Annotated in this window: 94 protein-coding genes and 7 pseudogenes (1 of these 101 only partly in view); 18 read left to right on the top strand and 83 right to left on the bottom strand. The window is 43.0% G+C overall.

Going from position 1 to position 115,343, the window contains the following annotated elements; translation table 11 throughout:
• Both DMB88_RS16655 and DMB88_RS16660 read right to left on the bottom strand, forming a co-directional pair.
• Positions 1-738, bottom strand: partial view of a carbohydrate ABC transporter permease gene (locus DMB88_RS16655; protein ID WP_128102264.1) — the 5' portion only. It extends 159 nt beyond the left edge of the window; 738 of the gene's 897 nt are visible here — the first part of the coding sequence; the start codon lies at positions 736-738; the stop codon falls past the left edge of the window.
• A gap of 84 nt (positions 739-822) precedes the next feature.
• A complete protein-coding gene (locus DMB88_RS16660; RefSeq protein WP_128102265.1) occupies positions 823-2,160 on the bottom strand; it encodes an ABC transporter substrate-binding protein in 1,338 nt (445 codons plus the stop codon).
• Positions 2,161-2,410: 250 nt separating this feature from the next.
• Between DMB88_RS16660 and DMB88_RS16665 the strand changes: the two genes are divergently transcribed.
• Positions 2,411-3,484 carry a GntR family transcriptional regulator gene (locus tag DMB88_RS16665; protein WP_251382133.1) on the top strand — a complete coding sequence of 358 codons (1,074 nt, stop codon included), beginning with the start codon at positions 2,411-2,413 and terminating at the stop codon, positions 3,482-3,484.
• Positions 3,485-3,632: 148 nt separating this feature from the next.
• Here DMB88_RS16665 and DMB88_RS16670 read toward each other — a convergent pair whose 3' ends face one another.
• The 30 genes and pseudogenes from DMB88_RS16670 to DMB88_RS16790 all read right to left on the bottom strand — a co-directional run bounded on the left by DMB88_RS16670 (position 3,633) and on the right by DMB88_RS16790 (position 40,096).
• Positions 3,633-4,109 carry a GNAT family N-acetyltransferase gene (locus DMB88_RS16670; protein WP_128102267.1) on the bottom strand — a complete coding sequence of 159 codons (477 nt, stop codon included), beginning with the start codon at positions 4,107-4,109 and terminating at the stop codon, positions 3,633-3,635.
• 259 nt (positions 4,110-4,368) lie between these two features.
• Positions 4,369-5,937 carry a sensor domain-containing diguanylate cyclase gene (locus DMB88_RS16675; protein ID WP_128102268.1) on the bottom strand — a complete coding sequence of 523 codons (1,569 nt, stop codon included), beginning with the start codon at positions 5,935-5,937 and terminating at the stop codon, positions 4,369-4,371.
• 635 nt (positions 5,938-6,572) lie between these two features.
• On the bottom strand, positions 6,573-7,451 hold the full coding sequence (locus tag DMB88_RS16680) for a PhzF family phenazine biosynthesis protein (RefSeq protein WP_128102269.1): 879 nt from the start codon (positions 7,449-7,451) through the stop codon (positions 6,573-6,575).
• Between the two features lie 245 nt (positions 7,452-7,696).
• Positions 7,697-7,822 carry a sporulation protein YjcZ gene (locus DMB88_RS16685; protein ID WP_128102270.1) on the bottom strand — a complete coding sequence of 42 codons (126 nt, stop codon included), beginning with the start codon at positions 7,820-7,822 and terminating at the stop codon, positions 7,697-7,699.
• Between the two features lie 253 nt (positions 7,823-8,075).
• Complete coding sequence (locus DMB88_RS16690) at positions 8,076-8,804, bottom strand: stalk domain-containing protein (protein ID WP_128102271.1); 729 nt, start codon at positions 8,802-8,804, stop codon at positions 8,076-8,078.
• A 172-nt stretch (positions 8,805-8,976) separates the two neighbouring features.
• Complete coding sequence (locus DMB88_RS16695) at positions 8,977-9,789, bottom strand: Cof-type HAD-IIB family hydrolase (RefSeq protein WP_128102272.1); 813 nt, start codon at positions 9,787-9,789, stop codon at positions 8,977-8,979.
• A gap of 378 nt (positions 9,790-10,167) precedes the next feature.
• Positions 10,168-11,325, bottom strand: coding sequence for a glycoside hydrolase family 88 protein (locus DMB88_RS16700; RefSeq protein ID WP_128102273.1), 1,158 nt, complete (start codon positions 11,323-11,325; stop codon positions 10,168-10,170).
• Positions 11,326-11,363: 38 nt separating this feature from the next.
• Positions 11,364-12,944, bottom strand: coding sequence for a glycoside hydrolase family 43 protein (locus tag DMB88_RS16705; RefSeq protein WP_128102274.1), 1,581 nt, complete (start codon positions 12,942-12,944; stop codon positions 11,364-11,366).
• Positions 12,913-13,752, bottom strand: a complete 840-nt coding sequence (locus DMB88_RS16710; RefSeq protein ID WP_128102275.1) for an alpha/beta fold hydrolase — start codon at positions 13,750-13,752, stop codon at positions 12,913-12,915. Before DMB88_RS16710 ends, DMB88_RS16705 begins: the two co-directional genes overlap by 32 nt.
• Positions 13,753-13,815: 63 nt before the next feature.
• A complete protein-coding gene (locus DMB88_RS16715) occupies positions 13,816-16,419 on the bottom strand; it encodes a hypothetical protein (RefSeq protein WP_164848709.1) in 2,604 nt (867 codons plus the stop codon).
• 921 nt (positions 16,420-17,340) lie between these two features.
• Complete coding sequence (locus tag DMB88_RS31300; protein ID WP_254438210.1) at positions 17,341-18,165, bottom strand: glycosyl hydrolase family 28 protein; 825 nt, start codon at positions 18,163-18,165, stop codon at positions 17,341-17,343.
• Positions 18,096-18,806: a hypothetical protein gene (locus tag DMB88_RS31305; protein ID WP_254438211.1), complete on the bottom strand. Its 711-nt coding sequence runs from the start codon at positions 18,804-18,806 to the stop codon at positions 18,096-18,098. Before DMB88_RS31305 ends, DMB88_RS31300 begins: the two co-directional genes overlap by 70 nt.
• A gap of 592 nt (positions 18,807-19,398) precedes the next feature.
• The gene (locus DMB88_RS16730) at positions 19,399-20,295 is read right to left on the bottom strand and encodes a discoidin domain-containing protein (protein WP_128102278.1); all 897 of its coding nucleotides are present in this window, start codon (positions 20,293-20,295) and stop codon (positions 19,399-19,401) included.
• Positions 20,292-22,856 carry a putative Ig domain-containing protein gene (locus DMB88_RS16735; RefSeq protein ID WP_254438212.1) on the bottom strand — a complete coding sequence of 855 codons (2,565 nt, stop codon included), beginning with the start codon at positions 22,854-22,856 and terminating at the stop codon, positions 20,292-20,294. Before DMB88_RS16735 ends, DMB88_RS16730 begins: the two co-directional genes overlap by 4 nt.
• Complete coding sequence (locus DMB88_RS31310; RefSeq protein ID WP_254438213.1) at positions 22,853-23,746, bottom strand: alginate lyase family protein; 894 nt, start codon at positions 23,744-23,746, stop codon at positions 22,853-22,855. The genes DMB88_RS16735 and DMB88_RS31310 overlap by 4 nt, the downstream gene beginning before the upstream one ends.
• 270 nt (positions 23,747-24,016) lie before the next feature.
• Complete coding sequence (locus DMB88_RS16740) at positions 24,017-25,294, bottom strand: ABC transporter substrate-binding protein (protein WP_164848710.1); 1,278 nt, start codon at positions 25,292-25,294, stop codon at positions 24,017-24,019.
• A 52-nt stretch (positions 25,295-25,346) separates the two neighbouring features.
• Positions 25,347-26,963 carry a response regulator gene (locus DMB88_RS16745; RefSeq protein WP_128102280.1) on the bottom strand — a complete coding sequence of 539 codons (1,617 nt, stop codon included), beginning with the start codon at positions 26,961-26,963 and terminating at the stop codon, positions 25,347-25,349.
• Positions 26,935-28,722: a cache domain-containing sensor histidine kinase gene (locus DMB88_RS16750; protein WP_128102281.1), complete on the bottom strand. Its 1,788-nt coding sequence runs from the start codon at positions 28,720-28,722 to the stop codon at positions 26,935-26,937. The genes DMB88_RS16745 and DMB88_RS16750 overlap by 29 nt, the downstream gene beginning before the upstream one ends.
• Before the next feature lie 224 nt (positions 28,723-28,946).
• Positions 28,947-30,545, bottom strand: a complete 1,599-nt coding sequence (locus DMB88_RS16755; protein ID WP_128102282.1) for an ABC transporter substrate-binding protein — start codon at positions 30,543-30,545, stop codon at positions 28,947-28,949.
• Positions 30,546-30,612: 67 nt separating this feature from the next.
• The gene (locus tag DMB88_RS31315; protein ID WP_254438214.1) at positions 30,613-31,086 is read right to left on the bottom strand and encodes a carbohydrate ABC transporter permease; all 474 of its coding nucleotides are present in this window, start codon (positions 31,084-31,086) and stop codon (positions 30,613-30,615) included.
• Positions 31,083-31,496 carry an ABC transporter permease family protein gene (locus tag DMB88_RS31320; RefSeq protein WP_254438215.1) on the bottom strand — a complete coding sequence of 138 codons (414 nt, stop codon included), beginning with the start codon at positions 31,494-31,496 and terminating at the stop codon, positions 31,083-31,085. Before DMB88_RS31320 ends, DMB88_RS31315 begins: the two co-directional genes overlap by 4 nt.
• A 32-nt stretch (positions 31,497-31,528) precedes the next feature.
• Positions 31,529-32,104: an ABC transporter permease subunit gene (locus tag DMB88_RS31325; RefSeq protein ID WP_254438216.1), complete on the bottom strand. Its 576-nt coding sequence runs from the start codon at positions 32,102-32,104 to the stop codon at positions 31,529-31,531.
• Positions 32,101-32,490 (bottom strand): hypothetical protein, encoded by a 390-nt coding sequence (locus DMB88_RS31330; RefSeq protein ID WP_254438217.1) that lies wholly within the window; start codon positions 32,488-32,490, stop codon positions 32,101-32,103. Before DMB88_RS31330 ends, DMB88_RS31325 begins: the two co-directional genes overlap by 4 nt.
• Before the next feature lie 363 nt (positions 32,491-32,853).
• Entirely contained in the window at positions 32,854-33,066 is a 213-nt protein-coding gene (locus DMB88_RS31335; protein WP_254438218.1) for an NAD(P)H-dependent oxidoreductase, read from the bottom strand.
• Between the two features lie 26 nt (positions 33,067-33,092).
• Entirely contained in the window at positions 33,093-33,260 is a 168-nt protein-coding gene (locus DMB88_RS31340) for an NAD(P)H-dependent oxidoreductase (RefSeq protein WP_254438653.1), read from the bottom strand.
• A gap of 5 nt (positions 33,261-33,265) precedes the next feature.
• Positions 33,266-33,502, bottom strand: coding sequence for an NAD(P)H-dependent oxidoreductase (locus tag DMB88_RS31345; protein WP_254438219.1), 237 nt, complete (start codon positions 33,500-33,502; stop codon positions 33,266-33,268).
• Between the two features lie 409 nt (positions 33,503-33,911).
• The gene (locus DMB88_RS16775; protein ID WP_128102283.1) at positions 33,912-36,731 is read right to left on the bottom strand and encodes a glycoside hydrolase family 2 TIM barrel-domain containing protein; all 2,820 of its coding nucleotides are present in this window, start codon (positions 36,729-36,731) and stop codon (positions 33,912-33,914) included.
• A gap of 388 nt (positions 36,732-37,119) precedes the next feature.
• Positions 37,120-37,839 (bottom strand): hypothetical protein, encoded by a 720-nt coding sequence (locus tag DMB88_RS16780; RefSeq protein WP_254438220.1) that lies wholly within the window; start codon positions 37,837-37,839, stop codon positions 37,120-37,122.
• A gap of 114 nt (positions 37,840-37,953) precedes the next feature.
• Complete coding sequence (locus tag DMB88_RS16785) at positions 37,954-39,306, bottom strand: sensor histidine kinase (protein ID WP_254438221.1); 1,353 nt, start codon at positions 39,304-39,306, stop codon at positions 37,954-37,956.
• A 71-nt stretch (positions 39,307-39,377) separates the two neighbouring features.
• Positions 39,378-40,096: pseudogene (locus tag DMB88_RS16790) on the bottom strand (response regulator transcription factor).
• A gap of 145 nt (positions 40,097-40,241) precedes the next feature.
• Between DMB88_RS16790 and DMB88_RS16795 the strand changes: the two are divergent.
• Both DMB88_RS16795 and DMB88_RS16800 read left to right on the top strand, forming a co-directional pair.
• Entirely contained in the window at positions 40,242-40,499 is a 258-nt protein-coding gene (locus DMB88_RS16795) for a GlsB/YeaQ/YmgE family stress response membrane protein (protein WP_128102285.1), read from the top strand.
• Positions 40,500-40,757: 258 nt separating this feature from the next.
• Positions 40,758-41,261 (top strand): hypothetical protein, encoded by a 504-nt coding sequence (locus DMB88_RS16800; protein WP_128102286.1) that lies wholly within the window; start codon positions 40,758-40,760, stop codon positions 41,259-41,261.
• 162 nt (positions 41,262-41,423) lie between these two features.
• Here the strand turns inward: DMB88_RS16800 and DMB88_RS16805 are convergent.
• A pseudogene (locus tag DMB88_RS16805) lies at positions 41,424-43,385 on the bottom strand (GTP-binding protein).
• A gap of 309 nt (positions 43,386-43,694) precedes the next feature.
• Here DMB88_RS16805 and DMB88_RS16810 point away from each other — a divergent pair.
• Positions 43,695-45,238, top strand: a pseudogene (locus tag DMB88_RS16810) (BCCT family transporter).
• Positions 45,239-45,400: 162 nt separating this feature from the next.
• Here DMB88_RS16810 and DMB88_RS31355 read toward each other — a convergent pair.
• The 9 genes from DMB88_RS31355 to DMB88_RS16835 form a co-directional block, all read right to left on the bottom strand.
• A complete protein-coding gene (locus DMB88_RS31355) occupies positions 45,401-45,553 on the bottom strand; it encodes a hypothetical protein (RefSeq protein ID WP_254438224.1) in 153 nt (50 codons plus the stop codon).
• Between the two features lie 8 nt (positions 45,554-45,561).
• Positions 45,562-46,134: a pentapeptide repeat-containing protein gene (locus DMB88_RS16815; RefSeq protein WP_254438225.1), complete on the bottom strand. Its 573-nt coding sequence runs from the start codon at positions 46,132-46,134 to the stop codon at positions 45,562-45,564.
• A gap of 126 nt (positions 46,135-46,260) precedes the next feature.
• Positions 46,261-46,797, bottom strand: coding sequence for a BglG family transcription antiterminator (locus DMB88_RS30575; protein ID WP_217363746.1), 537 nt, complete (start codon positions 46,795-46,797; stop codon positions 46,261-46,263).
• Positions 46,722-47,111 carry a CAT RNA binding domain-containing protein gene (locus tag DMB88_RS30580; protein WP_217363747.1) on the bottom strand — a complete coding sequence of 130 codons (390 nt, stop codon included), beginning with the start codon at positions 47,109-47,111 and terminating at the stop codon, positions 46,722-46,724. The genes DMB88_RS30575 and DMB88_RS30580 overlap by 76 nt, the downstream gene beginning before the upstream one ends.
• Before the next feature lie 16 nt (positions 47,112-47,127).
• Positions 47,128-48,570, bottom strand: coding sequence for a glycoside hydrolase family 1 protein (locus DMB88_RS16825; protein WP_128102287.1), 1,443 nt, complete (start codon positions 48,568-48,570; stop codon positions 47,128-47,130).
• A 51-nt stretch (positions 48,571-48,621) separates the two neighbouring features.
• Complete coding sequence (locus DMB88_RS30585) at positions 48,622-48,762, bottom strand: hypothetical protein (RefSeq protein ID WP_217363748.1); 141 nt, start codon at positions 48,760-48,762, stop codon at positions 48,622-48,624.
• A 49-nt stretch (positions 48,763-48,811) separates the two neighbouring features.
• A complete protein-coding gene (locus DMB88_RS30590; protein WP_217363749.1) occupies positions 48,812-49,111 on the bottom strand; it encodes a PTS sugar transporter subunit IIA in 300 nt (99 codons plus the stop codon).
• On the bottom strand, positions 49,089-50,588 hold the full coding sequence (locus DMB88_RS16830; RefSeq protein WP_174715297.1) for a PTS transporter subunit EIIC: 1,500 nt from the start codon (positions 50,586-50,588) through the stop codon (positions 49,089-49,091). Before DMB88_RS16830 ends, DMB88_RS30590 begins: the two co-directional genes overlap by 23 nt.
• A gap of 314 nt (positions 50,589-50,902) precedes the next feature.
• The gene (locus DMB88_RS16835; protein ID WP_128104474.1) at positions 50,903-51,790 is read right to left on the bottom strand and encodes an RCC1 domain-containing protein; all 888 of its coding nucleotides are present in this window, start codon (positions 51,788-51,790) and stop codon (positions 50,903-50,905) included.
• A gap of 338 nt (positions 51,791-52,128) precedes the next feature.
• Here DMB88_RS16835 and DMB88_RS16840 point away from each other — a divergent pair, with 338 nt between their 5' ends.
• Positions 52,129-53,337, top strand: a complete 1,209-nt coding sequence (locus tag DMB88_RS16840) for a sugar efflux transporter (protein WP_128102288.1) — start codon at positions 52,129-52,131, stop codon at positions 53,335-53,337.
• Positions 53,338-53,457: 120 nt separating this feature from the next.
• Here DMB88_RS16840 and DMB88_RS16845 read toward each other — a convergent pair whose 3' ends face one another.
• Complete coding sequence (locus DMB88_RS16845; protein WP_128102289.1) at positions 53,458-54,027, bottom strand: dihydrofolate reductase family protein; 570 nt, start codon at positions 54,025-54,027, stop codon at positions 53,458-53,460.
• 295 nt (positions 54,028-54,322) lie between these two features.
• Here DMB88_RS16845 and DMB88_RS16850 point away from each other — a divergent pair.
• A pseudogene (locus DMB88_RS16850) lies at positions 54,323-54,873 on the top strand (glutathione peroxidase).
• A gap of 103 nt (positions 54,874-54,976) precedes the next feature.
• Here the strand turns inward: DMB88_RS16850 and DMB88_RS16855 are convergent.
• Positions 54,977-62,311 carry a DUF5695 domain-containing protein gene (locus DMB88_RS16855; protein ID WP_164848711.1) on the bottom strand — a complete coding sequence of 2,445 codons (7,335 nt, stop codon included), beginning with the start codon at positions 62,309-62,311 and terminating at the stop codon, positions 54,977-54,979.
• 318 nt (positions 62,312-62,629) lie between these two features.
• Between DMB88_RS16855 and DMB88_RS16860 the strand changes: the two genes are divergently transcribed.
• Positions 62,630-63,553 (top strand): helix-turn-helix transcriptional regulator, encoded by a 924-nt coding sequence (locus tag DMB88_RS16860; RefSeq protein ID WP_128102291.1) that lies wholly within the window; start codon positions 62,630-62,632, stop codon positions 63,551-63,553.
• Positions 63,554-63,651: 98 nt separating this feature from the next.
• On the opposite strand, the gene DMB88_RS16865 is transcribed toward DMB88_RS16860, so the two are convergent.
• The 11 genes and pseudogenes from DMB88_RS16865 to DMB88_RS16915 all read right to left on the bottom strand — a co-directional run bounded on the left by DMB88_RS16865 (position 63,652) and on the right by DMB88_RS16915 (position 76,222).
• Positions 63,652-65,637, bottom strand: coding sequence for a glycoside hydrolase family 127 protein (locus DMB88_RS16865; protein WP_128102292.1), 1,986 nt, complete (start codon positions 65,635-65,637; stop codon positions 63,652-63,654).
• 258 nt (positions 65,638-65,895) lie between these two features.
• Entirely contained in the window at positions 65,896-66,732 is an 837-nt protein-coding gene (locus DMB88_RS16870) for an AraC family transcriptional regulator (protein ID WP_128102293.1), read from the bottom strand.
• Between the two features lie 216 nt (positions 66,733-66,948).
• On the bottom strand, positions 66,949-68,943 hold the full coding sequence (locus DMB88_RS16875) for a beta-galactosidase (protein ID WP_368028372.1): 1,995 nt from the start codon (positions 68,941-68,943) through the stop codon (positions 66,949-66,951).
• Positions 68,944-69,400: 457 nt separating this feature from the next.
• Positions 69,401-70,952, bottom strand: a pseudogene (locus DMB88_RS16880) (right-handed parallel beta-helix repeat-containing protein).
• 263 nt (positions 70,953-71,215) lie between these two features.
• Positions 71,216-71,524, bottom strand: a complete 309-nt coding sequence (locus DMB88_RS16885; RefSeq protein ID WP_128102295.1) for a Dabb family protein — start codon at positions 71,522-71,524, stop codon at positions 71,216-71,218.
• Between the two features lie 202 nt (positions 71,525-71,726).
• Positions 71,727-72,002: a hypothetical protein gene (locus tag DMB88_RS16890; protein WP_128102296.1), complete on the bottom strand. Its 276-nt coding sequence runs from the start codon at positions 72,000-72,002 to the stop codon at positions 71,727-71,729.
• A gap of 376 nt (positions 72,003-72,378) precedes the next feature.
• Entirely contained in the window at positions 72,379-72,741 is a 363-nt protein-coding gene (locus DMB88_RS16895; RefSeq protein WP_128102297.1) for a hypothetical protein, read from the bottom strand.
• A 350-nt stretch (positions 72,742-73,091) separates the two neighbouring features.
• A complete protein-coding gene (locus DMB88_RS16900; protein WP_164848713.1) occupies positions 73,092-74,282 on the bottom strand; it encodes a PQQ-like beta-propeller repeat protein in 1,191 nt (396 codons plus the stop codon).
• 159 nt (positions 74,283-74,441) lie between these two features.
• Positions 74,442-74,900 carry a GNAT family N-acetyltransferase gene (locus DMB88_RS16905; protein ID WP_128102299.1) on the bottom strand — a complete coding sequence of 153 codons (459 nt, stop codon included), beginning with the start codon at positions 74,898-74,900 and terminating at the stop codon, positions 74,442-74,444.
• A 321-nt stretch (positions 74,901-75,221) separates the two neighbouring features.
• On the bottom strand, positions 75,222-75,383 hold the full coding sequence (locus tag DMB88_RS30260) for a hypothetical protein (protein ID WP_164848714.1): 162 nt from the start codon (positions 75,381-75,383) through the stop codon (positions 75,222-75,224).
• Between the two features lie 188 nt (positions 75,384-75,571).
• Positions 75,572-76,222: a GntR family transcriptional regulator gene (locus tag DMB88_RS16915; protein ID WP_128104475.1), complete on the bottom strand. Its 651-nt coding sequence runs from the start codon at positions 76,220-76,222 to the stop codon at positions 75,572-75,574.
• A 278-nt stretch (positions 76,223-76,500) separates the two neighbouring features.
• Between DMB88_RS16915 and garR the strand changes: the two are divergent.
• The 3 genes and pseudogenes from garR to DMB88_RS16930 form a co-directional block, all read left to right on the top strand.
• Positions 76,501-77,415: pseudogene (gene garR / locus DMB88_RS16920) on the top strand (2-hydroxy-3-oxopropionate reductase); the annotation flags it as partial.
• Complete coding sequence (locus tag DMB88_RS16925; RefSeq protein ID WP_128102301.1) at positions 77,402-78,838, top strand: four-carbon acid sugar kinase family protein; 1,437 nt, start codon at positions 77,402-77,404, stop codon at positions 78,836-78,838. The pseudogene garR and the gene DMB88_RS16925, both read left to right, overlap by 14 nt.
• A gap of 125 nt (positions 78,839-78,963) precedes the next feature.
• Positions 78,964-80,283 carry a gluconate:H+ symporter gene (locus tag DMB88_RS16930; RefSeq protein ID WP_128102302.1) on the top strand — a complete coding sequence of 440 codons (1,320 nt, stop codon included), beginning with the start codon at positions 78,964-78,966 and terminating at the stop codon, positions 80,281-80,283.
• Between the two features lie 221 nt (positions 80,284-80,504).
• On the opposite strand, the gene DMB88_RS16935 is transcribed toward DMB88_RS16930, so the two are convergent.
• Complete coding sequence (locus DMB88_RS16935; RefSeq protein ID WP_254438655.1) at positions 80,505-81,392, bottom strand: LysR family transcriptional regulator; 888 nt, start codon at positions 81,390-81,392, stop codon at positions 80,505-80,507.
• A gap of 252 nt (positions 81,393-81,644) precedes the next feature.
• Here DMB88_RS16935 and DMB88_RS16940 point away from each other — a divergent pair.
• Positions 81,645-82,384 (top strand): annotated as a pseudogene (locus DMB88_RS16940) (alpha/beta fold hydrolase).
• 93 nt (positions 82,385-82,477) lie between these two features.
• Here DMB88_RS16940 and DMB88_RS16945 read toward each other — a convergent pair.
• The 6 genes from DMB88_RS16945 to DMB88_RS16965 form a co-directional block, all read right to left on the bottom strand.
• Positions 82,478-83,236, bottom strand: a complete 759-nt coding sequence (locus DMB88_RS16945; RefSeq protein ID WP_164848715.1) for an SDR family oxidoreductase — start codon at positions 83,234-83,236, stop codon at positions 82,478-82,480.
• A gap of 366 nt (positions 83,237-83,602) precedes the next feature.
• Positions 83,603-84,247 (bottom strand): methyl-accepting chemotaxis protein, encoded by a 645-nt coding sequence (locus DMB88_RS31360; RefSeq protein WP_254438227.1) that lies wholly within the window; start codon positions 84,245-84,247, stop codon positions 83,603-83,605.
• 5 nt (positions 84,248-84,252) lie between these two features.
• Positions 84,253-85,647, bottom strand: coding sequence for a methyl-accepting chemotaxis protein (locus tag DMB88_RS31365; RefSeq protein ID WP_254438228.1), 1,395 nt, complete (start codon positions 85,645-85,647; stop codon positions 84,253-84,255).
• A gap of 277 nt (positions 85,648-85,924) precedes the next feature.
• Positions 85,925-87,136 carry an MFS transporter gene (locus DMB88_RS16955; RefSeq protein WP_128102304.1) on the bottom strand — a complete coding sequence of 404 codons (1,212 nt, stop codon included), beginning with the start codon at positions 87,134-87,136 and terminating at the stop codon, positions 85,925-85,927.
• Positions 87,137-87,435: 299 nt separating this feature from the next.
• Complete coding sequence (locus DMB88_RS16960) at positions 87,436-88,908, bottom strand: DUF5605 domain-containing protein (protein WP_128102305.1); 1,473 nt, start codon at positions 88,906-88,908, stop codon at positions 87,436-87,438.
• 598 nt (positions 88,909-89,506) lie between these two features.
• On the bottom strand, positions 89,507-89,977 hold the full coding sequence (locus DMB88_RS16965) for a hypothetical protein (RefSeq protein ID WP_128102306.1): 471 nt from the start codon (positions 89,975-89,977) through the stop codon (positions 89,507-89,509).
• A 90-nt stretch (positions 89,978-90,067) separates the two neighbouring features.
• Between DMB88_RS16965 and DMB88_RS16970 the strand changes: the two genes are divergently transcribed.
• Positions 90,068-90,427 carry a GNAT family N-acetyltransferase gene (locus DMB88_RS16970; RefSeq protein WP_368028373.1) on the top strand — a complete coding sequence of 120 codons (360 nt, stop codon included), beginning with the start codon at positions 90,068-90,070 and terminating at the stop codon, positions 90,425-90,427.
• A 222-nt stretch (positions 90,428-90,649) separates the two neighbouring features.
• Here DMB88_RS16970 and DMB88_RS16975 read toward each other — a convergent pair whose 3' ends face one another.
• Entirely contained in the window at positions 90,650-91,066 is a 417-nt protein-coding gene (locus DMB88_RS16975) for a hypothetical protein (protein WP_128102308.1), read from the bottom strand.
• A gap of 125 nt (positions 91,067-91,191) precedes the next feature.
• On the opposite strand from DMB88_RS16975, the gene DMB88_RS16980 reads away from it, so the two are divergent.
• Positions 91,192-91,611 (top strand): hypothetical protein, encoded by a 420-nt coding sequence (locus DMB88_RS16980; RefSeq protein ID WP_128102309.1) that lies wholly within the window; start codon positions 91,192-91,194, stop codon positions 91,609-91,611.
• A 237-nt stretch (positions 91,612-91,848) separates the two neighbouring features.
• On the opposite strand, the gene DMB88_RS16990 is transcribed toward DMB88_RS16980, so the two are convergent.
• The 4 genes from DMB88_RS16990 to DMB88_RS17005 form a co-directional block, all read right to left on the bottom strand.
• On the bottom strand, positions 91,849-95,517 hold the full coding sequence (locus DMB88_RS16990) for a multicopper oxidase domain-containing protein (RefSeq protein WP_128102310.1): 3,669 nt from the start codon (positions 95,515-95,517) through the stop codon (positions 91,849-91,851).
• A gap of 10 nt (positions 95,518-95,527) precedes the next feature.
• Positions 95,528-95,812, bottom strand: coding sequence for a hypothetical protein (locus DMB88_RS16995; RefSeq protein WP_128102311.1), 285 nt, complete (start codon positions 95,810-95,812; stop codon positions 95,528-95,530).
• Between the two features lie 14 nt (positions 95,813-95,826).
• On the bottom strand, positions 95,827-96,147 hold the full coding sequence (locus DMB88_RS17000; RefSeq protein WP_353056273.1) for a hypothetical protein: 321 nt from the start codon (positions 96,145-96,147) through the stop codon (positions 95,827-95,829).
• Positions 96,148-96,236: 89 nt separating this feature from the next.
• Positions 96,237-96,899 (bottom strand): hypothetical protein, encoded by a 663-nt coding sequence (locus DMB88_RS17005; protein ID WP_128102312.1) that lies wholly within the window; start codon positions 96,897-96,899, stop codon positions 96,237-96,239.
• Positions 96,900-97,072: 173 nt separating this feature from the next.
• On the opposite strand from DMB88_RS17005, the gene DMB88_RS17010 reads away from it, so the two are divergent.
• From DMB88_RS17010 to DMB88_RS17020, 3 genes are all read left to right on the top strand, one after another.
• Positions 97,073-97,588, top strand: coding sequence for a hypothetical protein (locus DMB88_RS17010; protein WP_128102313.1), 516 nt, complete (start codon positions 97,073-97,075; stop codon positions 97,586-97,588).
• A gap of 406 nt (positions 97,589-97,994) precedes the next feature.
• On the top strand, positions 97,995-99,140 hold the full coding sequence (locus tag DMB88_RS17015) for a glycosyltransferase family 2 protein (protein WP_128102314.1): 1,146 nt from the start codon (positions 97,995-97,997) through the stop codon (positions 99,138-99,140).
• Positions 99,141-99,509: 369 nt separating this feature from the next.
• Positions 99,510-100,469 (top strand): oxidoreductase, encoded by a 960-nt coding sequence (locus DMB88_RS17020; protein ID WP_128102315.1) that lies wholly within the window; start codon positions 99,510-99,512, stop codon positions 100,467-100,469.
• Positions 100,470-100,694: 225 nt separating this feature from the next.
• Here DMB88_RS17020 and DMB88_RS17025 read toward each other — a convergent pair whose 3' ends face one another.
• From DMB88_RS17025 to DMB88_RS31375, 4 genes are read right to left on the bottom strand one after another with little or no spacing between them, the layout of a single operon-like run.
• A complete protein-coding gene (locus DMB88_RS17025) occupies positions 100,695-100,904 on the bottom strand; it encodes a helix-turn-helix transcriptional regulator (protein WP_128102316.1) in 210 nt (69 codons plus the stop codon).
• Positions 100,905-100,908: 4 nt separating this feature from the next.
• Positions 100,909-101,397, bottom strand: a complete 489-nt coding sequence (locus tag DMB88_RS32090; RefSeq protein WP_368028199.1) for a DUF6442 family protein — start codon at positions 101,395-101,397, stop codon at positions 100,909-100,911.
• On the bottom strand, positions 101,339-101,641 hold the full coding sequence (locus tag DMB88_RS31370) for a CPBP family intramembrane glutamic endopeptidase (protein WP_368028374.1): 303 nt from the start codon (positions 101,639-101,641) through the stop codon (positions 101,339-101,341). The genes DMB88_RS32090 and DMB88_RS31370 overlap by 59 nt, the downstream gene beginning before the upstream one ends.
• Entirely contained in the window at positions 101,536-102,066 is a 531-nt protein-coding gene (locus DMB88_RS31375; protein WP_254438229.1) for a hypothetical protein, read from the bottom strand. The genes DMB88_RS31370 and DMB88_RS31375 overlap by 106 nt, the downstream gene beginning before the upstream one ends.
• A 314-nt stretch (positions 102,067-102,380) precedes the next feature.
• Here DMB88_RS31375 and DMB88_RS17035 point away from each other — a divergent pair, with 314 nt between their 5' ends.
• Positions 102,381-102,854 (top strand): DinB family protein, encoded by a 474-nt coding sequence (locus DMB88_RS17035; RefSeq protein ID WP_128102318.1) that lies wholly within the window; start codon positions 102,381-102,383, stop codon positions 102,852-102,854.
• Positions 102,855-103,043: 189 nt separating this feature from the next.
• Here the strand turns inward: DMB88_RS17035 and DMB88_RS17040 are convergent, their stop codons facing one another.
• The 11 genes from DMB88_RS17040 to DMB88_RS17095 all read right to left on the bottom strand — a co-directional run bounded on the left by DMB88_RS17040 (position 103,044) and on the right by DMB88_RS17095 (position 114,022).
• A complete protein-coding gene (locus DMB88_RS17040) occupies positions 103,044-103,895 on the bottom strand; it encodes an aldo/keto reductase (RefSeq protein WP_128102319.1) in 852 nt (283 codons plus the stop codon).
• A 279-nt stretch (positions 103,896-104,174) separates the two neighbouring features.
• On the bottom strand, positions 104,175-104,909 hold the full coding sequence (locus DMB88_RS17045; protein WP_128102320.1) for a hypothetical protein: 735 nt from the start codon (positions 104,907-104,909) through the stop codon (positions 104,175-104,177).
• 15 nt (positions 104,910-104,924) lie between these two features.
• Positions 104,925-105,272 (bottom strand): DUF3221 domain-containing protein, encoded by a 348-nt coding sequence (locus DMB88_RS17050; protein ID WP_128102321.1) that lies wholly within the window; start codon positions 105,270-105,272, stop codon positions 104,925-104,927.
• Positions 105,273-105,841: 569 nt separating this feature from the next.
• Entirely contained in the window at positions 105,842-106,999 is a 1,158-nt protein-coding gene (locus DMB88_RS17060; protein ID WP_164848717.1) for an alpha/beta hydrolase, read from the bottom strand.
• A gap of 296 nt (positions 107,000-107,295) precedes the next feature.
• The gene (locus DMB88_RS17065; protein WP_128102324.1) at positions 107,296-107,946 is read right to left on the bottom strand and encodes a response regulator; all 651 of its coding nucleotides are present in this window, start codon (positions 107,944-107,946) and stop codon (positions 107,296-107,298) included.
• A complete protein-coding gene (locus DMB88_RS17070; protein ID WP_128102325.1) occupies positions 107,943-109,166 on the bottom strand; it encodes a sensor histidine kinase in 1,224 nt (407 codons plus the stop codon). Before DMB88_RS17070 ends, DMB88_RS17065 begins: the two co-directional genes overlap by 4 nt.
• A gap of 268 nt (positions 109,167-109,434) precedes the next feature.
• Positions 109,435-110,433 (bottom strand): threonine ammonia-lyase, encoded by a 999-nt coding sequence (locus tag DMB88_RS17075; protein WP_254438230.1) that lies wholly within the window; start codon positions 110,431-110,433, stop codon positions 109,435-109,437.
• The gene (locus DMB88_RS17080; protein WP_128102326.1) at positions 110,411-111,415 is read right to left on the bottom strand and encodes an ornithine cyclodeaminase family protein; all 1,005 of its coding nucleotides are present in this window, start codon (positions 111,413-111,415) and stop codon (positions 110,411-110,413) included. Before DMB88_RS17080 ends, DMB88_RS17075 begins: the two co-directional genes overlap by 23 nt.
• 257 nt (positions 111,416-111,672) lie before the next feature.
• Positions 111,673-112,302, bottom strand: coding sequence for a copper amine oxidase N-terminal domain-containing protein (locus DMB88_RS17085; RefSeq protein WP_128102327.1), 630 nt, complete (start codon positions 112,300-112,302; stop codon positions 111,673-111,675).
• 192 nt (positions 112,303-112,494) lie between these two features.
• Positions 112,495-113,184 carry a TetR/AcrR family transcriptional regulator gene (locus DMB88_RS17090; protein WP_128102328.1) on the bottom strand — a complete coding sequence of 230 codons (690 nt, stop codon included), beginning with the start codon at positions 113,182-113,184 and terminating at the stop codon, positions 112,495-112,497.
• Between the two features lie 145 nt (positions 113,185-113,329).
• On the bottom strand, positions 113,330-114,022 hold the full coding sequence (locus DMB88_RS17095; RefSeq protein WP_128102329.1) for a PTS sugar transporter subunit IIA: 693 nt from the start codon (positions 114,020-114,022) through the stop codon (positions 113,330-113,332).
• 59 nt (positions 114,023-114,081) lie between these two features.
• On the opposite strand from DMB88_RS17095, the gene DMB88_RS32095 reads away from it, so the two are divergent.
• The gene (locus DMB88_RS32095; RefSeq protein WP_368028375.1) at positions 114,082-114,213 is read left to right on the top strand and encodes a hypothetical protein; all 132 of its coding nucleotides are present in this window, start codon (positions 114,082-114,084) and stop codon (positions 114,211-114,213) included.
• Between the two features lie 122 nt (positions 114,214-114,335).
• Here DMB88_RS32095 and DMB88_RS17100 read toward each other — a convergent pair whose 3' ends face one another.
• The gene (locus DMB88_RS17100; protein ID WP_128102330.1) at positions 114,336-115,316 is read right to left on the bottom strand and encodes a glycoside hydrolase family 5 protein; all 981 of its coding nucleotides are present in this window, start codon (positions 115,314-115,316) and stop codon (positions 114,336-114,338) included.
• Positions 115,317-115,343 lie beyond the last annotated feature (27 nt).

The raw sequence follows: 115,343 nt of genomic DNA on the forward strand, positions 1-115,343 counted from the left end.
ATTTTTGGGTGAATTGTTACCGTTGAACATCATCAGACTCTCGGTAAACATGGCTAAACCTGCATAAACACTAATTGTCGTAACATATACCGTGGTCGGCTTCAATAATGGCATTGTGATCGTTCTAAACTTCTGCCAAGCAGACGCCCCGTCAATTGAAGCAGCCTCATAATATTCATTGTCGATGCTCTTCAAACCGGATAGATAGTAAAGCATATTCACGCCTGTCCATCTCCAACATGCGAGGATTAACAGTGCTGCCATACTCCAATTTCCGTCTTTCAAAAATTTAATAGGGTCTATACCAAATAAACCAAGGAAGCTGTTCATTAATGAACCTTCCATTTCACCGAATGTAAGGCGGAAAATCGTACCCGCAACTGCAACAGATGTCAATGCAGGGAGAAAGAACGAAGATTTAAAAAACTCTCTACCCATCATTAACTTACTGTTGATCATCACGGCAAATAACATTGGAAGAGGAATTAACAGCACTAAGGTTCCTAACATGTACACAACGCTATTTTTAATAGCCGTCAAAAACACTTTATCCGTAAGTAATTTCGAATAATTGGCTTCACCAATCCACTTAGGATCCTGACCCAACATCCGATCTTGAAAGCTCATTACGAATGAATTTACAAGCGGAAAAAACCAGAATATCAAAAATATAAGTATAAATGGCAATACGAAAACATAAGGTGCCACTTTTTGAGAGTATACAAATTTCTTTATCATATTCTCAATCTCCCTTGACTATGGTTAAACCTGCCGACTACGATAACTGCCGACAGGTTTAATCAAATCATTTACTTATTATATTTATTTCAATTCTTGTTCAATTGCTGCTTGTGCTTCATCCAACGCTTCCTTCACATCTTGGCCATCTTCAAAGATAGCATTCAAAGTAACCGTATTGAGGATATTGCCGATGGTTGGTGAAGCTTTAACGGACTTAATCGCTCTAATTTCGTCTTTGATTTCATTCAAAGTATCAAATGCATTTGTTTTAAAGTATTGGACGTATTCATTATCAGGGTTTTTCGTGACTGCATCATCTTTCCATACTTCCATGTTGATTGGGTCGAATCCAAGTGTATTCCAGATTTCAGTAGTAGCTTCTTTCGAAAGCTTAGCAAAGGCTACAAATTCTTTTGCCAACTGAACGTCTTTACCACTCTTAGTTACAACTGTACCCGTACCGCCTAAACCAACGGAACGGGGATTCCCTTCTTCAAATACAGGCAATGGAGCTATTGCATACTTACCATTAAGGTCCTTCATTTCGTTTACAAAGCGGGACATGTACCACTCAGGCATCAATGCGCTTGCGTAGTTGCCTTTGTTGTATTCGCCTTTTGCTTCCTCTGTGTCGGGCTGTCCGCCAGGGATCGTATGAATAACATTGTTTTTCTGCAGATCGACTAACATTTCATATGCTTTAATCATTTCAGGCGAGTTCACTTTTGGATTACCATTTTCATCTGTAAAATCAGCATTTTGCTGAGCTAGCAGCAGCGATGCTTGCCACGTAGCTGATGTATCAGCAGTACCTAAGTACTTTCCAGTCTTTTCATAAACCTTGATACCTGCCTGCTTGTAATCTTCCCACGTTTTGATTGTCTTGTAGTCAACACCTGCTTGCTCGAGAATTTCAGTATTGTAGAAAGCAAGCGTCGCACCTACGTGATAATCGAATCCATAAACCTGATCGGCTTTGGAATAAATCTCGACACGTGAAGGAACAACAACGTCTTTGTATGGTGCAAATACATCATTCAAAGATTCCAGGGGAACGTTGTCACCTTCCAAGAATTTAGGGAATTGACCAAGTTCAATATCCGCGATATCAGGAGCACCTTTTCCGCTTGTAACTGCCAATAGGAGCTTGTTGTGCATATCATCGTAAGGCATAACCGTTACATTCAACTTAATCTGTTTGTCTGGGTTCTGTTCGTTCCATAACCCCAGCATTTTATCCAAATGCTTGCCGTGCAAATCTACGAATGTCCAAAATGATAACTCTGTTGCATTCTCACCGGCATTAGCGCCTAATTGCTGTGTTTCCGTTTTTGAATCGGAAGCATTACCACATGCAGTAAAAAAAAGTGACATAATAAGGAGTGTAACGATGGAGATTAAAGCACTTCGTTTTTTCATTTGTTCGTCATCCTCTCTTTTGGTTATGCATTTGAAAAGTCGGCTGACTAGTTAGTTCTGTTAATTTAAGCGGTTTCAATTCATCTGGTACCACCATCCTTAACAATATTTCTAACCGTTCAAAGAAAAGACCCCTTCGCAACAATTTCTCAGACTCCATATTGTAAGCGCTTTACATGCCGTATTATAATATATATGAAATAAGCTTTATATAACCAATTGATTATAAAATCATAAAGTTTATGGGGAGATGCTACTCTTGAAAAAGCTGGCGCTCTACAAACAAATTCGAGAAAATATTATACAGAAAATTAAATCAGGGCAGCTTCGGCCAACGGACCGTATTCCTTCTGAGCAGGAACTAATGGACGAATTCAGAGTAAGTAAAATAACCGTCAAGAACGCCCTAACCCTACTAGCTGACGAAGGATTCATTATACGCATACAAGGCAAAGGCTCATTCGTCTCTTCTAGTCTTGTGGTTTCTAGCATCAATTTCTCGCCATCCCCAAGCAGCCCGTCCTCCATGCCGCTCATCGGCTTCATTATTCCGACGATGAGAACCCGTGTCATTCAGAAGCTCGTTGACTACACGGAACACTTCATACAAGAAGCGGGTCTCAGCATGGTACTAAGCATCACGCGCGAGTCTTCCTCGATCGAATCAAACGTCATTCGTACACTAACGGAGCTCGGTGTGAAGGGGCTGATCGTCTTTCCGACAGAAGATGAGAAGTACAACGAATCATTACTGCGTCTGTCGCTCGATAAATTCCCGTGTGTGTTCATCGACCGCTATCTGCGCAACATTGAGACGTACACCATTACATCCGACAATTACGGCGGTGCGTATAAAGCTGTATCCCATTTGCTATCCAAGAGTCATCAGCAGATTGCGCTCATCTCACCTGAAAATGCCAATACAGCCGTCGAGGATCGTACGCTCGGCTTCGAGCAGGCGTATACAGATCAAGGGATCTCCATTGACAAAAGCTTGTGGTGTCACATTCCTCTCGACATTCTACGCAGCGAGCAAGCATTAGACTATGTAAGTGACTTCTTGCAAAACCACAGTGGAATTTCGGCAGCCTTCTCCTTGACTGAAGAAACAGCACGCCTTACATTGGCCGCGATCAGTCGTCTGAACGTTCACTCCAATATCGATTTGTTATCTTTTGATAATCCACATCTTTCAGGCGTACCTTATGTACAGCAGGATGAACAGGAAATGGCACGAACAGCCGTAAAGCTGTTACGTGAACAGATGGAAGATATTTATTCTCCTAAGAACGCCATTATTCCCGTGCAACTCATCTTCCCTTGACACGATAAACGTTGCAGCCAGGCGATTAATGAACTTGGCATATTCAAATTGGTTTTTCTTATGTAAATTAAAAGCTTGACTAAAAAGATTGAGCGCCTTTGATTGGAGTATGTCTCCCCATAATCAAAAGCGCTCATATTTCAAAAATTCAATCCAATTCCTTTATATACCACGCATCCATCGCAGAATGTTCAGAACCTGATAATGGTTTATCCAAAAGATTGAATCCAAATTTTTCGTACAAAACACATGCTGTTTTTAATTCTTGTTTTGTTTCTAAGTAACACTTAGCATAGTGCTTGGAAGCGAACGACAAAGCAGTTTCCATTAATTTCTTCCCCATCCCATACCCTTGCGTTTTCTCACTTAAGTATAGTTTTTGTAATTCGCAGACATTATCTTGTTCGTTAAATGGGGCTATACCGACACCACCAACAACTTCTCCCTCTATTTCTACCACCCAGTATTGGGCATGTTTTAAATGATTGTAATAGTCGTGAAGGTCATTGAGTTGAGGGTCAAAATAGGCTGTGCCAGGAATTGCTAACCCAAGTGTTTTTAGTGAATCTTGTATTATTTCCTTTATTTTTGTGTTGTCCTCTTGTTTAATTTCTCGAATAATCATACACGAACTCCTTCTACTTTAGTTTGCAGCCATGTCATAATGAAAATATCCATTATAACAATACTCCATCTTTAATCTGTTTCCTATTGATCTAACTGTACCACTCTCCATCTATCGCAGGCCATTTTCTCATAAACCTATTCTCCTTTTATGCTAATTTTGTCCTGGTTCCTCGACATTAAGCAAAACTAAAAAACCAGTCGACGATTCAATTCCATCAACTGGTTGATTCACTTATTGTAGTTTTAATCTCAATAACTCACTCATTATTCAAAGCCTTAACAATGGTGCGATTACGCCCCTCTTGCTTGGCTTGATACAAAGCAGCATCAGCCAATTGAAACAAATCTGCTGCACATGACGAGTCAACTGGATACTCTGCAATACCTGCCGAAATTGTCACACGATGATCAATAGTAAACGTACTATTTTGTACTGTTAAGCGGATGCTTTCGGCAGTTTCATAAGCCTGATCAGATCTACAATTCTGCAGAAGCACCACGAATTCCTCTCCGCCATATCGGAAGCAGAAATCTTCGGAACTTACTGACATTTGTATTTGTTGAGCTATCCGTTTCAATACTTCATCTCCAGCGTGATGACCGAATGTATCATTTATCGTTTTAAAGCGATCGATGTCTAATACGATGATGGAAAATGGAGCTTCTCTCTGAGTCCATTGCTGTATGATTTCCTCAAATGTTCTACGGTTGTTCAACCCTGTTAGTACATCTGTACCGGCCTGATAAACCAGTTGATCCGTTTTTTGTTTGAGGGTTCGCATAGCCCCAATAACCGTACGCGTGAGCAAATCAGCTTCACGGTTCCAATGTGGCTTGACCACGGACTGGTTCACTTCCCCGTTCTCCATTTGGGTGATCATATCAGCAAGTAGAACAAATGGGCTTGCAAGTTTACGTGCCACTCTCAAAACAACCAAAGTTAAGATCAGAAATGGGATTGAGGTGTATAACAATAACATCCAAATATGATGGTTTAACTGATCATACACCGTTTGCGTGGGTGTTACAAAGACTACTCCCCAATTTGTTGTAGGGACTTTGTAATATGCTGCAAGTGAGTCTACGTCAGATATATTTTTGTATCGCTCCTTACCCTCTTGATTGTTCAATAGCTTTCTAACCACGTCATTCCTGCTTACATTTTCTCCAATACGGTTGGCATCTGGATGAAATAATAACGTTCCTTTTTGATCAACGATGAAAAAATAAGAACCATTTTCGGCTTGGAGTTGGTTACCAAAAGATAGATTTAGAATATTATACTCCTGCAAATGGATATTGCCACCAATCATACCTATAAAATTGCCTGAAGCATCATTGAGAGGTTCACCAATAAACATAATGGTGTGATTCGTTCGCGGCGTTGGATAGGCCTCTGATATATAAGATGCCTTTGATTGGATTGCCAGTTTCGCCGCTTTAGAGTTTACATGTTTACCGATAACCGATTCGTAATAGGGCGAAATAGAACGTACAATGCCCGTCTGATCTGCAAGGGCAACAGAGTTAAAAAAGTTACTACTGTTTTGAATAAGATCCATCGTTGCATTTAGTTTGTTGGTATCCGTGAAGTCATCTTCATGTATGTACTTCGCTGCATACTTCAGACTACTCTGCATGGAAAGAAACAAAGAATCTAATGTTTGACTCATTTGTACGGCGTTTACGTAATTATTTGAAAGTGTATTGTCTATGAGTGCACGCTTTTGAGTGGTATATGATGATATAATCATGATGGTCAAGGTCATTAAGACTGAAACGGATACTAAGCCGCTTAGCAGAACATTGAGGCTAATTTTTCTCATACTATTACTTTTCTTCGCAATTCGTATAACTGTTTGTTTAAAATCATTTCTATTCTCCTTAAAAATACATTTTCCCCTACTATTTTATCCGAAAGCTGTTAAGAAAGAATAAATAAACCTTAACATTTTCATTACAATTACAATTCTAATTGAGATTCCATCTCATGCGTAACCATTTCTAAACAAATTGAGCAACTCTGTATAACCAGAGCGGACGGGTAGTAATTATGTACTAATGTTCTATTTAATAACCGATATGACTTTGTTTCACCTTTCACCGGTGCAGTTAGAATCATCTATTACACGATGATTTCTATTAGACGTATTTGTTGCGGAGTCATTTGACGGTGGACAGACATTTACCCAGCGAAGGCTTACAATACCTTTTTTTAATCCAAATGGAAACTCCACATAAGAATACGCCTATTGTATTTGATTAAAATACAATAGGCGTATTCTGCATTTTATTAATTAACTATCTGATTCCCGTGTCAATAATGAGATCAAACGATTCTTCAGCATCTGCTTTTTGAAGTAGCTTCTTAATTGTATGGTCTTCATCCTAAGAAGCTGACATTTATTTAATTAATTTCGGGGATTCTGTAAGGTGGCCGCAAGCAGTTTTTTGATTCTGCCTATATCATGATATGTCTTCGTTCAATCCCAGCCACTGCACCGCCAACCCGAACCTGTCTGATGTCACCGCTCCCGCTCAGGCGCAACCCTACCTTGATTTCAGAAGGACAATTCATCGAATACCCTTGCCTGAACATGACATGTTCCACTTCTTTCATAGGTAGCTCGCCATGTTGGTACAAATAGCAGAGTAGTGCACCGTTGGATGTTCCTGTCGCACTCTCCTCTGGAATATCGTACAGCGGCGCAAAGTTTCGACATTCCGCAGTAGCATTGTCTGGAGTATCCAAGGTGAACAGATGATATCCTACGACATCATATTTTTCGCAAATAGCGGTTATGGCGTCAAATTTTGGCTGAATCTCATTCAAGAGATTCCTACTGCGGATCGGGATAAAAATATCACGCAGACCCGTCGAAACAATCTCGATAGGCAACTCGGTTTCTAGGGCTTCAGGAGCTATTCCCAAGGATGGGGCGATTTCCTCACAGGATATCTTTTCAGAAAATTGTGGTAAAGCCTGCGATAAATAAACAAAACCCTCCGAGCTAATATCGACATCCAAAATTCCTGCCTTGGTTTCTATCGTATAAGAGCTTGCTGCTTCAGCCAAACCTAGCGAATGCATTAGTCCAAAAGCAGCAATCGTGGCGTGCCCGCACAGATCAACTTCGTTCGAGGGAGTGAAATAGCGGATTTTGTAATTGGCTAATGTGGATTTCTCTATAAAGGCCGTCTCCGAATAGCCTACCTTCTTCGCTATGAGTTGCATGTCAGACGCTTCCAGTGAAAGGTCATTCTCCAAGACAACTCCTGCGGGATTACCACCATGATCCCCTTTTGCAAATGCGTTCAGCGTATACACTTCCACTTTCATGTTGCTCATCCCTTTCTTATCTTCAATTCCATATGTAGTTCTGCAGGTATCACCCTTGCTGATAGGACACAGTCGTCATTGTGTAAGCTTATAGTTTAACAAGAATGTACGCCTTTTGGAATCTCTAAATCAAATGAATATCATCTTCTTCAATTTAAGACGTAGTGAGTTGTCCACATAGGAAATGCCCCGCTGATGACTCAGCAGAGCTTGAATAACCCATTTATTTTCATACAAGATACGAACTAATACCAGAACGATTTTGTGATGATAACGAGCAGAATAAAGAGTACAAGAATTGCCGCAGTTGAAGTACATATACCGTTACCAATTCCACCTACATTGTTACAATCGTATCCAACTTTACTCATTTGATTGGCCTCCTTTGAATCTCAAGGTACGTCATAACATATGCCAAATTAGCACAAATGAGCGGGCATATCCCCATGCTGTCACGCCCAAACCATACTGTATATTCCAGACAAAATAATTATGTTCATGTCAGCTGCTTTCAGTTCTGCCACTCGCTTATCAAAATACGCGAAAAAATCAAAAGAGCCGTAGGGATGCTTTCCCATACAGCTCTCTGTAAGCGCCCTTCACGATTTAACCATTGCTTATTAATTAAGGATAATAGATCCGTGTATCATCGAAATAATTAAATGAAGTAATAGTCCAACCATTAACCTTCTTAGTCATCTCAGCTTCAATACCGTAGCTATAGTTATAGTCGCCAACGATCCCATCTGAATGAAAGACCGCCTTATATTTAGTAAGGCTTTTATTCCATTGAATATACTCTGACTGAGGAAGACCTAGTTCAACGTTATTTTTATTAAATTGAATCCAGTATTTCTTTTTGGCCATCGCATTTGTTGCAAGAGTCAATGCTTGATTATCTGCCAATGGACGAGCATATACCTTAAGGTGCTCAGAATTTCCTGTTAACGAAGATTTATCCCATTTGATAGTATCCTTCGGATAGAAGAAGTTACTTAAAGCTTTAAATTGTACATACACCGAGCCGTTTCTCAACAATACTCCATTACCAACAGTAGCATTAAAAGTCTTCCCGTCTTTAGTTAGTGAAGCCGTTTTGGTCTTCTGATCCCAAGATATGTTTACATCAAAATATTTATCAAGTTTTTCATCGTATATGAATAGATAATTCGTCGATATACTGCGGAGAGGCGCATATAATCTGCCCTCATAAAGCAAACCGTTTACTCCGTCATATTCATCATATTGATCATCTGCGGCATAAGAACTCATTGGACTAAACATTAAAGCGCCACTTAATAATGATAAAAAAGTGACCCACAACATTGGCTTTTTCAAAATAATGAATTTCATATTTTCTCCTCACTCTTTTTTATTTTAATATTAATAAATTTTACATGAATTAGCAATTAATAATACAGGAAAATTTATCCATACTCTAGTTCCTCACAAACCACTGGGTTCTGCCAATTCAGATCTGCCTGCGTTTTATCCTACAAACATAAAAATATGCATTAAAAAGGTATTAATAAAATGGCGATTTTCTAGCGAGAATCAAATCTATCGCGTCCAATACACCTTCGTTATTATTGGAACTCGTGATATACATGGCAGCATCTTTTATAGCAGGAATGGCATTGGACATAGCAACACCATATTTAACATGAGAGATCATCTCCAGATCGTTTCCACTATCTCCAAAAGCAGCCGTTTCTTCATCTGCAATTCCCCAACGTTCTTGGAGCAGTTTAATTCCTCTTGCTTTATGAATTCCAGGGATGATTAAATCAATGTCACCATGACCACTAGAAACAGGAGTGACATACTTACCTACATGTTTATGAAATTCATCCAGAACAGAAGCAGCCATATCCTCTGGAAAACTAGTCGCAAATTTAAATATGGTATCATCTATTTTTTCAAAATCAGAAATTCTAGAAAGTTGGTGATAGTATCGTAAAGTTTGCTGATAAAACTCTTCTGTAACTGAAGCGTGAACATAGGCTCCATTCTTACCACAAACCACTAATTCAGGATAGTCATACTGCTTGAGCATGTTTAGAACTTTATTAATCGTCTCCTTAGACATCTCACCGTTATAAATGTCCTTTCCCTCATCAACGATATAAGCTCCATTTTCAGCAATAAAAGCGATCTGCTCTTCAATCTCTGTAAAAAAAGATTTCAATTGATAATATTGGTTCCCGCTCGCAACGATAAACTTGATCCCTTGTTTTTTCATTTCTGAATATTGTTCGCTAAAGCGTTTTCGATTGTAACTTTGATTATGATCCAAAAACGTACCATCCATATCGACTGCAATTAACTTGATCGCCATCTGATTCGTCTCCTTTAATCAACTAGTGGATTATTCACAAACATCAACTTGTATATACAAGTTTAACTTGGCTGTATTCTATCACGGATTCCCCAGTATTACAAAATAAAAAACATTCTCAAATGTTGATCTAATCGGAAATGGGAGCAAAAATGAAAGACCCTTCCACCAATGGAAGGGTCTCTTTAGCACGTATTCACGACAATTACATTGTAAGAATATAAACTTACATTCCGCACCTGGAACTCCATCAATAGTAACAAAATGTTCGAAGACCGGATGGTTCTGTTGAATCAACAAACCCATTGTGCCCACGGGAAGCAGATTCGCAATCTCATCCTGGACTCTGGAGATAACAAAAGTAAGCATACATTTGTCTTACCAAAAATATAGATCGTTACCCTTAATCTTGAAGATCGCTTCAATGAAATAATAATCACCATAAATGATAGACTGATGGTGGTTAACGCTACGGTAAGCAGCAGAGCCGTTTTGCACGATGCAATCGCAGTCTGTGCCCCAGTTTGTGCGCTGTTCATCCAGCGTGATCAACAATTTCAGAGCTGCATCCAAATACAGTTTTTTTTCATATTCGCCCACCGCCTTGACAATCTCGATCAGTCCGCAGGCTGCTATAGCGGCTGCCGTAGAGTCCTCATATATTGGTTCCTTCGGCTGCCTGAAATCGACCGGAATGATGCCGCTCTCCGGAATATTGGCAATGAAATAGTGCGCAATCCGCTTCGCCGTATGCAAATACTCTTCCTTTCCCGTGTGCTGATAACTCATCATGAAGCCATACAATCCCCACGCCTGACCTCGTGTCCAAGAAGAGCCATTCTCATATCCTTGTCCCCCGTGAGTCTGAACTACACCTCCTAGGAAGGGATCAAATTCAACAATGTGATGGACCGAGCCATCCGGTCTCACGAATGTTTTCATGACAGTATCCGCATGCCGTTCTGCAATTTGCTTGAAGCGGGGATCACCAGTCTCCTTGGAAGCCCAATACAGCAATGGGATGTTAAACATGCAGTCAATGATCGCCCAGCCGCGCGTGTCCCCTTCTGGGATATCATTCCAGGCACGAATGAACTCGCCGGCGGGATTAAAGCGACCGGCGAGCAGATTGGCGGCATGCAGCGCCCTTTTGCGAGAGGCGGGATTTTGCGTTAACTGGTAATTCGCCACGCTCGTTGGCAGCCACATGAATCCTACATCATGATGTAGCCCGTAGAATTTTTCAAAGCTCGTGTCCAGCTTATCCTCGACCAGATTGGCATAGTTCTTATATTTCTCCTGTCCCGTAACATGGTACATCTGCCAGAGCATTCCGCCCCAAAAGCCATTAGTCCACCAGTTGATACCATCCGCATCATCGCCACTTGGGTTCTGGGTGGCTCGGTCATCGTGAATACCGTCCAATGTTGTATAAGGGATTTTGTACTGCGATTTATCGCTGACCCAATCCATCTTGTCTGTTATTTTCTGAACGACCCGATCTACCCATGCATTAGTTTTATCCACTACTAACATCGCTTTGATCCCACCTTCTCCTGATATTAATCAATATGCTAAGCATTCCAATCGTATTTATAATCAAAATAGTCGAAATCCGCATGTCGTTTCGTTCCTTTTAAGTCCTGTACACATATCCCTGCAAATGCTCCCGTGAAAGACAATTTGTCCATATACTCATCTGCCAGTACACCACTGTACAATTCAGGGCTAATCAGCTTCCACTGCTCACTATCCGACGAGTAATAAAATTGTATCTTTTCCTGGTGGATGACTGTTTTAAGGTAGCATCTCTTCCAACCTTCAATGCTGACAATGTCTTCAGACTCGTCATATACGCCTTGTTGGCTGAATATGACAGCCAGATGTTTACCAAGATACTCATCATGTGATATCCGCAAATAAAAATGATCCGACTCATCGTAAAATAACACCAGACCTGCCATCTGGGTAAAAGTTTCAGGCTCGAATTCAACGCAAGTCGATATCTCGCAATCCAGACTTTGCAGCCGTCTGGCTATAAGGCTCTGTCGATTCCAAGAGTATAGCGATTCCTGCCCATACAGTCGGAGATGTCCCGGCCGTTCTGAGAGTGACATCCATGTCTCATCCATGGGGATTCGCAGGGAATTCCAGTGGATGCTAAGCCTCTTTTCATCAAAATGCTCTCTCTCAGGTTCCACTGGAAATGGATGTGGTGGTAGATCTGGACTCTCCACCTCCAGCTTCGGGCTTCTTCCTCCACCCGCTAAGCGAAGCCAACCATCGTCTGTCCACACCACTCTTTGCAACGAGGTTTCACGTCCCAATGGACTGAGACGGCTCCCATCTGGAAGCGGACGGCTACAAATATGAGACATATACCATTCGCCATTCTGCGTTTCAACTAGGCTGCCATGTCCAGCCTTTTGAAGCGGTAGATCGGGCGTTCCAACCGAAGTCAATAAGGGATATTCTGGATCTATTTCATAAGGTCCGTCGATCGTTCGGGAACGCAGCAAGGTTGCTGAATGATTGATCCCTGTTCCTCCCTCTGCTACGAGGAGGTAATAATACCCGTTTCGTTGATATATCATCGGACCTTCCGTTACGCCAAGAGATGTGCCCTGCGTTACAAGTTTGACTGGACCGATCAGCTTGCCTTTCTCCGGGTTGAATTCCTGCATGATGATCCCGGCAAACCGATTGTGGTTTTTGCGGAAATCCCATTGCATGTTGAACAGCCATTTTCGACCATCAGTATCATGGAAGAGAAAATGATCAAAGCCACTTGAATTCAAATACACCGGTTCAGACCAAGGGCCTTCAATGGCTGGCGCGGTGATGACATAGTTGTGCAGATCCTTGTACACGCCTCGTCTCCCAACCACATTGGTGTAGCATAGGTAATACAAGCCCTCGCTATAACTTAAGGAAGGAGCCCATATCCCTCCCGAGCTCGGAATACCCTTAAGATCAAGCAAACTTAGACGGTCAAGTGGTCTGGCTGCTGGGCGCCAATGCACAAGGTCGCGTGAATGATGAATCAGGACGCCGGGAAACCATTCGAAAGTGGAGGTTGCAATATAATAGTCATCACCTGTGCGAATGATCGATGCATCCGGGTTAAAGCCTCGTAGAATCGGATTTTGAATCATTGTGGTATTCTCCTTTGTCTAAAAATGCTTGCAAAGCAGCATTGAACTCATCGGTTGCCTCCATGTTGGAAAAATGGCCAGCTTCCGGCAAATTGATACTAATCGCATGAGGCATGCATTCCAGCAGCCGATCAGCGGAGTGATGTGCCCCTGGGAAATCCTTTGCTCCATTCACAACGCATACTGGACCTGGATCTTGCATGGCAGTCAGCTTAGGTAGAAGTGCTTTACCCAAAATACAATCCGGCTCGCGATGTGTGCTTTGCCAAACTTTCCAATCGCCAATCATAGTCAACAGCCTATGCTGATAACCGTTTCGGTCTTCTCCACATCCCTCTAGTAGGCGTTCAAACCATGCCTGCTTGAAGCGCGGCACATCGGTCACTAGGGGCGTTAGAACGTCCGGCTTAGGATCAGGAATTGCCCCACTGGCAACAGTCACCGACTGTACATATTCTGGGTAAAGCACCCAGAAATCGAGTGCTACAAATGATCCCAACGACAGTCCGATCAAGTGAGCGGTTTCGATATTCAGATGTTCCAGAAGTGCTCGTAAGTCCTCAGCATGCAAGAAGGGCTGTCCCTCCAGGGGCATAGAAGATTTACCATACCCTCTAAGGTCATAGCACAAAATTGAATAACGTGAAGCAAAATGCTCGACCTGCGGCTCCCACATGCGTCGATCCACCGAATGGGCGTGAATGAACACCAGTGTCTCTTGGGAAGCTCTTTGAACATAATATTGGTAATTGAGGAAAACATCCTGCTGTAGCTCCATATGGCCCGAGATCATTTGCTCCTTCTTCATACTGCAACTCCTCTTCTATCCACGGTAACTTTTGACGTGTGAGTTGATTTTCAATTAGTGCGTCTAATTTATCACTGTGTTTTCTTTTCGAAGCAACTTGCCTTCTGCATCCGTTTCAACGACCTCCACCTCCAGATCTGGTGCTTCTCCACGTTTCTCCAAGGCTCCTACCCGAATCATTTGGATTCTTCCATCTGCCAGCTCCACCCTGATTTCGTCCTCCGATTGAGCTGCTGCCGAAATAATCATAGCCTTGTTCTCATACGGCTCAATAACGGATATAAATCGTGCAGAAGTGCCTCTGAAGCGGGAGCTCAGCAGTTTGCGCCGCGAGGATTCATCCCCCAGCGGATAATCTCCACCGATGGAGGCAACCATCCGAACGGCTTCTAGGCTCGTTAAATCCACCTGGATGACACCTTCCTGTTCCTGAGAGTATGGCTCTGCCGGAACCGCATACGGGAAGGCTTTCGCAGCGATTTTGACTGGGCCGCCATAATAGTCCACGCCGATGCCATTTCCGCTGTCCGTATTCTCCAGCACAAATGGCAAGTCTGCCAGGTAAATTTTTACGCCAGCCGCATTTTCAAAATACGGATCTCCCCAGAATATCGTTTTTTTGAAGGGCTTGCTTACGCCATGTTCCCCAATGCCTTTTTCCACGCTTACAGCAAGCTCCAACGATTGAATCCCTTCGACTGTTATATCCAAATCGTCACGTCCTAGCACCCAAGCCCCGAATTGCCCTTTAGCTAGCACACGTCCATCTCCGCGAACCTCGTAGAACAGCTTTTTGTCCACTTCCAAAAATTCCGGATCGTTGCCGACAATAACATTTAACTGTGGTGGCCAGAGTGTGTAATGATCTATATTCAGCGGGCCATCCTCATTGTGATATGTCCGGTTGCCCCTATGATCATACTTCGGTCCAAAACCGGTTTTAAAATGCGCCTTAATGGGGGTACTCGCCTCATACCAATTACAATCGGTAATGAACTGCGCGCTGCCCAGCGGGTCAGGGTCAAGCTGCTCTGTATGGGCAATGAGTTCCATTTGCTCTGCTTCAAGCGAGACGAGCCCCTTACAGTGGAACAGACTTTCATAATCGTGCTCCATCTCGCCAGAAACGTAATCGAACAGCACGAGGTAATCATCGGTGACTACGGTTAATCGGCGCTGAAGCACAGCCTCTGTAAAACCGGTACGCCGGGAATACTCCGGTGCACCCTCTGGCATCGGCACATATCTCCCCTCGTTCCACGCTCGCTCCCTGAACGTATTGTCTCCGTCTACTCGCCAGCCACCATAGGGCGGATAAGACCACTTCGCTTCACTTTCCACAGTACAAGCCTGAAAGAGCTTTCCGCCATGAAACTGCAGTAGTCTGCCTTCACTTGGATCCTGTTGCTTCCGATCTACCACTACCATGTTGTGTGTAATGGAGGTTTGCACATAGAATTTGTACATGAACGTGTGGTAGTTATACCAGATATTTTCCGGGTTATAAAAGCTGCGACCATGTCTCATCATGGATAGCAGGCTAACCCTGTCATAATGCCCATGAGCACCTCCGTGTGAGCCATACTTCACTACAGCCTGAATCTGTTCGTTCGCATTCCTTCCCTCTGTCTGTGAACGAAGAATAGCCACACCAGAATTGTCCGCATGTGCAGAACGAAGATAAGGCTTGGAAGTGCTTGGCTGAATTCCCGGAATGGCATACAGCAAATCACGATCCGCCAGGTCGCAATTCAGAAGAATATCCGCATACTCCGGCTTGCGAAATAAATAATACGCCAGATCATATCGCGCATCCATGAAGCCCCTCGGTGAGATACCGCTCAGTTTCGTCTCCGCAGAATCGTTGATGCCAAACAGGACACCTCGGTAATCAGCAAAGGGTAACAGGCTGTCCCAAAGCTGTGTAATCGAGCGATAATTAAAGCGTGACGGTCCCCAGATATCCAGACTAAGTCCATCGATATTCGGTTTGTCTCCTGGTGTGACCTGGTCATGGTACTGGGCAGGAACCCATACCTTTGCAAGATTGATGCCCCAAGGCCGGCAGCTTTGGGTGATTTCCGAAAAGAGTCCCGCAGCCATCAGGTTATAACCTACTGAGCATTCGTACCACCAACCGTCATCCAGCGTGCCCTTGGATAAATGATCAGTAAACCCGCCAACACCGTACAGGAAACGGTTCATGCGTTCCATATCCTGCAAGGCCTGACTGCAATAAAGCGCTCCGATCATCTCGGCCAGTGTCCAGTTGGAGATACCTCCCTCGCTCAGCGCCCAGTCGATCAGATCCATGAATAGACGAAAGGTGCGTTCTACATTGCGGTGATCTTCTTCATTCAGCAAGCCAGAATCAAACATGAGATCATAGATAACAGCTACATGCTTGAAAAATTCGCCCTCATGCACCAGTTCCTGATGGCAAGCCTTTCGTGTTTTGGGATAACCATTCTCCGGGTCAACAACGCTGCGAAGAAATGTGACGAGCTTTTCTGCCAGATCTTTTTGACTGGTGAGTTTCCAGGCGATAACCGCATTTTCCGCTTCATGAGCATGATGACTCTCATACAGATGCGTCCCTGTCCTAACAGGCGGGAGCTCCCATTGCTGTGCACGCAGCACATACATACCAGCAGCTCGCTCGCCCATGCATGCTCCTGTATCTTGACCTGAACTTCTTCCCATTCCGGCTCGACCAACTTGATATACGGGTGTGGCAACGCCCGCAACGTAATCAACTCCACACGTTCCGCCAGATCTCCGCGGCCTCCTGGAATAATCGCCAGCTTCTGTACTTCATGTCCCCCTGGCGCAACACGTCCGGATACCTCGACCTGAACAGATACCTCACAGGAAGCCCCAGGTTCCAATAGGCAGACCTCCGGATTAATCGACACCTTCATCGTTTCCCAGCCATAACGCTCCTGAGTCAACGTTAGAGTCTGTACATCTCCTGTACAATTGGTAAGCTCCAGCTTATATTCTGCTACTTGTCTGGCATCCGCCGACCGCGACAGCACAGGAGCATGAACATGGATTCCACGGCTTCGGCTCAGCTTTAACTGGCGAATGGAAATGCCCGACCCCGTTGCTGGTCTGATTGACTCTTCTTTCCATGTCGCAAGCAGGTGCACGGAACGGACATATTTCCATTTGCCAGCCAAGGCCTTCATGTCATCAAATTGGTCAAATGGCACAACGACCTTATTGATGCCCGATTCCGGCCGTACCAGCAGACAATCATAGTGAACATACTCCAGTTCTTCTGGCAAGGATCCTTTATCACGCAGCAATCCGATTTCCACTGTTAGCTCCAGCGGCTCGGCAAGCGGAAGCTCAGCCTCCAGTTCAAGACCGTACCAATTCCGTAAATCCACGCTATATTCATTGTTGCTTACAAAGCCTGTACGGACCCAATGATTATCCAGATGTACCCCCGGCAAACGAAAAACCGTTGCCTGACCCGGCTCCAGCAGCAGCCCCTCTCCTGAAGCCGAAGCCAGCTCAGCCTCATCCGAACGTCCCCGATCCCAAGCTAATATATCTATGGTCGTCTGTTTGCAGTACATTTCATTTCCCCTCATTCCTTAGCTTGGTTTCTACCGTAAAAGTAATTTCCTGCGTAAAGGCATTGATATCGAAATTCCCCTGCTCCGGCTCAAGCACAAGCTCGTCGCGAATACGCAAATTTTCGAATACAACGCCTTTAACCTGGCGCTCTGCATCAAAGCCGTAAATTCGGTTGGGATTGACATTGCGACCAAAGTAGGTAATATTTCGGAACGAAATGTCTTCAATGGAATGTCCAGGCTCAGGATTGTAATCTTTGTTCCAGATAACTCGAATATCGATTAGCTGGCCTAGCTCAAATTCCTCTACCCGGATGTTGTCATAAACCACCCGTCGAATCTTATTTTTATCATCCGCGTTGATGGCCATTGCTCCCCAATAGTTCTCCTGCAGCTCATGATGCTCCAGAATATCAATGTTCTCAAAACGGATATCCTCGATTACATCTCCGCTGAGGCGATGATCTCCATGCGTGCCCATCATTAGTGGATGCGCAACGTCTGCCCATAAAACCGAGTTGCGAACCGTTATACGGCGTGTATCTCCATGGTAATCCCACCTTGATCCGTATACCGCGATGCAATCGTCCGAGGTACGAAGAAACACATCGTCAATTTCGATATCAGAACTTGCCATCATATCAATGCCTTCGCACCAGCCCTTGCTACTGAACGATTTGAAATTGGATATGTGAACATGAGTCGACTTGCCAATGTATATGCTGTAATGCGGTGGATTAAGCAGTACAAGGCCTTCTACCCTGATGTTTTTGGAGTACTTGATGCGTATTCCTCGAAAAGCCGAATACCTATGGAATGCAGACAAATCGATAATCCCCGCCCGCGAATGACGACGTTTTCAACCTGATCGCAGACGAACGAACCCACAACCACAGCACCTCCCGCAACATACACCGTGGTATTAGAGGGAATGTGTATAATTGTTTCCTCCACATAATGAATACCTGGTGCAAAATATAGGATGTGCGGACATTCCCCGCTGAGCGTATCCGGCAAGCTAGTGAGCCGTTTAATATCTTCCATCCGGTGAATGCCCGGCTTGATCAAAAGTACTCCGGGATCATCCGGCAATGGCGGTAATGTCTCCAATGGATTGGCAAACAGATGCAGATTGCCAAAGCGATCACCGTTAACCTCAATGGACAGCTTGCATGGCTTACACAGCGTGAAGGATATCGTATTACCTTCGCATACCAAAACAATCGCTGTAGACAACGGCCGAATAACAACCCGCTCCGGTCTGGTGTTCAGACATTCCACGCGAACCTCAACCTGTCCCAACATATCAAAATATGCCATTGAGGCTTGCCGAATTTGGTGCATGTCTACCTGGGTCTCGTATACAAACAGCTCTCGCCAATCTTCCTCCGGTTGACGCACCTGTACCTTGAAGTCACGGCGTTCTCTGTCAACCTCTGACTGCGGATAAACAATCAATTGATTCATGTTGCGCCCTCCTGCTCCCCCAAGTCTTCTTTCATTGTATCCCTGCATTTTACTTGGAGAAATGCTGCTTTTTTGGCGTCATATGTATGGTTTTTTAGCAATTGCATGCAGCCTGTGCCTAAAGGGCAAGGATCTGTTCTAAATTCCGTTTCGTATTTATGTTTTATATTCACTATGTTGTTCAAGAAAAAGAACCTCAGCTCCCCTTTACCACGGATGCTGAGGCTTGTTCTTTTGTTTCAATCCATTGTTTCCCCTTACGAATGTAAGCCCAGCATACGAGAGATCATAACCTTCTACAGCAGCAGAACCCTCAGGCGGATTCAGCCCAGCTTGATTGAGCTGGACATAATCTCCAGCGCTCGTAAATGCGAAGGTGGATTTAATAACCCCCTCCTTCCAGCACAGTAATATTAGCCATAGCTGAAAGCAGGGGCAATACACTGCTCTTGTCTCAAAGAAACTGCTAGGAGTTTCGGATTAAACGGGGGCCATGTGCTGCTAGGACACCTCGACATTCTCGGTGAATTCGTCGCTGCAAGCAGACATCCCCCGTATCTGGAAGAAGCGCCGTTGTTGGCACGACAGCAGACTACAGAGAGACGATACTTTTGTTTGAGACCAGATGCTCCATCGCCATCCGTAGTATGTGTGCAATCCGATCGATCTGCTCCTGGGTAGCGTTTTCTTCATGTTGAACATTCATAGCATCCGACACGGCCTGCTGAACTGCTTCATAGCTCTCCACCGAATACTGGTCTTCGTCTAGATCACTCACCTCATTCACAAGCACCCCCAGCAGCGTATGATCAACTGTTTTGCGATACAGTTCCAGCTCGGCAACATTGGCGTTTCCAGTAGGTGCGTAATACCGATAGTAAGAATATTCCGTCTCATCCGTGATTTGAGCCTGGAACCAATCTGCCTTATTCACGCCGCTAATCGTATATAGCGTATTATAATTAACGCCATCCATTGAGCCTTGCAGCATCGCGCCATTCATTCTCCGACTAAGGTCATCTTTACCGCCGCGAGGATACCATCTCAGGCTTCCCAGCGAAGCTGATTGTCCATCTCCTAGATCGATATCAATCCAGGATGGATTCGCAATAGTATCGGTATAAGTGCTTGTATCGCCATCAAACGCATACCAGCCATTCGTTTCCTTGGAAGCGCCTGTTCCCCATACAGATGTTGAAGCAGCCACCATAGATGGAGCAATTTCAATTCTGGCTCCAATTAAGGTTTCCAGGGATACGAGCTCCTGCTCTGCAGCCAAGAGCTGCTGAAGCAATCCTTTTTTATCCGCCCCTGGCTGCTGGAATGCCTTCTTGATCCGATCCACCTCCTTCTGATATAGGTAGTAGCTACCTTGAGTATACCCGTCAGCAGCAACCACTTTGGAATCTAACGAATCGTATTGATAGTCTCCATACAATTCAACTTCGGACACGTTGCCAAACCAGTTTGTCGAATTAAACAGTCTCAAATAACGATAATCCCCTCATTCAGTAGCTCACGACTGCTAATATAAGTCCACTTCCCTTCTTTCGTTCCTGAAGCAGGTCGGGTCAAGTTTGTCCAGCTCGTTTTGTCATTGGAGCCCTGGATAACCAAGCCGTTCATGCGTCCAGGGAAATTTGGACGAGGCATTAGCATAATGTCGCTTAGCTTGACTTTGGCATTCTCGCCAAAATCGACCATATAGTAGGAGCCTGCTCCAGTAGCCAGATCACCAAAGTTAGTGAGGTTTCCGTCGAACAGCGCATAACCGACCTTTTCCTTCGGCACAGCACCCCCAATCTGATTATCCGATGCGATAACCGTAGCTAGCTTGCCAACCTCAATCCGATTCGATGAATTAACCAGATATAATATGGAATCATCTGTTGTAAAAATAGTTGGCTCAGCAGCAACGTCATCCGTTGTTTTGTAACGAATATTGAAGGATATATTCCCGGTAACCGCAGTATCATCCATGGTTGCCATAGCCGTCCAATGGAGCTGATCGGTCGACTGAACCTGCGCCTCCTGTCCTTGAATCGTTACCTGCACATCGAGGATGGGTTCCGTGGATTGAAAGGTTACTTTTGCCTGGTCACCAATACCAATGCGGTGCTGGACAGCCTGCTCTGAACCAATTGAAACCACCTTCAATTTATTCAGAGTTTCATGCCGCTCTCCATAAATTCTGAACTCGCCCAGTTCAAGCATATTACCTACGGTTCCCCATAGTACATCCGGCTGCGGATGCAGCATCTGAATTTTAATAAAGCGATACTGCTCCTGCCGAAGGGACGGATCAACCTCCAGTATAGCCATCTCGTCGGTAAACGACGTTTCGTCTGGCGTAAGTCTCGTCCAGTTTATCCGGTCGTTTGAACCGAAAATAGCCGAACCTGCCATGCGATCCACAAAATTCATGCGGCTCTGCAAGCCAAATCGCTCTGCGGAAACTTTATAATTAGGCCCGAAATCCAGAATATGGTACAGATCTGGATTAGGCGCAAGCGAGTATACGGGATAAGTATTGTTATTGCCGTCCACCAGCATGGAAATGGAGCTGCCAAAGGTAGAGGTCACGATTTCTGTGTAATCCATACCGCCGTCCAATAACGGCGGTGTAAGAAGCTCAAGGTCTGCTGTTGTTTGCTTTAGCACAAACAAATGCTCGCTAAATTGTTCATCGGTTGCCGTTTGAAGCTGTGCCAGCACTTGATTGTAAGCCTCCTGAAAGTGTCTCAGCGTTGAAGACGTGTATTTAGTTTGCTCATCGTACCTGGAGATTGCTGCTTGAATAGCCGCATTGCGATCAATCGACACAACCACATTCACGTTCTTCGTTGCTACAGTTTCGCCATCGGAGGCGACAACAACAAAGGAATATGATCCGGGCTCAGAGGTGTGCCAAGTGAAATTTCCGGTAGTGTGTTGCAGAGCTGCTTCTGAAGGCGGATCTGTGATCTCATAGAAAAGGGAACCCTCTGAGCTATCCGTAGCCGAGAAATCGATCGTCAATGGTGTACCAGCTACAGTGACGATATCCATAGTATCACGACCAAGTACAAAGGACGGTGGTGTAAGTTGTTGTCCGGCCAATACATTCAAATGATCCAGATCAACTGTGGTGCCACTGCCCGTCACCTTCAAATAGAGCAGGTTGTAGTCATTATCAAGCTGACCGTAGGTGACGTGATTGATGCCCATATCAAAGGTGATATATCTCCATTCTCCATCGGTATCCGGCAAAGTTAACATGTGGTAAGGTGTAGAATTCTGTTCTTTGCTGAGCGTCACCGTTGCTTTGCCGTCAGTTCGAAACTTCAGGCCGATGAGGCGGGAACCTGAACGATCGGCGTAAGACAGATTTTGAAAGACCAGTCTGCTGCCCTTCTCCGTAGCCTTTACTTGAACATATGAGGTATCTCCCTCTTGCTTCTTCTCTGAATTTGGATCAAAGACGGTATAACGATCCTCCAGTTCGACTAGAGCCGGATTTGGTTGTTCCTTGGGCAGCATCGATGCCCCTTCAGCTGCTGCCTCAGCTGGTAGATACAGCCAGAAGTCTCCACCACCGTCAACATTTTCCCAGTTCTGTTTAAACGAACCCTGGTGATAATAATTGGAAGGAATTCGATTCGTAAACGCTTCATAATAAAACGGTGCGTTCTCCGCCAAATCAACTCCTTTTTCGTAGGTATAATAATAATAAAGATCCCAAAAGTTGGCGGTTGTCATTCTGCCTCGATAAGAGTCCGATAATGTACGATAAATACCCTTGGCGTTACCATCCTCTCCATAACTGGAGACAACGGGAATCCACGGAGTATCGTATCCGAGCATATATTGCCAAAAGAAGTTAGCTGCATCAAGAATACGATCATTTAAGAACTCATAGGGACCGACCGCATCAGCTGCTGTAGAAACAGTCCCGTGCACGGGATCGACTTCGGTACCCTGTGCCAGCAGCATACGTGAAATAATGACCGCATTGGTTAGATCACCACCGCCATGCGCCTGATCTCGCCCCATTTCCACATGTTGGATCACAGGGGATTAACTGGTTCCCCGGTCACTACGTTTGAATCGATTAGACGAAACAATTGCTTGACTGAGCCATTGAATCCCTGATTTTTGGCGGTTGTATTAACCGTGAACCATTCAACTGCTTCTTCATAACGCTCCGTATTATTCGTAAAAATATAACCCGCCATCGCTCCGAGCAGCGGATAGTTATGCTGGTTCATGAAGCGATTGTTGTCATGCAGAAAATTCTCAATAACAGGTGTAACTAGATTACTCGTAAAATCGGCCGTGTCCTTCTCCGTCCAAGCCAGTTCAGGGTTTGGGCTGCTGGTATATCGCAGTATTTCCGCTGCCGCAACCATACGGTTAAGCGGGATACCAGTATGAATATGGGAATCGTTAAAATATACATATTTATTCGGATCCATCTGGGACCAAATTCGAATAATATGCATGGCATTAGCCCGGTAAGTCACATCACCGGTAATGTAGTACATGAGTGTCTGAGTATACGCTTTCAAGCCATCCGCTATGAATCTGGAGTTAAATCCCTGACTGTTGAAGGCATCGCTTGCGGGCTTTGTCGGATTGGCAGAGCTTTGATTGCTGGAGATTACCGTTTTGGATGCCGAGGAAGAAACGGTCATTGCTTTATAATACGAGTACCAAGGCTCCTTTTTGGCAGATACCATCGATCTTATCGTTTCAAGTTTTGATTTGGTCAGCCCCACCCCTGGATGAGTAAATCCGTCCGTTACTGTCTCATTGATCTGAACAATATAATTCGTAGCAATCTCTCCTTCATCTGATGCTGTTATTTTTCCCGTTGGCACAATTAAACTTTGGAGCATGCCTGAAATGGCCAGTATCGTTGTAATGCGTTTCCATAAACTGAACTTTCCTGGTTTGATCATCGTTCCCCTCCTCTTCGGATCTACATATTGGTAACGCTTACATAACTCTTCATTATTGTATTTTAGCTGCCCGTTGTTGTACATGTGCCTTTTTCTAGTTGCATATGCAGATTTTTTTGGAGCTCTTCTATCATCTAGCCATTTTTTGACCATAAAAATCCCCTCCAAGTAAGCGAGTGTGCTGTACACCCTTTTTTCACTTGGAGGGGAATATAATTCATGCAGAGCAGCCTCTTTAAACTGGATAACGCTTCAAATGATTTCACAAAGCTAACGACGGACTTTTCGCTCGTCCCAAATGCGGTCTGCTTCGATTAATGCTTCATCGATCGACATAGTTCCGGAGAGCATGTCTTGCACAAGATCATAGAATGCATTGCGGAAGCCGGGCGGGATCTCGTCCGCTCCCCAATAATGCTCCATCCCGCGAAGTTTCAACATATCCGGATTATCAAGCCACTGCTCTACCTCTTGCATAAGCTCGGAAGACTGAATAAACAAATGCTCACTGGTAACCGGAGTACCACCCACAGCCTGCAAATAATTCGCATACTCTTCATTACTGTAGAAAAAATGTAAAAATTGCTCGATAACCTTAGCTTTATTCGGATCGGCAGCAGCCAGAGATGACATGGCCCAGCCTGAAGGCTGCGGCAATCCAAATATATGAATGCGTCCCTGACGGTCAGGAACCGGAAAGAACCCAATCTCAAAATCAGGATCGGCTTGCTTCAACTGACTGAACATCCAGGGCCCAGACATCATCATCACCGCTTTGCCGCTAACCAAATAGTCAATGGTCTGATAATCCGCAATGTTCATGAAGCCAGGAACGATGTAATCCTCGTCCCACAATACTTTCAGATCTCGAAAGGCCTCTTCAGGATCAGCATCCGTCCAGCTAACCTGACCTGCGGTTCGTTTGCGGTTCCACTCCTGATCTTTGGAATACACATGATCCAGCATAAAATGATTTGTCCAGAAGCCCATATGCCATAAGTCCTTGCCACCGACAACAAGCGGATATATGCCCTTGGCTTGAATAATCTGGCACAGTTCAAGAAATTGTTGATACGTGGCAGGCTCATTTAGGCCCCATTCCCGAAACAATTTCTTGTTATACACAATACCTTGAGGTACCTCCGCTTTAAGAGGAGCAGTATATATTGTACCATTCACCTTGGGAATGTCATCAAACAGCCCGACTATACTCTTCGGCAACTCAGCTAACAAACCTGCATCGGCAAACATCTGGGTATCCCGCATTTCCACTAGATCGGGGAATTGACCCATTGCATCAAGCAATGAAAGTTCATCTGCATACCCCTTGGCTTGCTGTGTATGTTCAACTACCGAAATTTGCACGTTGAGATGTGATTTTTTAAAGTCATTAATGATTGTTTGAATGCCCTTGTGGTGTGCTCCGTCTCCCATGGCATAGGTAATCGTCAATTGAACCGGCTCCGCTTCAGAGGTAGGCGATGAGACAGAATCTTCCCTCGTTACAAGGCCGCAGCCTGCAATCACCATAAGTAGCAACGCAATCATGATCTTCTTCCACCAGACAAGCTTGTATTCACAAAGGTATGACCGACGATGTTTAGTTGTGTAATCCATGTACCGTCGTTCCCTTCGATTGCCTGAATTCTTGTGGAATCTGACCATAGTGCTTGCGAAACATATCGCTGAACAAGCGGGCACTGTTATATCCCACCTTTTCCGCGATTTCATAGACCATCAAATTGGAGTGCAATAGCATTTGGCGAGCATGCTTCATTCGTATCTCGGTCAAATATTGTTTATAATTTTGCCCCGTATGTTTTTTGAAAAAGGTGCTAAAGTAGGAAGGATTCATGTATATAAGCCCCGCTATCGAATCCAGCGTAATGTTCTCCGAATAATTAGCCTCAATGTATTCCTTGACTTGCTTGATCTGCCCATGTTCTTTGTTGCCCAGGCGGCTTTTCACCAACGGGTGAATGTCCGCGATAAAATCGCCTACATAAGCCTCCACTTCCTGCAGGGTATCGAAATCGCTGATTCGCTTAAGCAAAATACGAAAATCTTCATTGTATGTCTCCAGCGAAACCCCCATGGTCTGTAATTCCTGTCGGAGCGTTATCAGCGTATCGTAAACGCAAGATATAGCTGTTTGCTTATTGCTGACTGCAGCCTGCTTGATCGCTAGCAGCAGTCGTGAGAGGGGCTCTTGGAGAGCATTCGCGTCAACTGACTCAACCAGGTGATCAAGTAGCTGTGACTGCATTTCCTCAATACGTAGCTGTGCAACAGGTTCTGCCGGAGACGTATCATAGGGAATGACATGTCCGGTGCTTAGAAAGTAGGCCCAGTCCAAGGCTTCAAGTGCTTGTCTGAACGAGGTAGCTGCATCCTGGAGAGAGCTTACGGCTCCCCCTACACCAATCGACATGTCTAACTTCAAATAGCTGCGAACCTGATCCCGAACTGTTTTTGACACTTGAATCGGCAAATTTTTATCATCACATAATATGAGATAACAGAACATGTCGCCCTTGCGGAAGAATAAGCTGTTTGGGATGTTCTTCAAGCTTTCGCGCATAACATTGGTTATGGCAAAATCAATCAGCTTACGTTCTCGCTTCTGCCATCTTATCTGGTCCTGCACACCCCGGCTATAATCAGCCACGCAAACGACTGCATGTTTGTCATCGTTTAGGTTCAAGGATTTCTGAAGGGCATGAGCGGCCTTATCATCACCATCGGTCAAACGATCCAGCAATTCTTCAAAGGATCTGTCTTTATTATCCCGCTCCAGATGCTGAAGCTTCTCAAGCTTGCGCTCCTCTTCCGTCTCGTCCCTGATTAAGGATACCGCCTTGTGAATCACTTGCTTCAGCTGATTGGTATTCACGGGCTTGATCAAATAATCCAGTGCCCCGTATTTCAATGCCTCCTGCGCATAATCAAACTCTTTGTGGGCGCTAATAAAGACAACCTTCGGTGTTCGCCGCGATGCCTGAACATACCTCAGTACATCGATGCCGGATTGGCCGGGCATGCAAATGTCACTGACAATCAAATCTGGGTTGCAGCGATCAATTAACTCAATCAGTTCGTTTCCATCATAAGCCTCACCTGCAATTTCAATACCGAGCGCCTCCCAATCGATGAGCATTCTTAAGCCTCTCAGGATGACTGGCTCATCGTCAGCGAGAATCATTCGAATCGTGTTCATGCCGCACCTCCAGGTTCAGAGGAAGCAGAATCCGTACCGACGTTCCGATATGCGGTCTGCTCTCCATGTCTAGTCCATACTGGCTTCCATATGCTGCCTTAATGCGTTCATGCACATTTTTGATACCAATGCTTTTACCCATGTTTCGATCCTGGTTTTTCACGTGAATCCGCAGGGACTCTAATTGTTCTTGCTCCATTCCTGCCCCATCATCGTATATGGTTATACTGAGAATATCGCCCTCAAGCCGTTCTATTGTGATTAATACGATTCCCTTTCCGCCCTTGGGACGAATACCGTGATGAACCGAATTTTCAACAATGGGCTGAAGAATTAGCTTAAGCACGATGGCCGAGGCGAGCTCCGGCGACTGCAGCTCGACTTGTAATGAAATACGATGGTCAAACCTAACCTCGATCAGATGAAAATAGTGTCGAAGGTGCTCTAGCTCTTGTGCCAGTGTTACAGACTCATCCCCATAATCAATAACATACTGCAGTTGGTCTGAAAGTGCGTGGATCATATCAGCTACCTTTCGATCCCCATTGGCAACTGCGCTCATGCGAATGACCTCTAGCGTATTATACAAATAATGCGGTCGAATCTGGCTTTTCAGTGCGTTCAACTCTGCCTGCTTTCGTTTGATTTCATTGATATATGCATCGTTAATATATTCCTTGAGTCGTTCTACCATTCGGTTAAAGCCATTAGCAAGCCGTCCCATCTCATCCTTGCGGCCAACCTTCAACTCAATATCCAAATTGCCCGACTCTACTTTGATCATCTGGCGTATTAACTGCAAAATAGGTCTGGTGAACATTCGTGAAAATATCAAGCCCATCAGAAACAAAGCAGCAAAGCTTGCTATAGCAGCCACCCAGACACTTTTTTTCGTACGAATAATCGGAGAATAAATATCCTCCTTGGACATTAACCCCACAACTTTACCTTGGATATAAGGAAGCGGCTCACTGAAAACAATCATATCTCCACGGGCTTTGACTCCGAATTCGTCAAAACGGGAACCGATTTTATCACGTCGGTTCGAATATAAAATGATACCGTTTTCATTTACGATGAAAATCTCATCTTTTTTACCAAGTCTCGATTGCTGAAGCAAACTGTCAAACACGTTAACGTCAATATCCAGAAATAAGGTTCCGTAGATTTGGACCGGATTCTGTACGCCTCGGGAGGTATCGATCCAGCTTCGTGCAAAGGTCATCACCAAATCCTGGGAATTGTAATATACCTCCATATGATATGGGAAAACAGCCAGCTTTTTGGGGTTGGTTGTAAGCGTGTAGTTCCACTCTATCGGTGGATAACTGACAAAAGGATCCATTTGCTTGCTGCCTCGGGATTGCTGATTCAGCGTTCCGCCCTCTGCTCGCACAAACAGCACATTCTGGATATTCGCGTCGCTGAACAGCACCGTTTTAATGAAATCATCCATGGCAGACGAGTTAAATCCACTCGGATACAACTCTGAGGAATCTTTCAGAAAAATGTCGTCTGGTTGTGCCTTGGTGTACATCAAATTGGAAATATTATCGTATTTTCTCAGCATGTCGTTCACGTTATTACGCATGTACACCATCATTTGCTGTATGTTGTTGACCGTATGACGCTCGATTTGTCCGGTAAACTGGTACAGAGAGAGCATGCTCAGTACGAAGATCGGAAGAAGGCCTGCCACTAAAAAAGCAACAGAGAACTTGAAAAATAAACTCTGCGTAAATTTTGGTCGAATTTTCATGTTGCTCGCTCCCGTTACGTCAATGGTCTTGGTTTCATCATAAACCGAAATTGCATATCATAAAAGATTTTTATACGAGATTCCAATCAAGGAAGAGAAGCTGACTAACCATGAATTTCAAAGGAGTTCGATTTAGCGTTTCCCAAGGTGGACGCACATGCAGAGAACACCCGCCTATTGGCACGGGTGTTCTATACTGCATCCGATCAAGCAAGATGATGATATTAGCTTTCGTTCTGATCCAGGAACATCTGAGCCTGCTTCACCAGTTCCTCGCGAACCTTCTCAAGACCGAGATTGCGTAGCTCTTCGTTCAAGTCTGCGGCGCTTTGGCGCCAATTGGAATCGAGCCCGCTTTTCAGAATTGGATCAATCGTGGCCGCTTTCGGCTGAAGCTTGGCGATTTCTGTTTTGACAGACTCGGTATTAAATACAAACCCGGCTAGTGGAAGCTTGTAATACGTGTCGTCCTGCGTTTGATAGGTAATGAGTTTCATGGCATCCTCAGAGTTATCGCCACTTATGCGAGACATCGTTGGATTCCAGGTCAGTTCATATCCAGGGAATGCATAATTTTTCGTCTGTTCTGTCGATTTATACTCCGTATCGCCGGATTTTGTCCAATGCGTGCCTTCGATGCCCAGTTCGAACAGATCATGGTTCTCCTGATCACCGAACAGCCAATCCAGGAATTTCATAGTACGATCTGCGTTTTTGGATGTCGCCGGAATTACGAGATAGTTCCACGCTTTATATTCCGTTCCAATAGAACCTTTTTCCATATTGCGAATTTTGGAGTTATACACAAAGAACTCCAACTCTGCATCAGGTACTGCTGTTTTTAGTTTGTCTCGCATGCTGGCAAAGCCATTAATAGTACCTTCGTTTGCAGCTGATTTGCCACTGGCGAACAATGCACCCGGGTCTTTTTCATTTAAAACGTCTTTCTGTACATACTTATTCCATTCAACCTTCGTATCGTTATTACCGTAAAAGTAATCTGAGCTGTTAAATGGAGCCGGATACTTGGCAAATTCCTCTTCCGGATCGCCAAGCGTCGAGGCTCCCAGAACCTTTTTCCCATCCTCGGACAAAATCAGATTAAATGTGGTGCCGGTTCCTGCAATCGCGTAAGGTTCGGAACGAACCTGGGTCTGAGGCTCCTCATTGCCAAACATTTTAAAGAATCCGCGATCTCCCATTAAGGCAAACGGAATCATTTCAGGCTCGTTTTCCTTTACTTTGTCGAGATAAGCCTTAAGATCGTCATAAGACTGGATCGGAGCCAAACCGTATTTTTCTCTCAGATCCTTGCGAATATATATAACCTCGGAGTCATAGTACATGTTTGTAATCGGAATCGCATAGAGATGTCCATTGACTTTGTTTGCATCAAGAAACTCTTGCGAAAATGCTTTTTTTAAACCAGGATATTCATCATTATTGAAATATTTATCCAACTCTTGATAGAAGCCTTGGGAAATGTTCTGGTTCAGGTTCATCCATGGCGCGTCAAACATCAGGTCTACCGCTTCACCTGCAGCCAGCTTCAGCTTGGTTTTCTGTTTATGGTCTGATGCCGGGTTAAATTCGAGATCGAGCGTAGTGGTCAACGTATCCTTGCTAAGATTACCGAATTCGGTAAGTACCTTATCCATGTCTACCGGCTTGTCGCCGAAAAGCATGACCTTCAGTGTAACGGGATCAGTCGATGAAGTGTTCGCGCCTTCTGAACTGCTGGATGAAGACGAGCATGCGCTTAGCAGTCCGCCCAAGAGGGCGGTAACAACAAGGGGTGCAAGAATTTTAGTTATTTTTTTCATGATACAACAACCTCCCTTTATGATGTTTGATGTCTTGTATAAATGAAAGGCACAGTAGCAGATTGGGTTATCCTTTTACCGCCCCTACCATCAATCCTTTGACGAAGTATTTCTGAAGAAAAGGATATAAGAAAATAATCGGCCCAATCGTCACTACTGTAGTGGCTAAGCGTGTGGTCAACGTAGGCACTACATAGTTAGGCAAGCTGACTTTGGAAGACAACTCGGATGCGAATTGTGTATTGCTCATAATTCTCATGATCAAATATTGCAGCGGCCACAGATCCTCTTTGGAGATGTACAACATCGCTTCAAACCATTTATTCCAGAAGGCCAGCGCGTAAAACAGGCCAACTGTTGCTATGGCAGGCATGGAGATAGGTAAAATAATGCGGAATAAAATGTAGATGTCATTCGCGCCATCGATTTTGGCCGATTCCGCAAGCGATTCATCAATCGATTTGAAAAAGTTACGCATCAGAAACATGTTCCATGGACTAACCAGTGCCGGAATGATCAGCACCCAGATGGTGTCTTTCATGTCCAAGTATTTGCTGATAAGCAGGTAGTTAGCAACCAGACCCCGTGGAACAGCATAGTGAAATAGACGTAAAAGTTGATCGTGTTCCGGTACTTCAGATGACGAAGTGACAATGGATAGGCAAGCGCACAGGTGACCAGCATAGCAAGTGCCGTGCCTACAACAGTGACAAAGATCGTCACTCCGTAAGCTCTATAGATGGTGGCATCCTTAAAGATTAGTTTGTAGGCATCCAGTGAAAACTCACGCGGCCAGAGTGAATACCCGTACTTCAGAATGCTGGATTCGGTCGAAAGTGAGCTGCTGATAACGGAAATGAACGGAAATAGACAAAAGATTGCAAATACGGTCAGCAGGACGTAAAAAGCGATTTTCACGCTGTAATCCTGCCAGCTTTCTTTGATTACCACATTACTTCACCTGCCTTTGACTTCTGCTAGATTTAGAAAAGAGCGGATTCCGGACTGAATTTCTTGGCCAGGCTATTCACCACAACAACCAATATGAATCCAACGAGGGATTGGAAGAAACCAACCGCGGCGGCCATACTCATATCCCCTAGATCCATCAGAGCGCGATATACATAGGTGTCGATTACGTCAGTTGTTGGATATAACGCCACATTTCGCCCAATCAACGCATAGATCATGCCGAAATCGCCGTAAAAAATACCACCCATGGCCAAGAGCAACATCAGAATGATCGTAGGCTTCACTAATGGCAACGTAATATAACGAATTTTATGCCAACGACTGGCTCCATCAATGGAAGCGGATTCATAGATGTCCGGATTAATTCCCGTAATAGTAGCTAGATATACGATGGAACCAAAGCCGGCTCCCTGCCATATTTTCATAATCACCAGAATCCAAGGCCAGTATCCCGGCTCGTTATAGAAGGAGATCGGTTCAACTCCAAACAGTCCAAGCATCTGATTGATCATCCCTGTGTCCGTGGAGAGTAATGAGACCGAGAACATCGCGATTACTGTCCAGGATAAGAAGTTCGGCAGTGTCACGAGCGTTTGCGTAACTCGCTTGAACCTTTTGCCCCAAGCTCCGAGAACATGATAGCAATGGCAACCGAACCTAATGTTCCACACAAAATGAACATCGTGTTAAGAAACAAAGTGTTGGCGATGACCTTTAACGTATCCGTCGATTCAATAAAAAAACTGAAGTTTTTCAAGCCTACAAATTCGCTACCGGTTATCCCTTTGATAGGGTTAAAATCTTGGAATGCAATAACGATTCCGCCCATAGGTAGATAGGAGAAAACAAAAATAACGGCAATTCCGGGCAAAGCCAGCAAATACAGCAAATAGTTTTTTTTCATCTCTGCAAAGAAACCTGTTTTTTCTCCTCGCACGGGATTTCCAGTTTGAAGAGAAACATTGCTCTTCATATGTTACAGCCTCCTATCATTTTCTCTTTCTCTATTCACTCGTCTTCCTTGAAGCAATTTAAATATAGCACTGGGTTGAACAATGATAAATGCGGATTCTTTTGGTCGATATGTATGTTTTTTTAGAGGATGTTAAGGGCGTGTTATAACGACAATGTGATTCTAATCCAACTGTTAATCGCTTTAAAAGAGACACTCTACTCACACTAAGACGTTTATCTAATCAGCAATGGTCTGCGTTGTCGCCCTTGGAACGGAACAAGCACTTATACCGTACAATAAGACAAAGAAGCCGCTAAAATAGCGACTTCAATGAAAACATTTTTTCCCTCGACTGGGTTTGACCATCAAACTTATTTTTAATTAAAATACTTCCGCTTTCAAAATAGCTCTTTGAATTGCTTCTGCCTTAATTTGTTGTACTTGATCCGGTTTCTCACTCATACCCTCAACAAATATAGCCTCTACATCTTCAACGCCCATCAAATTCATAACAGCCTTCAGATAGCTATGACTGTATTCAACATAATTAAACTTCCCATGAGAAAGTACTGTCCCAGATGCTTGAATATGCATTACTTTTTTTCCTTGCTGTGTACCCTTTAATCCAGCCAATCCCGTAGTCCATTATCTGCTCGTTTAACTGTTTCTCCAATATTTATGATGATGTCTATATATGCCTTCAAAACGGATGGAAAAGAATAATTCCAAACGGGATTGACTATCACTATTTTATCTGAATCTTTGAATTGTTGAATGAGCTCATGCATTCGTATCACGTCATTCTTCGTCTCTTCGCGTAGTTTATCAAAAGCATTACCATATGGTGGTTGCCCCAGTGTCCTAGGATATCGGCATCGATTTGTGGAAGATCTGTACGGTACAGATCGAGATGAGAGATAACATCTTTTGGATTAAACTTCTTGTACGTTTTAATAAATTGGTTTCCCACGGACAAACTGTAGGTATCCGTGTTGAGAGGATGAGCTGTTACATACAATACATTTGCCATAATCATGACACACTCCTTTTATTATGTTTCGCTTTCGATAAATAGATCGAAAACATGTAAATTTACATTACAACTTAAAATGCTCTTCTATCTTCTACGTAGTTCACTTAATTTCGCTAATGTAATTAATATAGTTACATTTATTCGATATGTCAATATACGGTTATCACCTGGATACAATGGGCATGGTAAATACACTCCTGCTTATACAAACGTCTTCTTATTTAATTAACCTCGGCTGTGATTCCTATGAAGCTGAGTAGAAGCACCTCATACTCAAAGGTTCATCTAAGCGGAAATGGAAGTAACATGACAAAGACCCTTCCACCAATGAAAGGGTCTTATATGCACGTATTTATGAGAATAACTTTGTATGAATAAAAACTTGCTACCTCTTCTTCCCTTTAACTTAGTTAAATAACTTGCGAAGTTCCTCGACTTCGAGGCGCGCAGCTGGCTGGTACGCTGGGCTCTCTACGTAACGCTGGAAGCTGTATAATAATTCTCTTCCCTCCAGCGTTGCCATCAGGCTCTCCAGATTCAGCGCTCCCATCAGCACTCTACCATTCCTCATCTGGAACTCCATCAATAGTCCGAGCTTATGATTACGTTCAAAATTATCAATGGTCTGCACGATGGGTTGCAGGTCTTTATTCAGCTCATCCAGAATGATGGATGAAGAATCGGAAACGATGCTCCACCATGGATAAGTCGAATACTCCTCTGTCACAAAATGTTCGAAGGCCGGATGATTCTGTTGAATCAACAGGCCCATTGTGCCCACGGGAACTTCTCGTTTCATATTTTCGGATATCGATCGGAACATAGGATAAGACCAGAAATCCGTGCTGTAGAAACCTTGGATCGCATGTTGAATCTGCTTAGGATTCGGGAAAAGTAGAATATCCTCTCCTTGCTCTAGCAGCGCCAGCGCCTCGTCCGAGAGTTGGGTGAATAGATTCAAATTGCTCAGATCCACCTCCTGTTGACTCGGGTATATCCACAGGTCGTAAGACTTACGGATATCCGTGCCCGGAATAGACAATTTCATCTCCACTTTGGTCATTTTGGAGACTTCAGGGATTGGAATACGGAGTTCCGTGATACTCACATGATTTTCACCATGGAATGCTGGCAGATTCACTTCACCTTCTACAAGGATGCTGCCTTCGAACTGCTCGCTTTGCAGTAGCCATTTCAATTGAAGTCCATCCAATGCTTGTCTCCGGAAGTAACTAAGTTCAATACGTGCTTCGAACAATTCACCGGTTTGATAATTATATTTGGGGAATCTCGCCAGCAGCACAGCATCGGAACAGAACGTTCTCCACTCCTCTGGTGTGATCATGCCCTTGGAATCCATGAATGCGTCCAGCACACCTACCAACGCTGTTCCCTGACCACTGAAATCCTGGAGATCCAGCAGTTGGAACCCGGCTAGTTGCTGCGAACGAAAAGCGGCTTCCAGTTCCTCCTTGTAACATTGAACCGCGAGTTTACCCGAGGCTCTGAAATAGGCTGGCGCCAGATGTCCCAGTCCTTTGGCTTCCAGACGCTCTCGAAACACTTCGAAGTTCTTCGCTTTGAGAGAACCCGTGTACTTGTTAATCTCCTCGAAATTAGGAAATGTGGCGTACTGTCCAATTTCATGCGAGATGACCGGTACATGTGAGACAAGTTGATCGCTCCCGGCTTCGGCCTGTACCGTTTTGGAGCCTGTCCCATATTGAATCTGAATTTCTTTTCCCCCCGTTTGCGAAGAGGGATCAGCATCGCTTCCTTGCGCAGGTACAATGTTTGAATCATAATCTTTCAACGTGTTTGGCAAGTCAGTCTGCACATGACCCAGCGGAGCATCACACATCGCATACGTTCCTCTGAACAGGCGCTCTTTGGAGAAACGTACTCCGCAAAAAAATTCGCTTTCCTCCAGAATGTCCGGCACAAACTGAAAGTTATTGGAACCTTCAGTGTAAAGATGACGATGATCATATGCCTTGTATTCCTTCAGGATCGCATTCAATTTGTCCTTGCTTCCCCATAGTTCATTCCCCATGGACATCATGACAAACGAAGGATGGTTACCAAAAGTCTTCAGCATCGCAAATCCCTCGCTAATCAAGTAATCCTGCTCTGCTTGATTGTGTCCATCTGAGGATTCATCCGTAATCGTTCCCCAGAACGGGAGCTCAGGCTCCATGTAGATACCGAGCAAATCCGCTGCAATAAAAGCAGCCTCTGGCGGGCAACAGGTATGGAAACGGTAGTGATTGATGCCGTAGGACTTGGAGATAGCGAGAATACGAGTCCATTCATCCACATCGGTTGGAGCGTATCCGGTCAGCGGAAAGATCAGCCCGTCATGCTTACCTCGCAGAAACGTTTTGCGACCATTAATGGTGAATTTGTCTCCAGCCGCCCGGAATTCTCGTAGTCCCGTCCATACTACGGTGGAGTCCAGAACTTCACCGTTCTGATCTTTCAGTTCGATATGAAGTTGGTACAAATTAGGTTCATCATCACTCCATAACATTGCGTCTTCGCCAATTTTGTACGTCAGCTGGATTTCCTGCACATCCGGGGTGAAGATCTGTTCCTCCGTCCTATACACCGGATCTGCACTGACCGCAACAGCTGATACCACGATTTGCACACCTTGCAGTTCACCAACAAGTGATGCCTTGATCTCGAAAGATCGAGTTGCCAAAACAGGGTAGACTTGAACATTATCCAGAAAAACACGCTCGAAAAATTGTAGTTCCAGCTTCCCTGTAATCCCGTTCCAATTCGTCTGTGTGTCCTCAGAAGTAAGGTGACCTCCTTTGGTTGGATAATCGGTATTGTCCACTCGAATTGTAATTGTATGTGTTCCAGCAGTTAGCCCTGCCTCAATCTCATAACGGTGAGGTGTGTTCAGACTGTTCTGTGTCCCCAACTCTTCCCCATCGATCCAGACTGTCGTAACTCTCGTTCTCTCCAGATGCAAGAAGCAACGTTTGTCAGCCAAGTGTTCAGGAATTTCAATCTCTCGTGAAAACCAGGCATATCCCTCAAATAAATACTCATCGGTCAGCGCACCAATTAACACATTTTCGTTTTTTTTGCCTTTGCCCGCATGAGATGTAGTATTCGGCAATGTTATAACGTTCGAAAAATTCAGACCACGTTCTACCTTATGTTCATCGAGTTGGAGTTTCCAGATACCCTCCAGATTTAGTGCAGCTATCATGATAATATCTCCTTTTTTATTCATAGAATCGTTAAAGTAAACGCTCTCAAGTCGCAGAAACCGTTTTCGGAAATCATACATGTATTATAAACTCGATTGATGCTCCTCGCATAGTTTATTTACTATTAAAATCCAGATCATGTTTATTAAGAATTTCAGAGTGGAGGGTTTTCTTTCATGTTATACTTTCACTGCATAACACAAATAACCTCCACAGCAATGGAGGTTATGACTAAAATACTTTTCTCAACCTTCTATTATAGTGAAGCATTCTCCGTATGCATAGTACAAAATCCTTACAAATAGCAATATAGTAAGAAAAAAGCCGCTATAATAGCGACTTTGTGGTGAATCATATACACGGCTTACCAACATCGATCACTACATTTTAGTCCAGCAGGCTGTAGATCTGAATGCTCTCCACCTTGGCATCCTTGATATGAAATGACATCACATCTACATAATTGGATGGCTCATAGCGGAAGTCATCTTCCTCATCGGGGGCTCCATCACCAAGCAGTTTCCCCTCAGGGTAGGCGTTTTTGAGTGTATCCAGACTATCTCCTGCTTTAATGTTTCGCACTGTCGCATACTTAGGATCTGTAATTTCGATATGGAAGATAGAGTCTTGTTTCCCCTCCGGTATACTGATCGTTTTAATCTCCAGACCAGGATACGTATACACCTTTTCTGTAAAACCGATTAACGTATCCATATTGGTTCCATCGTCGGCACTGTACGTATGAGATTTCAGGTTATCCGGTTTGCCCAGCATTTGTTCCATCTGATCTTCATTCGCTGTATCCGAAATTGCAATGGTGTGCTCATTATAGACAAAAGCAAGCTCCTTCAGCACCACATTGCCTTCCTTCTCGATCGACCCTTCCTTAATCGCTTCAGAACCCTGTCCTTCGGAATTCTCTGAAGCAGGCGTAGTAGAATTAGGTGTTTCTTCGCCTTTGCCCTGTTCATTGGACGTGCTATTTTCACCAGGGTTCTGGATTGCTTCTGGCGACTTGGCGCCATTGGACTGACAACCTGTCAGTGCCATCGTTAATAACATACTCAGCAAGATACCAGTTGTAGCTTTGTTTATCAGTTTCATCATGATCCCTCCATAAATGTGTGATTTCTTCTTATGAAGTGATTATAAAAAAAGCATTTGTTAGTCTCATAACAGAATTGTATCAGTCTTGTAACACTCCTGAATGACGTGCTGATTCTACGTTCGGGGCAACACAATCGTGATAGTAGTTCCTTTTCCTAACTCACTTTCCATGTCGATATATCCATCAAACCGCTCTACAATCTCTTTGCATATCGAAAGTCCGAGACCTGAACCGTTCGCTGTGCTTGCATTTCTCGCCCGGTAAAATCGTTCCTGCACTCGTTCCAGCTCATCGCCCGCGATACCAATACCCTGATCATGTATCCGAATGACCACCTCGCTTGTCGTATGTTCCATCTCCACTTCAATCTGCGAATGACTGCCTGAATATTTAATGGCATTTTCCACTAAGTTGGCGATCGCGTGGGACATCAGCATTGGATTGACGTTGGCGTAGACTCCTGTCATACCTTCATTGATAGGTTCTCCCTCCGCTTTATTAACCATGATCTTGATCTCTTTATCTTTTGCCTTGGCTTCCATATTCCATGCGACTTGCTGAATCAGTTCGTTCATTTCCGTCTTCTCCACTTCCAGTTCGTCAGAGCCAGCCTTGTCAAATCGGGATAGCAACAACAGTTCATTAATCAAGCGGGTCAGCCGATCCGATTCCTGCAGCAGATGAGCATAGATTTTTTGCAGCTCCTTGTTCTCGTTCTCCCCTTCAACCAAGTATTGAGAGAAACCACGAATGGCTGCCAAAGGTGTTTTTAACTCGTGAGATACGTTGGAGACAAATTGTTTCTGGTACTGAATGTAATCATGAAGCTGCCGCCCCATGGAATCCAGCCCATCTGCCAGCATGCCCAGCTCATCCTTCCGGTTCAGATGAACTCTCCGAAACTCCTGTCTAGAGTAACTTTGCACAGCGCCAAGCAACAGCTTAATCGGTTTGGTTGTGTTGCGGGCAATCCATAGACTCGATAACGTAATCAGCACAATAAATCCACCTGCACCCGCAAACAGGATATGACGAATCTGATCCATAATCGCATAAAAGTACGAAATGTCGTCTACGAACTCATACACATAAGCATTTTCGTAAAATTGATTCTGGATGGGCGTCGCAAAATAAAGCAGATGATCATCCGTTACGGTGTATGTATAGCTGCCGTTCAGGGCTTTATCAATATTCTTTTCAAAAATCAGAGGTTTGCCATCATTAATGATGATGCCATCCACAGCCAGGCCCAGCAATTGCTTGGAGCTGTCATAGATACGTACTTCCTTGCCTGAAGCTTTCAGCTTCTCCAGAGCAAGTCTGACGATTTCCTTGGTCTGCGGCTCACCTGACGATGATCGATGCTGTGCCAGCACCTCACGAAAGGACAGTTCGGACAGATCTGCCTTCTCCATCATCTGTTTTTCTATGGTGATGAAGCTGTAATAATCGATGGCTTTATTCACCGCAAATATGATGATGCCGAAGGACAATACGGAGAAAAATAAATAATTCAGTAATAACCGGGTTGCGTACTTCAGGCCTCGCCACCTCCAAGCTGATAGCCAAATCCATAGATCGTCCTGACATACTTCGGTTCGTCGGCGTTATCCTCCAGCTTCTTCCGTAATCGCATGATGGTCATATCCACACTGCGACTGTCCCCATAAAGTCATATCCCCATCCGATCTGTAGCAGCTCATCCCGGGTGAATATTTTGTCCGGCCTTTTGAGTAACGTTTCCAGAATTTTAAACTCTTTGGCCGTAAGAGACACGGGTACACCGTTTTTCAGCACCCTGCGGCTTTCCAGATCAAATGTCAGCTCTTCATGAATGATGCGTGTAGATTTTACTTCTGTTCCTTCACTTGATTCCTCCTTGATCTCGTTCCTTCTCAGAATCACCTTGATCCGAGCGAGCAATTCGCGGTTGTCAAAGGGCTTCGTCATGTAATCTTCAGCCCCTAGCTCTAGTCCTAACACTTTGTCGATGACCTCATTTTTGGCAGAGACCATGATCACTGGAACGGCACGTTTCCCGGTGATGTCCTTGCACAGGTCATATCCGGAGCAGTCAGGCAGCATCAGATCAAGCACCACCAGGTCAGGTTGAAAAGAATCAAGCAATTGCAATCCGGTTTTGCCATCTTCTGCGGTTTGCACATCGTAGTTTTCTCTCCTCAGCACGAGCTCAATTAAATCTCGAATTGCAACCTCATCGTCAATGACAAGTATTTTCTTCAATGTCTTGTACACCCCTTCTAACCTCGTTCCCAGCTTGAATCATCATTATCCTCATCTTAGCACAGGCACTTTAGATTCCTCCACCAACTGGATGATGAGGTATATATCACTGAGCACAACATAACTTGTAATAAACCCGAAGAAAGGAGAACAAACCATGGATCTGCTCTGGGTACTCATTGTTGGTGGATTAATTGGCTGGTTAAGTGGCAACTTGATTGGACGGGACGTACCGGGCGGTGTTCTGGGGAACATTATTGCGGGTTTTGTCGGTTCCTGGCTAGGAAACGAATTGTTGGGACCAAGAGGGCCGGTGATTGGTGGATTTCATATTATTCCAGCCATCGTGGGCTCCATCATTGCGCTACTCATATTCTTTGCTCTAGCACGCGGCGGAGCCTTCCGAAGACGTTAACAAAGAGAAGCGGAATTCGATACCGTCGTTCATTAGATATTTTTATTAAAGATGCTACCATGTCATAAAAGTACAGATAAACATAAAAGAACCGAAAGCATTCATCGATAGTTGATGAACACTTATGGTTCTTTTTTTATGTTTGTATTGTGCTTATTGAAAATTTTACAAATAATATCAAAAAAAGAGTTGATTTCTATTATTTTCGTGCTATATTTTACTAGAAATAAAAATAAATCCCTAAAGGAGCAGTCGACCATGAAAAAAATCGCAAAAAAATCGGTACTCATCTTGCTGGCACTATTTATGCTTCAGATCTCCCTCGTCTCGGCAGCTTCTGCGAAAAATTCTCTTACAGCAGGTGAATCACTAACACAAGGTCAATCACTTACATCGAATGACGGAAGATTTACACTGATTATGCAGACAGATGGGAATCTAGTTCTTTACAAACAAGGCAAATCTCTCTGGTCTACAAAAACAAGTGGTGCAAAATATCAATGGCGGGATCATACAGGTCATACAATCACAAGATATCCGCAGGTGTTAAAAGTTGAAAATAACTTGCTTCGATTAACAGATTACAACGATTCTCATTGGTTTTGGTTTTCAAAAATTCAAGAATGGACTAATGCCCACTATCAAGGTAATGTGCCACCAGGCCTGAACGGCGATACATTGGTTGTTCAAGACGATGGAAATGTAGTATTCTATTCCACTGGAAAAGGTCCTGTTTGGGCTACCAATACAGGTGGACATTGATATCAATAAACATAAGAGCCGCATATATTGCGGCTCTTTAAATATAAAGTTTTATTGTCTGCAAATAGTAAGATGCAATCCATGTTCCTTCCCTTACAGAATACATCCACCTCTAAAAGTAACGTAGTTGCTATTCCTATAGAACAAGTCTTTTGTGAGAGATCAAGGTTCTAACTCAAGGTGCATCTTGACTTCCGCCTCATCCCATGGCACAGAGTAACCTGCTCCCTTGGCGCAAAAGATGGATGAAGATGTATACAGCGAGTCGGCCTCTTTGCGATAGCCCATCCGCTCTATGACTTCCTCTGTATTATGGCAGAGATCGTATCCACTGAACACGCAGCGGATGCTGCCTCTTCCATGTGTAAAGGATGCCAGTTCGGCAGTGTAGTTCATGAAAGTCGACACGGGCGCCTTGCCCGTAACTACTACATGCGTTCCAGCTGTCTCTGGGGGATCAAAAATACCTGAGGCACGCTGAATATCGGACAGCACCCTGCCCATTTCTTCGATAGTAACCTTGATTTTGAAATCGTAATAAGGCTCTAGCAATACGATATCTGCCTTCTCCAAACCTTGCCGTAATGCTCGAAAAGTAGCCTCTCGAAAATCGCCGCCATGCGTATGCTCTTTATGCGCGCGACCCCTCAGCAGTGTGATGTTCACGTCAGTGACTGCCATGCCGGTCAGCAACCCGTGATGCTCCCGTTCGTAGAGGTGGTTCCGAATCAGATTCTGATAGCTGACATTCAGATCATCGACGTGACATCTGCTATTGAACGTGATGCCCTTACCTCGTCCTCCCGGTTCAATCAGCAAATGCACTTCTGCATAATGTCTGAGCGGTTCGAAATGGCCATACCCTTTCACAGGGGTACTAATTGTCTCCTTATACAAGATTTCCGGTTGACCAAAAGAGATAGGAAGCCAAACCTCTCTCTAACAATCTGCTCCAGCACTTCCAGTTGAATCAATCCCATGACGCGGATCGAAATCTCCTGCAATCTCTCATCCCACACGACGTTTAGAGATGGCTCTTCCGCCTCCAGCGTGCGAAATGCACCGAGCACCTTCTGTACATGTATTGAATCGTCGAATATCACCTTCGACTGTAACGTGGGCTCCGAATCGTAAGATAACTTATCTGATATGGTTCCCAGACCTTGCCCAGTCTCGGTAGCGGATAATCCGGCAACTGCAAACAAATCGCCTGCTTCTACTTGTTCCACCGACTGCGATTTGAGGCCGTTATACAAGAAAATCCGCGTAATTTTCTCGTCATATTGCACCCCGTCGCTCTCATAACTAAGCTGTTCTCTCACCTTCAACCGACCACCAAGTGCCTTAATGAACGTGAGTCTCGCCCCCCTGCATCATGCCGAATTTTATAAACTCGTCCCTGAAACAAAGCATCCTCGTCATAAGTGGTTGTCGTCAGCAGATGCAGCTGATCTAGAAATTCAACGATGCCTGTATCCTGAAGTGCAGAGCCATACGCACAGGGGAAGAGAAGTCCCTCTGCTGTCTTTCTCTGCAACGCCTTCAGCCAGAAGCCATTATCCTCTCTCCCTCCAGGAATGCTTCTAGCAAGAATTCGTCCCGCTCCGCCATGACCTCACGCAGCGGCTCACTGACTACACCATCTGCGAATTCCTGTGTAATGGAGCATACTTCCCCTGTCAACTGCTGACGGATATCCGCCTCTGTTCTACCTGCATCCGCGCCGACCCGATCCGTCTTGTTGATGAAGAAAAACGTCGGAACCCTATGCTTACGCAGCAGCTGCCAAACGGTCTCCGTATGACCCTGAACACCTTCAACTGCGCTTACAATCAGAATGGCACAATCTATGACTTGAATCGCCCGCTCCATCTCCGGGGAGAAATCGACGTGTCCAGGTGTGTCTATAAGATAGTAGCTGTCACCTTTATACTCTAGTACAGCCTGATCTGCGAATACGGTAATGCCCCTTGCTCGCTCGATGTCGTGGCTGTCTAGAAACGTATCCTGATGATCCACCCGTCCTCGTGACCGAATACTATTTGTGTGGTGCAACAGCTGTTCCGCAAAAGTTGTTTTACCTGCATCCACATGGGCGAACAGGCCAATTGTTAGTCGTTTCATAGAATCCCACTTTCAACATTGCTTGTTATTCCTACTCAATTTATTAAAGCATAGAAATCAGGAAAGTGGGTAGAGATTGGTTTTATGGCGTTGAAAATCATTGCGTACAGCAAGCAGTTATATGCGGATATAACGTAAAGTGATATAGGCAATATATTATTCTGGCAAGATCAAAACAAACCAAAGTGTTTCATTACACAGCGGTTTGTTTTTATTTTTAACAGCTGGCTTTCTGAAATATTGCAAGCTGGACTAGCACATACTAAGAAACAGTTAGCTATAGCTTACTTACATAACGGAGGTCTCTTCATGGTATTTACAATCACTATTATCATCGTTGCACTGTTTGCAATATGGGGAGCCGTCGCTCCTGACCAGCTGGCTGAGGTAGCTAACGTTGTCTACAACTTTTCTATTCAGAATTTCGGCTGGTTTTACTTGCTAGCGACACTGTTCTTCTAATCTTTGCTTTCTATTTGGCATTCAGCCGTTTTGGCAGTATCAGGCTGGGGGACGACAGATGAACCGGAATATTCTACCGTTTCCTGGTTGTCCATGCTGTTTAGCGCCGGTATGGGTATTGGGCTGGTTTTCTGGGGAGTTGCAGAACCCGCATTAATCTGCACCAGAAGGAGCAGAACCTGCAACAACGCAGGCAGCAAGGCTTTCCATGCGTTATTCCTTTTTCCACTGGGGCTACATCCATGGGCTATCTATACCGTCATCGGCCTGGCACTTGCTTATTTCCAGTTCCGGAAAGGTTACAAAGGGCTAATCAGTTCCACCTTTATTCCTTTGATCGGTGAGCGTCTTGCTGCAGGTTGGCTTGGCAAGGTCATTGATATTCTGGCGGTCATTTCTACCATCTTCGGTGTTGCGACCTCGCTAGGATTGGGTGCACTTCAGATCGGTGGGGGGTTGAATTACTTATTCGGTATTCCTAACTCGACGATCACCCAAGTTGTCATTATCGTCGTTGTAACTATACTGTTCCTAATCTCAGCAACCTCTGGTCTGGATAGAGGTATTAAGATGTTGAGCAACACCAACCTCGTTATAGCTTTGTTATTGATGTTGTTTGTATTGGTCACTGGACCGACTTCTTTTATATTTGACACATTCACGACAACCTTAGGCAGTTACATGCAGAATATTATTAACATGAGTTTGAGACTGTCACCGTTCTCAAGAGATACCTGGATTGGAGCATGGACGTTATTTTACTGGGCATGGTGGATCTCATGGGCTCCTTTTGTCGGCACCTTTATCGCCAGGGTATCCAGAGGAAGAACCATAAAGGAATTTGTAATTTACGTCATGCTTATTCCAAGCCTTTTTGGATTCATCTGGTTCTCCGTCTTCGGTGGAACAGGACTCCATATGGAATTGTTCAATGCCGCTCATCTGGCGGAGGCCGTTAAGGAAGATACAACAACCGCTTTATTCCTGATGCTCGAGCAGCTGCCTTTGGGCACGATCTTAGCATCCATCGCTACACTTCTAATCATGATCTTCTTTATTACGTCAGCAGATTCGGCCACTTTTGTGCTAGGCATGCTGACTTCAGATGGCAACCTGAACCCGAGTACACGCATCAAATTAACATGGGGAATCATGCAATCCGCCATCGCGGTAGTTCTGCTGTTCAGCGGGGACTGAGTGGTCTCCAGACCGCTTCCATTGTAGCTGCGTTACCGTTCGCCGTTGTCCTTATCGGTATGTGTGTCTCCCTACTCAAGGCTTTGCAGGCTGAGGACAGAGAGCGCCGTCAGAAGGAAAAACGGCAGCGCCAAAAGCTAAAACGACTGCTGGAGGAACAGGAAAACATGCAGAACGAAATTCTCGGCAGATAATGTAAATCTCTATAGAGACCAGATGGTACCTGCCTTAAGGCGGGTGCCTTTTATCCTGTTGAGAGGTATTGATCATATACGAATTCCTTTTACACATGCGTTGTTCCCGCATTATCCTATTATTTCAATTGTTAAGAGTTACGCATTGTTACATCTAGACGACTAAAAATCGCTCAACAAAACATCACCATATATTCTTTTCAGATACACCGTGTTAAAAATATATTGTTCCATATGCTCAAGCTTGCGCAAACTGCGTACCAGTACTTTCCGATCCTCTTCAGACAGATCAAGATCATCGTCTATCTTCGTCAAGACATTTTTCACACGTCTGGATAATTGTTCAACATAGAGATGGTTTTGGATTTTGGTGGAATACATTGCGTCAAGTCACAGCCCACAAAACGAACACCGTCTAAAATGCAATTTTCAAAATTAGCGATTAGCTTTTGTTTGCCATTTCCCTCAAACGTAATATCCACTAGCTTGTCGGTAAGGGAACAATTGACGATTTTCGCGACTTGTAGAATCCGGTCATTGAATTTACATTTATCAAAAGTACAATCGATAAACGTAGCATTCTCCAATGTCATACCTCTCATATCACAAGAGGAGAATTCACAGTTAGTGAAAATAGCTTCGTCTTTGGCAATGCCAACCGAGCGCAAGTCAGAACGAATAAATGTACAATCATCAATTGTACTGCCAGCAAAAAATCTTGCATTTGTAAGATCACAAGTGTCAAATACAAGATGACGCAGATTACAGCTCCAAAATATAGGTGAACCAATATTCGAATTTATTATGGTCGTTCCACTTATCGTTTCGTGTTCATAGCTTACAATATCAGCAAATAATTCGTTGTTTAGCGACACACCTGACTCAAGTCTTCTCATCCTACCACCCTATCAATTCTTCATGATTTTTATAACCCCATCAAGGAGTATCCTCTTTAGATTAACTGAAATGTACACTCTTATGAAACAAAAAAGCCGCTAAAAAAGCGGCTCATCTGTATTATTTTAACCCTTTTGATCGTCACCTTGCTCTTCCTGCACAATTCGAGCGATATGAATCATCAGATACAAAAGTTCCTCGTTTGATATAGAGATATTTAACATGTTTTGCACATATGTTTTGATCATCTCCGCACACTTATATTCAAGCGGATGCTCCTTCACCATATGCTGGAAGATAAAATCTTTCGGCGAATTGCCTATCCGCCCCTCTTGTAGACGCTGGATAAAAAATTGTAGATGAGTGACGAGTCTCACATAATGGATGGAGTTTTTGTTGATTTGCATATCAAAGCTGTATTGAATAAGGTTGAAAATATCTTTTAACATTTTAACGGATTGCATCGTGCGCTCCATGTTCTGTTCATGCGTTTGAGCATTAACAAAATGAAAAGCAATATTTCCCGCTTCCTCTTCCGTAAGCTCGATGCCAAGTTCTTGATTGAGCATGTGGACGGCTTCCAATCCTAGTTCGAATTCGACAGGGTGAAACCGCTGGATCTCCCACAACATACGATTCTGTAAAGATACCCTTTTTTCCATCGTTCTATAGCAAATGATAAGTGATCCATAAGTGTAAAGAAGATTTGATCATCAAGTGAGAGCTTTTCTTTGGCGTTGGAAATGAGTTTGTTAATGACATTCACATGTGATTCCGGCATCTTTTCAATGGTGCGTACATAAGCCTGAGCGGATGGATTATTTTGCAGGATGAATCGTTTCTGGATGTGCTCTTCGTCTAGTTGCTCGCCGACTTTTCCTTTGAATGCCAATCCTTTACCCATGACAATCACTTCTTGTCCCTGTTCATCTTTGGTTAGAAGCAAGCTGTTATTCAATATTTTGATTACTTTCATGCTTTATCACGATCCTTTATTCTTTCGTGACCGCCTGATCCGAATTTCCAATACATTTACCATTTTGCTTAATGACCTCCTGATACCACGAGAAGCTTTTCTTCTTCAAGCGTTTCAAGTCTTTGAGATCATGTTCACCGCGGTTTACATAGATCATACCGTAACGTTTCCCATATCCCTGATGAGTACTTACTACGTCAATAACGGACCAAGGGCAATAACCAATTACATCTACGCCATCCGTTAAAGCCAGCTTGATCTGTTCCAGGTGTTTCTCGATAAAATCAATCCGGTACGTGTCATTAATCGTATAATCTGCTTCCAATACATCTGGAGCTCCTATTCCATTTTCCGTAATTAAAATCGGGAGACCGTATCGTTCACTTACCTTGCGCAATGTTAATCTTAGTCCAACTGGGTCAATAACCCAGCCATACTTGGTTTTTTCTGTATAAGGATTCTCCGCAGCTCGGTACACTCCCTGCTCGCCCAGCATAATTTGCTGATCACCTGCACGAGCTGAAACGTCCGATGCATCACCCGTACTGGCGGCAATGGTTGCCGTCGAATAATAATTGATTGCTACCAGATCAGGACGACCCGATTGAATATCCTCCATGTCACCTGGTTCAATCATCAACTCAATGCCACGTTCCCGCAAATAACTCCAAAATAACGGATTATACCGTCCCCACACCGATAGGTCTAGAAAGCCCCATCCACGAATCGTCTCCCAATTATGTGCAGCAATCGCGTCAGCTGGGCTACAGGTTGCCTGATACATAGTAGTCATGTTCAATGCTGGACCGATCTTCCCATGTGGTAACATATCATGAAATAGTCGCATCGTTCTGCCTTGAGCCACAAACATGTGATGATTCTGCTGATAAAGTTCCTGACGAGAGGGTACATGTCCACCTTTTGGTGTACCAATGGCACCTGGATGGAGTATCATCGTATTTTGCTCATTAATGGTCAACCAATATTTCACTTTATGCCCGTATTGCTCAAACAAGATACGCCCGTACTCGACAAAGGCATCTATCGTCTTCCGGTTGTTCCACCCTCCAGTTTTCGCTAGCTCATAGGGCAAGTCGAAATGGTACATAGTCACAATCGGTTCAATACCATGAAGCAGTAATTCATCAATCAATTGGTGATAAAAATGGAGGCCCTTCTCATTGATAGCCCCGGTGCCTGAAGGTAAAATTCGAGTCCATGCTATTGAAAATCGATATGCTTTGAGACCCAGCTCTGCAAAAAGCTTCACATCTTCTCTGAATCGGTGATAGTGGTCACTGGCAACCGTGAAATCAGCAGTTCCAGCTGGATGATCGCACATATCAATGACAGACAAGCCTTTGCCATCATCCTCCCATGCGCCCTCCACTTGATAGGCCGAGGTAGAGCCTCCCCAGAGAAATTCATTGGGGAATGGTTTGATGTGTTGATATAACATCACATACACTCCTTTAGTTTTATTTGAGGCAAAATCCATGAGCAGAATGTATTACGCTTGTTTGGAAAGGTAGATAATGGTCGTTCCAACCTTAACAGAACCCTGCTCCTCCAGCTGCATGTCAGGGAAACGATCCGAATTGGCAACAATGATTGGAGTTATAAACTTCGTAGCCTTCCGCCTTGATGGCATCAATATCAAACCTGATCAATAAGTCACCTTCTGTACCCGATCCCCCACTTTAATAGAAGAATTGAAATGTCTTCCCTTCAAATTGACGGTATCTACTCCAATCATGAATGAGTACCTCTTCTCCATCGTAACCATTTATTTTGATCGCATGTTTGGAATCCATGAAAGCTGTAACTTCACCTGTAATCGGCGCATATAGCTCCCCTTTTGCAGGTATAATGGCAGCGCCCTTACCTAGTAATCCCAAAGAAAACACATCGTCCGGAACCCGATCCAGATGGACCAATTCACCTTGCAGCGGGCTAACGATCGTAAGTGGACGTAATTTATTTTGGTGCGTTACTAGCATTGTTCGTTTCCGAAGACTGTATGCCTTGGGGATCATTTTGAACAGATTGCCGGGAAAGTGCCTCGTCATGGTTAGCTTTAGTATTGTCTCTTTCTTCATCATCCACTGGATCGTCAAAACCAATGACCCACGTTAGAGCAAATGTCACGACAAACGCGATTAGACAAGTTACAATGGCATGAACGATATTCATCGGATTGCTTCCAATGAAGGCAGGCAGTGCGGCAAGACCCGGAGAAACGAAGGCATAACGCACTAGTCCGGTCAGACCAGCGTATATCCCGGCTACTCCCCCACCAATCATAGCGGCAATCAAGGGTTTCTTTAGTTTCAGCGTTACGCCATACAAGGAAGGTTCCGTTATACCCAGAACAGCAGTGAAGCCGGATGAAGCAGCAAGTTGCTTGAGTTTCTTGTTTTTTGTTTTTAATGCTACAGCAAGCGTAGCACCACCCTGAGCAATATTCGAGGCAAGCATGCCCGGACCGTTGATCATTTCATAACCATTTTTGGTTAGTTGACTCGTTGCAATCGGCGTCATTGCCCATGCAGTACCTGTAACAATCAGGAACGGTTGTAAAGTTCCCATTAATAATGGAATCAGCCAACTCGCTCTGTCATTAATTGCTTCTGCCCCCATTGCAACCAGATCATTCAGGTACGTTCCGAAAGGTCCGATCGCCACTAATGCAAGTGGTGCTGTAATCAAAAGCACGAGCATCGGTTTCGTGAAGAATTTGATCATAGAAGGTGATACGCGATCTGCGAAACGTTCAATATAAGACATGAGCCAAACAACGATAATAATCGGCAACACGGAGCCTGCATAATCCGTTAATCGCACTGGAACACCGATGAAAAACACATCTTTCCCTTCAGTCATCAGAGCGCTCCAACCTGGGTGCAGCAACACGCCTGCAACCGTCATCGCCAGAATTGGACTTGTTTCAAACTTAATGGAAGCACCATAAGCCAGCAGGATAGGCATGAAATAGAACGCTGCGTCCGCAATGGTGTTAAGGATATAATAGTTTTGACTTTCCGTCGTTACGAGACCTGTCAGTACAAGTACAGCCAATATCGCTTTGATCATCCCTGCGCCAATGATTGCCGGAATGACGGGAGTAAATGTTGTAGAAATTACGCTAATAAATCTGGAAATCCAGCTCTGTTTTTGTTTTGGTGCCTTACTGTTGCTTGAATCAGATCGAGAGCCCTCACTTCGACTTGCTGATCCCATCTGCTGAGTAATAGCTCGGTAGACTTGCTGCACCTCATTACCTACGACCACCTGATATTGCCCACCATTGTTCACAACGGTAATGACGCCTGGAAGTGCTTTGAGCTTTTCCGTTTCCGCTTTGGAGATATCGTGCAGTTCGAACCGAAGTCGGGTTGCGCAGTGCGTAAGCCGAGCGATATTATCTTTCTTTCCAACCAACTCTGTAATCTCATGTCCCAACTTGCGATAATCCATAACTCTGCCTCATTTCTAAATTTGGGTATAAAAAAGACCAAAACGATAAGCCTTCCCCTATTCACATAGGGAAATGCAAAATCATTTTGGTCATGCCTGCTTTACCAGTAACAGCCAAACACTGCTAATATGAAATTCGCTTTTTTGTAAACGTTTACTCGATCATATTATCACACAACAAGTCAATTAGCAATCCGTTTATTCGACATATTTCTGCTTTTTTTTTAAAAGGAACTGCAACGAGAGAGCAGACCACTTGGAGGCTTGAAAATTGAATAAATCTAACTTAATTACTCCACTCTCTTCTACTTGATTTACAACTGGATGCTGCTCCATCCACTTACATCACATTGGCCATAATCATTATCACCCACAGCAACCATGGTACCATCAGATTTACGTCCGATCGTATGGGCACACCCTGCCGAAATAGCCTTAATGTCGTGCCAACCACTTACATCGCATTGGTGATGTTTATTTGAACCCACAGCAACCATCGTACCGTCTGACTTAAGTCCAACGGTATGATAACTCCCCGCTGCAACTGCTACAATATCTCGCCAATTGCTTACATCGCACTCGCCTTCAATATTTCTACCTACAGCTAATACCGTGCCATCTGATCTAAGACCAACAGTATGAAGATACCCAGCCGAAACAGCCATTATATCGCTCCAGTCGTTTACATTACATTGGCGATACTTGTTGTTACCAACTGCTGTTACGGTTCCGTCTAATTTTAGACCGACTGTATGCCAGTCACCTGCAGTGACCGCGACAATATCATGCCAGCTGCTCACGTTGCATTCCGCTTCATTATTTCGCCCCACAACAACCACCGTGCCATCTGATTTAACCCCAACAGTACGGCACCAGCCTGCTGCAACAGTCACAATATCTCGCCAACCATTTACATCGCATTGGCCATGCTTATTCCAACCCACGGCTGATACAGTTCCGTCAGATCTAAGACCAACGGTATGGGCATTCCCCGTATTTGTTGCCATATGTACATTACCAGCAACAACTGCGATGATATTGCTCCAATCGCTTACCCTACATTGACCGGATTCATTATCACCAACTGCCGTTACCGTTCCGTCAAATTTAAGAGCAATAGTATGACGACGACCCGCCGCTATGGTATTGTTACGTAATCGTTTTGTCTCAAACAACGTTTCCTTGCGTGAATTATAGTCCATATTTGACAATTACCAGACCCCCAGCTAATCCTAGATGAAATGATTTTTTCAGTATAGCATAGCAGATCCTTCTATTTGTGTGGGTCTAGAAGGCTTCAATGTTTGGCAAAAGCTCTTGTTCCACAACTACCTAATTCTTTTATCTGCCTATTCGCTGATGAAATAGTTCATTAATAGCGATAGGTTTAGGCAAACATTTGGCACGAATGTTATACTATATGTAATGTCATTTGATACATAATAAAGGTGTACAATTAATTCTATTCAGCCATGAATATGGCTCTTTAATAGCTTCCGAAATTAGACAACAATAAAAATAAGAGGAGTAACTTCACATTATGATCAATCGATTCATTAGCTTATTTTCAATCCCCTCTTATTCCTTACTCTTTATGTGTATGGCATTACAGGGCATGGGTATATCGCTCAGCACCCCCTTTTTATCTATTTATTTCACGGAACAGCTTGGAGTATCTGTTGGAATGTTTGGTCTTTATCTAGCCGTTACACTAATTGCAGGAATATGGATTAGTACACTAATCGGGAGACGTTCTGACCTCGGCTTGAATCGGAAGAACATTTATCTTTTCTCTGCTCTCGCTAATGTCTTGGCTTATAGTGGATACTTGCTCATTCAGGATTTTACGGTTTTGTTCATTTATATGACTGTGTTTACAGCTCTCGGTGCACCTGGGATGCCTCAATTGTTCGCTATTTCTAGAGAAGCTGTGATAAAGAGTAATTTTACTGAGCGTGCATTTGCTAATTCAACCTTACGTTCTGCTTTCTCTCTCGGTTTTATTACAGGTCCTTTAATCGGCACTATATTAATCACTGCTATTGGATTTAAGGGGATTTTTTGGGGTACGATCGGCGCTTTCCTACTTGTTGCTCTGCTTGTTTCCCTGTTTCTCCAATCAAACACAGAAATGAAGAGCAGCAATACTGAAGTGAACATAAAAAGTTTCCGGCTTGCTCAAAACCGAGATATTTTACTTCCTTTTCTAATTCTGATACTCATGTATACAGCTCATTGGATGAGCAGCTTGAACACTGCTCTCTTTATTACAAACAATCTTGGGGGAACGACAAACGATGTCGGTTTAGTAAGTAGTATTTGTGCTGCGCTAGAGATTCCTTTTATGATTGTACTTGGTCTACTTAGTGCAAAGTACAGTAACCGAATCTTAGTGTTTTTAGGAGCTATTTTTGGAGGAGCTTATTATTTCGTTATTATTATTTCGAATGCGATGTGGCAAATGCTTGCAGCACAAATTCTGCTCGCAGTTTTTGTTGCCGTCATTTCTGCAATTGGAATTAGCTACATTCAGGATTTACTACCTAGAATGCCAGGATATGCTTCCACGCTCTATTCCAATTCATCCATAATCGGTAGACTGATTGGTAGTCTTGTTGGTGGTGGAGTAGCCAGCATCGTGGGTTACCGATACTCATTTATTTTTTGTTTTTTACTTATCATTATTGCAGCAATTATGCTTGTGGTAAGTGGACGGCAGCCTGCAGACGAACCGAAAATTTCATACTAACTCCGATGATTCAAAGGAGATAATTGAGTAAAAGCAGCCGATCGAGTTAATCAGGCTGCTTTTGGTTTTTTAGTTGACTGACGTTCCCCGTTAGCGAAAGACACAAGTAACAAAGCCATTTTACCTTCTGTAAACGAGACCTATAGCTCCAGAATCAAATGTCTTGTTTTCAATTAGCTGAAGATCGATCTTCTCCTTAAGATCTTGGAATAACGGTAAGCCTTTACCAATTAGGACAGGTGAAACCGTAATTTTATATTCGTCAATCAAATCAAGTTGCATAAGTTGATGTGCGAGTCTAGGACTGCCGAGGATGACCATATCCTTGCCTGGCTGCTGTTTGAGTTTATTGATCTCATCCTCTATTCCTTCTTTTACAAGTCTGGAATTATTCCATTCGACGTTCTCCAGCGTCGTGGAAAAAACGATTTTGGCTGTCCTTTCGATCCACTCGGCATGATTAAGTTCATGCTCCGAAGCTGAAGGATCCGAGGGCACAGATGGCCAGTAACTGTGCATCATCTGATAAGTCCCACGCCCCCAAATGACAGTGTCGGCAGTACTCAGAATTTCTTTCGCATGTTTCTCCAGATCAGCATCGTAGGAAACCCAGCCAATGTCCATTTCACCATTCGGGCCTTCTACATAACCATCAAGTGAGGAGTGCAGAAAAAGAACGAGTTTTCTCATTTTTGATTCTCCTTTGTACATGTTCTCACACATTTGTCCGTAAAAACATTCATCTTTTTTACCATTTCCCTGGTAGTATTTTAATGACTAGCTTGTTTTATCCATTTAAAGTATAACTCTCAGAACTACAACAAGTAAAGAACGTATGTTCCCTAACCTTAATTAGGCACAAGCACATGCGATTTTCGATATAGGATTTACCTATGCATTTAATTGTTTATATATATTTCTCGAATGGGGTTTATCGGGCTTATGATGGGTATGTCACAAGTTGAATATTAGGGAGGATGGTCTAATGTCTTTTTATGATATGAATATCCACTTCATAGATGGTAGATCTGCTGATTTAACAAACTACCGAGGGAAAGTAATTCTTGTTGTTAATACAGCAAGTAAATGTAGCTATTCTCGTCAATTTACGACTCTTCAGGAGTTGTACGAAAAGTACCATCATGATGGTTTGGAAATTCTAGCATTTCCGTGTAACCAGTTTAATGAGAAAGAACCTGGCAACCATTCGGAAGTGAAGGCTTACTGTGACAATCTATTTAAGTTAACATTCCCGTTATTTGAGAAAATAGAAGTCAGGGGCTGAACGCCCATCCGATATTTCAGTTTTTAACATCTCAAGCACCATTTTTTGGTTTCGACACTGAAACTGCCAGCGGGGAATGGATGAAGAATTTTCTAAACGAGAAATACCCTGATATATACAAGGGTGACGGGATTAAGTGGAACTTCACTAAGTTTTTGATTGATCGTAACGGTAAGGTGCACGGAAGATATGAGACAACCACGGAACCATTTGAAATAGAGCCAATCATTAAAACATTGCTTTTAAAGTAGTTGAACAATTTATCAAACTTTTTTGTCGGTTAAAGACTGCATTTCCTGAATAAGAAAACGATCTTGACCCTATAAGAAAAAGGATCAAGATCGTTTGCTTTAATTATAATTGCAAGAAAATCTTATACAGAACCTGAGCAGCTTCTGCTCTGGTTGTCATTCCAGTAGGACTCAAGGTGGTATTGCTTCGCCCATTGATGAGCCCTATTTTAACCATTGCAGCCATATCATCAACTGCGTACTTGGCTACAGTTACAACATCGGTAAATCTCTTGAGATCCTCTGCTGTACTGTTCTGCTCAGTTTTCTCCACCGCCCGCAAAGCTCTCATGGTCAGCACAGCCAAATCTTGTCTAGTAATTTCCGTTTCTGGATAGAAGCTGCCGTTCGAGCCCAGAGCGATTCCGAGCGATTTGGCGATTCCGATTTCTTCATAATAAAAGTCTGTTATCTCAACATCATCGAATGTGGTGTTAACTTCCGCTTTAAGCTCCAGTGTCTTTACTAGCCAGGCTAGATACTCACCTCTTGTGACCTGTTGGCCGGGACTAAAGCTTGTTGCTGATGTCCCTTCGATGAATCCTTTGGACGCCATTGTTTCAACAGCTGGTGAATACCATGAACTCTTAATAACGTCATTGAAGTACTTCTTAGTATACACAACTGCATATTCACCTGTATTGGCAGCTATAAAAACCATGGCTTGCAAATCGCTATCGTATCTGCCATTCAGTAGCTGTACAAACGTACTGTTTATAGCCACATACGACACGGTAAGGTATTTGGAATTAGCCAATTCTTCAACACCAGGAGTATAAGGCACTCTGATTTCAGCCGGTGCATTCAGGTCTACTATCTCTACTCCATCTAAGTGCACAGTTAATGCAATAACAGGTTTGCCGCTTGTCACAGATTTTACTTCTGAATGAAGCTTTGCAGCATCTAACTGGCTTAGTGCTAGTTCTACACTCTTCGCACCTGACGCATACTTCAGCATATTAGAAGGCACCGTAATGGTACCAAATTCCGTGTTAATCACTATCTTGATGTTGCCATGATCTGCGGTTAGTGCAGCAGCAGGAAGCTCGACTGCATAGGAGCTGGCTCCCGTTGCTTTCGATATTTCCACTACAAGCATTTTAACATTGCCTCCATTCGCTTGCGCATGATCAAGAGCCTTATTCATGTCTGCCTGGCTAATGGCTGCTCCTTTCGCTTTACCGGTTTTCGTATCTACCTTGGGTGCTACAATCTTAATTAAATTCCCTTCAACTTTTATGTTTTCAGGAATCGCAGTCGGAGTCGATGTAGATGCGGTGACTGACACAGGTGCATTCGTTGACGGCGGTGTTTCTGTCGGTTCTGGATTGATTACTGGATTGCGGATAACAACAGTAAGGGATGAGCTCGCATAATGAGTTGCCGTCTCTTTATATCTCACTTCGTAGATTCCGTTGCCAAGACCTCTAACCTCTGTGCCTGTGATCGCACCCCAGCTTACAGCGTCTCCTCCCTCTTGCCTGTATTCCATCGCAGGACTTACACCAATGATCTTACCGTCCTTGGCTCCCGCTGCACTAACATTTACACCCTTAACCTCTTCACTGGACGGTGGATTCTGCTCTTGTTTGGTTCCGTCAGGCACAATGATTAGGATCGTAGGACTTGGATTGCTCGTATCTGTTCCAGCGTACCGAAGATCGTAGCTTCCGGCCTCCAGCCCTTCGATGATGATTCCACTAACAGGCATGTAACCACCTTGATCCGTCTTCCGGTACTCCATATCGGCAGTCACATTTTCGATTCTGCCATCATTTCCGCCTGCAACTGTAGGCGGTGTAATGACCAGTCCTTCCGCTGTTGGAGGCTCTCTATCTTCTTTGGCTTCATTGTGAATATCTACGGTCACCGGCGGACTTGCCTTCAGGCTATCTGTGGCTGCGTACCGAATTTGATAACTGCCAGGGTTCAGTTCAGTGATACTTGAACCTGTAACAGGCGTATAATCCGCTTCGCCCAACTGGCGGTATTCCATCGTATCATCCAAACCCTCAATTTTGCCTTTTATCTCGGTATCCGAATTGGCGTGTAAGATTACCCAGCCACTCGCATCGGGTGCAGCCTGCTCCTCCTGTGTCTGCCCTTCTGGTATTAAGACTTCCTTATCCAGGCTGGCGCTCAGCGAATCGGTCTTCATATAGCGGACATAATATTTACCAGCGGTGAGGTTCGCAACCTCCGTTCCTACAATTGCAGTATATTCTTCTTCGCCATCCTTCTTATACTCCATTTCACTTGTAACACCAAGCAGTTTGCCGTCATCTCCACCGGGAATGGACGGTGCCACACCGGTTGGTGTTAGTGGAGCCTCGCGATCAGGCAAGGATACGGCCTGGTGAACTTCCCATTCCCATAGTCCTACACCATTATCTCCTGCCCGTGATTGCTTGGTCAGGGTAACCCTTAGCGCCTTTACCTCCAGTGCCGGATCAAACGTGTACGGATTGGAAGATTCTGCTGGAGAATGTTCAACCACTTTGATTCCTTCCGTAATCGTTCCTACGGTTACCCATTCATTCGTAGCGCTATCCGCTGGGATGTAAGAATACTTAATTTGGGTAGGCGGCTTGATCCCACCGGCGTCTGACCACAGCACCAGATCAGAACTACGGATGGAAGCACCCTGCGGCCATTCATATTGCACCCACTCCTCTGCGCCTTCATGACCCCAGGTTCCCCAATGCGGGATGTTATTGCCTTCCTTTTTGCCGTCATTCACTGCCGCCAGACTCTCCCAAGGGGATGTATAGCTGGAAGAAGCATTGGCGAGGAAGGCCATATTGCCATCTCTCGGGCTCAGCAGACGCAAGTCCGTCAGCAGTTTCTCCAGCGCCATCTTTATTTCTCCGTCTGTGGCATTCATATTCTTGATTACAGCAGAAGCTTCTGTCTTCGCCCCATCAATGGGCGACAGGCCAGGATCTATAAAGTTCGAAGCATTTAATGTATTTACGTAGTTATAGACCTTGATCAGTTCTGACTTATCTTCTACAGCGCCAGTATAGCCATTTACCTTCCACTCCAGAATACCGATACCATTAACGGAAGGCTTCATGTCCAGACGGACACCTGTAATATATTGAGGCTCGAAGGTCGTTGTATTGTATTTATTAAGTTCATTGCCAAGTCCCTTTATGTCCCGCGGGGTGTACCATTTCCCATCTACACCGCGAAGCATAAGTTGTATATCCTTCGGACGGAAGTTCCCACCGTTGTCCTGAAATACATACACATCCATCGAAGAGGCCAGGAATGGCTGATCCCATTCATACGTCACCCATGCCGGATCTCCTTCTCTTCCCCAGTTATGCCATGCACTGTTGGAGGCACCGCGGTTCGGTGAAAAATCTGCTGAGCTCCTAGGTTCAATACCGTTATTCATCGCTTCCGGGTATCCGTCGCCACCAGAGAAACTGGCAGAAGCTTTAGCTGTCAGAGCAGCATTCTGTAGTCCTGTATCCACCACATATACGGTAGCCCAAACCTCTAGAACACTACCATTGACGTTGCCTCTGACTTCAAATTGGCCTGAACTAGCATAGCTGCTTGGATCAATAGCATCCCATGTGATTTCCTGCTCTACGTAGCCGTCCTCTGACAGAATATAAATTTGTCTTGGGAGTTCTGGTGCAATATCCTTCTTGGTCACTACATTAAGTGCCCGGTAAACATCAGCTGTATCTTCCTTAATCTCAAGAGTTACATCCTTGCTGGCTTTCTTGTCTCCATCTGCCGCACTGAAAGTAAACACGTAAGTGCCTGCCTTACTTACACGCGCATAGGCCGATGCCTTATCACCATTCACAAAAGAAATATCCGCGGAACCCTCAGGCTTTTGCTTCACGGCCCAAGTGTAGTTCAACTGTGATTCTTCTGCCTCGCTATGCACAGGATCGGGAATAGCCTCACCAGACAAAACCACGATACTGTTATTGCTAACATCCTGAACCGCGCTCACTTGACCAATTGCTGGAGGCTGTTTATCTGGTGGTGAAGCCAGCTCAAAGGTTATAGGGCTGGAAGCAGTCAGTGTTCCATCACTTGCGCGAAGCTTAACCGTATAAGTTCCCTCTTTCGTACCTGTAGCCTGTGTAATACTTGCTTTGGGATGTTTAAAAGTTAGCTTGCCGCCTTCCGGTGCGCTGACGACTTCCCATTGATAAGACAGAATCCCTTCTGGCGCGCCGTCATCAGTTACAATCCCATTCAGCATAAAAGGAATCAACGCCTGTGGCTGATCTGTCGCCAGTTCTATAGTAATATGCGGAGCTTCATTTTCACCGCTGGCTGACTTTTCAATGGTCAATTCCACTCGTTGCACGTTGCCCATCTGAAACATAGCCACGCCTGCATTGTTCTTAACATAGAACTGTCCGGCTGTTTCACCATTCAGCTTCATGGTATAGTATCCATTCTCTATCCCCATACCATCGAACGAAATCCGTGAAGTATGCTCTTTTCCGGCAACGTTAAGAAGTTGAAGAGTATAGCCCTTACCGTCTTTTTGGATCTGCGCACTTTCAATTTTATCGCTTTCCAGCTCCAAATAGATTTTCTCATCGATCAGATTGATCCGCTTGCCGAAACCATCTTTCGGTGTAATGTTGTAGCTGTCTCCTTCATCAGTCACCAGCGCCCCATATCCGAACAGCCCAAATACAGGATCTGTCACAACATCGGAGCTGATGCTGAGTAGGGAACCATATAGACCTTCTTCCGATTCGCCCGAAAAGTCATTCCAGCCGTTACTCATGACGCGTGATCCGCCATCGTATACGTCTTTAGTTCCTGTGCCTCCCTTATACATCGAATATCGCCAAGAGGTACTGCCCACTGAATTTGCCGAAATCTGACCCATATTGACAGCATTGAAGTTTGAGATCTTCGCAGCGTAATTACGCTGCTGTGCAATTGCCTTCTGCTCCACCGTCCTGCCATCATTCTCATATCGGAGCCAATCATCCATGATGTATCCTGCTAAAGACGCAGTGTATTGGAAATTCCACCAACCTTCTCCGCCGCGGAAGACAGGCACAGAATAGTGGAACCAGGTAGGCTGTATCCCGCGCATGGCACGTGTTTTCCAGTCGGCCATTTCCATACTTTTCTCTGCAGCACCTGTAAGTGTGTCTGTTGGATAGTACGTACGTAGCGCCTTCGCTGCTGCATAAGCCCCTTCTTCGCCAGTATTGTCATATTCAAATTCCGAACCATAAGGATACGCGGCTCTTGTCATATTCCTTCCCTTGTCGAGGGCAAACTTCTTCTGCAGATTGGCTGACTCAGTCTGCATCCCCTCTTCCTTCAGTGCTTCAATCATATCTGGGATTTGCTGCTCGCCATAGAATCCGATGGCTCCGGTTGAAACACGCTTATAATAGATGTTATATGCCTTCTCCAGATAAAACTGAGGTGATTCCCGATACTCGATGAGATTAGGATACGCCTTCTGAATCCGGTACATGTTGAAGAATCCGGTAGCTTCCATAATTTCAGAGAATGTACGTGTATAGGGCTTATCTTTGTCCGTATACGCCCCAGAGTCTTTTAGCCAGTTCGCAACGATATAGCTATCCTGCGTATTCTTCATGTATCTTTCCCACATGAAGTCAATCAGGTATGTCTCGATAGAGCGAATTTCATCAGGGTTAGGAGCCAAATAGTTCTTCATTGTCATGAAGTTGATGTTGTCATGGCTCCAGTCATCTCCCCAATGGTTTATGTTGAGATCCTTGCCGCTCGAAAGATACCAATCGAAATAGTTACCATAAGTCGGACTTTCAGGGTTCATGTCCTGTGTCTGCTCGACCATGAATTCGGAGTGGGCATCCGAGATTGCATCCAGCTCGGCTAGAACATTGAATTCAAATTGAGTGAATTTATCCACCCATTCGCTGCCGTCCTTCAGCTTATATTCAACACGCACGCTGTTGTTGCCAATCGAATCAAACTGAAGGGAATAGATATGATGCTGCTCACCATTTACAATCTTAGTCTCCACAAACTCAATTGACTCGTTATAGCCGGGGTTCCCATTAGGCAGTCCCCGTCCGCTCCGTGAGTTGTCAACCATTTCCTGCCTACTCTTCCCAGGCTTGATATCCGGAATATGCGCTTCATCAAACGGATCATTCTCATCCACATTCAGAATATTGATGGACTGTACATCAACGATACTGTCGTCATAATGCAGATCAAGCTTTACAGGCATATTAATCGCAGTCTGGAAGCCCGGCACCGCTACGGCATCAATCATGCCTGATTTATATAGAATGGAGCGGAGATTGGCTTCACGGTCTTCCATCGAGGTCGAGCTGTTATTAGGGCTTTGGGCACTTTCCTGCGACGTATTGTCGCCTCCACGGACCGCTGAAAATTTGAACTTATACGTCTTGGACTCATCCGGCCCGAGAACGAGACTGGAAGCATCGGTAAAGTAACCACGTCCGGTTTTTTGAATGTCTTTGGAGTGGATATAGAGCACGTTCAACCCTGGATACCAACCGCCACTGTCCCCGGTCCAATTCTTAAATGTATCTGCAGCACGTAACTCTCCCGCCTCATGCATCCAATAATCCACATATTCAATTCGAGCGCCGCTCTCCGGCACCGGAGTGAAGAGCATATAGTTCCCCTCACCACTCGTGCGGATGGCATAAGAATATCCACTGTCAGCACCTGCAAAATTATGCACTGTCACACGGTCGTCATACGTATCAGATAAGGTCTGGTATTTGTTATTCCAAGGCATCGGCAAGCCAATATCCCCGAATTCTATATACTGGTTACTCTTGTTCTTCACCGTAATTTCCCACAGCATTGAACCGTCATTGGTCTCCATATCAAAAACTGACTTCACATCGAAGCCCTTCATTACCCGCTGAACCGTAGAGTCCAGGTTCTGTCCGATAAAGTTGACTTCTACCTTCTTGCCATCTGCTGATGCTGACTTGTTAAAATAGGGGTTATTAGGATTGATCGTCGAATATTGTGTAGACCCTCCGGCGGCCAATGTCTTATTGGTATCAACTTCTACAAAACCATCCCTGTTATCAGGGAATTCTTCGCTAGCACCCGTACGGTAAGAGAAGATCATTTCACCCATCCACTGGTGCTGAGTACCATTTTGCGGTGATGTCGTGTTAGGTAGAACGAAATTGATTGGCTTTCCCTGTTTATTGGTAGGGTTGTTGTTGATATAGAGCTCTTCTATCTGGCCTAAATCCCCAACTTTGGCAGATAGGCTAGAGTTTGAAATATCATTCTTTACTGCAGCCGCCGCGACCTCTGGCAGAGCGCTAACCTGCAATGGCAGACTTGAAGCTGCCAGTAGTAGCGCGATCATAAGCGACTTCCACTTCTTCGAAATCATTGTCATCGTAACCTCCTGTATATATGTGATCATATGCATTAGGCGATTAATTCTTTTAAACCGGTAAGTAAAGTGCCCTCTACGAAATACTTTTGACCGATCAATAGAAAATGACGTGCATGCTTTCGTTTAAGTAGAAGCCTCCCTTCTGATGAGCATTGAGTGCCCCACCGACTGTGAGTCCTGAGATGAAGTAGTGCTGAATGAATAGAAAACTGAACTTCGTAAGCGCTTTATTTTCAATGATACTTGTTGTATCATGAAAAATAAATGATCGATGCCAACATGAATTTTAAATATTTCAACCTGATCGGAGGTGCCGGATTGGACTCGCCCATTCTTCATTTCATCACTCCACCTATTCCGTATTTCATTGATTGTGGACGTGCTTATTACGAAGCCGGTGAATATCACATCAGTCGCAGTGACATCGGTGTCTTCGACCTAATTGTCGTTACACGCGGTTCACTCGCCATTAGTGAGAACGGGACAGAATGGCTTCTGAAGCAAGGCGAGGCACTGATTCTTAAGCCCGATGGTCATCACTACGGCTACGCTGCATGTAAGGAAGAAACGGAAATGATCTGGATTCATTTTCAAACTTATGGCAGCTGGAGAGAATCTTCGAACATGGACGAATGCCTCGCCCATCAGGCTGAATTAATCAAGACACATAAGGTAAACGCGTATCTGAATCACTGTGATGTCTGTTCCATTTTCATCCCCAAACATATTCGCATTGCAACTAAAGATATGGAACTGCTGGAGCATTTTTCTCAGCTTGATCAGGAGCCTCAGTCCATGCGCAATTGGAAAAGACAGGCGAGCTTTCAGCAATTTATGCAGCATATGGATCTTGGGCTGTCCTCACTGTCCGATGTTGCCGCCATCAGGATTGCCGAGAAAGTCGAACTCTACATCCGTCACAATTACCCTCTACCGATCTCCAATCCGATGCTGCAAAAGGAACTCAACTACCATCCAAACTATCTCGCACGCAGCATGCTGAAAGTTTATGGGATGACGCCTATGGAGTATCTGCTGTATTACAGAATCGAACAGGCCAAAAAGTTACTATTGCAAACCACCTGGCCCGTTGCCCGAATCGCCGAAGAGATTGGCTTCAATCATGTGTCCTACTTCTCTTCCTGTTTTGCCAAAAGAGAGGGTATCTCTCCTTCCAACTTCCGCAGCAAGTTCACTAACACAGAAACTAACTCGACGACTCATTCAGGACTGATGCTCTGAAAAATAAAAAGCGTCTACTCACCAGAAATTGCGTTATCTTGCAATGCGATCTCTAGGTAAAGCAGGCGCTTTCTTTTGTTTTTAGATAGATAATCCCTTTATTCGCACTCCGGAATCCACACCCGCATTTCTCCTTCATCCCGATTCGCCCAAGTAAAGTATGGAATGTAGCGAAGTTCGGCAGACCGTGTATCCCATTGAACATCACTGCGATATAAATGTGTTCCCCAGTCTTTGTCGGATACCATTCTCCGACCAATCGTTGTAAGTGCCGGAATCCCCAAAGGCATTAACTCCCTGCTGTCAATAGAAAACTTGGCATCTCGCGGCAGCTGAATACGATGCAATCCGCGGCCATTGTCGATTTCTTCGAGGCAATACATAAATGGTCCCCGCTGTATGGCTACTTTTCCGAAAGTGGATTTGATGTGATCGTGACCTTTCATCCGCAGCAACTCCAAAGGGAAGTGGAGCCTGATCTCATCGCCGGCTTTCCACTTACGAGTCACCTTCATGTAACCTGATTCAAAAGTACACCCATCTTGTTCTGTCTTCTCCCCATTAATCCACAGCTCAGGAATCGCGCACCAATCCGGCTTTCTCAGAGCTATCGTAAACTCCATTCCTTCCGAAGAATCGGGCTGAACAATCAACTTCACTTCTCCGGTGGATGTATAGTCAGACATCATGGTTAACGCTGCTCTTTTATCTTTAAGTCTGAATTCCCCTTCTCCGCCAATATACAACTGCACATACAACGTGGCCTGTTCCACAGCCGGAGTAAATACATATTGATCCAATGAGGCAAGTAATCGTGCAATGTTCGGCGGACAGCAGGCACAACCAAACCACCCTTGTCTGCGTGTTCGCACGTGGGCATAATTAGGATTGACACGTTGAATCTCCGGATCGACTTCAAGTGGATTCACATAGAAAAAACGTTGACCATCCAGGGACATTCCACTAATCACCGTATTATATAGAGCTCGTTCCATAACATCTGCGTACCGGCTATCTTGATTCAGTTGCAGCATGCGCTTTGCCCAAAAGATCAGGCCAATTGAAGCACAGGTCTCTGCGTAAGCCGTATCTCCCGGTAGGTCATAATCACCTGTAAATGCTTCTTCTTTAGCTGATGAACCAATGCTTCCCGTAATGTACATTCGCTTGCTTACGATGTTGTTCCATAATCGATCACAGGCTTCTTTCAGCGATGTATCTCCCGTCTCTGCAGCTACATCCGCCATAGCCGCACACATGTACACCAGTCGAACCGCATGGCCTTCCGCTGTTGATTGTTCCCTAATGGGGAGATGCGACTGGGAGTAAGAGTGCCGGTGTACCATGTCCAATTCGCCAAAATGGATAGAACGCCCCCTATGCTCCCATTCCTCTACAAAAAAATGCGGACGCGCTCCCCGCTGATCCAGAAAGTATCTGCTTAATTCAAGATATTTCTCTTCTTTTGTCGTCTCATACAGTTTGAAAAGAGCAAGTTCAATCTCCTGATGTCCATCATAACCTGGCAATTGTCCCGGCTCTGTTCCAAACACGCTGTTTATATGATCTGCCAAACGAATAACTACATCCAATAGATTACGCTTGCCCGTGGCATGATAATACGCCACACCAGCCTCAATCATATGTCCTGCACAATAGAGTTCATGGCACTCGGCGAGGTTCGTCCAGCGCGCCCCAGGTTCACGCAGGGTAAAATACGTATTCAGATAGCCATCAGCTTGCTGTGCTCGGGCTATGGTCTCAATAACGGAATCTACAAGGACTTCCAGTTCAGGGTCGGGCTTCGCAGAGAGCAGGTATGCAGCTGCCTCAATCCATTTTGCAACATCGCTATCCTGAAATACCATGCCATAATGAACGCCCTCTTCCTCCCCTGCAGCAATGCGGAAATTCCGAATGGCTCGGCTGGGTTCAGTCCCTTCGATACGATCATTGAGTGCTTCCCACTGATAGGGAACAACAACAGTGCGAACTAGTTCAATATAGTGCGACCAGAATGGATCATTGATTTTATAACTATAGCCCGGTATCTGAGGATGATGCGAGACATCTGGTTTTGTCATGGAAACCTCTCCTTGTTCTACTTAATATCCTTATTCTACAAATCATTACATCAGGGTAAAATCATCATTTCCAACTGAAATTTACATAATTACAACCTTGTATAAGCGTCGATCTATGACCTTGATCGAAATCAGGGAATACGAGCATCGTTTTCATGTCCATTCCAACAATTAAAATAACAAAAAAAGCCGCTAGAATAGCGACTTCAATAATTAAATGACTCTCAAGGATAAAAAGACTCTGAAAACCATAGAGTATTACACCGTGTATCGATATTTGGCGGGAGTAATCCCATGCACTCGTTTGAATATTCGTACAAAATAGTTTAATTCCATACCTACCATTGTCGCAACCTCACCTACAGATAGCTCAGAATGCTCTGTTAGAAGCTCTGCCCCCTTGAGCAATCGAAGGCGTTGAAGATAGTGGCTGGGATTCACGCCATATATCTCTTTAAACTTGCGTTGAAAGTGTTGCTTGGAATAACCGACCGTATCTGCAATATTAGCGAGGCTTAAGTCATCCATATAATGCTGTTCCATATATTGAACCGAGGCGCGAAGCATTTCTTTGGCACTCGTGCTGCTTCGATAGTTTTGCATAGGCTTCTCACTGTGAGTCGTTGTAGCGATGTACGTCAACATACTATATATTTTCGTAGAGGCCACATGATATGGGTCGCTCACCTCATGTTCACTTACATGCCATAGCTCCCTGATATCGGATTCAAGCTGCTGTATCTTAACTTCATTCACTGAGATTGGTTTCATTATTGGAAGTTGTAGTGTGTTAACAAGGGTCTCAACAAAGCTTCCCTCAATTCCCATAAACCCTAATAACCAGGGTTCAGTTGCAGATGGACCGTAGTCATGAGCTAGTTTGCCTGGCACAAATAAGATATCTCCCCTTTTCATCTTGATATAAGGCGTGTTTTCAAAGTGAAAGGCACCTGATCCTGCAAAACAAATCATGCATTGAAATGTTGGATAACCAATAGGCCGATGCATCATGTGCTGGTGATGTAATCCGCAGCTATATAATGACAATGGTAATTCGATTTTACCTTTATTATGATAAAGCCTGAATGGTAGCATGCTCCTCTTAGATCTCTCCTTCAAAGCGAGACAACAATACTGTTCTGTAGTACTGTAATCTGAATGGATGTTGTGTTCTAATCTTAGACTCTTTTAAAATTATACCATTATTAAATAAAACCAGACTCCTTTTAAATGTAGGAATCTGGTTTCAATAAATTCAAGAATATTGTTTATTTAATTACTTGCTTCCTTTCGATCTGCTGTATTACATCCTTAGCGGTTCTTGATCTCAAACTCCCGATAGAAATCGTTTCGCATTTCCGATACCGCAAGATAACATTCTTTACCGTCCAGCAATCTTGCTGGTACTCTCCACACATCTCCGTAATAATAACTGTCAGCAACGAGTTCTTCATCTGCGTAAATCTGTGCTACATCGCCATAATAATCAATATTTACGAAGCCTTCAGGTCCTGTAACGGAGATTTTTTGCCATTGGACTTTTCGCTCCCCGCCAATATGGAGCTGCTCTGTATGTTTTGGATCAAAAGGAGGCTGTTCCACATTGTCGTACGTAATAGCAGGTTCCGTATAAGATTGCTGAATAGAATTTGGATCAAATCCTGCACCATTCCAATACCAATATTGAAATTCACCTTCTTCCACAGAACGAATTTCGTCAGCAGCTTTGTACAGATCACATCCATCACCTACATAAAGCTCCCCATCCAGTCTGCGCAGATATCGTGCCTGATCCCAACTCAGTGTAACAACTGTAGTGCCGTTGACCTGAAATGCAGATTCAAGTCCCGCCTGAGTTGTTATGTTCTGTCCATCACTAAATTGATATTCTGGTGTAATTCCAGGAATTTGCGCAAAGAAATAGGTATCTTCTTCTCTGCATAACGGTTGCACTGTGCCATAGTCGAGAATAATACCTGACAGCTCCATACGGAACGGCATGAAGAAGCTTACTTCTCCACATACATCAAACGATGGGAATATGACACTGCCTGTATCAATGACAACGTTCCGCACATCCTGAAGCTCAGAAAGCCTTTGATAATGGTTAACAAATACATATCCACTCTCACCATCTGTGCGCATCACATATCGCAATGATGTCGTATCCTCTCTTGAAACCAAATTCTCAGCTTCTACTCTGGTCATCGGTGCGAGTGTCTCCTCAAAGTCCTGTACAAACAAGTGCAGGATATTCAGCAGTCTGTACTGCTCTCGAACTTCTCCATACTCGGATAATGCACACTGAAAATCATATGAAAGAATGGGATAATCATTCGGATAACCTGTGGCTTTTGATTCCTGGAAAGTAGACAGCTTACCAATTTTATTGGTTCCACCATGGTACATATAGTACCCAATCAGATTGTTACCATCACCAATCTTTACAAGCGATATGCTATAAATATCCATACCTTTAATTATGGGTCTGCGGTGATGTGTAACTTGAATACCACCACCCAATTCACAGGTTGCAAATGGATATCGTTCATACGGTAATCGCCATTGGCCATCATCTTCGATCTCTTGAGGAAGGAGATCCGCACCTATGCCTGTGTCATTTCTCATACCCGTAAAGAAATAATGAGGAGAAGGCGGAAGTTGATTTAGGTGGTCGTCCCACGGAGCATCACAGTATCCACCGAATACAGGAAACACCTCATCAACTGGAATGCGTGCTCCCTCAACAGCATTCCATCCAGTTACCGTATAGATCGGAGCAATCATGCCACAATCCACAGCCATTTCTTTTAACGTGGCTAGATGCTCAGCATCATTGGTTAACTCGTTCTCTAACTGCACGGCAATGATGTTTCCTTCATCTTTATAGAAAAGTCCTTGTACTTGCTTAGAAATATTCTCATAAAAGATACGTACTTTCTTAAGATATTCTGGATTGTTATCACGCAGCTTAAATGGTTTCTTGAGCAGCCAATCCGGGAGTCCGCCGTTCCTGCATTCGCCATGTGCCCATGGTCCAATTCTTATGACGGCTTCAAGCCCGGCCTTCTTACACTCCAATATAAAAGCACGAAGATCATTGTCACCGGAGAAGTCGAATACCCCTTCGATCTCTTCATGGTAGATCCAGAACACATAGGTAGATACAAGCGTAATTCCGCCTGCTTTCATTTTACACAGCTCTTCATACCAATCGCTTCGATCATATCTGGAATAATGAAATTCGCCCATGACCGGAATCGTAGGTTTACCATTGCGTGTAACATATAAACTTGTTAATTCAATCTTTTCTCCTGCAGGATTTTCCCTCCAAGATTCAAATGATTTTGCAAAATCTCAGGTTTTTGATATTTTTTAAATGTATACATTAAAGTCTTCCTCCCTAATCGTAGTGAGTTTCAAATTTTTAAAGACTCACACTCTAGAAATTGAGATTTCCGGATTCGCGTCAACAACCCTTTCTTGCCTTAAGTAATTTCATTTTAACTTACTGGATGAGTTGCACGTTAGGATTATCACGATGAGAAAATAGCACAAAACGAACAATTGTATGAAAGTAGAAATGTAAATGGATCAAAATTAATAACATGTAGATAGATTCATTTAATAAAAAAACCACAATGAGAAATGGTTCATTGTGGGTTATCTATTCATTCGATTTTACGATTCCTTCGTGAGCATGTGTTTTCAAGCTGCAATCAGGACTGATCCAAAATAGTGCGCTATGTGAGATGTACGGATTTTACTCATATGCACCGATGTTTACAGAGTTGCCTTGTACTCTTATCTGCCCGTCCATGTCTTGGGTTCCGTTGATCGCGCTCCCCATTGAACCTGCTTGGATCGCTGGAGACAATGGTTGGAGATGGAAGTCGGCTCTGTCGACATTAACGAATTTCGGATCGTTAAACAAAGAATGTGCATCGTTACCGCTACCTGTTTTATACGCTGAAAAGCTGGTGTAATTTTTATTTTTCCATGTCCAGTATGCGTCAGCACTACCATCAGAAGTGAAGTATAGATTATAATCGACGACGTTTCCTGCATTCTTGAGATACTCGTTGTAAATCAACACATTTGTCAGGCTGGCCACCAAGATATTGTTCTTAATTATGTTGTTTTTTGTATCGTACTGAACAAAAATTTGGCCGCTACCGCCCCCTAAAGTATCGTTCTTGTAAACGGTGTTGTTCACTACCTTGCAATTCACTGTCGAACCGCGCTGATTGTCGTAGCCCCCATAGCGATACCGGTCTGTCGATTGTTGTAGATCAGGTTGCTGCGAACCGTAATATTGCTGGTAGCTCTATCAGCATGCTCGGAGGCAATTTCAATGCCAATGTCGTTATTGTAGCTGTAATTCTGTTCAATAATCGTGTCTTTTCCGCCATCTACATATATCCCTCCAGCAGAATTACTGTTGTTCGGAACCTTCTTACCGTAAGAAGGATTTTGGTTGGAAGATATGTTATATACTCGATTGCCCTTTACCAGTCCATTACGAGCCTGATCATAAGCTGTATTCGGTGCTATCCCCTCAAAACCAATGATATCAATCCCGATGTTGTCGTTATCATGAATGAGGTTGTCTGTCACTGCAAAGGTATCCACGTTCCCGTTCAACACCAGCGTTTCACTTGTGCCTAGTACAAGATTGTATAATTCATTGCCATTAATCGTAATATCATGAACAGATGCAGGAGCTTCTGTGCCGTATACTGCGATACCGTGAGCATCCCTGCCAATCAAATCGCTGCCTACTGGCTTGGCCGTATTCTGAATACGATGGATCTTGTTGTTAGACAGATGTATGAAGCCACCTGAACCGTGGACGTAAATTCCGACAGGTACGCTGTTTCTGGACGTCGTACTGTAGTTACGAATCTCAAATCCATGAACGGTAATGTAATTCACATCTTGCATCTCGATAAGCCCCTCGATCCCATCAACGGAAAGTCCGGTACCATCAATGATGACTTTCTCCTTACCATAGTTCGAGAATACAATAGGACCTTGGGAAGCGGAACCCGAACGTGTGATTTTCAGCTTCTGATTGTATATACCTCCCGAACATTGACTTTGCTACCTGGTACAGCCTTATTGGCCGCATGCTGTAGCGTCTTCCATGGTGCATTCTTAGTGCCCGGATTGGAGTCGTTGCCACTCGTCGCCACATAATATTGAGTACTAACTGCCGATTCAGCTGAGGGTCGCACATTCCCTGCTACAATACCTAGTACAGCTATACTTACTCCTACCAGCATAAATCCCCAAAATTTCAACACAATCCTCATCACCCCAGTCTAAGCTAACCATTTCTGCATTTTCTGTGTCAATATATTTACACATCACTTGATCAATATGTAAAGTGATATACAATACATCCCTTACGCAATCTATTATGAATGAAATAGATAAATCAAGAATTATAAGAATCTTCAATCAAATTAATAAAGAGTAGTCCCTCAAAGGAGCTACTCTTTTGCATTTACAATTCTTTGTGATGCTTAGCAAGCGTTATTGTCCTTAAAGTCCTTAAACACCTTAGGTTAACTCTTTATTCTAGCGTTCCATAATCTACTTCCATAAACTGTGTAACTTCCTTCTCCCAACGGTTGGAGACAAATTCAACATGCGTTGGGTGCGCATTATACGCTTCATAATCTTCTCTATTGTGAAAGACCATAGAGAATCCAAAATCATAATTATTTTTAGGACTGATCTCACGAAAGACTTGAAAATGGTTTACTGTAGGTATGCTACTCAACATGGATTTCCCATCCTGTATAAACTTCGCTTCTTCTGCTGATCCCTTCTCATGCTTAAGTGAAAATACAACAGAATGAATGATTTGCTCGTTGCTCATTGATATCTCTCCTTAATCACGTTTAATTGCGACTATCTCTCAAATGGATATTGCAGACCCCATTGTTTCCGTAATTCATCACACTGTCTAATCACACCTAGACTCTTGTCCCACGTCATAGTCGGTGATTCCTTAAGACCTTGTCTAATACATTCGTTCACATGAGCTATTTCATACTGAAAGCCTTTATCCTCAATCCCGTCTATATGCTGGGTACAGGCTCATCATACGTCGTTAACTCTCCATTCTTCATGACTTTTATCGTAATAGGTCTCCAGAACGTTGGTACTTCAATGAAGCCCTGTGTTCCATAGATCATCGCTACACCAGCCATATCTGTTCTCACACCACTACTCATTACAGCAAGCTCACCTTTATCGTATTTAGCAATGTACGTGGCTTGTTCGTCCACTTGTACATGGTGTTCATCAGAATTCATGGTTGCAAAGCCTGTCAGATCTACAGGTAATTTCCCCAACAATTCCTCCACGAAGTGAAGGTTGTATACGCCTGTATCCAGAAGCCCACCTCCGACAAGATCAGGATTTATCAACCGGAGCTCTGGAGACATCATTAACGCAAGCTGGTTTCTCTACCAATACGGATTTCCCATGTTCTAATTCCTATCTACCTGCATACCTTGGTCTATCCATTTCAACATAGAGATGAACTTTAAGCGTTTACACTCTCTTCGATGAAATGAATATTCGATTACGAGTTCATTGTAAGATCTGAAAAGTTCTACTTATATCACAATTCTCTTATTTATATCACTAATACCATACAATTCTATTGGATATTTCTTCATTCAAATAAAAAAGCCGCTAAATAGCGACTTCATCAGCATGATACTTTTACATAAAAGAATATCTGAACAACCCATAGTAAAGAGGAGCAAGTGTGATAACCAATGTGACGAGCATTATCCATCTTCTCTTTCCTATTGAAATTTCTTCTAATATTTCTTCGCCTTGGTGATCCTTAAGCAACATTGCGAATAGTATCTCCCACAACAACGCTGAAATTGTGATTACTTTCCAAGCAAGAGGATTCAACCATTGAATGTGTTTAACATACCCTAACAATCCAAACCAAGTGATGACAGATACAACAAAATCGACTTTCCCCAGTGTTGTTCCGTATTTCCCCTTTAGCAAATAACCGAGGGATGCTGTTCCAAGTAATCCCAGATAAATCGTCCATAACCAGTTAATCACATATGTACCTCATTTATAGTCTATTTAAGAATAATCGCTTGCGTATTCCCTGTTGCATTATAGTAAAGCATCCTTATTATGCATAGTGGAAATTACCGCCAAAACAAACTTGCCAAGTTCAGGCCAAAGATCCTTCCTATTCGTCGATGTACATTTATGGTATCCCCTCCTGAATACATCTCAATGTTATTTACATTTGAAAATCCGACATGAACCATACGACTTGAGATAGACCTAAGGTCAAGTGAGTTCCTAAAAATGGGGTCACAGATGAGTTGTGCAAAATAAAAAAGTCGCCAAATTAGCGACTTGATTTGGAACGATTATTTACTTGAGTGAGGCACGATGTACTAGAGCTGCTTATTCAAATCAAAACGGTTTATCTGAGCGTTATCAGTCATCACATAAATAATACCTGCACCTTCATATACAAACGTGGGATCTGACTCACTAAGTTCAGAAGTATTAACAGTATGAAGTAATTTCACTTTGGTGCGTGCAGACGCGCTTGTCTGATAGATGGATATTTTTGAGTCCTCAACCAGCATGACGGTTCCATCCGGCGCAGTTTGATACATTTTGGCTGAGGCAGGTACAGTCTGCATGACACCTTTGTGATCAATAATAAAAAAGTTGCCATTAGACTGTATCCCTGTGAATCCATTCGAAAACACGTTTTTTTTCACCGTCATCGATGTTTCCATATCATCATAGTAACTCACATTGCTGATTTTTTGGGTCCATACCTCTTTCCCCTTCGTAGTTTTGGCGGTAAAACTTATGACATTGTTCCCGTGATTCTTCTGGAAATGAAGTAAACCATCGGATCCTAACCCTGAAAACATACCTTCTTTGAAGTCGAAATGGTACTGAAATTGCTGCTTCATTTTAAAATCATAATATGTCATACGGCTGGATGTCTTGCTTGTTCTGTTGGTAGTTTCAAGTAAACCATTGACAAAACCGTAAAGAATGGATGCATTCCAACTGTTTTTACCCAAAAATTTGCCTTGTGGACTATACCGATAACTAGTCACCCGTTCAGAAGCCGTTTCCAGATAAACAAATAAATTTCCATCAGGCATGATGGATATCCCAGATAAGGAACGGATTTTCTCGTCAAAGTACTTAGTCCACAAAACCTTCCCATTCGGATGGTATGCGGTTAGACGTGGTTTTACAACTCCTGAACTATTTCTAATCGAAGTGAGGATATAAACATTACCGTTTGGTGCGACTTGTGCATATGTACCGAAAAAACTAAAAATTAGGTTGCTTCCTGCGGTATAATCGGTCTTGGATAATTGCTTTCCTGTCTTCTTGTCAAGATTGTACATCTGATTGTCCATACTCATAAAGTGGAATGTTTGATCTGCGATCCGGACGTTACTGTCTGACACATACTCGTGACCATCCGGTATGGAAAAAGTCCAATCTGGTTTTGGTAGTTTTTGAAAGTTGTTTGCAGAGACTGTTCCCGCAAGAATGCTGCTGAGCAGTAGGAACACTACTAAAGGTATCAATCGTTTTACATGAAGCAAATCATATCACCTGTTTCTCATTTTTTAATTACAGATGCATTATCGTCATTTGTGTATGTAAAATGAATAGCATCCTGCATTTGGAAGACGGCTGGCTTTGGATATTTGATTAAGCATTATTTTTCAACTCAATAATTGTACTCCAAACGTTCCTTGACTTTACTCATTACTGATTACTAGCTTCAGCCCATCATGACTAGCAACAAATCCAAGACGTTCATAAAATCTGTGCGCATCTTTACGCTTCTTATCTGTCGTCAATTGAATCATTTCACATCCCTTAGCTTTAGCCTGATCGATGGCATATTTAAATAGAGATTCACCCACACCTTTACCTCTATAATCATTGCTGACACGAACACCTTCAATCTGGCCTCGTGTTGTACCCAATCTTGCTATCCCCGGGATAATCGTGAGCTGTAAACAACCGATCACTTCCTCCTTATCTATAGCAACGATTATTGAATTGCCGATCTGTTCTTCAATCTTCGCAAAAGCCTCAATGTATGCTAGGGGTAATGGTTCTTCATAGCGCTCTCGAGTAGCACCTAATTCGTCGTCTGCTAACAACCGAACGATGGCAGGAAGATATTCTACAGTAGCAGTTATAAACTTCATAAATACCTCCAATATGATAGGAATTTCCTCAGTAATTCTTCATTAATATAAGGTAATCTGTCGATCAGTCAATTTTAATAACTTTGTCAAAGCAGTATGAATCTTTCTCATAATCATTATGTTCATAGAACGCATAGGCATTCGTTCGCTTCATCCCTGTACATAAAATAATGCTGGAAATTCCTTTGTCCGTTTGGAAGACTCATTCTAGAAATAAAGATCATGAAAAACCCCAGCGAGGATAGCCAAGCTGAGGTTCATTCATGTATTATCATTGTGTTTGAAGTTCTAATCACTTTCAGCATTCGGTTGCCTAACACACTAGGCGCTTTGAATACCTTTAATCACTTCAACTTTTTTATCACCGGCTGTTTTAGCTACATCTAACGTTGTTTTACCTTGAAAAGTGATGATCACACCTGCCGCCATCATAGAGACAATTAGAGCAGTACTAAGGATTGTGGAAACTTTCTTATTGACCATAATAATACCTCCATTATGCATTATGTAATCATCGGCTCAGGATGATGACGAGCCTAGGTTGAACCCTTAAACTCCGTAGTGAATTAACAGCATTTCACTTTTTTTCATGAGTAATCCACGTAGTAAATGTATTATAGCGCATTGACAATGTTTGTAAAAGGATTTTATTTAACTCAGAAGACAACTCTTCACTGGTTGCTCATTACATGTAGATAAAAGTTCAAGTCGTTTTCCAGATGCTTTTTCATTAGCTCCTCAGCTCGCTCACCGCTTCTAGACTTAATTGCCTCGTAAATTTCTTCATGCTCATCGATAAGATGAGGACGATTATAGATCACAACTGTTTTTCTAAACAGATAAATGATGGCTTGCATCCGGTCTATAATATCAATCATCAGCGGATTATTACTCGCTTTTACAATATCGTTATGGAAACTCTCGTTGGCGGACATAATCTCATCTTTTGTCCCCGTTCTCCCGATCTCCACATACTTATACAGCTCTTCAATCTCGTTGTCTTTCAAAAAATTCGCTGCACATTTGGCCGAGTACCCTTCGAGCAATATCCGAACATTAAACAAATTACGTAAATCCTTTTCCGTAGGTTTAACCACTTTTTTTTGAACAATTAATCCTTCGTTTTCCAGCTTACGTATCGAATCTCTTATGGGAGTTCTGCTCACTCCAAGCTCTGTAGCGAGCTTTTCTTCAACGATCTTCGTACCGCTCGGAAGCTCCCCGTTTAAAATCTTGTCTCGAAGAATTTCATAACATTGATGGTACGCCGGTCGTGAACTATTATTTTCATGCACAAACTTCACCTCTGTCTCATTTCTCATATCAATATAGTACCAAATTATGTTCATAAAATCATTCCAATAAACGATATACACCAATAAAAGTATACGAAACTTCAAAAATTGTATACAAAAATATATTTTAATGTATACAATTTTAAAATTTTAGTATACAATGAAAACGCAATCAACGATGTAAGCGGTTGCCGATAAATTATTTCATCCTTTCGTCAAGTCGCTTCTTCATTCTTCACATTTCGTCAACTGAATATATTCAATCATGGGCATAGAAGCCCTCGCTCACAAAAGTATTAGGAGGAAATATCATGGCTAAAAAAGTTGGTTTTATTGGACTCGGAATCATGGGCAAACCGATGGCTCTTAATCTCAGAAAAGCAGGACACGAATTAACCGTTAATGATCTCAATCAGGAAGCGGTTCAAATATTGCTAGACTCCGGTGCAACTGCAGCCTCCTCACCCAGAGAAATCGCTGAGAAATGCGAAATTATTATTACGATGCTCCCTGCATCCCAACATGTGCAAGCTGTTGTTTTGGGTGAACAAGGTATTTTATCCGGAGCAAAAGAAGGCTCCATTATTATTGATATGAGCTCCATCACTCCTGCCGTTTCCATCGCTCTTGCAGAAGAAGCAGCAAAAAAAGGCGTTGGATTCTTGGATGCACCCGTTAGCGGCGGAGAACCAAAAGCCGTTGATGGTACTTTAGCAATTATGGTCGGCGGTAAAGAAAGCGTATTCGAAGCAGCTAAGTCCGTTTTGTTTGATATGGGGACGGCGGTCACCTTGGTTGGAGATAGTGGATGCGGAGTTACTGCGAAGCTCGCTAACCAGATCATTGTTAATTTAAATATTGCTGCAATGTCCGAAGCGCTTGTCCTGGCTGCTAAAGCTGGGATTGATATTGAGAAAATGTATCAGGCGATTCGAGGTGGGTTAGCAGGCAGTGCGGTTCTTGATGCCAAAGTTCCACTCATTCTGGAAAGAAACTTTGCTCCAGGAGGTACAATCGCGATCAACATGAAAGATATTACCAACGTAATGGACACAGCTCATGAGATTGGTGTACCTCTTCCCCTGTCCAGCCACTTGTTAGAAATGTTCCATGCCCTGAAGGTTGACGGGAAATTAATGGACGACCACGGCGGGATCGTACAGTATTATGAAAAATTAGCAAATGTCGAAGTAAGGGGTCTTGGCTATGAAAACAAATAACCGGTCTGTAGAAGAGGTTTTCAGTAGAATTCCTTCTCCTGATACGAACCTTATTCATGGAATGATTAATCAAGAGCTTCAACACTTTAATCGTAAAATTATCGTTTTGGATGATGATCCAACCGGTGTTCAAACTGTACATGGCATCTCGGTCTATACGGACTGGTCCGTGGATAGTATCGACAGAGGATTTCAGGAAGACAATTCGATGTTCTTTATCCTCACCAACTCACGTGGGTTTACAGCTACTGAGACGACAAAAGCACACCAGGAAATTGCTGCAAATATTGTAGAAGCTGCGAAAAGAAACAATCGCGAATTTACGATTATAAGCCGTGGTGATTCTACACTTCGAGGTCACTATCCACTTGAAACTGAAGTGTTAAAAGACACCGTTGAAGCTAAGTCCAATATACGGTTTGACGGTGAAATACTCCTCCCCTTTTTCAAAGAAGGCGGACGCTTCACCATCGACAATGTGCACTATGTTCAATATGATACGGAATTGGTTCCAGCAGGAGAAACTGAATTCGCCAAAGATCGCACCTTTGGTTACACCAAATCACATTTAGGTGCGTGGGCAGAGGAAAAATCGAATGGGCAGTATAAAGCGGATCAGATGACTTACATCTCGCTGGAAAGCCTTCGTGCCATGCACATTGATCTCATTGAACAGCAGTTGTTAAAAGTTGAGAACTTCAATAAAGTTATCGTAAATGCAATTGACTATTCGGATGTTCAAGTCTTCACCATTGCTTTGATTCGAGCCTTCAATAAAGGTAAACATTTTATGTTTAGAAGTGCTGCTGCACTTACGAAGGTCATGGGAGGCGTTAGTAACAAAAGCCTGCTCACGCGTGCAGAAATGATGAGTGACAATACAAACCATGGCGGATTAGTCATTATCGGATCACATGTCAAAAAAACGACGGAACAGTTTGAAGAACTGAAAAAGTCCAGTGTAGTAGAATTTGTTGAATTTAACGTTCATCTTGTTCTGGAACCCGATCAATTCGATAATGAGCTTAACAGAGTTGTTGAGACAACCAACCAACTGATCCTCGAAGGTAAAAATGTGGCTGTCTATACCAAAAGAGAGCGATTAGACCTTGGAGAGGACAGAAAAGAAGATGAATTGAAACTATCCGTCAAAATTTCGGATGCAGTTACGAGTATTGTCAAACGATTAGAAGTACGGCCATCCTATATCATTGCTAAAGGCGGCATTACCTCAAGCGATATTGGAACGAACGGATTGGAAGTTAAACGAGCTACCGTTGCCGGACAGATTCGACCTGGTATTCCCGTGTGGACAACCGGGGATGAAAGTAAATTTCCAGGAATCTCCTATGTCATCTTCCCTGGCAATGTGGGTACTGTAACCGATCTAAGGGAAGTTGTTGAAATGTTGAGTACGAAGTAATTCGAAACCCGTTAGTATGACCAGACTGTGAGGAGCAACACTAATAACAAAGCAATATAAACAATTAGTGCGCTCCTTATCATCCGGTTTCTTATATCAAGCAAATAAAGAAATGAGGAAATTATATGCCAATTATCTCAGTCACAATAGGGGTCATTATATTACTTATATTAATGATGGCTTTTAAGTTAAACGCTTTCATATCATTAATTATTGTTTCCTTAGCTGTTGGCTTACTGGAAGGAATGACTCCGATTCAAGCTGTCGAGTCCATCGAAGCTGGCTTAGGCGGAACACTCGGTCATTTAACGATGATCATCATATTCGGAGGAATTCTCGGTAAATTAATGACCGATTCTGGTGGTGCTCAGCGCATTGCCACAACCATGATCAGTGCCTTTGGTCAAAAACGTACTCAGCTGGCAGCCGTTATTACAGCAGCTATTGTTGGAATCGCTTTATTCTTTGAAACTGGAGTGGTCGTGTTAATTCCGTTGGTATTTACCATCGCCAGAGCTGCACGAGTACCTGTTCTATATCTTGGAATGCCCGTTATTGCAGCACTTATAACCATGCACGGATTCGTACCTCCGCATCCTGGCCCTACAGCCGTTGCTAATGTTTTTGGAGCCAATATCGGATTAACGATGATCTTAGGTATCCTTGTTGCGATCCCTGCATTCATCCTTGCTGGCCCTGTGTATACAAGGTTATTTAAAAAAGAAGCCTTGGAAATCGATATCCCCAAAGGTCTATTTAATCCAAAAGAATTTAAGGAAGAAGAGCTGCCTAAATTCGGAATCAGTCTTTTCACAGCACTTCTACCTGTCATTTTGATTGCGCTTCAAACTTTTGTCGAGATCTTTGCACCTGAATCAGCATTTTCATCTGTAACTAATTTCATCGGTAATGCCAATGTCGCTTTGTTGATTTCTGTCTTGGTTGCCATTTTCACTTTTGGACTGAACCTAGGCAAAAAAATGCCAGAGGTTATGAAATCTCTAAGTGATTCTGTAAGTGGAATCGGAATGATTCTCTTGATTATCGCTGGTGGTGGTGCGTTCAAGCAAGTGTTGATCGATAGTCATATTGATCAATATATCTCTGATCTTATGGCAGGCTCCACGCTATCTCCTCTCATTCTAACTTGGTTGATCGCAGCCATCTTGAGAATTGCCGTTGGTTCTGCAACTGTGGCTGGTATGACAGCAGCTGGTATTGCCGCGCCTCTGGTTGCTGCCACAGGAGTAAGTCCAGAACTTATGGTTCTAGCAGCTGGTGCGGGAAGCGTAACATTCTCTCACGTCAATGATGCAGGCTTCTGGATTTACAAAGAGTATTTTAATCTTACTATAGGTAAGACGATAAAAACCTGGTCAGTCATGGTCACGATTATTTCATTGGTAGGACTTGCTGGTGTCCTGATTCTAGATATGTTTATGTAAAAAATAATTTAAATTGTTGCCAAAGAGTCCAAGTAGGATGAACCTCTGCTTGTGCTCTTTGGCTTTTACTGTTATCTGTCTAGAACCATAACAGTTAACAACCGATTATGAAGATGTTAATAAGAGCTTCACGCAATCATTTAGACCGACACATAACAATTAGGATTTGACCTTTTATTTGATTCCTAAAATAAAAAAAGCCGCTATACTAGGGACAAGGTTTAACGATGATAAAAATCCATAAATGCAGCTTGAAAACCTTTGCAAGTCACACTGTGTTCTCGATTTTTATGAGTAATCAGGCCGTGAGTAAAGGTCATTTTTGGGGCAAAAGAAAGAATTTGCAATTCTCCTGTTTGTAGCTCCTTACGGATTGCTATTTCAGGAATTAGAGCATACCCTTTACCACAGCCCACATATTGTTTGATCATCTCCAGACTAGGCAGCTCTAAAGCATCTTTAACCGTAATACCAGCTTGCTTCAAAACATCTATAGCCGACGTGTGGTACAAACAAGATGTACCGTTGCTGATGAAAAGTTGATGGTTCAGGATATGCGCTCCAAACTTTTTCACGTTCTGAGTGATGGTCTGCGACGCAGCGAATACAATTGTTTCTTCCAAGATAGGATTAAAAAGAAGTTCATGTCGATTCGGATTCTCAGGCACAATACCAAAGTCCAGCTCATAATCGAGAACGCCTTTTAGAATCTCCTGATGTGTTCCGTGTTCTATACGCAAATTCACATTAGGCCTCTGACTTGTATATTCCTGAATGAAAGGCAACATTCGTGTAAGGAAAAAAGACTCTTGTGTTCGAATACGTATCGTTCCAGATGGCTCTGCCAGTTCATGGATATGTTCATCAAGGGATTGAATCAAGTGCACATACTGATAAGCATATTTGGAGAATACCTTTCCCGCCTCCGTCAGTTCTATCCCCCTTGGATAGCGATGCACCAACTTTTGTCCAACAATTCTCTCTAACTGCTGAATGTGAGTCGTCACAGTAGATTGCACATAACCTAAACGCTCAGCAGCTCGACTGAAGCTTTTTTCTTCCATTAAAGCGATAAAAGCGAGAAAAAAACGTCCTTCTAATGCATCCATCACATCGGATCAACCTTTCATATTCCATTTTGAAATAGTAAGCATTCAATATATTCGTTAGTCAAATAGATGATTGTATTATACGATATCTTTAGTTGTTCGTGTTATTAAAAAATAGCGAAGGAGATGTAACATATGCAGGTTCGTTATCAGCAGCAAAAGGTTGGAGACGTCAACGTTTTTTATCGCGAAGCTGGCCCTAAGGATGGTCAGGTGATTTTATTATTACACGGGTTCCCATCTTCAAGTCATATGTTCCGTGACCTGATTCCGAAATTATCTAAACATTACCGTGTCATTGCCCCGATCTTGCCGGTTTCGGACATACCCACACGCCGCCGCGTGGTCAATTTAATTTTACCTTTGATAATCTATATAAAGTTATTGAAGGTTTTACTCAGGCACTGGCTCTTGATAAGTATGTATTATATGTGTTCGATTATGGTGCACCTGTCGGGTATCGACTGGCCGTCGCTCACCCGGAGAAAGTTCAGGCGATCATTAGTCAGAATGGGAACGCTTATCTGGAAGGATTTAGTGAAGCATGGGGTCCTTGGGAGAACTATTGGCGCTTGCCAACACCAGAGAATCGTGAAGCATGTCGTGATTCCCTGACTCCGGAAACGATTCGTAATTTCCAATACCTGCACGGAGTGGATGCTAGCCTTGTATCGCCAGACGGGTATTCACTAGATATTGCATATATGTCACGTCCCGACGCGGAGGAGATCCAACTCGACCTGATTTTAGATTATAGAACTAACGTGGAGCTTTATTCTGAATTTCAAGCGTATTTCCGTAAGTATCAACCAAAACTACTAGCCGTATGGGGAAAAAATGACCCTGCCTTCCTTCCTGCTGGAGCTGAAGCTTATAAACATGATCTTCCATCTGCAGAAATACATCTGCTGGATACAGGTCATTTCGCACTCGAAACACATGCTGACGAGATTGCTTCGCTTATGCTGCAATTTTTGGCTAATGTGAAATAGGCCAGCCAAATCTCTAAAAAATAGGCTGAGCAAGTTAACTAAAACTTGCTCAGCCATTATTTTCTATATTTTAACATTGAATATAAATGTATGTTATTGAACCGTATATCCACCATCAACTGATATCGCTTGACCGATTACATAGCTTGCGGAAGAAGAGCATAACCAAAGTACAACGGAAGCCACTTCCTCTGGTTTCGCTAAACGACCAATGGGGACTTGTTTCACTAATTCGTCCATGGCATCGCTTTCCGTAGCTAACATATTTTCTACCATTGGCGTTTCAATGATCCCAGGACAAACGGCATTAATACGAATCCCTTTTCGAGCGTACTCTAGAGCAGTGCTTTTCGTTAATCCCAATACGCCGTGTTTAGAAGCATGGTATACAGAACGTTCGGGAACACCAATTAATCCTCCCATGGAAGAACAATTCACGATCGCCCCTTCGGTACCTTGCTTTCTTAATTGTAACAACTCATACTTCATACACAGCCAAATCCCTTTTGTATTCACATTCATGACATCATCGTAAACTTCTTCTTTTAAATCCACTGTGTCTGTCGCGGCGTTTTGAATACCAGCGTTGTTATAGGCATAATCTAGCTTTCCAAATGTAGCCACGGTTTTCTCAACCATAGATTCAACAGATTTCTCATTCGAAACATCACATTGGATGGATATCACCTGATAACCTGCGTTGATCAAGTCTTGTGCTTCTTGTTTAGGTTCATTAATATCCACTAAAGCTACATTCGCACCTTCTTTAGCAAATAATTGTGCGGTTGCCAGTCCGATACCGCCTTTTGCTCCAGTTACAATGACCACTTTATCTTTCATTGTTGCTATCATGAAAATTCCTCCTAATTATATAAATGGACGTCGATTGTTTAATAAACTCATGTTAATTATTTTATAGGAGATTCGTTTATATTCAATAGTCAATACCTCAAGAACTGTGCGTTACTCAACGGCACATCTATCATTGTTGAATATCTAAAAGAAAAGCGAACTTAGAACTGAGCAATAAAATCGGCACACGTTATTATCGTTTTGTCTGCACATGAACTTGTACCAGTACAACAAAAAAAGCCGCAAGATTACACTGCGACTTTTAACCGATCAACTCCTGTTAAGATCTCCCATAGAGAATAAGTTTTTAAACATTTTCAGATATCCATCATACTCCTTCTGTTCACCTCTATCTTCAGAACCAGTCTATACTGTGAAACGTTGTACCAGCTTTTGCATATCTTCGGCCATTTTCGCGAGTTGTGCCGAGGATGAAGATATCTCTTCCATCGCAGCCATTTGTTCTTGAGCTGCTGCCGATGTAGTCTGGGCACCACTAGCTGAGACTTTAGATATGTTTGCCATCTCGGCAACTGTAGCAGAGACTTGTTCTGTACTTGCAGACAACTGCTCGGATACAGCGGAAATATCCTGAATTTGACCTACAATGTGAGATGTAAACTGTTCAATGTTTGAAATGGTAACCGAAGCTTCCTGGCTTACGCGCATGCCTTCACCGACTTGATCACGCACTTTTTTGTTCATTAATGAGGTGGACCTATCAATTAAATCTAACATTTTACCAATCGTAGCACCAATCTCGTCAGCACTTTGTTTGGATTGTAGCGATAGTTGGCGAACTTCACCTGCAACGACAGCAAATCCTTTACCATGCTCTCCTGCTCTCGCTGCTTCGATAGATGCATTCAAAGACAGCAGATTCGTTTGCCGAGAAATATCAGCAATGGCTTCGTTCATTCTATTCGCTTCAGTTGAGAGCGTAGACAGCTCGTTAATCAATACTGTTGTTTCTGTAACAGCTTCAAGAATCTGTTCCATCTGTTCACGCACACTGGTTATGGTTGTCCCCCAAGCACGACTGCTCGCTCTGTTTCTTCAGCAGAATACACAATCGCACCCGCAGACTCAGCAATTGTACTAATCCCTCGCGCCATTTCTTCAACTGCATTTGCAGCTTGTTCAGCATTTTCAGCTCCAATTACGGCCGTTTCCGCCGTTTGTTGCACTGTTTCAGTCACATGTTGAACAGATAAAGTTGTTTGTTCTGTGCTCTCCTGTATCATTTGCGAAGAGTTGTTAAGATGAGACGATGTTTGATTAAGTTCACGAACAACCGATTGAAGTGTAACGGTCATTTGATCAAAGTCATCTGCCAATAACCCGAATTCGTCCTTATTTTTGAGACCAACTCGCTCAGACAAATTACCATCTCGGACATTGCGAGTTGCTGTGCGTAGTTTTTGCATAGGCACCATAAAAGATCTTAGAATAACAAATATAATCAATCCTGCAATAACAACGGAAATACTAATGACAATATAGCTTGTAACCATAATTGGTTTTGCTGCTGCTATAAAATCTTCATGTCCCATTAAAGCAATGACATTCCAACCGGTTAAAGCATTGACTCCAGTAAAGACTTCCAAGTCATACGCAAGATCTGTCCTAACAAATTGGGAAAATGCCATGGGTTCATCAGCGGTTACAGCGGAATTCGGCTGGAGCGGAATCCCACCAACAAGCTCTCCACCAAGCTCGCCTCCTCCACCTTGCGTGATCGCTCCTGCCCAGGCTGCAATCGTTCGATTGGAGTCTACTACAACTAGACTTCCATTTCCGCCAACATTTACGATGGATAACTCTTTTGCGAGAACATCCAAGTCAAGTTTAATATTGGCTACACCTTCTCCTTGTCCAAGAGCTTTAGCTATGTCCACAACAATTTTACCGGATTGTTCATCCTTCATGATGTTAGAAAAATAAAACTTTCCATTATTACTTTTTCCATTGTTGTACCAATCGCTCTCACGCGGATCATAAGTTGAATCAACAATGTCTGGGGAAGCTAAATACTCCCCCTGCTCGTTACCAATTGTAATGGAAATAATATCTGGATATGTAGAGGTTAATCGATCCAACTCTGTATGAATTATATCTGCGCTCTCGGTAAGCGAGCCGGGTTCAATCATTGAATCTATAAAATGTAACAGTTCTGCTTTTGCACCTACAATGTTATCAATGTTCTGCCCTGTCATCGTTAGAATGGTGTTGATCGGCTCTGTCATTTTCTGCTGAACTTGATCTTTAGCACTTTGATATGAATAATATCCAATAAGCGCAGTTGGAATAATGAGGACACTAAGAAATGCTACAATGAGTTTAGTACTCATTCTTTGAAAAATGGTAAGTCCTTTCTTGAAAAATGATAATCTTTTGTCTTTCTCCTTCAAGTGTATCAACCTCTCTCTATTCTGCTTTTTACAACAACCTAAGGCAGTTATTGTACCGAATCCTAATTCCAATGGAATGATCCGTTTGTCTGACACGGCTTGCTTGTATTCAAGTCAATAAACGCAAAAAAACCTATATATATGCACACCCAAAGAAACTTTGAGCATGTTTATACATAGGTTTTGCCTGAATATTCAGTAACAAGCCTTGTTTGATCTGTATTATATCATAGATATGGAATAAATGGTCTTTTATTCTTAAGAGCTCTTGTACTTATTAACTACCTTGCATCGAATGCTCATGCTGTTCTAACGGTCTAGCGGATCTGGTCAATGTCCCAGAGATTATTACTCCAATTAATACCGCTATCATCGCATTCAACAAGCCAAAATGCTCTCCCAAAAAGCCTAATGCAGGCGGTCCAACCAATGATGCGATATAACCGGAAGTGGCTACTGCACCTACTCTGGCTGCTGCCCCCTGTGGATCATCTCCAGCCGCGGATAAACCAACGGGGAAACCTAATGAAGCACCTAGCCCCCATAGAAAAACTCCGGCAGAAGCTAGTAAATAGTGTTGACCCCAGATTACGAGAATCAAGCCAACGATCGCTGAGATAGCACAGCCCATTAAGACGCGAACTCTTCCATACCATTCTAACACCCATCCACCCGAGAAACGTCCAAGGGTCATGGCTGCCACAAATATGCCGTAGATGATTGAGCTCGTTAATGAGCTAACAGCATATCCATCAACCATAATTAAGGGTAACCAGTCATTGGCTGACCCTTCAGCAAACGCCATACCTAAAACCATAAGCCCAATCAGTAAAGTTCGTTTTTCCGTCCAGACCTTTAACGGATTCTTACTCTTAGCTCCCTTATTGTCTACATTAGATCCAGCTTCTTTACCTGTTGCCTTCGGAAGATAACGGAAAGAGCTTAATAGAGCGACTGAAATGATCAGAGCCAGGATTAAAAAATGAATAAGAATAGGCAGGTCTATCGCCTCCGCTCCTACCCCAATAGCGGCTCCAGCTAGTGTACCTACGCTGAAGAAACCATGAAAGGCCGGCAAAAGGACTTTACCCATTGCTTTTTCGACCGCAGAGCCTTCCATATTTAATCCTACCTCTGCAGCACCAAAACCAGCTCCGAATATGAATAGTCCAATCATGACAATCGCCAATGTCTTCGTAGCTGCCCCTACACCGATGGCAATAAACCCAAATACAATCATGATAGAGCTTACGATAATAACGAGACGTGCACCTTTACGAATAATGACAGATCCCGCTGTAAGTAACCCCGTAAGTGAACCTATCGCTAGAGCAAAAATAATGATTCCCATTCCCGAAGTAGATACATTCAACTGATCCCGCACGGCTGGTGTACGAGCTACCCATGAAGCGAAGGCTAGTCCGGGTAGTGCAAACAATAAGAATAAGATGTTCCTTAACATTCGATTCTGATCATATAATGTTGTCATATGTACTTGGTCTCACCTCTTTCTATCCACCAATTTGGTGAATTGCATAATTTCAAACTATTCTTTTGATAAGTCTTTTAATAAGTACCAATTTATATGAGATGAAACTAAAAGTCCACTTCTTTTTGACCACCGTCAAAACTAAACCGATATTCGCGCCAAGCTTTAATCCTCTTATTTGGTGCTATTAAAAAGTAAAAAAGTCGCTAAAATAGCGACTTTCTATAGAATTGCTTTCCCACGGGAATCACCGTATTATTGCTATACTCTCTTGCTCTCCTGTTATTTCACTAGACTTATTAATGAAGGGCATATACGCGCAATGCAAAGTAAGGTCGGCTGGGCAAAGGAACACGACTTTTTCCTCGATACGTATCAATCAGCCTGGTGATCTCCATCTCCTGCGTGTCGATCCATTCGGCAACAAATTCTCGGTCTTCCGGAAGGTCAACTTCCCGATATCCCGGCTGGTGTTGACCATAGTAATGTAAGTAATATTCACCTTCCACACCAATTACCGGCACGTCACGGAGCGGAATCGGTGCGGTGTCAGAAGGCATTTGTTCCGCCACTAGACGAAGAAAGCGAATATGTTTATGGCTTTGTCCGTATAACGTTCCCCCTTTTGCCCACCAAATCTCGTCTTCTGGATGCAGGTATGTCTCACCATGACTGGCATAACCACCTCGTGCAAAACTTTCCCAGATACGGTGCGTCATTTCTTGCGCGGTCAGATTACCCCATCGCTGCTGCAGGTTCCCTTCGTATCCACATTCATCAACGATTACCGGTTTCCCATATTGCGCTCTCCAAGAAGGTACTAATGTGACGTCCCAGTGTTGAATGCTGCAATGCGTAATTTCTGGACGACGATGATCATACATCACTATACTTTCCGGAACATACATGGCTGTGCCATTATGGATGGATAACAGATGTGCATACGGATCTTCTTGCGCAGTAAGACTGATCAACCTGTCCCAATCTGACATCGTTTTTTCACTCATAAAATCATATTCATTCGCCAACGACCACCAGACGTTCCGGTAAGCTGCCAGTCGTGCAATTGCGTACTGCAGATAACGCTCATCTTCCTCAGAAGTCAACCGATCGAAACCCCAGCGTCCTTTATCGTATGGGTGAAACAAAATAAGATCAGCTTCAATCTGTAGCTCAAGCAGTGATTCAATGCAATTCTCAACGTGCTCCCAATAAACCGGGTTAAAACGAGTATAATCAAAACCTTTTTCGGAAGAGCCAACAAACGGAAAAAACTCAGGTTCCTCTGCGTTAAAAGAGTAATTCTTCGGAAATAAACACATACGAATTTTATTGAACGACCCTTCCGCAAGAGTATTCAGCGTTGCCGTTCGTAATGTTTCCGACTGATATATCCATGCATAAGCGGTTGTGCCAAACGGATAAAACGGCGTGCCGTCCGCATAAGCAAAACGAGTCTCATCTCGTGTTATAACCGGGCCGTGAATTAAATCTTCTGCCTGTATACAAGTGAAACTTCCGTTCAAACCATTCAACTCGGTCAGATTGCTGAACGTCTCATATGTCCAAATTCCAAGTTCAGATGGCATGAATCTGACCATGTACTCCCCATTTCCGGCATAAAATCCGGAAACCTTGTATTCCTTCATGTCTTTACGAAAAATGACCGTCCAATCGCTATCCAGATAAGGATTACCTTCAGTTGAGCCTAGCAACCGAAGTTCAAACCGTGCCCATTGGGACACAGGTTCATGAAGCATCGCGTTTTCCATAACGAACCCTCCACCTTTCTTTTGTGGCATTCCTGAATTGTAAACGCATTCAATTGACCCAACCATATTTTAGCACTAATTTATATTAAGTTCAGCAATTTTAACTTAACTTTTTTATAGAATTTCAATCCTCCAACCCTTCAGTTGTTCTGCTCCGTATGTAAGGGCGTAATTTTGAATTAGTTGCTGGATTGCTGTTATCTGCTCTGACATAGCTTCGTTATTCGCTCTCACAATAAATACAGGATGAATATTAACCTCGCTAAATTGGTTTATCACCTTTGTTAGATCCTTCATATCACTATCCGCGAAATTCAGAATTTCTTCGAACCCAAAAATCTGGTATGGGCTTAAGCTATGAACCTGAAGAATTCTATTAATCTCCTTATCTGAATTTACTCTAAGTAAGTCAGATATCTTAATCAAATATAATGATGCTGAGTTTTGATCATCAGATCCGAACAGGTTGAGGTTTATCCATTGATTTGGTTCGATGGTTAGTGTTTCACAGCGGTTAAACAACCCTTCAAACCTTGGAATAACAAATGCCGGATCAATGATTTCTCTGCAGTGCTCAATCGTCTCTTGCTTTCTTTTATTATCTTGGCGAAATTCTTTCGGTCCTTCTGGGAAAATCCTTTTGAATTTTTGATAAAAATATCGAGGTGAAGAAAAACCTACCTTCGAAAATTCGTTTGACATCAAAATTCGTAACAAGCAGATTCAACAATGCTCCAGTTACACCCACTAAAGTTAAGTATTTCAGCTCACTTTTGTTGATTATAACTGGAGTTATTAATGCGCAGATTGCTTTATTTATTTCTTTTGTTCGTTCTAACCCGAGATCTGTTCCAGGGCCAAATTCATGAGCAAACCAAATCTTTGATAAATCGCAATGATCCTTTGCAAATTCAGCATTGATATTAATAAGCAGTATTAGATTATCTTCATGTGTATGTAACAGACGATGAACTTGATTAATATTGAAAATTTCTATCTCACCAGAACTTAATGTTCTATTCTCGTCTGCAATGGCAACATGAATGCTACCTTCCAGTACAATGACCACCTCAATGGAATTACTCCACCGAAACGGTTCGTCTTTGATCCTTAGGAACTGCACTGTTAAGGGTGGGGTTTTGCACAAGGTATATATGCAATTAGAAATGAAGAAGTGGTTGGCTTTCTGGGGTACAATATAGGCAAAGAAGCCTTTGCACCTGCGATCTACAGTGCTTTTCGGAAGGTGTACTCTCCATTCGCAGCACTTTGGCGGTTTTTCTTTTATTCGTTTTATTTAAGGTTTCATTTATACTACGAAGAAATACTGCAGATCGCCCCTATTGCTGTGTCTGAAAAAGTACGTGGACAAGGAATTGGTAAATTACTATTACATGAGATTGAGAAACTCGCGAAAAAAATGCACATTGCCAAAATCAGTCTTGAAGTGGTTGATACTAACCCTTCAGCACAAAAGTTATATGAACGCTTCGGTTATATGTTAATAAAAAGAACTTAAATCCGGTTCATTTACTAAGAGAGCCGGCTTCAGAAGAGTGATATTTATGCAAAAATGTGTTGAGGTCACCACCAAAACCTAATTGGTTAACACCAGACACTTCCCACAGTCTGGCTAAGTTGTGTTGTCACATATCGATCCCAGCTAAGATCGTCAAAGGACAACTCGTCCAGGAGAATTAGCATACAACACACCTGGACGAAAGTCCTTAATCAAGAGCTTTCACACCTTTACCGAAGTACACAGCATTAAGATGGCGAAGAAAAATAAAAAGATACAGAAAATAAGAATAGGTACAGGGTGATGACTGTGCATCACAACCATAGGAGACATAAGTCCAGCCATAATACCCCCAGACACACCCGTCACAATAGTTTGGTAATCTACAAGTGCACCAAAAATCATGCCGATCAACATTGCGATTACAGTGGCAATAATCGTTACCCATGTCGAATAATACGGAAATTGATACCCCCATAATCCGCCAATAGATAGTGCGCTAACCGTACTGACCGTCATAGAGATGTTCATTCCCAGATGATACCCGATTAAGTTTTTTAATTTCCTCAAATACATATAACTACCAATTAAACCTGCACACAACAACACATTAACAAGTATAAACAATACAACGTTCATTGTTTTCCTCCTGTCAATTGAATAAGGTGAAAATCCCCTTCATAAAATGAGTGTATATCTTACATATGGAGGTGAACCCCTATGCTGCATTCGGGTTCGAGCAAGTTTAGCTCACCGCAAGTCCATTGCCATCCCATGAACTAAAAATACTGCAGGAATTCATTCATCATCAAAATGTGCAGATTATTGGAGAAATTAATCCATCCCGCCGTAAAGAAATTATGCTGTCCAATTTTTTCAAATCACACAAAAATCAAACCGTAAAAATCAAGATTCAATGCCGCGAAGAACAGAAAGTCATATTGGCAAAGACAGATGCCGTTGGCAGAGACTTTGTGATATTAACTTCGCTACTCACCAAGTACTGGATTCCATTTCGCGCAATCGAAACCGCCGAACAGCCTTATGATCAAGTAAATATCCCCCACCAGCAGCATCAGCAAGTCGTTTATGATGAAGAGTTGAAACAAAACATATTACTTAAGTTCGGTAAAACAGTGAGCCAGAAGGATTATCTAAAACAGCAATTTTTGAACAAACTTTAGCTGGTCACATAAGGTCTTTAATTAAAAACAAGATAAATGTCGAAACCAACGTATCGCGAATTCGCGGCAAATTAATGGATATTAAGGAACATGAAATACAGTTAAGAGAAAATGGAACCTGTTCTTCAGTAAAATGGATGGACGTATTATGGATCGAGAAACAACGATTCATATAACTTTGTTCGATTGAAGGGCAAGACACCTCATAGATCATACTGAGGTGTCTTTTTCTGTGCCTTATCGTTTGTTTTTAGTTCGAGGTCTGGGGTTTAAAGGTGCCAGCTCTGGAGTAGGCTTATCAAGCACTCGCAAGATTCCCCATAAGCCTAGTTCTATGTCCCACCTGATATTTCCTGAACGATACAGATAATCTCCAGGTATGCCAAGTGAGCCGCCTGCACCATAGAGTAATAGGAAATCATCCGTGTGTCCTACACTGAGCTGACCTTGAAAGGATACAGGCAGCGAATTCAGGTCATCATCACTTCTTAGCCACTGGTGACCATGAAGCACTATTGTATGTGCCCTAGCCCGGTCTGAAATGAACATCATGCGGATAACCACAGGGTCTCCAACATAAGCGAGAAATACAGGCGTTGCTGGATCCCCATGAACTTTGGAGCTGAAGACAAGGGAAATATTCGGATTGACCGCAAGCCTGTTCTTGAAACGTTCTGCTCGATAATTAAATCCTCTTGAGCCCTGATCTTCAAAATCCTCAGTCTCTTGTTCCTCTTCTTCTTGATTCATGTTAATTACGGGCTCTGGATCGATAATAAGCATACCATCCTGATTGTACAGTCTTACGCCGTCATGCATGATGATGCAATACTCTCTTAAACTTAATCCGCCACTACTGATAATGACCTGACTCCCCGTCCGCGTGGGCTCTCTAGTCACAGGATCAAGATAAACGGTTCCTTGTGGTTCGGTCACTAACATCCCGAATGCTCCATGGTGTCTATGGTTACGTATATCTGCCATATCGACTAGACCAGCGGTACCGATTTGTTGATCAATATACCAGTGATACGTTATTTGCTCCCCAGGCGCGATAGTTTGATCCGGATTAAACCCAACCGTAGTTCCATCTGAACTAAGAACATCATACTCAAGCATTTGCGCATGCAGCGATATTCGTTTGGAGGGTCTATATTTCATGTTAACGGGAACTCCCGGGTAGAACTGATCGTCCGGAGGGAATTTAAGGTGGTGAAGTTGGTTCGTTAGCCTAACTTCTACGATTTCTCCTACGTTCCCTCGTATAATCAAAGGTTCTGGATTCTTTTTTCCTTTCAGAATATCTTTCACATCTTCCTTTAAAGCAAAAATAATACTGTACGGATCCTGATCACCAAAGCGATTATAGATTACAGGTGTTTGGAGAGCAACAACATCATAACTCCGGAGGGGTGCACGTTTAATTCCAGGCAACACTCGTTCTACTGCTTTAGGAGGTCTTTCGCCTGTCGGTACTGGCAATGGCTCCGTTCTAGGTTTAGGGCGCTTTCGATCCGGTAAGGGAATGAGATGGGGTACACTTTTTTCATAGGAACGTATAATCCCCCAGTTCCCTAACCAAATATCATCTATGGAACCATAATGGTATAACATATCGAAGTCACCGACACCTTCGACCGCAAATTCCAGCGTAAAGGATTCCGATATACCAATATGCTGCTGATCAACCAAATCTGAATCCAAGTCCCCCCGTTCCCGCCTCCAGCGCTGGCCATGCAAATTAAATGAGTGAGACTCCTCTTGAGCTCCTTGAAGAAGTCGAATTCGAACGGGATCCCCGTTATAGGTCTGCAAGAGCGGTGTTACTGGATCTCCATGAACCCAAGAGCTGAACACATAAGCGGCGTCCATGTGTGGCTCATTTAAACGAAATTGCAATGGCTCGTTTCTGTAGTTAATTCCCATCACACCCGGATCCTCATGAGAACCTGGGAATGGTGGCTGGTTTAGAGGCACTCCATCTTTGTCGAATAATAGTGCGAAGTCATGTACGATTAACGTAAACTCCCTGAAGTCAGGAATAAATGGATTAATAATGGTAGCCTGTGTTCCTGAACGGATCTCTTCACCCGTCTGTGAAGATAAATACTTGGAGCCTCGGGGCTGAATATTGATTCCCGCAAACACACCATGTGGTTGGTGCTGATTAGCAAATAGATGATCGTGAAAGAAGGTTGATTTCAATTCAGTATCTGCAAACCATTGATACTCAATGGTCTGACCCGGAAGTATGCCCGAATCATAATTCCAGCCGACATTAGCTCCATCTGAGACAAGTGGATCAAATTTAACAAAATGAACATGCAGACCTGCTTCATATGTGCGGTTAACCAGCTGAAAAGCATTTCCGCCGATGACCTCAGGGAATTTATTCGTAAACCGAAGTCTGACGCAATCTCCACCATTGGCACGAATTGTTAAAGGTTCAGGTGCTTTCCTTCCTGAACATACAGCTTCCTCATCTTCTGCCAACACGAAGATTCGTGCCTGTGGATCATGCCAGCCCTGATTGTTGTACACAATCGGAAGCTGAATCGCCACGATGTGAAATTCACGTACCGGGTTAACAAGAGGATCACATGGATTTACAAATACAGCACCAGGTACAGCATTCGGAGCAAACTGGTTTATTTCGAGTGGAGTTGATTCACGTCCACCAATGATACCAAGTGGCGGTCTCGGAGCCTTCTTACCAATAATCCCTGGAATGAAATTCGGGAACCCTGGCTTATCCTTGGTTGGCTTTGGAGGCGGAGTTCGACCTGGGAGAGGTATCAGGGCATGAATCGGCATTCCATTGGGATATTTTTGAGTTCCATCCTGGAGAGTATTGAAAATCCGCTGCATTCCCCACATGCCCTCTTCAAAGTGTGGATATAAATGACAATGAATGATGATATCTCCGAATGCCCCTTGCATACTTCCCGCACCATAGAGTGGCGAGACCGTGTACGATGCCTGGGGAGAAATAGCCTGCGAATCTTTAATTTCGGAATCTAAGTCCGTTGTCTCAAACAGCCATTGATGTACATGATAATGGAAAACATGTGTTTCTTTGATTCCGCCATGAACAAGCCGTATTTTAACAGGGTCACCTACGTAGGCTCTTAGAATAGGTGTTACAGGATCACCAAACATCCACGAATCATGATGCACTTCTTCGCCTTCCGTCTCAGGAGATACCACTCCTTCTAAAATCAGTCGTTGACGATTCCGCATAGGCTCAGACCTATAATTTACGGCATGTGTTGCCTCAGGTTGAAACGTATGTGGACTAAACGGCGTATCCCCGGTTAAGTCCTTAATCTCCATCTCATCGAGAAATACCCAAGCATACTCTCGAAATGAAGGCAGGAAAGGATTATGTATGTCAGCGTACACACCAGAAAGTAGCGGCTTTCCTGTTTGGGGGTCGGTCCATGTAGAACCTCTTGGCTCCACAATTAATGCTCCAAAAAGTCCGTGAACTTGTGTACCCAGTTCACTAGACAGTGTGTTTCCAAAATCCGTAAAGTAACAAATCCCTTCTAGCGTTGTGTGCCACCTATACGTAATGAAGCCCCCAGGTTGAGCTATTGTGTTGGGATTGAATCCTGCTGCGGCTCCATCTGACGTGGTTACATCGTATTCGACGTCCTGAATGTGTATGGAAGCGGGATGATCCAGCTTGTTTTCAAACAGAATTTCAATATCGTCTCCTGCGTTAGCCCGGATGATTAGCGGTTGTACTAGATCGACAGTTGTAAAAGGATTTTTGGCGATAAGCTTGCGAATCTTATCTTCATTTTCCTTGAGAACATACATCTTCCCTTCAGGATCGTGGTCTCCAAAGTCGTTAACGACAATTCGAACCGAAATGGCAACAATATGAAATTTCCTCTTCACATTCCACCTCTTATATACGTATTTCAGGAATCGGATTCTCAGGTGTCTCTATAAAGTAAACCTGAATGTTATCAATATGCGTGCGAAGCGTAGTACCATCCAACTCAGGGACATTGCAGATTTCGACCTGGATTGATACCGTATCTGACTCAACTTCCACTATCCGACCCACGTAAAAAAAAGGATAGGATTCAATAATAACCAGAATTCTACCGTTGATAGAAGCAGTGAATTCAGCAATGAGAGCCTCTTGTCTAAGGTCATTAATATTGAGATGATCTGTTCGCTGTAGCATCGTTCCTAACCTCCTTAAGAAAGTGTAAGTCTGTTATTTAATCCAAAAGGAGCAAAGATCGCAATATTCTCAATTGGAAAACTTAGCGGGGTTGGGAACTGGAAGTTTGGAGCATTAGGCATCTTGATAATGACTGGATTTAATTGAATCGAGCCACCTCTTACGAGTTCTAGCTTGCCTGTAAAAATCGGTCTGAATGTCTGTCCTAGTATATTTAGCTGAGAAGCATCCAGAATGACAATGATCTCTTGTCCAAGCAGCTCTTCAAAAATAATGTTACTTTCCCTCAGTTGAGGTGTGTGATAATTATCATCATAGGAATGCAAAGAACTCAATATTATCCCTCCTTGGTTGCGTGATGATGGTATAACTTAACCAGTTAAATATATGGTAACAAGGAGGGTAAATATGCTAATTAATAATCTTACTGCTTGGAAATGGAAATGATTTCGATATCAGCAAATGCGATGGACTCAAGCCAATGTTTATCGTGTCTACTGGAAGGTTGAATAATGACTTTATCCTCTGTCGTCTTTACCAGACAACCGATTTTCTTGCGTTTAGGCTCTGTCAGTTGCAGTACGACCTGTTGTCCTGCATGCTGCAGGAGGGCCGTGCTTAGCGGGATGCCATAGAACCGATTAAGCAGCTTTACGCTTCCGGATACAGTTTCAGTAAATGCATATAGTAACTCACAATTCAGTTCTTCGCTTCGGCAGACATGACGAGGCTCTTGAAGAAGTTCAGATTCACAGGGCTCGGATGAAATCGAAATCAGTTGATCAAATGTTACATAACGCAGTCTACCTTTACTCCAGAATTGAATGTAATTCCTCCCCGCCTGAAGTAAGAAACCTTCATATGCTCTAAAGCCTCCGCGAAAAGACGTTTGAATTCTCACATACTGGTCTTTCAATGAAGTGAGTTTTAGTTCAAGCTGCCTTGGATTAGTCGGTTGAGATGGATTGCCCAAAGATCGCAAAATATGGTTCGCTTCCGCTATGCATGCTTTCAACTCAACAAATTGTTTTTCGGGCAATGCAGTCGTTGGAGAGCTAATGCCAATCGTTTGGTATGTGGTGTTCACGAGATAATTCCTCCTATATGCAATCAGTTAAAGTCAGTATATGGGCGGCTATCACTATCGCACTGGACATCAGCCTAATTTTATTGAGTTTACTCAGAACGGGCGAATGCCCAGACACATCTCCTGAACTGGGCATATACATGACATTAAATACCATTTAAGTGGAGGATCACATGAGTCATAATCGAGTAAGATCAAGCCGTAAATTAGCATTATCGACCAGATCAAAGTCCAAAAAACATCTAAGAATTCTGCTGAACAAAAACTGTGACCTTAAAGTAAACCATCTTCCCGACGATTGCGCTTGTCATCAGCCTATATCAAAACACATTCTCCATCGTAATAAATGCTTTCAGGTCATTGATGGGGTAAAGCCACTGATTAAGCTGCGGTTAGCTGGCATAAACAACAACTTGAACTTTGAACTGTTCCGTCACAAGGGTAATCGTGTCATCATTGAAGTGAGTTCTGGAGAGAAAAGCGAAAAAATCAGAGGCGTTCTCCTAAATGTTGGCACGGATTACGTTGACATCAAAAAAGCGAATGGCAGAGTCATTACGATTCTTCAATCAAACATTCAAAAAATCGAATGGCTGGGTCGCAGAAAACGAGCTCCGCAAGTGGAGTACATTGCAGATGATTGTGGAGATGAATATGAGTACGATGAATACGAAGATGGTGAAGAATAAAAAATTCGCCATAAGAGAAAAAAGAAATGACCCTATCCGGGCTCATTTCTTTTTTTGATTTCAGTGATGATTATGATCCTTGTGATTCGCATGATCATGACCACTATCACCATCTGAGCTACACCCTATAGTTAAGCTGAGAAATACAATGGCCAAGGCATAGCAGATTTTTTTCATGATACACTCCCTTCGGTAGAGCCACTCTCTCCACTCACAAATTGACGTCATATGATGGATATGTTATGAATCTGCCGGTTATACATCATTAGACATCGACCAAGCCTGTTTCCCAGATCATAGGGTATTTAACCAGTCTCCGTTAAAAAGTTGGAATATACTGATATCACTTCGTACATGTCTGTTTCATTTTCTGACTTTATTTAGCTTTTTTAAGGGAGGCAAGAATATGGCAATCCGCTACAGTATTATTATTGCAACCTATAACCGGGCTCATCAATTATCACTTACACTGGCGGCTTTTGAGGCGCAGACGTACCCCAAGCATTTATTTGAGGTCATTGTTGCTGATGATGGTTCCACAGATGGCACAAAAGAACAGGTTGAAGCCTTTCAAGCTTCATATCCACTGACTTATGTATCGCAGACAGAACAACGCGGCAGATCTGCTATTCGGAATTTGGGGCTGCAACATGCCAAAGGATCATACGTTATCTTTTGCGATGCTGATTTTCTGGCATTACCCGAGTTTATACGAACCGTGCGACAGTACCATCGCAAACATCCCAGAGCTGTTGTCTCTGGCTTCCCCTATTCCTTCAGTGGTTCATATACCCACTACTATCCGGACTTTTCCCCTGAAGAGAAGGAGCACTGTCGTGCGGTTCTCGCTGCTTCAAACTTATGGCGTCCTGAACTAGATGCTGCGAATGAAATTATCCCGCTGATTACACCAGCAGATATTATGCATCATACAGATGCTTTTTCCCGAATTGCCTTCTCATCTCAAATGCCACCTGGTGTCATCAAGCAATTTGCCAGCACAGATGTGGCTCCCTGGATGGTATTTGTTACTCGGTGTGTATCTGTCCGGCGCAGTCTACTGAAACGGGTTGGAGGATTCAACGAAAGGTTTGTACTTTATGGCCTTGAGGACTGGGATTTAGGCTATAGATTGCACCGCTTGAAAGTACCCTTTTACTGCATGAAAGAAGTCGTGGGCTACCATCAGGAGCATCCAACCCATTTCCGAGGGGATGTGTTAAATACAGAAAACCTTCGCATCATGTTGGAAACTTACGGACTCAATGATTCTGCACTTAACTTACTTACCGTTGTGCCTCCGTCTGAAGATTTGGAAACATACAAAAACACCCTCCGAGTCTTGCGCAGAGGATTTCGGTATAGAGCAACACGTTCTTCAGCAAAGCTGTTAAAGAGAACATTACGAATTGCAGCCAAGCAATTCGTAATCCAAGCGGATGCTCAGGCATACAAAAAAACATTAGCTAGAATACAACGTAGAGCAAATGGCCGGAAAAGCCGAACGGCTCGTGTTTTACGGGATATGGTACAAAGAGCTGAACGAATATAGAGCTAGGGAGAATCTGCTGTTGTCATATGACAGCAGATGAAACTACGGAAAGCATCTACTTTTGAGATTAACCGGTCATTGAATTATGACCCTGTCCATACCGTAATCGGTACAAATTCTTGTCCTTGGCTCGGGACACGAATTTGTACCGATCAAAGGCCTTTTATATGACTTACTCACACATTCTTACATAATAGATAAGAAATTTATGTTTTCGAGTGATCACAATTCAAGCTTCTGCTCGAAACACAGTAACGGAACTGCACCTATGTATTAACTGCATTTAATAAAAGTAGGTTATCTTCTCTTGACCTAGAGTTAACTCTAGTATGTAAAATATAAAATCAAATGAAAAAAGGAGCTAAGAATATGCCTTCAAACCCAACTTACATGATCACTCCTCAGAAACCTCTTTCTAGTGGCTTCAATAAACATTCAACAGCAAAAGATATATTGAAAGGAATCGACCTGAGCAATAAAGTTTGTATTGTAACAGGTGGCTACTCAGGTATTGGGCTTGAAACTACCCGTGCGTTGGCAGAAGCCGGCGCAACAGTCGTAGTACCAGCCCGATCCATGGATAAAGCACGATCAGCCTTGAAGGATATTCCACGAGTAGAGCTAGCAGAACTTGACCTGATCAATCCAGTGTCCATTGATACATTTGCACAGCACTTCCTAGATACGGAACGTCAGATTGATATTTTGATTAACAATGCAGGTATAATGGTTCCTCCATTAACTCGCGACTCTCGTGGATATGAATCTCAATTTGCCACGAATCATTTAGGACATTTTCAGTTGACTGCACGTTTATGGCCAGCATTAATACAAGCAGGTGAGGCTAGAGTAATATCCGTTTCCTCTTCAGGGATCGTCTTAGGGGGCGTAGAATTTGATGACCCGAATTATGAACACCACTCCTATGATAAGTGGAAAGCTTACGGTCAATCAAAATCCGCTAATGCTCTCTTTGCCGTTTCATTAGATCGATTAGGTTTTAGTCACGGAATCCGTGCGTTCTCAGTTCACCCTGGTGCAATCTATACAGACTTGTCCCGGTTTTTGTCCAAAGAAGAGCTTGGCGGATTGGACTTCGGAAGTGATCTCAAAACTGAAGCTCAAGGAGCAGCGACTAGTGTATGGTGTGCTACCAATTCTCTGCTAAATGGTATGGGTGGAGTATACTGTTTGGATGCTGATATTGCTCAAGCTGTGTTCACCCCAGAAGAAATGCCAGGTGTGTTACCCTGGGCCATCGATCCTGAGGCAGCAGAGCGGTTGTGGAAACTTAGTGAGCAAATGACCGGCGTAAAGTTTGGCGAATAAACTAGTGGAAAACTTGAATTTCACTTTTGAAGGAAGAGATAAAATGAATTCGTTATAGTTGTACCTAAATCAATGCAATATGGGGATCGTTATACGTTGTCTCTGGAACGAGTTTTGGGGAATAGTTGAACAAAAAGGCAGCCGATCATTGATCGGCTGCTTTCTTGATCTCCTTCTGCTATCGCATCCCATTATCTTAAAAGCTCTAATTAAATACGTAGAGAGTTAATCAAAATAAAAAAGTTCTTCAAATTTTTTGTCCAAAGCAATACAAAGAATTAAAGCCAGCTTAGCTGTTGGATTAAATTGACCAGTTTCAATCGAACTAATCGTATTTCGGGAAACTCCAACTAATTTTGCAAGCTGTTCCTGTGAAAATTTTTTTTCTGTTCTCGCTTCTTTCAAATGATTTCTCAAGATCAGTTCATTGTCCATCGGCTCACCCTATATACGTTGTGATCAAATTATAGATATGGATGAAAGAAAACATCAGTGTCGCAAGTGTGCAGATGATTGCAAAAACGATGTCGAGGCTGCGTTTCAAACGAAAGGCTGTAATGAGAAAACTTGTAGCCGATACAGAGAATAAAATGGCATACAATCCCCAATTAAAACCACCATCCAGCAGAAGTTGAACTACAAAAAAGACAGTCGCCAGGAAGATGGCTACAACAGAACCAATGTTTACTGCTCTAGACTGAACTTCTAATTTAAATAAGTCCCTATTCTTGTTTTCTCTTCTGCTTTTCGCTAATATTTCATCCTTGTTGATGTGAATTCCTCCCAGCAGTCTTACCAATAGTCTTGTCCATAATATCACAAGAGAACATAGTGCGCTCTGAACGCACAAAATTGTGGACGCTTCCCGTTTAATTGGCGAATGCCGCGAGAAGTAGCGAGAGCAATACACCTGTTCCGTTGTTAACACAGTGAACAATTACTCCAGGCCACACCGACTTTGTTCGATGAAAGAGGATTGCCGCGAGGGCACCAACGATGACAGCAGGAACAAAGGCAGCATTGAAGCCATGTGCAGCTGCAAAAACGATGGTACTGATTGACACGCTTAACCAAGGACCGAATCGCTCGAGTGCATTGGTAAGAACACCACGGAATGCAAATTCCTCACCAATGGGGTTAGCACAGCGATGAAGATGATCTGGAAGACAAATGCGAGGATCCCTCCGGTAGATGCAGATTGATATGACTCTTGTACATTGACCAATGACACACCGGATAGATAGATTATGATGTAAACTACGCGGGTCAAGAGTACTGCCGCTATTCCGTACATTATGCCGAGCAACACTTGCCGCTTGGACACACTTCGGATTCCAAACACGGAGAGCCGGCGGATCCGAATCAGATATGCAGCTGCAAATGCAGCCAGTCCCATGATGCCGGACAGTGCCGCGAGTGCAAGACCCATTGAAACGATATCACTTGAGAAAAATCTTGCAACTGCTGGCGCAGCGCCATAAAGAAAAGCGAGATAAACGACTGCAGCAACGATGACTTCTAATAACTTCGGATTACTGAATTGGGTGCGATCTGTAAGTCTCCTACTGTTTCCAACTTTGTTTATTATACTTCTCAAAAAAATTCCACCTCTGCTCTAGGATTATGTATACTTCTCATGGATTTTGACAAGTAAACTTGTCATGAAGTTATTATATGTTTGCCAAGTTTACTTGTCAATCGTATATTCACTCTCTCTTCTATTCACTTGCCATGCATCGAATTCTTTAATCTCAGCAGCGACTAGAATGATTTATCTACTAACGTTTGATAATCGCGAACATTTGTTCCATAATGAGAGAATAGCATAGTTTAAGGAAATTGAAGACAAACGGCAATCCAAAAGAACATACTGATCCAATCTTGCTTAATTACGAATAAGGAGGGAACATATTGATTAAGTTATTTCATTATAACTGGATGGTAAGAGATGAATGGTTTGAACTATTCAAGCAAGTTTCGAAGGAGGAATTGTTGCGGAATAGAATAGGTGGAGCAGGTTGCATTCTGTATACACTTTTCCATATTGCAGACGTAGAGTATAGCTGGATTCGCGGAATACAAGGTAAACCAGATATTCAAGTCCAGTATGAGAACTATAAAACACTGGAACAAGTAAAAGAACTCTCCAATTCATGGATACAAGAGACAAAAGCCTTTCTTGATTCCTGGTCAGATGATTTTGATAACCAATTGGTGAGTGTTCCATGGAATGAAGGACGTTATACCCAAGGTGAGATCTTGCGCCATGTCATTGCACACGAAATTCATCATATGGGGCAGCTATCCATATGGGCAAGAGAGATTGGGATTCAACCTATATCAGCAAATGTGATTGGTAGAGGCTTATTTACCGTGAAGCGTTAATTGAGGAAGTTACGTTAAGTCTATGACCGACATTGAACAGTTTTATTAAAAAAGTTACACCTTTCTTGATATACGATGGAGTAAAGAAAGCCGCTATAAATAATAGCGACTTCAATGAGGATATGTTTTCTTCCTTAGTCGTTAAAAGCGTGTGAACATGTTATTCAGAAGTTCACACGCTTTTTATGATCAATCATGAATCTTCCGAGTGCCAATCCATTTGACCATTTCAGGATCACGGTGTGAAAAGAACAGGCTCTGATTCGTATCTAGGGATGCGATCATCTCCATATCTTGTTGGCTCAAATCAAAGTCAAAGATGTTGAAATTTTCAATGATTCTTTCTTTACGAACTGATTTTGGAATGACTATGACTTCACTTTGAGTCAGCCAACGTAAAACGACCTGTGCAACGGATTTGTTATGCTTTGTAGCAACGGAAACCAATATTTCATTCTGGAACAAGTCATTTTTACCTTCTGCAAAAGGAGCCCAGGATTGAATTTGAACGTTGTTCTGTTTCATAAATTTTGCATTTTCAATTTGTTGGTTGAAAGGATGTGTTTCAACCTGATTTACAACTGGAACAACTTCATTATGAATAATTAAATCAATTAAGCGATCCTCATGGAAGTTACTGACGCCGATTGCGCGAATTTTTCCTTCTCGATACAACTCCTCCATAGCGCGCCATGATCCATGCACATCTCCATAGGGCTGATGAATCAAATAAAGATCCAAGTAGTCAAGTTGCAAAAGTTCTAGCGATTTCTCGAATGCTTTTTTGGTGCGCTCATAACCCGTATCTTGCACCCACAGCTTCGTCGTAATGAAAAATTCCTCTCTTGCCACGCCACTTCGTTTGAGTGCTCTGCCAACAGCTTCTTCATTCATATAAGAAGCAGCGGTATCAATTAACCGATAACCTACCTCAATCGCGTCCAAGACACTTTGTTCACACTCATTTGGATCAGCAATCTGAAAAACGCCAAATCCAAGGATAGGAATTTCAATCCCATTGTTCAAGATCATTTTTTTCATATAAAACCCTCCACTTTTCTATAAAGAATACGATGTGCATTCAAGCTTGATCATATACCCTACATCCCTCACCTTCATTATGCAACATAAGAGAAAGTGAGCGTTATCCCAATCAGATCAAATGTTTGCCTAATCCTCTCACGCCATTTTCCTGTACGTTATGGTAAACTTCTTGAATGAACTCGTTGCATCAATAGCGATTTCTTCGAAAAACAAAAAGCCGCTAAAATAGCGACTTCAATTAGATAATAGGAATCATGTTTTGTCCTGTGGCAACTGTCACTGTTCTATTGTAACCAGCAATTTTTCATTGCCACCTTTATTAATCAAAACCAATTCATAATCAGATAGCCATTTCAGTTCGCCTAAATGTCTAGCATAGGCAAATTCATCTGGCTGATCTGATACCACCTTCTCTAAGAGCACTTGCTTACCATCACGTTGTGAAACAGATATGTATATATCCATACTTTCTACATGATGATGGCATATAACTTTAGCATTGTACTTCTTATTAGGGCTTTTCATGGGTTTTTTCCAAGTCCATTCATTTACGTAACCTAGCTCTTCTATCTTTAGAGCTACCTCCTTAAATGGCTCAACTACCCAACTCTTATTTACAGCAAGTTCCTCTATCCCACTCATTAACAGTCGGAGCGTAGCCTTTTTTTTCTCCAACTCACTTTTTGCACTAAACTCACTTAAACTTAATTGGATTGGCACGGAACAAACGTCTGAATCGTTAACAACCTTTTTGTCCGTAATGTGTTCTACACATTCTATAATGACTTTCCGACAATCCTTTGTTTTGTATTTGCCAAATAAACGTTCATACATCGCTGTAATACAACGGGTTTGCAAATGAAATGAACGTCTTTTCCATTTCCAATTCAATTCATAATCTATTTTAGTTGCTTCGTTGTAATCGCATTTTTGTATTTTCATTATTGATTCAATATTTGCATCATTAATAATGTATGGTAAGTCCAAGACAAATTCTTTTAAAGTCTTCAATATTACTGCACCTCATTATTGGATAATAACTTTATTAGCTAGAGCTTGTGGAGGTGATGATTGCGCTATAAGATCTTTTATCCACACTTCAACTTTCTTACTTACTAATAAATTATCAAACTTAGACTTCGCTACGCCACCGACAATTATTTCACTATCCTGATCTAAACTTATCCAAATTAAATTCGTTGCAGAGCCCTTTACGTCATCATGCTCGATCAATATTTGATTATCTTGCTCATTAACCTCAATAATTGTACCAATTATGTCTGCATGAGATTGAGTTTGTTCGTGTTGAGAACTACAGCCGACGATTAGTACAAGTAACAAGACAACTGTGAGTCCACTCACTAATTTAGCCATGTCCGTCCCCTTCCACTTACAATGTAAAATCCATCGTAACAGTACGGTTTTCTCCAACTCTCCTTAGTCCGATTCTACGTTTGAGTTGCCTTTATTTTGTCTGTAACGAAAAATGGCAAATGGTAGATTAATGATTCCAGCAATAAAAGGAGACACAATAGATATCCATTGAGGTATGGTAGGATATATCGGTTTTCCATCTCCCACAGGTCCTACTTTAGGTTGGTTACTGTCCCACAATCCATATAAGAGACCAATAGGAGGCAGTAATATGCAAATTACACTTGCAACGATATGTAACACATATTTGTTCATTCCTAGCCCCTCCATCCTATATATTCATGCCTGAACCCTTTTTAAATTATACGTTATTTGAAAGTTAGAAGTTACACTAATTTGTGATATACACCATAAAAAGGATATTCAAAATTCCTTCTATTTTCTTTCTATAGTGCTAGTTTACAAACTTTTCTCAACGAAACAAAAAAAAGCCGCTAAATATAGCGACTTCGATAAGTTACTCATATCATATAGTATCATGTTCTTGTCCTGAACAAAGAGCATTATCACTATGGCTTTTTGATCATTTCCACGCCTTCAAATGCGAGGCTCTCCAGATCCAATGTCTTGTTTAACAGATAATTATCAAAAAATGCTTTTGTATACGAAGTAAGAATATCGCGCTGCTCCATAGCGTCCCGGGCTCCTCTGGAGCCTAAGTCTGTAGTCGTAAACATGGAATCCGAGAAATCGCCATGTGTCACTTGATCAATAATGGCAAAGTAGGTATCCTCGCTGTTGGATTCAAGAAGAAAAGCATTCGTATTGTATGCAAGTACTGTGCCGAGCTGCATGAAAGGCTTTTTCAGATCGCTGTCCAGCGCACCTACCATATTTCCATCCAGATTTACACTACCGACGAAACGGTCATCGTCACGACTAACAATTGCCGCTGTCGTTCCACCAAACGAATGTCCAAATACTCCCATGCCGATATCCAACTGCAATCTACCTTCAAACAAAGATTCTATGTCACCCGCATTCATAGCGTACAGTCGATCTGCTACATGTCTAATGTCTTCGCTCTGTAAAACGGCATATTTCGCAAATTCGACGGCTTGAGGCGCCGATGTTAATTGACGTGACGTCTTGATCGCTTGTTCTTCTCCTAACTTCTCGGTCATGATTTGCGGCTGTGGCATGATGAGAGAGGCCACTTCCATACTGTAAGCCGTCAAGTCTTCCATAAACTTTTCTGTCATAGCAACCGTTCGTCCATCCTTCAGTTTGTAAACACCGCTTTCTGCATGTCCGATAGATACCACGATATAGCCAGCGCTTGCCAGGTCTTGGGCAAACACAGTACCTTGCTGCGGATAAGCGCCCGCACCATGGCTGAAGAATAGAACGGGATATTGCGTTTCCTGCTTAGACAAGGCCAGATCATCGTATGACCACGTCTTAAAATTCGAATCAAAAAGCTGCTCGCCTAGTGGAGCGCCTATTTTCACAAGAAGCTCATTTCTCAGAGAATGAAACTCAGGAAAAGCATATTCTGCCGTTGATTTGTCTTCACTACTGTCGGACGGATAAAAAAATAACGCTGTTAATTCCCTTTCCGATTGGTCGGATGCGGTGTACTTGAAGTCCATCTGTGTCCGTCCCACCGTATAATTGCCGATTGGTTTCGGAAATTCTTTGTAGATCGAACCCTCTTTAGTTTCCATATCCAAAGATTCCTCCTTTTTCAATTGGCTGTTGTTTTCTGGTTTCGTCACGTCTTCCTTCGCAAAGTTCTCCTTAGTGGGAGTCCCGTTATTCGCAACACAAGCAGATAGCAGGACTAGTGCGAAAGCTGTTGTCAGGATTATTGTCACTAGTTTTTTCATCATTTCTCCTCCATTTGAAATCTCTTGTACTACTGCATCTATCATAATTGGAGGAGAACGAAAAAAAATCGTACAAAAGGGCAATCCCCAAATGTACGATCGGGCAAATTCAGACAAGCTTCTTTACAGTTTGATTAAAAATGTAGAATGCCCCACTCCACCGCGACAGCAACCGCCTGCGGTCTCGAGTCGACCCCCAACTTATTGTAAATTGTAGTTAAATGAGCTTTTACGGTGCGTTCAGATATCCCCATTTCTAAACCAATCTCTTTACTTCGAGATCCACGTGCAATGGCTTGAAGCACAATCAGCTCCTTGTCGGTAATAGATATGTTGGCCGTAGTAGATGGTACTGTCGTCTTTTCAAAGGTCTGTTTAGCGAATACTTTGTCAGTGATCTCCGGAAGCAACAGCGTTTCTCCCCGCATCGCTGCTTCAATGGAACGGAATATCATCTCTCTCCCCGTATCCTTTAGCAAATAACCTTTTGCGCCCAACGCCAGTCCACGAATCATCATGTCGTCTTCATTATATGTAGTCAAGATAATAACCGGCATATCATGTCCTTTTTCTTTAAGTCCAGTCATGGTGGCTAAGCCATCCAGCTTAGGCATGTTAAGATCTAATAGTATAATGTCCGGACTATAAGCATCCGCCAGTTGGAGCGCTTCCACACCATTGGAAGCTTCTGCGACTACCGTGTACCTTGAATTGGTTTCCAGGATCAGCTTAAGTCCCTCGCGAACGACCAGATGGTCATCTGCTATCAGAATCCTGATTGTCATAAGTTAATATCCTCCTGATATAATGGAATGTTAACCATCACACGGGTGCCTTGCGACCCGCTATTAATGCTGATATCACCACCCATAATTCTGACCCGTTCAGTCAAACCAATTAAACCATAGCTGCCGAATTGCTTCTTGATCACTCGGGTATCAAAACCTATCCCATCATCCGTTATCCTTAGCTCAATCTTATTTTCACCTGCAACAACCGCAACCTCTACGTTTGCAGCACGAGCGTGTTTGGCTGTATTAGCCAGGCATTCCCGGATGATCAGCAAACTATGCTCGTGAATCAGCTTCGGTACTAGCGGATCGTGTAGCGATAATTGGGTGGAGATCTGAATCCCTGTCGTATGCGTGAAATGTTCAACTTCAGCCTGCACTGCTTTGGATATGTCTATGGCCTCTGCGGCATGCGAACGCAAATTGTCAATGGCGCTTCTTGCTTCGGAGAGAGCACGTTTGGCGTGGGCTTTGGACAACTGAACAATTTCATGAGCGCGATGTGTATTACTGTTCTCCAAATGAGCATCCACGGCATCCAGTTGCATAATCAGACCTGCCAGCCCCTGTGCTAAGGTATCATGGAGATCACGAGCCATTCGCTGGCGCTCGTTGGCAATCGTTAGCGCCTCCACCTGCCTATGCGCAATTTCTAATTCCCGCAAAAACGACTGGGTTTGCCATTTAGCACGAACTTGCTTATAAAACAAAGAAGCATAACCTATCACAAAAAACGTTACAAAAAAGAGTGAAGGCAATGTGGTTAACAAATCCTCAGTCGTTCGGAGCCAAACTAGTGAAAACAGAACTCCATAAAAAGCAGAAACCCATAAAACCTTAACCCGTTCCGCATACACCCCTATACTTTGCCCGACCAAAGCTGTTAATAGACTTATAAAGATGATGGGATGAGTGCTAGGCATGATAGCTACACAACCCAGGACGATCAATCCTTGCACCACAAAATATACCCAGTGTCTCCGATCCACAATGCTCCCGGCATACCAATGTAGCAAAATGTGGATCAGCATAAGACCTGTAAACATAATCAATTCAAACGCTGTGGGAAACCCGGGAAACTGAGAGAACAAGGCAGACACATAAATCAGAGTGACCCAGATTAAAGCAGGCTGACGAGAATCAAGCAGTACATTTTGGATGGCTAATCTTGAGCTTATTTGCTGTTGGTTTTTTACATCATTCTGTTCGCCCATCGTACCTCACCTCCAAGGCCGCTTTCAAACAATCCATATTAATTTAACTCTTCTACCCTATATTAAAATTAAGCAATGCAAGAGTCCATTACAAATCCCCTGCCTTATTTGTTTGTCTAAAGATAAAATGGTCACCAGGATCCCAGACGTGCAGATGATCAGCGCAGTACTTTTCAAAAAAATTTGCTTACCATTAACGTCAACATTATTTTGGATCAGAGAAACCCATGATTCATCAGCACTTCTTCTAGTAACTTGAAAGAAATAATTAATATTTAGACAAAATATCCGTTAATACATTTCCATCAATGTTCCCACCACTTATAACAAGTGCTACATTTCTACCTCCAATACGTTCTTTATAATCCATAATAGCCGCAACTGTTGTAGCGCTCCCAGCTTCAACGATGTATTTTTCTTCTTTGGCCATAAAACTAACTGCTTTGGCGATTGAGCGTTCAGACACTGCGATAAAATCATCTACGTAATACTTAGCCATCTCGAAGCTCAATTTTCCGACTCCACCAAGTAGCGCGTCACACAATGACTCTTCGTTCGGATATTCTTCATAGAAGATGTGATCCTCGTAAGATTTCAACATAGCCGGGCATGCCTCTGTTTGAACGCCAACAATACGAATTGACGGATTGATCGATTTTGCAGCAACAGCAATACCCGTTATAAGGCCACCTCCGCCTATGGGGACTACGATTGTATCAATATCTTTGTTTTGCTCTAGTATTTCAATAGCTACCGTCCCTTGCCCACCATAAATTTCTGGATCGCTATAATATGCATCGATATAGGTTAGACCCTGTTCATTAATATATTTCATGCCTAACACATGAGCCTCGTCAAAATCTTTACCTAATTTCATTACTTCTGATCCGAAATAATTAATTTTATCAATTTTACTTTGGGGTGTTGATTCTGGGACGATTACAACAACATTATTTATTCCAAGAATTGATGCAGCGTAGCTTACAGCACTTCCATGGTTACCTGAGGAGATTGCAGCAACACCACAGTTTCTTTCTTCTTCAGTTAGCGTCATCATTTTATTTAGAGCCCCTCGGATTTTAAAGCTCTTTGCTCGCTGAAGAGACTCCAGTTTGAAAAAAAATCTACTATCGTCATCACCTAGATAAAAGGACTCTTCAAGTGGTGTTTTCATTACATAGTTCCTGATTCGATCATAGGCATTTATTACATGTTCATAGCTAAAAGTCATTTCTAATGCTCCCTTAGATTTCAGATTTAACTCCAAGATTTTTTCCCTCAGCAGCCTGTAATGCCATTTTTGCTGCATAGATATCCAAGATTGCCATACCCGTAGCATCAAAGACTGTAATTTGTTCGTTACTGGTTCTTCCCTTTATTTTTCCTAGAATCACATCACCAATTTCACCACGTAAATCCCCCTCTGTAATCGCTCCTTCTTTAAGTGGGATTTCAATCTCACCGACTTGCTTACAGTGTTCTTGATCATCCAAGAAAAGGCAGGCTTCCGAGATCAGGCTTGATTCAATCTCCTGTTTTCCAGCCATATCTGCACCGATGCAAGAAATATGTGTGCCTTGTTTTACCCATTCCCTCTTAATGATTGGCGATCTGGATGCCGTTACAGTAATGATGATATCACTGCGTTTCACTGCTTGTTCCAAGGAGTTTACTTCCTCAAATTTAACTTTCTCTACGTTCATCCCAAATTCGATTTGCAGTCTATGTGGGATAGCATCAACAAATTGTTTTAATTTCGCTTTGTCCCTACCTGCAACCTGGATCATTCTTAACGTAGGGAGAGCAAACAAAGCACATGCTATTTGAAAAATAGCTTGGTTACCAGATCCCACAACAAGTAGATTTTCAGATTCTTTTCTAGCTAAGTATTTAGCACCAATTGCTCCTGAAGCTCCTGTCCGGATGCCTGTAATATATGCAGCCTCGGTTATTCCTACAGTTTTACCTGTTTCAGCATCGAAAACGGTGATTAGTCCCATGAGAGTCGGCATCTGCTTTGCTTCATTATCAGCGAACCATGTAACTGTCTTATGTCCGAATACCTTATCGCTCTTGAGATACCCTGATTTGATGTCCATATCTGCCTTACCCGGCTCAAAATCATAAAAGATTGTTGGCCAAGTCTCCGTGTTATTTTCACTTTTAGCTTGGTACACCGTCTCAACAAGATGGATGGCTTGTTGAACATTCAATACTTGTCTAACATCTCTATCACTTAAAAATCGCATCCGTCATACTACCTCCACATCAAAGAATTAAAAAAGCATTGAATCTCATCCCTCCTACATTCATAGGCCCTAACGGGAATAAGACTCAATGCTTTAAAATCGTTTTTACCCGGGGATAAAAACAAGCATGATATTTATTTGTAGATTTATAATATCTAAATGATGTCGAGATTACAACAATAATTTGATAGATATTAACGAGCGAATTCCTAATTATACCTTATTCACAAAATGAAGCTTAGCCCTTCCACTACGTTTTATATCTCAATATTTAACGTATTTTTACTAGCATTTAATTGCAAGGTTGCGCCTAATCCTTTAATAGATTGTACTGGAATGTAAGTTACACCATTAACTACTTTTGGAGCTGTGCTTAATGTAACAGCCTTACCGTTATAAAATGCAGTTTTACTTCCAATCGTAAGGGTAACCTTGAATTTATCTTTTGTCAGACCGATCGTTGCAGTATCCGGATCGTATGTAAATGTAGCATCTAATGCATCTGCAATGTCTCGTAAAGGAAGCAAATTACTCCCTTGATATTGTACAGGCTTATTCGTGAAATCTACTTTTTGGTCATTAACATATACTTTCAATGAAGATTCCGTATATTGTGGTTTAGTTTCTTTGGGTTTTGCTGGGGTTGTTTTTTTGGAAGACGATGAGGATGAACTACCCGATGATTTGGAACTTGAAGAAGATGAGGATGATGAGCTACCGCCATTGTGATAATGATACTGTCCGTACTCTAGTCCCCATTTGGAACAATTTGTCCAACACGTATGCCCTCCATTCGAATCTGTCCTTCCCGGATGAGCAAATACACTTGTTGCACTCGTTAAAAGAAACAGAGATAACACAGAAGTTACAAGTACCTTTTTGTTCATTTCTAACACTCCCTTAACTGGTTCAATTTTCCTATGTATCATAACATATAATATACACACCTACTAGATATCAACCAAATCAGCAATTAGACAATGTTTTTATACCTTCGGCTCAAGACTGGCACTGGCACTTTAACTTGTACTTTAGAATAAAAAAAGCCGCTAATTAGCGACTTTTGTGCAGTATCCGAATTAATGATCTGCCTTTCCTTCTGAGAAACGGGTAACTATAAAGTTATTGTAGTAGCCGTCCAAGTAACTTAGCATGGTTTTCCGAACATCTTCCCTGAAATTGCGCTGAAGACCGTCCAGTCCATTCTGTTTAATGATCTCGACAACCTCCTCAGGCAACGTTGCAGTTAGTTTACAGCCCGTCATAATGGACGCCTCAGCCTGTAATATTTCCATTACGTCCTCAGGAGTCACGGCTTCGAATTCACATATGATCGTCACCAGAGCAGTCATACGTTTATAGAGATCGAGCTTATGATTTAACATGGTTTCTGCATCCACGTTCTTCTCGAACACGGCTGTACGCATCGATTCCAGTTTGACATAAAGTGGATTATCGTCAACTAATTCCATCAGCTCATCCATCAGCAGAGTTTTGAAGTCCTCAAAACTTCGTACAGGCATACGTAATACCATCTCACCCAAACGATCCAGCCTTTTCACGTATTCTCTGCACAATACACTGAAAAACAATGCTTCTTTTGTTTTGAAATACACAAATAAAATTCCATTGGACATCCCCATCTGCTTGGCGATATCAGACATCTTAATTTTATCATATTCCAATTCAAGAAACATTTCGGCTGCTTTATCCATAATAGCCTTCGCTTTAAGGGCTTTTGCCTCGGGGGTCATTGCACGTTTCGCCATAATGTCTATCACTCCATTCAACATCATTTTAAAACGTTTATTAACCCAGAGTCAAAATTAAACAACTCCAAATAAAAATTACAACAAAAGCAGACACCACCTTAGGGCAGTGTCTGCTTGTATACAGGAGATCATTATTCCGATGCTAAGGTGTAATGGTAATCATAGGTGAACCTGAAACTATTTCTCGTTCCTTCGGTTTGTCAGTCAACGTAATCGATGAATAGGATGAACTGTTTGTTACAATAACAGGGGTAATCAGTTCAAATCCATGTTCCTTGATCAAGGATAAGTCCACCTCCATCAACACATCTCCAACGTTAACGACGTCACCCTCCTTCACTTGAAGAGTGAAGCCTTCTCCTTTCATTTTGACGGTATCCATTCCTACATGGATCAAGATCTCCTCTCCCTGATCTCCAAGAATAGCAATCGCATGTTTGGACTTGGTCACAGTAGCGATAACGCCGTTAACTGGAGAAACCACAGTTCCGTTGGATGGGATGATTGCGACACCTTTTCCCATTGCACCACTTGAAAATGCCTCATCTGTCACCTCAGACAAGTGAACGAGCTGACCAGACATCGGACTGTGAACGATGATATGAGAACTTGTTAAATCTGAATGCCCTACGTTCTGTGGAGGAATGGAAACGACCTCATTCGTAGCTGGTGACTTCTTGTTGGTACCCCAGATATACGTCAAAACAAAACCTAACAATAGACCTACTATCATTTCTAGCAAATATCCATAAAATCCAATATCAATACCAGCTGGGTTAATGACGCCAGTTATAGCAAATATGCCAGATGGAACAAACGCGTAAACTTTGAACAAGTGATGACTCTAAACAACAATATATACTTGCAACTACAGGAATTCGGTTTACTGCCGAAATTGGTGATAAAGTTAGGGTTTGGATGACAGGTATGTACGAAGAGAGTAATCCAATTCAAGGTGAAGCAATAAACATTGAAAAATTCAGTGAGCATATTCGCCTGGTCTGTACAATCTTAATTCGTAAATAAAAAGCAACAAACGCAGCTCATCTTTACAGCTGCGTTTGTTCATTATTCTACAACTTGTTTGCTTCTGACAACCGATACAGATACATTAATGAACTACACGTTATTCAAAAAGTCCGACAAGATTAAAAGATACCTGCTTTTACCGAAGTGTTTTTGATTCCATATGTGTCATTTACGACGGTGTTACCGAAACTGGTCAAGCTTCCGTTAGGTCCTGTGGCCATGTCTAGATACTGCAGTCCTGAGCCGTTGCCATACCAAGACCATGCGAGCCAGCCTACCCCTTTCTCCTGACCATATTTCATAATCGCATATTCATCTACATCCCCATTGGTGTGGTATCCACCAAACTCACCAATAATTAATGCCAGCCCTTTATTCAAAACATTTTCCATGTTAGCTTTTACCGTAGCAGCATCTTTGCCTGCATACTCGTACATATGAATGGAGAAAACCGTGTTTTTCTGAGTGTCAGCCGCAAATACGCTTTGTCCATAATCTACAATGGATTGTGGGTATTGTCCCCAGCCAGCTGCGTCAACAATCAATGTATTTTTAATTCCCGCATTTCTCAATTTCGGAATAGCTTTCTTGTAGCCATCTGCCCAAGCACTTCCATTCCATGTGCCATACCATTCATTGGCAATGTTCACAATGACACGATCTTCTTTGCCAATCAGCGCTTCCTTGATGCTAATCCAGTAGTTTACCGCAGCATCTAATGAATTGTAATCGTCCTTACCTGTGGCATCATGCACTTCAAGAACAGCAATCATTTTGTTAGCATTCACGACATTAATAATATTTTTAACAGAGTTTAAATCGTCCTTTGTATACTGGGTACCGTTGGATAAAACAATCCGAACCGTATTCGCACCCGTTTTTGCAATGGCAGGAATGGCTGTGTTCAGATCATTCTTGAACCAAGAATGTCCATGGTTAATACCACGCATGTAAAATGGCTTACCTGTAGAATCATACAGCTTTCCGCCACTTACATAAAATCCACTGGCTGCTGATGCTTGAGGTGCTGCACTTCCCATCACTACTAACATGAGTGCAGCAATTACCGTGAAGATTGTACACTTTTTCCACTTAACCATTCGTTTACCCTCCTAAATTTTTTTATC

The organism is Paenibacillus sp. DCT19 (assembly GCF_003268635.1).
Classification (GTDB): Bacteria; Bacillota; Bacilli; order Paenibacillales; family Paenibacillaceae; genus Paenibacillus.

Bases quoted from the DNA above. Each gene is read 5' to 3' on its own strand.
- DMB88_RS16660 (WP_128102265.1), bottom strand. From the start codon at position 2,160: ATGAAAAAACGAAGTGCTTTAATCTCCATCGTTACACTCCTTATTATG.
- DMB88_RS16665 (WP_251382133.1), top strand. From the start codon at position 2,411: ATGCTACTCTTGAAAAAGCTGGCGCTCTACAAACAAATTCGAGAAAAT.
- DMB88_RS16670 (WP_128102267.1), bottom strand. From the start codon at position 4,109: ATGATTATTCGAGAAATTAAACAAGAGGACAACACAAAAATAAAGGAA.
- DMB88_RS16675 (WP_128102268.1), bottom strand. From the start codon at position 5,937: ATGAGAAAAATTAGCCTCAATGTTCTGCTAAGCGGCTTAGTATCCGTT.
- DMB88_RS16680 (WP_128102269.1), bottom strand. From the start codon at position 7,451: ATGAAAGTGGAAGTGTATACGCTGAACGCATTTGCAAAAGGGGATCAT.
- DMB88_RS16685 (WP_128102270.1), bottom strand. From the start codon at position 7,822: ATGAGTAAAGTTGGATACGATTGTAACAATGTAGGTGGAATTGGTAAC.
- DMB88_RS16690 (WP_128102271.1), bottom strand. From the start codon at position 8,804: ATGAAATTCATTATTTTGAAAAAGCCAATGTTGTGGGTCACTTTTTTA.
- DMB88_RS16695 (WP_128102272.1), bottom strand. From the start codon at position 9,789: ATGGCGATCAAGTTAATTGCAGTCGATATGGATGGTACGTTTTTGGAT.
- DMB88_RS16700 (WP_128102273.1), bottom strand. From the start codon at position 11,325: ATGTTAGTAGTGGATAAAACTAATGCATGGGTAGATCGGGTCGTTCAG.
- DMB88_RS16705 (WP_128102274.1), bottom strand. From the start codon at position 12,944: ATGATTCAAAATCCGATTCTACGAGGCTTTAACCCGGATGCATCGATC.
- DMB88_RS16710 (WP_128102275.1), bottom strand. From the start codon at position 13,752: ATGAAGAAGGAGCAAATGATCTCGGGCCATATGGAGCTACAGCAGGAT.
- DMB88_RS16715 (WP_164848709.1), bottom strand. From the start codon at position 16,419: ATGGGCGAGCGAGCTGCTGGTATGTATGTGCTGCGTGCACAGCAATGG.
- DMB88_RS31305 (WP_254438211.1), bottom strand. From the start codon at position 18,806: ATGAATCAATTGATTGTTTATCCGCAGTCAGAGGTTGACAGAGAACGC.
- DMB88_RS31310 (WP_254438213.1), bottom strand. From the start codon at position 23,746: ATGATCAAACCAGGAAAGTTCAGTTTATGGAAACGCATTACAACGATA.
- DMB88_RS16740 (WP_164848710.1), bottom strand. From the start codon at position 25,294: ATGATTGCGTTGCTACTTATGGTGATTGCAGGCTGCGGCCTTGTAACG.
- DMB88_RS16745 (WP_128102280.1), bottom strand. From the start codon at position 26,963: ATGAACACGATTCGAATGATTCTCGCTGACGATGAGCCAGTCATCCTG.
- DMB88_RS16750 (WP_128102281.1), bottom strand. From the start codon at position 28,722: ATGAAAATTCGACCAAAATTTACGCAGAGTTTATTTTTCAAGTTCTCT.
- DMB88_RS16755 (WP_128102282.1), bottom strand. From the start codon at position 30,545: ATGAAAAAAATAACTAAAATTCTTGCACCCCTTGTTGTTACCGCCCTC.
- DMB88_RS31315 (WP_254438214.1), bottom strand. From the start codon at position 31,086: ATGAAAGACACCATCTGGGTGCTGATCATTCCGGCACTGGTTAGTCCA.
- DMB88_RS31330 (WP_254438217.1), bottom strand. From the start codon at position 32,490: ATGAAGAGCAATGTTTCTCTTCAAACTGGAAATCCCGTGCGAGGAGAA.
- DMB88_RS31335 (WP_254438218.1), bottom strand. From the start codon at position 33,066: ATGCATATTCAAGCATCTGGGACAGTACTTTCTCATGGGAAGTTTAAT.
- DMB88_RS31340 (WP_254438653.1), bottom strand. From the start codon at position 33,260: ATGCATGAGCTCATTCAACAATTCAAAGATTCAGATAAAATAGTGATA.
- DMB88_RS31345 (WP_254438219.1), bottom strand. From the start codon at position 33,502: ATGGCAAATGTATTGTATGTAACAGCTCATCCTCTCAACACGGATACC.
- DMB88_RS16775 (WP_128102283.1), bottom strand. From the start codon at position 36,731: ATGATAGCTGCACTAAATCTGGAGGGTATCTGGAAACTCCAACTCGAT.
- DMB88_RS16780 (WP_254438220.1), bottom strand. From the start codon at position 37,839: ATGATGAAACTGATAAACAAAGCTACAACTGGTATCTTGCTGAGTATG.
- DMB88_RS16795 (WP_128102285.1), top strand. From the start codon at position 40,242: ATGGATCTGCTCTGGGTACTCATTGTTGGTGGATTAATTGGCTGGTTA.
- DMB88_RS16800 (WP_128102286.1), top strand. From the start codon at position 40,758: ATGAAAAAAATCGCAAAAAAATCGGTACTCATCTTGCTGGCACTATTT.
- DMB88_RS16815 (WP_254438225.1), bottom strand. From the start codon at position 46,134: ATGAGAAGACTTGAGTCAGGTGTGTCGCTAAACAACGAATTATTTGCT.
- DMB88_RS30575 (WP_217363746.1), bottom strand. From the start codon at position 46,797: ATGGAAAAAAGGGTATCTTTACAGAATCGTATGTTGTGGGAGATCCAG.
- DMB88_RS30580 (WP_217363747.1), bottom strand. From the start codon at position 47,111: ATGAAAGTAATCAAAATATTGAATAACAGCTTGCTTCTAACCAAAGAT.
- DMB88_RS16825 (WP_128102287.1), bottom strand. From the start codon at position 48,570: ATGTTATATCAACACATCAAACCATTCCCCAATGAATTTCTCTGGGGA.
- DMB88_RS30585 (WP_217363748.1), bottom strand. From the start codon at position 48,762: ATGCCATCAAGGCGGAAGGCTACGAAGTTTATAACTCCAATCATTGTT.
- DMB88_RS30590 (WP_217363749.1), bottom strand. From the start codon at position 49,111: ATGCTAGTAACGCACCAAAATAAATTACGTCCACTTACGATCGTTAGC.
- DMB88_RS16830 (WP_174715297.1), bottom strand. From the start codon at position 50,588: ATGGATTATCGCAAGTTGGGACATGAGATTACAGAGTTGGTTGGAAAG.
- DMB88_RS16835 (WP_128104474.1), bottom strand. From the start codon at position 51,790: ATGGACTATAATTCACGCAAGGAAACGTTGTTTGAGACAAAACGATTA.
- DMB88_RS16840 (WP_128102288.1), top strand. From the start codon at position 52,129: ATGATCAATCGATTCATTAGCTTATTTTCAATCCCCTCTTATTCCTTA.
- DMB88_RS16845 (WP_128102289.1), bottom strand. From the start codon at position 54,027: ATGAGAAAACTCGTTCTTTTTCTGCACTCCTCACTTGATGGTTATGTA.
- DMB88_RS16855 (WP_164848711.1), bottom strand. From the start codon at position 62,311: ATGACAATGATTTCGAAGAAGTGGAAGTCGCTTATGATCGCGCTACTA.
- DMB88_RS16865 (WP_128102292.1), bottom strand. From the start codon at position 65,637: ATGACAAAACCAGATGTCTCGCATCATCCTCAGATACCGGGCTATAGT.
- DMB88_RS16870 (WP_128102293.1), bottom strand. From the start codon at position 66,732: ATGCTACCATTCAGGCTTTATCATAATAAAGGTAAAATCGAATTACCA.
- DMB88_RS16885 (WP_128102295.1), bottom strand. From the start codon at position 71,524: ATGAGCAACGAGCAAATCATTCATTCTGTTGTATTTTCACTTAAGCAT.
- DMB88_RS16905 (WP_128102299.1), bottom strand. From the start codon at position 74,900: ATGAAGTTTATAACTGCTACTGTAGAATATCTTCCTGCCATCGTTCGG.
- DMB88_RS30260 (WP_164848714.1), bottom strand. From the start codon at position 75,383: ATGGTCAATAAGAAAGTTTCCACAATCCTTAGTACTGCTCTAATTGTC.
- DMB88_RS16915 (WP_128104475.1), bottom strand. From the start codon at position 76,222: ATGAGAAATGAGACAGAGGTGAAGTTTGTGCATGAAAATAATAGTTCA.
- DMB88_RS16925 (WP_128102301.1), top strand. From the start codon at position 77,402: ATGAAAACAAATAACCGGTCTGTAGAAGAGGTTTTCAGTAGAATTCCT.
- DMB88_RS16930 (WP_128102302.1), top strand. From the start codon at position 78,964: ATGCCAATTATCTCAGTCACAATAGGGGTCATTATATTACTTATATTA.
- DMB88_RS16935 (WP_254438655.1), bottom strand. From the start codon at position 81,392: ATGGATGCATTAGAAGGACGTTTTTTTCTCGCTTTTATCGCTTTAATG.
- DMB88_RS16945 (WP_164848715.1), bottom strand. From the start codon at position 83,236: ATGATAGCAACAATGAAAGATAAAGTGGTCATTGTAACTGGAGCAAAA.
- DMB88_RS16955 (WP_128102304.1), bottom strand. From the start codon at position 87,136: ATGACAACATTATATGATCAGAATCGAATGTTAAGGAACATCTTATTC.
- DMB88_RS16960 (WP_128102305.1), bottom strand. From the start codon at position 88,908: ATGGAAAACGCGATGCTTCATGAACCTGTGTCCCAATGGGCACGGTTT.
- DMB88_RS16975 (WP_128102308.1), bottom strand. From the start codon at position 91,066: ATGAACGTTGTATTGTTTATACTTGTTAATGTGTTGTTGTGTGCAGGT.
- DMB88_RS16995 (WP_128102311.1), bottom strand. From the start codon at position 95,812: ATGCTACAGCGAACAGATCATCTCAATATTAATGACCTTAGACAAGAG.
- DMB88_RS17010 (WP_128102313.1), top strand. From the start codon at position 97,073: ATGAGTCATAATCGAGTAAGATCAAGCCGTAAATTAGCATTATCGACC.
- DMB88_RS17015 (WP_128102314.1), top strand. From the start codon at position 97,995: ATGGCAATCCGCTACAGTATTATTATTGCAACCTATAACCGGGCTCAT.
- DMB88_RS17020 (WP_128102315.1), top strand. From the start codon at position 99,510: ATGCCTTCAAACCCAACTTACATGATCACTCCTCAGAAACCTCTTTCT.
- DMB88_RS17025 (WP_128102316.1), bottom strand. From the start codon at position 100,904: ATGGACAATGAACTGATCTTGAGAAATCATTTGAAAGAAGCGAGAACA.
- DMB88_RS17040 (WP_128102319.1), bottom strand. From the start codon at position 103,895: ATGAAAAAAATGATCTTGAACAATGGGATTGAAATTCCTATCCTTGGA.
- DMB88_RS17050 (WP_128102321.1), bottom strand. From the start codon at position 105,272: ATGGCTAAATTAGTGAGTGGACTCACAGTTGTCTTGTTACTTGTACTA.
- DMB88_RS17060 (WP_164848717.1), bottom strand. From the start codon at position 106,999: ATGGAAACTAAAGAGGGTTCGATCTACAAAGAATTTCCGAAACCAATC.
- DMB88_RS17065 (WP_128102324.1), bottom strand. From the start codon at position 107,946: ATGACAATCAGGATTCTGATAGCAGATGACCATCTGGTCGTTCGCGAG.
- DMB88_RS17070 (WP_128102325.1), bottom strand. From the start codon at position 109,166: ATGGGCGAACAGAATGATGTAAAAAACCAACAGCAAATAAGCTCAAGA.
- DMB88_RS17080 (WP_128102326.1), bottom strand. From the start codon at position 111,415: ATGCGATTTTTAAGTGATAGAGATGTTAGACAAGTATTGAATGTTCAA.
- DMB88_RS17085 (WP_128102327.1), bottom strand. From the start codon at position 112,302: ATGAACAAAAAGGTACTTGTAACTTCTGTGTTATCTCTGTTTCTTTTA.
- DMB88_RS17090 (WP_128102328.1), bottom strand. From the start codon at position 113,184: ATGGCGAAACGTGCAATGACCCCCGAGGCAAAAGCCCTTAAAGCGAAG.
- DMB88_RS17100 (WP_128102330.1), bottom strand. From the start codon at position 115,316: ATGGTTAAGTGGAAAAAGTGTACAATCTTCACGGTAATTGCTGCACTC.